General features: G+C 42.5%; 123 protein-coding genes, 1 tRNA gene, 1 riboswitch and 1 other annotated feature (1 of these 126 only partly in view). Of the genes, 24 read left to right on the top strand and 100 right to left on the bottom strand.

Annotated features, from left to right (window positions below; all coding sequences use genetic code 11):
• The first annotated feature begins 82 nt into the window (after positions 1-82).
• Complete coding sequence (locus BK139_RS09840) at positions 83-604, top strand: DUF309 domain-containing protein (RefSeq protein ID WP_076258147.1); 522 nt, start codon at positions 83-85, stop codon at positions 602-604.
• Between the two features lie 97 nt (positions 605-701).
• Here BK139_RS09840 and BK139_RS09835 read toward each other — a convergent pair whose 3' ends face one another.
• Entirely contained in the window at positions 702-1049 is a 348-nt protein-coding gene (locus BK139_RS09835; protein ID WP_035330083.1) for a GNAT family N-acetyltransferase, read from the bottom strand.
• Positions 1050-1527: 478 nt separating this feature from the next.
• On the opposite strand from BK139_RS09835, the gene BK139_RS09830 reads away from it, so the two are divergent.
• On the top strand, positions 1528-2397 hold the full coding sequence (locus BK139_RS09830; RefSeq protein WP_076258146.1) for a DUF1002 domain-containing protein: 870 nt from the start codon (positions 1528-1530) through the stop codon (positions 2395-2397).
• Between the two features lie 28 nt (positions 2398-2425).
• Here the strand turns inward: BK139_RS09830 and lysA are convergent, their stop codons facing one another.
• From lysA to spoIIM, 16 genes are all read right to left on the bottom strand, one after another.
• Positions 2426-3745: a diaminopimelate decarboxylase gene (gene lysA / locus BK139_RS09825; protein WP_076258145.1), complete on the bottom strand. Its 1320-nt coding sequence runs from the start codon at positions 3743-3745 to the stop codon at positions 2426-2428.
• Positions 3746-3917: 172 nt separating this feature from the next.
• The gene (locus BK139_RS09820; protein WP_076258144.1) at positions 3918-5402 is read right to left on the bottom strand and encodes a spore germination protein; all 1485 of its coding nucleotides are present in this window, start codon (positions 5400-5402) and stop codon (positions 3918-3920) included.
• Positions 5377-5964, bottom strand: a complete 588-nt coding sequence (spoVAEA, locus tag BK139_RS09815) for a stage V sporulation protein SpoVABEA (RefSeq protein WP_048008111.1) — start codon at positions 5962-5964, stop codon at positions 5377-5379. Before spoVAEA ends, BK139_RS09820 begins: the two co-directional genes overlap by 26 nt.
• 54 nt (positions 5965-6018) lie before the next feature.
• Positions 6019-6441 (bottom strand): stage V sporulation protein AB, encoded by a 423-nt coding sequence (locus BK139_RS09810; protein WP_076258143.1) that lies wholly within the window; start codon positions 6439-6441, stop codon positions 6019-6021.
• Positions 6431-7051, bottom strand: coding sequence for a stage V sporulation protein AA (locus BK139_RS09805; RefSeq protein WP_076258163.1), 621 nt, complete (start codon positions 7049-7051; stop codon positions 6431-6433). The genes BK139_RS09810 and BK139_RS09805 overlap by 11 nt, the downstream gene beginning before the upstream one ends.
• A gap of 421 nt (positions 7052-7472) precedes the next feature.
• Positions 7473-8231, bottom strand: a complete 759-nt coding sequence (gene sigF, locus BK139_RS09800) for an RNA polymerase sporulation sigma factor SigF (protein WP_076258142.1) — start codon at positions 8229-8231, stop codon at positions 7473-7475.
• 12 nt (positions 8232-8243) lie between these two features.
• Positions 8244-8684 (bottom strand): anti-sigma F factor, encoded by a 441-nt coding sequence (spoIIAB, locus tag BK139_RS09795; protein WP_076258141.1) that lies wholly within the window; start codon positions 8682-8684, stop codon positions 8244-8246.
• A gap of 3 nt (positions 8685-8687) precedes the next feature.
• Positions 8688-9038 carry an anti-sigma F factor antagonist gene (spoIIAA, locus tag BK139_RS09790; RefSeq protein WP_076258140.1) on the bottom strand — a complete coding sequence of 117 codons (351 nt, stop codon included), beginning with the start codon at positions 9036-9038 and terminating at the stop codon, positions 8688-8690.
• A 438-nt stretch (positions 9039-9476) separates the two neighbouring features.
• Positions 9477-10640, bottom strand: a complete 1164-nt coding sequence (locus tag BK139_RS09785; RefSeq protein ID WP_048008108.1) for a D-alanyl-D-alanine carboxypeptidase family protein — start codon at positions 10638-10640, stop codon at positions 9477-9479.
• Between the two features lie 148 nt (positions 10641-10788).
• Entirely contained in the window at positions 10789-12093 is a 1305-nt protein-coding gene (locus tag BK139_RS09780; RefSeq protein ID WP_076258139.1) for a pyrimidine-nucleoside phosphorylase, read from the bottom strand.
• Between the two features lie 94 nt (positions 12094-12187).
• Complete coding sequence (locus tag BK139_RS09775; protein WP_035330071.1) at positions 12188-13009, bottom strand: purine-nucleoside phosphorylase; 822 nt, start codon at positions 13007-13009, stop codon at positions 12188-12190.
• A gap of 32 nt (positions 13010-13041) precedes the next feature.
• A complete protein-coding gene (gene deoB, locus BK139_RS09770) occupies positions 13042-14226 on the bottom strand; it encodes a phosphopentomutase (RefSeq protein WP_076258138.1) in 1185 nt (394 codons plus the stop codon).
• Between the two features lie 255 nt (positions 14227-14481).
• Positions 14482-15375 (bottom strand): site-specific tyrosine recombinase XerD, encoded by an 894-nt coding sequence (xerD, locus tag BK139_RS09765; protein WP_076258137.1) that lies wholly within the window; start codon positions 15373-15375, stop codon positions 14482-14484.
• A gap of 9 nt (positions 15376-15384) precedes the next feature.
• Complete coding sequence (locus BK139_RS09760; RefSeq protein WP_035330067.1) at positions 15385-15612, bottom strand: YqzK family protein; 228 nt, start codon at positions 15610-15612, stop codon at positions 15385-15387.
• Positions 15613-15803: 191 nt separating this feature from the next.
• Complete coding sequence (gene fur / locus BK139_RS09755) at positions 15804-16277, bottom strand: ferric iron uptake transcriptional regulator (RefSeq protein WP_076258136.1); 474 nt, start codon at positions 16275-16277, stop codon at positions 15804-15806.
• A 231-nt stretch (positions 16278-16508) separates the two neighbouring features.
• Complete coding sequence (gene spoIIM / locus BK139_RS09750) at positions 16509-17153, bottom strand: stage II sporulation protein M (protein ID WP_076258135.1); 645 nt, start codon at positions 17151-17153, stop codon at positions 16509-16511.
• A gap of 174 nt (positions 17154-17327) precedes the next feature.
• Here spoIIM and BK139_RS09745 point away from each other — a divergent pair, with 174 nt between their 5' ends.
• The gene (locus BK139_RS09745; RefSeq protein WP_076258134.1) at positions 17328-17900 is read left to right on the top strand and encodes a GNAT family N-acetyltransferase; all 573 of its coding nucleotides are present in this window, start codon (positions 17328-17330) and stop codon (positions 17898-17900) included.
• Positions 17901-17921: 21 nt separating this feature from the next.
• On the opposite strand, the gene BK139_RS09740 is transcribed toward BK139_RS09745, so the two are convergent.
• Both BK139_RS09740 and BK139_RS09735 read right to left on the bottom strand, forming a co-directional pair.
• The gene (locus BK139_RS09740) at positions 17922-19088 is read right to left on the bottom strand and encodes an endonuclease Q family protein (RefSeq protein WP_076258133.1); all 1167 of its coding nucleotides are present in this window, start codon (positions 19086-19088) and stop codon (positions 17922-17924) included.
• A gap of 1 nt (position 19089) precedes the next feature.
• Complete coding sequence (locus tag BK139_RS09735; RefSeq protein WP_076258132.1) at positions 19090-19641, bottom strand: NUDIX hydrolase; 552 nt, start codon at positions 19639-19641, stop codon at positions 19090-19092.
• A gap of 77 nt (positions 19642-19718) precedes the next feature.
• On the opposite strand from BK139_RS09735, the gene mciZ reads away from it, so the two are divergent.
• Complete coding sequence (gene mciZ, locus BK139_RS09730) at positions 19719-19853, top strand: Z-ring formation inhibitor MciZ (RefSeq protein WP_076258131.1); 135 nt, start codon at positions 19719-19721, stop codon at positions 19851-19853.
• A gap of 72 nt (positions 19854-19925) precedes the next feature.
• Positions 19926-20849 (top strand): aldo/keto reductase, encoded by a 924-nt coding sequence (locus BK139_RS09725; protein WP_076258130.1) that lies wholly within the window; start codon positions 19926-19928, stop codon positions 20847-20849.
• A 63-nt stretch (positions 20850-20912) separates the two neighbouring features.
• Here BK139_RS09725 and BK139_RS09720 read toward each other — a convergent pair whose 3' ends face one another.
• From BK139_RS09720 to BK139_RS09700, 5 genes are all read right to left on the bottom strand, one after another.
• A complete protein-coding gene (locus BK139_RS09720) occupies positions 20913-21158 on the bottom strand; it encodes a YqkE family protein (RefSeq protein ID WP_048008097.1) in 246 nt (81 codons plus the stop codon).
• Positions 21159-21236: 78 nt separating this feature from the next.
• Entirely contained in the window at positions 21237-21608 is a 372-nt protein-coding gene (locus tag BK139_RS09715; RefSeq protein WP_076258129.1) for a VOC family protein, read from the bottom strand.
• 69 nt (positions 21609-21677) lie between these two features.
• On the bottom strand, positions 21678-22346 hold the full coding sequence (locus tag BK139_RS09710) for a 3-oxoacid CoA-transferase subunit B (RefSeq protein WP_076258128.1): 669 nt from the start codon (positions 22344-22346) through the stop codon (positions 21678-21680).
• A gap of 27 nt (positions 22347-22373) precedes the next feature.
• The gene (locus BK139_RS09705; protein ID WP_076258127.1) at positions 22374-23063 is read right to left on the bottom strand and encodes a CoA transferase subunit A; all 690 of its coding nucleotides are present in this window, start codon (positions 23061-23063) and stop codon (positions 22374-22376) included.
• A 57-nt stretch (positions 23064-23120) separates the two neighbouring features.
• On the bottom strand, positions 23121-24308 hold the full coding sequence (locus BK139_RS09700) for an acetyl-CoA C-acetyltransferase (protein WP_076258126.1): 1188 nt from the start codon (positions 24306-24308) through the stop codon (positions 23121-23123).
• A 179-nt stretch (positions 24309-24487) separates the two neighbouring features.
• Between BK139_RS09700 and BK139_RS09695 the strand changes: the two genes are divergently transcribed.
• The 3 genes from BK139_RS09695 to BK139_RS09690 all read left to right on the top strand — a co-directional run bounded on the left by BK139_RS09695 (position 24488) and on the right by BK139_RS09690 (position 26967).
• A complete protein-coding gene (locus BK139_RS09695) occupies positions 24488-25396 on the top strand; it encodes a hydroxymethylglutaryl-CoA lyase (RefSeq protein WP_076258125.1) in 909 nt (302 codons plus the stop codon).
• Positions 25397-25492: 96 nt separating this feature from the next.
• Positions 25493-25624: a hypothetical protein gene (locus tag BK139_RS24325; RefSeq protein WP_261391196.1), complete on the top strand. Its 132-nt coding sequence runs from the start codon at positions 25493-25495 to the stop codon at positions 25622-25624.
• Positions 25625-26040: 416 nt separating this feature from the next.
• Positions 26041-26967 (top strand): alpha/beta hydrolase, encoded by a 927-nt coding sequence (locus tag BK139_RS09690; RefSeq protein ID WP_076258124.1) that lies wholly within the window; start codon positions 26041-26043, stop codon positions 26965-26967.
• 43 nt (positions 26968-27010) lie between these two features.
• Here BK139_RS09690 and BK139_RS09685 read toward each other — a convergent pair whose 3' ends face one another.
• Together BK139_RS09685 and BK139_RS09680 are read right to left on the bottom strand one after the other, a co-directional pair.
• Positions 27011-27547, bottom strand: a complete 537-nt coding sequence (locus BK139_RS09685; protein WP_076258123.1) for a hypothetical protein — start codon at positions 27545-27547, stop codon at positions 27011-27013.
• Positions 27548-27718: 171 nt separating this feature from the next.
• Positions 27719-28045, bottom strand: coding sequence for an iron-sulfur cluster biosynthesis family protein (locus tag BK139_RS09680; protein WP_076258122.1), 327 nt, complete (start codon positions 28043-28045; stop codon positions 27719-27721).
• A 122-nt stretch (positions 28046-28167) separates the two neighbouring features.
• On the opposite strand from BK139_RS09680, the gene BK139_RS09675 reads away from it, so the two are divergent.
• On the top strand, positions 28168-28386 hold the full coding sequence (locus BK139_RS09675; RefSeq protein WP_076258121.1) for a CDGSH iron-sulfur domain-containing protein: 219 nt from the start codon (positions 28168-28170) through the stop codon (positions 28384-28386).
• 33 nt (positions 28387-28419) lie between these two features.
• On the opposite strand, the gene BK139_RS23935 is transcribed toward BK139_RS09675, so the two are convergent.
• The 5 genes from BK139_RS23935 to BK139_RS09655 form a co-directional block, all read right to left on the bottom strand.
• On the bottom strand, positions 28420-28575 hold the full coding sequence (locus tag BK139_RS23935; protein ID WP_175609089.1) for a hypothetical protein: 156 nt from the start codon (positions 28573-28575) through the stop codon (positions 28420-28422).
• Between the two features lie 78 nt (positions 28576-28653).
• Complete coding sequence (locus BK139_RS09670; RefSeq protein WP_076258120.1) at positions 28654-28989, bottom strand: YolD-like family protein; 336 nt, start codon at positions 28987-28989, stop codon at positions 28654-28656.
• A gap of 15 nt (positions 28990-29004) precedes the next feature.
• Positions 29005-30264 (bottom strand): Y-family DNA polymerase, encoded by a 1260-nt coding sequence (locus BK139_RS09665; RefSeq protein WP_076258119.1) that lies wholly within the window; start codon positions 30262-30264, stop codon positions 29005-29007.
• Positions 30265-30530: 266 nt separating this feature from the next.
• On the bottom strand, positions 30531-31325 hold the full coding sequence (locus tag BK139_RS09660; RefSeq protein ID WP_076258118.1) for an SDR family NAD(P)-dependent oxidoreductase: 795 nt from the start codon (positions 31323-31325) through the stop codon (positions 30531-30533).
• A complete protein-coding gene (locus BK139_RS09655) occupies positions 31326-32300 on the bottom strand; it encodes an MBL fold metallo-hydrolase (RefSeq protein ID WP_076258117.1) in 975 nt (324 codons plus the stop codon).
• Positions 32301-32961: 661 nt separating this feature from the next.
• Between BK139_RS09655 and proC the strand changes: the two genes are divergently transcribed.
• From proC to namA, 3 genes are all read left to right on the top strand, one after another.
• Positions 32962-33792: a pyrroline-5-carboxylate reductase gene (gene proC / locus BK139_RS09650; RefSeq protein ID WP_076258116.1), complete on the top strand. Its 831-nt coding sequence runs from the start codon at positions 32962-32964 to the stop codon at positions 33790-33792.
• Positions 33793-33843: 51 nt separating this feature from the next.
• Positions 33844-34998 (top strand): glycosyltransferase family 2 protein, encoded by a 1155-nt coding sequence (locus BK139_RS09645; RefSeq protein WP_286148403.1) that lies wholly within the window; start codon positions 33844-33846, stop codon positions 34996-34998.
• A 94-nt stretch (positions 34999-35092) separates the two neighbouring features.
• On the top strand, positions 35093-36112 hold the full coding sequence (gene namA, locus BK139_RS09640) for an NADPH dehydrogenase NamA (protein ID WP_076258115.1): 1020 nt from the start codon (positions 35093-35095) through the stop codon (positions 36110-36112).
• Between the two features lie 46 nt (positions 36113-36158).
• Here the strand turns inward: namA and BK139_RS09635 are convergent, their stop codons facing one another.
• The 3 genes from BK139_RS09635 to rnz all read right to left on the bottom strand — a co-directional run bounded on the left by BK139_RS09635 (position 36159) and on the right by rnz (position 39333).
• Positions 36159-37496 carry a sodium-dependent transporter gene (locus BK139_RS09635; protein ID WP_076258161.1) on the bottom strand — a complete coding sequence of 446 codons (1338 nt, stop codon included), beginning with the start codon at positions 37494-37496 and terminating at the stop codon, positions 36159-36161.
• 46 nt (positions 37497-37542) lie between these two features.
• Positions 37543-37760 (bottom strand) — a binding site (T-box leader).
• An 88-nt stretch (positions 37761-37848) separates the two neighbouring features.
• Positions 37849-38394, bottom strand: coding sequence for a histidine phosphatase family protein (locus BK139_RS09630; RefSeq protein WP_076258114.1), 546 nt, complete (start codon positions 38392-38394; stop codon positions 37849-37851).
• Positions 38395-39333 carry a ribonuclease Z gene (gene rnz / locus BK139_RS09625; protein WP_076258113.1) on the bottom strand — a complete coding sequence of 313 codons (939 nt, stop codon included), beginning with the start codon at positions 39331-39333 and terminating at the stop codon, positions 38395-38397. It abuts the gene before it with no gap.
• Positions 39334-39666: 333 nt separating this feature from the next.
• Between rnz and zwf the strand changes: the two genes are divergently transcribed.
• Positions 39667-41169: a glucose-6-phosphate dehydrogenase gene (gene zwf / locus BK139_RS09620; protein WP_076258112.1), complete on the top strand. Its 1503-nt coding sequence runs from the start codon at positions 39667-39669 to the stop codon at positions 41167-41169.
• A gap of 80 nt (positions 41170-41249) precedes the next feature.
• Here the strand turns inward: zwf and gndA are convergent, their stop codons facing one another.
• The 6 genes from gndA to mce form a co-directional block, all read right to left on the bottom strand.
• A complete protein-coding gene (gene gndA / locus BK139_RS09615) occupies positions 41250-42659 on the bottom strand; it encodes an NADP-dependent phosphogluconate dehydrogenase (RefSeq protein ID WP_076258160.1) in 1410 nt (469 codons plus the stop codon).
• Between the two features lie 133 nt (positions 42660-42792).
• On the bottom strand, positions 42793-44091 hold the full coding sequence (locus tag BK139_RS09610) for a DNA polymerase IV (protein WP_076258111.1): 1299 nt from the start codon (positions 44089-44091) through the stop codon (positions 42793-42795).
• Positions 44092-44221: 130 nt separating this feature from the next.
• On the bottom strand, positions 44222-44698 hold the full coding sequence (locus BK139_RS09605) for a chemotaxis protein CheW (protein WP_076258110.1): 477 nt from the start codon (positions 44696-44698) through the stop codon (positions 44222-44224).
• A 130-nt stretch (positions 44699-44828) separates the two neighbouring features.
• Complete coding sequence (locus BK139_RS09600; RefSeq protein ID WP_076258109.1) at positions 44829-45947, bottom strand: tripeptidase T; 1119 nt, start codon at positions 45945-45947, stop codon at positions 44829-44831.
• Between the two features lie 77 nt (positions 45948-46024).
• Positions 46025-47575, bottom strand: coding sequence for an acyl-CoA carboxylase subunit beta (locus tag BK139_RS09595; RefSeq protein ID WP_076258108.1), 1551 nt, complete (start codon positions 47573-47575; stop codon positions 46025-46027).
• Positions 47576-47578: 3 nt separating this feature from the next.
• Positions 47579-47989 (bottom strand): methylmalonyl-CoA epimerase, encoded by a 411-nt coding sequence (mce, locus tag BK139_RS09590; RefSeq protein ID WP_076258107.1) that lies wholly within the window; start codon positions 47987-47989, stop codon positions 47579-47581.
• Between the two features lie 181 nt (positions 47990-48170).
• On the opposite strand from mce, the gene prli42 reads away from it, so the two are divergent.
• Complete coding sequence (prli42, locus tag BK139_RS23930; RefSeq protein ID WP_175609094.1) at positions 48171-48266, top strand: stressosome-associated protein Prli42; 96 nt, start codon at positions 48171-48173, stop codon at positions 48264-48266.
• Positions 48267-48539: 273 nt separating this feature from the next.
• On the opposite strand, the gene BK139_RS09585 is transcribed toward prli42, so the two are convergent.
• From BK139_RS09585 to BK139_RS09505, 17 genes are all read right to left on the bottom strand, one after another.
• Complete coding sequence (locus BK139_RS09585) at positions 48540-49061, bottom strand: L,D-transpeptidase (RefSeq protein WP_175609093.1); 522 nt, start codon at positions 49059-49061, stop codon at positions 48540-48542.
• A 27-nt stretch (positions 49062-49088) separates the two neighbouring features.
• Positions 49089-50081: an aromatic acid exporter family protein gene (locus tag BK139_RS09580; protein WP_076258105.1), complete on the bottom strand. Its 993-nt coding sequence runs from the start codon at positions 50079-50081 to the stop codon at positions 49089-49091.
• Positions 50082-50195: 114 nt separating this feature from the next.
• The gene (locus tag BK139_RS09575; protein ID WP_076258104.1) at positions 50196-50918 is read right to left on the bottom strand and encodes an amino acid ABC transporter ATP-binding protein; all 723 of its coding nucleotides are present in this window, start codon (positions 50916-50918) and stop codon (positions 50196-50198) included.
• Positions 50911-51570, bottom strand: a complete 660-nt coding sequence (locus tag BK139_RS09570; RefSeq protein WP_035330029.1) for an amino acid ABC transporter permease — start codon at positions 51568-51570, stop codon at positions 50911-50913. Before BK139_RS09570 ends, BK139_RS09575 begins: the two co-directional genes overlap by 8 nt.
• 92 nt (positions 51571-51662) lie before the next feature.
• A complete protein-coding gene (locus tag BK139_RS09565) occupies positions 51663-52448 on the bottom strand; it encodes a transporter substrate-binding domain-containing protein (RefSeq protein ID WP_076258103.1) in 786 nt (261 codons plus the stop codon).
• A gap of 181 nt (positions 52449-52629) precedes the next feature.
• Entirely contained in the window at positions 52630-53067 is a 438-nt protein-coding gene (locus BK139_RS09560; RefSeq protein WP_076258102.1) for a BrxA/BrxB family bacilliredoxin, read from the bottom strand.
• A gap of 231 nt (positions 53068-53298) precedes the next feature.
• Entirely contained in the window at positions 53299-54417 is a 1119-nt protein-coding gene (gene meaB / locus BK139_RS09555; RefSeq protein WP_076258101.1) for a methylmalonyl Co-A mutase-associated GTPase MeaB, read from the bottom strand.
• Positions 54418-56610 carry a methylmalonyl-CoA mutase gene (gene scpA, locus BK139_RS09550; protein ID WP_076258100.1) on the bottom strand — a complete coding sequence of 731 codons (2193 nt, stop codon included), beginning with the start codon at positions 56608-56610 and terminating at the stop codon, positions 54418-54420. It abuts the gene before it with no gap.
• Positions 56600-58462 (bottom strand): methylmalonyl-CoA mutase family protein, encoded by a 1863-nt coding sequence (locus BK139_RS09545; protein WP_076258099.1) that lies wholly within the window; start codon positions 58460-58462, stop codon positions 56600-56602. The genes scpA and BK139_RS09545 overlap by 11 nt, the downstream gene beginning before the upstream one ends.
• A 198-nt stretch (positions 58463-58660) precedes the next feature.
• The gene (locus BK139_RS09540; RefSeq protein ID WP_076258098.1) at positions 58661-59992 is read right to left on the bottom strand and encodes a dihydrolipoamide acetyltransferase family protein; all 1332 of its coding nucleotides are present in this window, start codon (positions 59990-59992) and stop codon (positions 58661-58663) included.
• Between the two features lie 130 nt (positions 59993-60122).
• Complete coding sequence (locus tag BK139_RS09535; RefSeq protein WP_076258097.1) at positions 60123-61106, bottom strand: alpha-ketoacid dehydrogenase subunit beta; 984 nt, start codon at positions 61104-61106, stop codon at positions 60123-60125.
• 12 nt (positions 61107-61118) lie between these two features.
• The gene (locus tag BK139_RS09530; RefSeq protein WP_048008216.1) at positions 61119-62114 is read right to left on the bottom strand and encodes a thiamine pyrophosphate-dependent dehydrogenase E1 component subunit alpha; all 996 of its coding nucleotides are present in this window, start codon (positions 62112-62114) and stop codon (positions 61119-61121) included.
• Positions 62115-62192: 78 nt separating this feature from the next.
• The gene (gene lpdA / locus BK139_RS09525; protein ID WP_076258096.1) at positions 62193-63614 is read right to left on the bottom strand and encodes a dihydrolipoyl dehydrogenase; all 1422 of its coding nucleotides are present in this window, start codon (positions 63612-63614) and stop codon (positions 62193-62195) included.
• A 14-nt stretch (positions 63615-63628) separates the two neighbouring features.
• The gene (gene buk / locus BK139_RS09520; RefSeq protein WP_048008218.1) at positions 63629-64738 is read right to left on the bottom strand and encodes a butyrate kinase; all 1110 of its coding nucleotides are present in this window, start codon (positions 64736-64738) and stop codon (positions 63629-63631) included.
• Between the two features lie 176 nt (positions 64739-64914).
• Complete coding sequence (bcd, locus tag BK139_RS09515) at positions 64915-66009, bottom strand: branched-chain amino acid dehydrogenase (RefSeq protein ID WP_048008219.1); 1095 nt, start codon at positions 66007-66009, stop codon at positions 64915-64917.
• A gap of 81 nt (positions 66010-66090) precedes the next feature.
• Entirely contained in the window at positions 66091-66993 is a 903-nt protein-coding gene (gene yqiS, locus BK139_RS09510; RefSeq protein WP_076258095.1) for a phosphate butyryltransferase, read from the bottom strand.
• A gap of 182 nt (positions 66994-67175) precedes the next feature.
• Complete coding sequence (locus tag BK139_RS09505; protein WP_076258094.1) at positions 67176-69239, bottom strand: sigma-54 interaction domain-containing protein; 2064 nt, start codon at positions 69237-69239, stop codon at positions 67176-67178.
• 153 nt (positions 69240-69392) lie between these two features.
• Here BK139_RS09505 and BK139_RS09500 point away from each other — a divergent pair, with 153 nt between their 5' ends.
• Positions 69393-69629, top strand: a complete 237-nt coding sequence (locus tag BK139_RS09500) for a DUF2627 domain-containing protein (protein ID WP_048008222.1) — start codon at positions 69393-69395, stop codon at positions 69627-69629.
• Positions 69630-69646: 17 nt separating this feature from the next.
• The gene (locus tag BK139_RS09495; protein ID WP_076258093.1) at positions 69647-69787 is read left to right on the top strand and encodes a YycC family protein; all 141 of its coding nucleotides are present in this window, start codon (positions 69647-69649) and stop codon (positions 69785-69787) included.
• 131 nt (positions 69788-69918) lie between these two features.
• Here the strand turns inward: BK139_RS09495 and spo0A are convergent, their stop codons facing one another.
• The 22 genes from spo0A to spoIIIAA form a co-directional block, all read right to left on the bottom strand.
• The gene (gene spo0A / locus BK139_RS09490) at positions 69919-70707 is read right to left on the bottom strand and encodes a sporulation transcription factor Spo0A (protein WP_076258092.1); all 789 of its coding nucleotides are present in this window, start codon (positions 70705-70707) and stop codon (positions 69919-69921) included.
• 312 nt (positions 70708-71019) lie between these two features.
• Positions 71020-72309, bottom strand: a complete 1290-nt coding sequence (gene spoIVB / locus BK139_RS09485; RefSeq protein ID WP_076258091.1) for a SpoIVB peptidase — start codon at positions 72307-72309, stop codon at positions 71020-71022.
• A 182-nt stretch (positions 72310-72491) separates the two neighbouring features.
• The gene (gene recN, locus BK139_RS09480; protein ID WP_076258090.1) at positions 72492-74174 is read right to left on the bottom strand and encodes a DNA repair protein RecN; all 1683 of its coding nucleotides are present in this window, start codon (positions 74172-74174) and stop codon (positions 72492-72494) included.
• Positions 74175-74259: 85 nt separating this feature from the next.
• The gene (gene ahrC, locus BK139_RS09475; RefSeq protein WP_009332889.1) at positions 74260-74709 is read right to left on the bottom strand and encodes a transcriptional regulator AhrC/ArgR; all 450 of its coding nucleotides are present in this window, start codon (positions 74707-74709) and stop codon (positions 74260-74262) included.
• 172 nt (positions 74710-74881) lie between these two features.
• Positions 74882-75727 (bottom strand): TlyA family RNA methyltransferase, encoded by an 846-nt coding sequence (locus BK139_RS09470; RefSeq protein ID WP_076258089.1) that lies wholly within the window; start codon positions 75725-75727, stop codon positions 74882-74884.
• A gap of 3 nt (positions 75728-75730) precedes the next feature.
• Complete coding sequence (gene dxs / locus BK139_RS09465) at positions 75731-77626, bottom strand: 1-deoxy-D-xylulose-5-phosphate synthase (protein ID WP_076258088.1); 1896 nt, start codon at positions 77624-77626, stop codon at positions 75731-75733.
• Between the two features lie 369 nt (positions 77627-77995).
• The gene (locus BK139_RS09455) at positions 77996-78889 is read right to left on the bottom strand and encodes a polyprenyl synthetase family protein (RefSeq protein WP_076258086.1); all 894 of its coding nucleotides are present in this window, start codon (positions 78887-78889) and stop codon (positions 77996-77998) included.
• A 2-nt stretch (positions 78890-78891) separates the two neighbouring features.
• Positions 78892-79125 (bottom strand): exodeoxyribonuclease VII small subunit, encoded by a 234-nt coding sequence (gene xseB, locus BK139_RS09450; RefSeq protein ID WP_048008230.1) that lies wholly within the window; start codon positions 79123-79125, stop codon positions 78892-78894.
• A 5-nt stretch (positions 79126-79130) separates the two neighbouring features.
• Positions 79131-80471, bottom strand: a complete 1341-nt coding sequence (gene xseA / locus BK139_RS09445; protein WP_076258085.1) for an exodeoxyribonuclease VII large subunit — start codon at positions 80469-80471, stop codon at positions 79131-79133.
• A gap of 149 nt (positions 80472-80620) precedes the next feature.
• Positions 80621-81478 carry a bifunctional methylenetetrahydrofolate dehydrogenase/methenyltetrahydrofolate cyclohydrolase FolD gene (folD, locus tag BK139_RS09440; protein ID WP_076258084.1) on the bottom strand — a complete coding sequence of 286 codons (858 nt, stop codon included), beginning with the start codon at positions 81476-81478 and terminating at the stop codon, positions 80621-80623.
• 94 nt (positions 81479-81572) lie between these two features.
• Positions 81573-81962, bottom strand: a complete 390-nt coding sequence (nusB, locus tag BK139_RS09435; protein WP_076258083.1) for a transcription antitermination factor NusB — start codon at positions 81960-81962, stop codon at positions 81573-81575.
• A gap of 272 nt (positions 81963-82234) precedes the next feature.
• Positions 82235-82642 (bottom strand): Asp23/Gls24 family envelope stress response protein, encoded by a 408-nt coding sequence (locus BK139_RS09430; RefSeq protein WP_076258082.1) that lies wholly within the window; start codon positions 82640-82642, stop codon positions 82235-82237.
• Positions 82643-82662: 20 nt separating this feature from the next.
• Positions 82663-84015, bottom strand: coding sequence for an acetyl-CoA carboxylase biotin carboxylase subunit (gene accC / locus BK139_RS09425; protein ID WP_048008234.1), 1353 nt, complete (start codon positions 84013-84015; stop codon positions 82663-82665).
• Between the two features lie 14 nt (positions 84016-84029).
• Positions 84030-84536 carry an acetyl-CoA carboxylase biotin carboxyl carrier protein gene (accB, locus tag BK139_RS09420; RefSeq protein ID WP_076258159.1) on the bottom strand — a complete coding sequence of 169 codons (507 nt, stop codon included), beginning with the start codon at positions 84534-84536 and terminating at the stop codon, positions 84030-84032.
• A gap of 374 nt (positions 84537-84910) precedes the next feature.
• The gene (locus BK139_RS09415) at positions 84911-85450 is read right to left on the bottom strand and encodes a SpoIIIAH-like family protein (protein WP_076258081.1); all 540 of its coding nucleotides are present in this window, start codon (positions 85448-85450) and stop codon (positions 84911-84913) included.
• A 3-nt stretch (positions 85451-85453) separates the two neighbouring features.
• Positions 85454-86122: a stage III sporulation protein AG gene (gene spoIIIAG / locus BK139_RS09410; protein ID WP_048008237.1), complete on the bottom strand. Its 669-nt coding sequence runs from the start codon at positions 86120-86122 to the stop codon at positions 85454-85456.
• Positions 86115-86747: a stage III sporulation protein AF gene (gene spoIIIAF, locus BK139_RS09405; RefSeq protein ID WP_048008238.1), complete on the bottom strand. Its 633-nt coding sequence runs from the start codon at positions 86745-86747 to the stop codon at positions 86115-86117. The genes spoIIIAG and spoIIIAF overlap by 8 nt, the downstream gene beginning before the upstream one ends.
• Before the next feature lie 12 nt (positions 86748-86759).
• Positions 86760-87959 carry a stage III sporulation protein AE gene (gene spoIIIAE / locus BK139_RS09400; protein WP_076258080.1) on the bottom strand — a complete coding sequence of 400 codons (1200 nt, stop codon included), beginning with the start codon at positions 87957-87959 and terminating at the stop codon, positions 86760-86762.
• Between the two features lie 88 nt (positions 87960-88047).
• Complete coding sequence (spoIIIAD, locus tag BK139_RS09395) at positions 88048-88437, bottom strand: stage III sporulation protein AD (RefSeq protein WP_172581968.1); 390 nt, start codon at positions 88435-88437, stop codon at positions 88048-88050.
• A gap of 15 nt (positions 88438-88452) precedes the next feature.
• Positions 88453-88659: a stage III sporulation protein AC gene (spoIIIAC, locus tag BK139_RS09390; protein ID WP_009332905.1), complete on the bottom strand. Its 207-nt coding sequence runs from the start codon at positions 88657-88659 to the stop codon at positions 88453-88455.
• A gap of 52 nt (positions 88660-88711) precedes the next feature.
• Entirely contained in the window at positions 88712-89227 is a 516-nt protein-coding gene (gene spoIIIAB / locus BK139_RS09385; protein WP_076258078.1) for a stage III sporulation protein SpoIIIAB, read from the bottom strand.
• A complete protein-coding gene (gene spoIIIAA / locus BK139_RS09380; protein ID WP_076258077.1) occupies positions 89228-90151 on the bottom strand; it encodes a stage III sporulation protein AA in 924 nt (307 codons plus the stop codon). It abuts the gene before it with no gap.
• A gap of 191 nt (positions 90152-90342) precedes the next feature.
• Between spoIIIAA and BK139_RS09375 the strand changes: the two genes are divergently transcribed.
• The 3 genes from BK139_RS09375 (at position 90343) to BK139_RS23925 (ending at position 92737) form a co-directional block, all read left to right on the top strand.
• Positions 90343-91725 (top strand): alkaline phosphatase, encoded by a 1383-nt coding sequence (locus BK139_RS09375; protein WP_076258158.1) that lies wholly within the window; start codon positions 90343-90345, stop codon positions 91723-91725.
• A 74-nt stretch (positions 91726-91799) separates the two neighbouring features.
• Positions 91800-92486, top strand: coding sequence for an SIMPL domain-containing protein (locus BK139_RS09370; RefSeq protein WP_076258076.1), 687 nt, complete (start codon positions 91800-91802; stop codon positions 92484-92486).
• Between the two features lie 83 nt (positions 92487-92569).
• Positions 92570-92737 (top strand): hypothetical protein, encoded by a 168-nt coding sequence (locus tag BK139_RS23925; protein ID WP_175609092.1) that lies wholly within the window; start codon positions 92570-92572, stop codon positions 92735-92737.
• Between the two features lie 35 nt (positions 92738-92772).
• Here the strand turns inward: BK139_RS23925 and efp are convergent, their stop codons facing one another.
• From efp to BK139_RS09350, 4 genes are all read right to left on the bottom strand, one after another.
• Positions 92773-93330 carry an elongation factor P gene (gene efp, locus BK139_RS09365; protein WP_076258075.1) on the bottom strand — a complete coding sequence of 186 codons (558 nt, stop codon included), beginning with the start codon at positions 93328-93330 and terminating at the stop codon, positions 92773-92775.
• Between the two features lie 25 nt (positions 93331-93355).
• Positions 93356-94417: a M24 family metallopeptidase gene (locus BK139_RS09360; RefSeq protein WP_076258074.1), complete on the bottom strand. Its 1062-nt coding sequence runs from the start codon at positions 94415-94417 to the stop codon at positions 93356-93358.
• A gap of 1 nt (position 94418) precedes the next feature.
• Complete coding sequence (gene aroQ / locus BK139_RS09355) at positions 94419-94865, bottom strand: type II 3-dehydroquinate dehydratase (protein WP_076258073.1); 447 nt, start codon at positions 94863-94865, stop codon at positions 94419-94421.
• Positions 94866-95088: 223 nt separating this feature from the next.
• Complete coding sequence (locus BK139_RS09350; RefSeq protein ID WP_076258072.1) at positions 95089-95619, bottom strand: YqhR family membrane protein; 531 nt, start codon at positions 95617-95619, stop codon at positions 95089-95091.
• A gap of 429 nt (positions 95620-96048) precedes the next feature.
• Here BK139_RS09350 and BK139_RS09345 point away from each other — a divergent pair, with 429 nt between their 5' ends.
• Complete coding sequence (locus BK139_RS09345) at positions 96049-96435, top strand: SA1362 family protein (RefSeq protein ID WP_286148378.1); 387 nt, start codon at positions 96049-96051, stop codon at positions 96433-96435.
• Positions 96436-96467: 32 nt separating this feature from the next.
• On the opposite strand, the gene BK139_RS09340 is transcribed toward BK139_RS09345, so the two are convergent.
• The 4 genes from BK139_RS09340 to BK139_RS09325 all read right to left on the bottom strand — a co-directional run bounded on the left by BK139_RS09340 (position 96468) and on the right by BK139_RS09325 (position 102665).
• On the bottom strand, positions 96468-97352 hold the full coding sequence (locus BK139_RS09340; protein ID WP_076258070.1) for a patatin-like phospholipase family protein: 885 nt from the start codon (positions 97350-97352) through the stop codon (positions 96468-96470).
• 105 nt (positions 97353-97457) lie between these two features.
• A complete protein-coding gene (gene splB, locus BK139_RS09335; RefSeq protein ID WP_076258069.1) occupies positions 97458-98483 on the bottom strand; it encodes a spore photoproduct lyase in 1026 nt (341 codons plus the stop codon).
• A gap of 434 nt (positions 98484-98917) precedes the next feature.
• Complete coding sequence (locus BK139_RS09330; protein WP_076258068.1) at positions 98918-101479, bottom strand: vitamin B12-dependent ribonucleotide reductase; 2562 nt, start codon at positions 101477-101479, stop codon at positions 98918-98920.
• Positions 101480-101828: 349 nt separating this feature from the next.
• Positions 101829-102665, bottom strand: coding sequence for a lipoate--protein ligase family protein (locus BK139_RS09325; protein ID WP_076258067.1), 837 nt, complete (start codon positions 102663-102665; stop codon positions 101829-101831).
• 182 nt (positions 102666-102847) lie between these two features.
• Here BK139_RS09325 and BK139_RS09320 point away from each other — a divergent pair, with 182 nt between their 5' ends.
• The gene (locus BK139_RS09320; RefSeq protein ID WP_035329981.1) at positions 102848-103231 is read left to right on the top strand and encodes a rhodanese-like domain-containing protein; all 384 of its coding nucleotides are present in this window, start codon (positions 102848-102850) and stop codon (positions 103229-103231) included.
• Between the two features lie 48 nt (positions 103232-103279).
• Here BK139_RS09320 and gcvPB read toward each other — a convergent pair whose 3' ends face one another.
• The 3 genes from gcvPB to gcvT are packed head-to-tail and all read right to left on the bottom strand — an operon-like array spanning position 103280 to position 107199.
• Complete coding sequence (gcvPB, locus tag BK139_RS09315; RefSeq protein ID WP_076258066.1) at positions 103280-104740, bottom strand: aminomethyl-transferring glycine dehydrogenase subunit GcvPB; 1461 nt, start codon at positions 104738-104740, stop codon at positions 103280-103282.
• A complete protein-coding gene (gene gcvPA / locus BK139_RS09310; protein ID WP_076258065.1) occupies positions 104733-106079 on the bottom strand; it encodes an aminomethyl-transferring glycine dehydrogenase subunit GcvPA in 1347 nt (448 codons plus the stop codon). The genes gcvPB and gcvPA overlap by 8 nt, the downstream gene beginning before the upstream one ends.
• Before the next feature lie 16 nt (positions 106080-106095).
• Positions 106096-107199 carry a glycine cleavage system aminomethyltransferase GcvT gene (gcvT, locus tag BK139_RS09305; protein WP_076258064.1) on the bottom strand — a complete coding sequence of 368 codons (1104 nt, stop codon included), beginning with the start codon at positions 107197-107199 and terminating at the stop codon, positions 106096-106098.
• 159 nt (positions 107200-107358) lie between these two features.
• Positions 107359-107447, bottom strand: a riboswitch (glycine riboswitch).
• A gap of 180 nt (positions 107448-107627) precedes the next feature.
• On the opposite strand from gcvT, the gene BK139_RS09300 reads away from it, so the two are divergent.
• Together BK139_RS09300 and BK139_RS09295 are read left to right on the top strand one after the other, a co-directional pair.
• Positions 107628-109316: a DEAD/DEAH box helicase gene (locus BK139_RS09300; RefSeq protein WP_076258063.1), complete on the top strand. Its 1689-nt coding sequence runs from the start codon at positions 107628-107630 to the stop codon at positions 109314-109316.
• On the top strand, positions 109294-110088 hold the full coding sequence (locus tag BK139_RS09295) for a YqhG family protein (RefSeq protein ID WP_076258062.1): 795 nt from the start codon (positions 109294-109296) through the stop codon (positions 110086-110088). Before BK139_RS09300 ends, BK139_RS09295 begins: the two co-directional genes overlap by 23 nt.
• 43 nt (positions 110089-110131) lie before the next feature.
• Here BK139_RS09295 and BK139_RS09290 read toward each other — a convergent pair whose 3' ends face one another.
• From BK139_RS09290 to comGA, 9 genes are all read right to left on the bottom strand, one after another.
• The gene (locus tag BK139_RS09290) at positions 110132-110317 is read right to left on the bottom strand and encodes a YqzE family protein (protein WP_076258061.1); all 186 of its coding nucleotides are present in this window, start codon (positions 110315-110317) and stop codon (positions 110132-110134) included.
• Between the two features lie 78 nt (positions 110318-110395).
• On the bottom strand, positions 110396-110893 hold the full coding sequence (locus BK139_RS09285) for a shikimate kinase (protein ID WP_076258060.1): 498 nt from the start codon (positions 110891-110893) through the stop codon (positions 110396-110398).
• A 12-nt stretch (positions 110894-110905) separates the two neighbouring features.
• On the bottom strand, positions 110906-111289 hold the full coding sequence (gene comGG, locus BK139_RS09280) for a competence type IV pilus minor pilin ComGG (RefSeq protein ID WP_076258059.1): 384 nt from the start codon (positions 111287-111289) through the stop codon (positions 110906-110908).
• Positions 111279-111752: a competence type IV pilus minor pilin ComGF gene (gene comGF, locus BK139_RS09275; protein WP_286148436.1), complete on the bottom strand. Its 474-nt coding sequence runs from the start codon at positions 111750-111752 to the stop codon at positions 111279-111281. The genes comGG and comGF overlap by 11 nt, the downstream gene beginning before the upstream one ends.
• The gene (locus tag BK139_RS09270; RefSeq protein ID WP_076258057.1) at positions 111709-112038 is read right to left on the bottom strand and encodes a phosphatase; all 330 of its coding nucleotides are present in this window, start codon (positions 112036-112038) and stop codon (positions 111709-111711) included. The genes comGF and BK139_RS09270 overlap by 44 nt, the downstream gene beginning before the upstream one ends.
• Positions 112022-112462, bottom strand: a complete 441-nt coding sequence (comGD, locus tag BK139_RS09265; RefSeq protein ID WP_076258056.1) for a competence type IV pilus minor pilin ComGD — start codon at positions 112460-112462, stop codon at positions 112022-112024. The genes BK139_RS09270 and comGD overlap by 17 nt, the downstream gene beginning before the upstream one ends.
• Positions 112459-112782, bottom strand: coding sequence for a competence type IV pilus major pilin ComGC (gene comGC, locus BK139_RS09260; protein WP_076258055.1), 324 nt, complete (start codon positions 112780-112782; stop codon positions 112459-112461). Before comGC ends, comGD begins: the two co-directional genes overlap by 4 nt.
• Positions 112782-113813: a competence type IV pilus assembly protein ComGB gene (comGB, locus tag BK139_RS09255; protein WP_076258054.1), complete on the bottom strand. Its 1032-nt coding sequence runs from the start codon at positions 113811-113813 to the stop codon at positions 112782-112784. The genes comGC and comGB overlap by 1 nt, the downstream gene beginning before the upstream one ends.
• Complete coding sequence (gene comGA / locus BK139_RS09250) at positions 113800-114870, bottom strand: competence type IV pilus ATPase ComGA (RefSeq protein ID WP_076258053.1); 1071 nt, start codon at positions 114868-114870, stop codon at positions 113800-113802. The genes comGB and comGA overlap by 14 nt, the downstream gene beginning before the upstream one ends.
• Positions 114871-115017: 147 nt before the next feature.
• On the opposite strand from comGA, the gene BK139_RS09245 reads away from it, so the two are divergent.
• Positions 115018-115089 (top strand) — tRNA-Gln (locus BK139_RS09245).
• Between the two features lie 49 nt (positions 115090-115138).
• Here BK139_RS09245 and BK139_RS09240 read toward each other — a convergent pair.
• A protein-coding gene (locus BK139_RS09240; protein ID WP_076258052.1) for a Spx/MgsR family RNA polymerase-binding regulatory protein crosses the window boundary here: on the bottom strand, positions 115139-115343 show its 3' portion. The gene runs 149 nt beyond the window's last position; only the last 205 of its 354 coding nucleotides appear in the window; its start codon lies beyond the right edge, outside the window; its stop codon occupies positions 115139-115141.

The raw sequence follows: 115343 nt of genomic DNA, 5'->3' as shown, positions 1-115343 counted from the left end.
CGGTTAAGCGCCGGGTTTTTATTTTTCTGTTAATCGATTGTGCTGTGGTAAAATGAAGTAAGAATTGTCAAGGAGTGAAAGTATGTATCCTGATAAATATATTGAGTTCCTGGTCCATTTTCATGGTGACCGAGATTATTTTGAATGTCACGAAACACTGGAGGAATATTGGAAGAGTACGGATCCAAACAATAAAAAGTCTGCATGGGTCGGATTAATTCTTATGGCAGTTTCTTTTTATCATCATCGAAGAGAAAATTTAAATGGTGCTGAACGAACTCTCCGCAAAGGAATCGTCATTTTGGAGAGCAGAGCTGAAGAAATACAGGCACTGGGTCTGGATACAGATCAATTAATAAAGGATCTTAAGAACAGGCTCGTACTGATTCAAAACGGCGGAAATTACTCCAGCGTTAACTTGCCAATTATAGATCCAATACTTAAGGAAGAATGTATGAAGTTCTCCGCATCCAAGGGATTTCCCTGGTGCTTTGACAGCAATTCACCAGATAAAGATATTGTGCACCGCCATAAAAGAAGGGATAGAACCATGGTTATTAAAGAAAGACTTGATGCCCTGAACCGGAAAAAAAGGCAGGAATAATTTATTCGCTGCCTTTTCCATGTAGCAAAGCATATTGCTGAACCCCGTTAGCAGTTAAGCTGACCGATGCGGGTTTGTGCAGGCACTTCCGCTTTTGTTAATTAACATCACATTTGCTTAGAAAAGATTCGGTTTCATCTGTTGCAGTTAAAGTTTTCCCAGGATATAGTTCATCCAATGCTTTTATCATCGTTTTGCCAATGCCTTGATGCCGGTGTGACGGGTTAACAGAGATATGCTGAATCTCCATTGTCTGATCACTTGAAGTAACGCCGACCAGTCCAATGATATCTTCGCCTTCCTTCCACAAAAACAGCTGCCGATTTTCTTCTGATTCATATTGCTTCATCGTCTGCTGCAGCCTTTTCAAGTCTTTTTCATTAGGCATAAAAGATAAAAGACCCATTGCAATTTTTTCAAATGACTTTTTATATCGAATTAGCATATTAATCCCTCATTATTTGAATAAAAACATCATAAACTATTTTTCCCATATTTTAATGTTTGTAAACTTTTCATAACAGTATATGTATTCATGCTGAATGTTGCTATTTTCGAATAATACCGGCTAATTCATTGCCTTGACGCCTTCAGCAAAGCCTATACTATAAAGAACCAGTAAACAAGTCCCCATCCGATGCTTAACACAAGCAATATTATAAAAAGAAGCCAATTGCTTTTTTTCATTCTCCTTACTGCCCCCATTTATATAAATCCTATGACTTACAAACTATCATTCATTTTACACTATTCTTTCTCATAATTCCATTCTGCTTGCTGAAATAGGCATTTTGAGCTAAGGTTTCTGTTAGAGGAGAGTTGAAACTTTTTCGCAGAAAGAATCGTCTATTTACAGGAAGCCATTAAGCGAGCCGCAGAACTGGCATAAATGGCTTCCCTATTTTGCTCCGGGAGGTAACCGCATGAAATGGAATAAAATGCTATTACTATTCATAATGTCGCTATTATTTATTTTGCCGATACAGGCATTTGCAGATATGGCGGAAGGTGATGTAATTGTCACTTTAGGTGAGAATCTATCAGAAGAACAAAAAAATATGCTTCTGGCTGAAATGAAAGCTCCGAAAGATGCGACCATCATTACTGTTTCAAATGAGGAAGAACATCAATATCTTGGAAATTATATCTCTAAAGCTCTTATAGGAACACGAGCGATATCTTCTTCGGCAGTCACAGTAGCAAAACAAGGCTCCGGTCTTGAAGTCGAGACTAAGAATATTAACTGGGTCACCGATGAAATGTACATTAATGCTTTGATTACTGCTGGTGTAAAAGATGCAAAAATTTATATTACAGCACCTGCAAATGTTTCTGGAACAGCTGCTTTAACAGGCATTATTAAGGCATATGAAATTTCAGCTGAAAAGACCATTCCTGAAGATGTAAAACAGGCGGCAAATGAGGAAATGGTGGAAACAGCCAAGCTTGGCGATTCGGTTGGAAACGAAAATGCAGCTGCTTTAATTGCCAAAATCAAAGAGGAAATGGCCAAAAATTCACCTGAAACAGATGCAGAACTCAGAACAATTATCGAAAATGCAGCAAAGGAACTTGGCATTACTCTGACCGAACAGGAGATTCTAAGCTTAATAGATTTATTCAACAAGCTGAAAGAGCTTGATATCGATTGGAATCAGGTCGGTGAACAGCTTAACCAGGCAAAAGACAAAATTTCCAAATACCTTGAAAGTGAAGAAGGCCAGGGATTTTTAGAAAGCCTAAAACGTTTTTTCACTAGTGTAATAGATGCGATTAAAGCCTTCTTTTCTTAAAAAAAATTAAGCTGCCTTAGCGGGCAGCTTAATTTTTTATTTTTTCATTAATCGGCAGATCCAATCGTAATAGATCCTCGTATGTTTCCCTTTTAACAACCAGCTTAGCCTCTCCATTTTCAATAAAAACTACAGGCGGCCTTGGGATTCGATTATAATTATTTGCCATGGAATAACCGTATGCGCCTGTACAGAAAACAGCCAGGAGGTCTCGATCCCCTGCTTTTGGAAGAGGCAAATCCCAAATAAGCATATCGCCTGATTCACAGCATTTTCCGGCAATTGATACTGTCTCTTCCGGCTTATCCAACACCCGGTTTGCCAATACCGCTTCATACTTAGCCTGATAAAGGGCCGGCCTGATATTGTCACTCATGCCGCCATCCACAGCGAGATAATTTCTTACATTTGGAACCTCTTTGCGTGACCCAGTCTGGTATAAAGTTGTTCCGGCATCTCCCACTAGGGAACGCCCCGGCTCAATCCAAATTTCCGGCATCTTCATGGAAAAATGCTTAGCCTGTTTTTTAACTTCCCCGATAATTTCTTCAACATATTTAGATGCATGAATCGGATCATCTTCTTCTGTATAGCGGATTCCAAAACCTCCGCCTAAGTTAAGCACTTTAGGTTCATATGCATGTTTTTCTTTCCATTCTGCCATCTTCTCAAAAATTTTCTTGGCAGCCAAAATGAAGCCTGTTGTATCGAAAATCTGAGAGCCGATATGACAGTGCAGTCCAAGCGTTTCAATCCAGCTTGAATTCAGAGCTATTTGCAGAGCCTTTTCAGCCTGGCCATTCTGCAGGTCAAATCCAAACTTTGAATCTTCCTGGCCGGTTAAGATATAGTCATGGGTATGTGCCTCGATTCCTGGCGTGACCCTCAGTAATATTTTTGTTTTAACTGCAAGAGATTCACAGATTTCCTCTAATAATTCCAGCTCATAAAAATTATCGACAACAATACAGCCGACATGATTCTTTAGAGCCATCTCAAGTTCTTCTCTGCTCTTATTGTTCCCGTGAAAATGGATTCTTTCAGATGGAAAATCTGCAGAAAGAGCAGTGTATAACTCTCCGCCTGATACCACATCCAATGAAAGTCCTTCTTCATCTACAAGCTGAACCATTGCCACTGTTGAGAAAGCTTTGCTCGCATATGCAACTTGTGCTTCTATTCCAAGCTTCTCGAAAGTTTCCTTAAAGCCCCTGGCTCTTTCTCTTATTAGTGCCACATCATATACGTATAAAGGTGTTCCAAATTGACTGGCGAGTTCGACAGTATCCATACCGCCAATTTCAAGATGCCCTTTGTCATTTGCCTTCATGGTGCCGTGAAAAAACATGGTTCCCCCTCTTCCTTTTCCTCAGGTGTCTTGCCCCCGAGACTGAACAATTTATGAAAGAAATAGACAGCACCCCAAGAGACTGTCTATTCTGTTTCCTTTAATCCTTTATTTAATTAAAAAAACTTTACCATATTTCGTGTATCTTAGCAATCGGCATTACGCGTATTTCTTATTTTACAGGCTGCTTGTAACGATTTTTAGTCTGGACAATACTTGGCCTGATCTTTGAACCGGGCATGGAACGGCGAATCAGGATTTGGGTTAAAGCCACCGGGCTGAATGGAATAAACGGCCAAAGATATGGTGTGTTCAATGATTTGATGCTTGCAAGCAGAAGAATCGTTAATGTAAGCCCTACCACCAAGCCTGGTGTATGGAAAATCGCAACAGCTATAAGAAGGCCAAGCCTTACAATTTTATTGGCAATACTCAATTCATAGCTTGGCGTTGCAAATGTTCCAATTGCTGCAAGTGCTACATACAAGATAACCTCCGGGACAAACAAACCGACATCAATGGCAATTTGCCCAATAAGTACTGCTGCTATCAAACCCATTGCGGTTGAAAGCGGAGTTGGCGTATGAATGGCGGCGATCCTTAGAAATTCAATCCCGACATCGGCGAGAAACAGCTGGACAATGACAGGAACATTCGTTTCTTCGTTAGGGCCCACAAACGCAATTCTTTCAGGCAGGAGTGAAGGCTCCAAAACGAACAAAAACCAAAGCGGAAGCAGTACAATCGATGCCAATAAGCCTAAGAAACGAATCCAGCGGACAAATGTGCCGACTGCCGGCGATTGCCTGTATTCTTCTGCATGCTGCAAATGATGAAAATAGGTTGTAGGTGTAATAATGACACTTGGTGAAGTATCAACAAATATAATGACATGCCCTTCAAGCAAATGGGCCGCTGCCACATCTGCTCTTTCCGTATACCGCACCAGCGGGAATGGATTGTATCCCTGCTTTAAAAGAAATTCCTCGACTGTTTTGTCAGCCATTGTAATGCCATCTATTTCAATCGCTTTAATTTCTTTTCTAATTAAATCAACTAAATCCTTATTCGCCACATCTTTTATGAAACCAATGGCGACATCTGTCTTGGATCTTTCACCAACACGCATGATTTCAAAGCGAAGCCGTTCATCTCTAATCCTTCTGCGGGTCAGGGCTGTGTTAATTATTATATTCTCTACATAGCCATCTCTTGAGCCGCGGACAACTTTTTCAGTATCCGGTTCCTGCGGGGTTCTTCCGGGATAGCTTCTGACATCGATGACAAGTCCCTCTCCCTCACCCTCGCCGACAACGACAATCAGGCCTGATAGTACCTGATCAACCAATTCATCCATTGTTTTAATGTGCTCAATGGATTGATGTCTCAGCCTGTTTTCAATGATTTTAAATAGGTTAGAGGAAAGTTTTTCACTGTCATTGATCCCCACCAGACCCTCAATGATGGCAATGATATAACTCGTATCGGTTAATCCATTAATATAATAGAAATGAACATCCTTCCTTAAGATCGTTAGCTTTCTGACACCCAGATCGAAGCTTTCTCCCAGGCCAACTCTATTTTTCATGTATTTTTCAATTTCATGGACGGACTCATATATAGGTATCTTTTCATCCTTCGTCTTGTTTCGTGTCATAATAGCCGCTCCTTTCCAATATAAGCTCTACTGCCTTTTTAGTAATTGGCGAACCTAATTCATAATGATCTTTTTTAGACATCTTTCCGATATCGCCAATTCCCACGATTATCGGCACATCCAGCTGATCAAGACAATAAACAGTATCACCATTAATTCTGCCAATTTCCATTTCGGGTACTCCGAACTTATCAACTCCATATGGAGTCAATTCCCCGTTGTTATCGATACATACATCTACTTTTGTCCACTCGGCCTGTCTTGTTTTTGAGGCAACTGCTATGACTCCCAGAACATCGATATCTTTATGGCATGCAACATACTTCAGCGCATTCTCTCCGGCTCCCTCCCCGATAAACCCGCTGTCATCAAACATAACCAATACGGGGTCATGGGAGACTTTTTTAATCAGCTTGACGATTTGCTGACCGTTTAAAACAGAAGGGTTTCCATGCGACAAAGATAGGCATCTTCCTCCGATTTCCTTCGCAACATGCTCCACTGTCTTTCTTGCAAAATCGTCTCCATCAGTTATAAGAATGACGTGCCTCCGTTCATCCATAGCAGTTTTTCCTTTCCGAATCCTCATTTTTCTTAAATATGCCCAGCCGGTTTCTTATTTATTTACAAAATAAATCCATTGAAACAGTGATCCGAACACCTTTCCAAATACAAATGCCATCAATAAAATCACAATCTTTCCATCTACTCCGATTCTCTTCGCAAGGATTGGAAAAACATTCAGCACTTCAGTTAAAGCTGCTGCCAGCATGCCAATAAATATGCCCGAAGCAAGCCCAATGGGTATCAGTAACAGGGCTGTCAGGTGAAAAACCGGATTCCATAAAGTTGCCAGCGCACCAGCCAAAGCTCCCATTACAACTGCAGCTTCATAATAATGGATCATCTTCATCGTTTTGCTCAGCTGGGTAAGCCTTGGGATAATGCCCAAAACAGCCAGGAAAGCTACAAAACCTGAACCAACAGCGAGCCCGCCTGCAAATCCTATGATCATTACCAGGACAACATTAATGGTCATCAAGATACTTCATACTCTCCTTGTTTTCTTTCAATGCAACATAGTTATCAAGATCAAGCTGATAATTGAACATTTCTACTTCCAGCGGGCTTGGTTCCTCGTTCAGCCGCTTCTTAAAAACATGGTTAAAGAAAATGATCATACCAAGCCCCAGGCCAATCGAATAGGGAATTTGAAAAATGAGAGGCCTGCTGTCCACTTCCCCGGTTATGAGAGTGTAAATTCTAAGCTGTACAGCCTGCATGCTCACGTCTTCATGAAAATTCATAATAGCGAGGGCAGCACCTATGAACAGAAGCAGCCAAACCAGCAGAAATAGAGGAAAAGATACTTTACGTTTCTTTGTAACAACCTCGACTATCGCTTGAGCCGGCCCGATCGACTGGACTTCAATATTTGAAAATAACTGGGTTATGGTCCTAATTACCTTCATAACATCAATTACGACAATATTCCGGTCCTGCTCGCTTACTTGATAAAGCGGAAGTGCACAAAGCTTTTCGTAAATGTCATCATCGGCAATGACCTGTGCAATATCTTTCAGCAGTATTCTCTGATTGGGCCGTATTTGCAGCCGATGCCGCAAGCGGATATAAACTGTTTTTTCCAATATGCTCACTTCCCACACAAGTGATATCCTCTTCGAATTTGGTTCGCCTATTTAGAGCTTTTCGCTTTTGTGTCTATATTTAGTATGAGTTACATATATTAGCTTCATGAACTCCAATAATTGGCTGTTAGATAAAGTGAAACTTCAATCAGTGGGGGTGTTCCTTATCCCCCACTGATTGTTAGTCGCGTTCTAGTGTCGCTAAGGTCTCCGCTAGCGCTTCGATCAATCGACACTACGAACCCGATTGGTTCAACTAAGCCTCTGCCTGCGCGACGGCAAGTTTCACTGTATCTCACCAATCGGGCCTTTACGGGCAGTTTTGGCCCCCACTTATCCTCCTTTGATTCCTCTGAGTCTTGAAGTGGGGGTATTACTGCCCGTTAGACTGCGATAAAAAAAATGAAAGACCGGATTGGATTTAAATATCCATCCGGTCTTTCATTTGCTGCAGTATCTTTTTTTCCAGACGCGACACCTGCACCTGGGAAATGCCAAGCCTTGCCGCTACTTCGGATTGAGTCTGATCTTTATAGTAGCGCAAGTAAACAATCAGTCTTTCCCGCTCATCCAATTCACGGATCGCTTCTTTTAATGCTATTTTATCAAACCATTTTCCTTCATTGCCATCATCAATCTGATCGAGCAGTGTAATGGGATCTCCGTCGTTTTCATACACTGTTTCATGTATAGAAGATGGGATCCTGCTTGCTTCCTGGGCAAGGATAATATCTTCAGGAGAAATTTCCAGGAACTCGGAAAGCTCTGTAACGGTTGGGATGCGGCCAAGCGTTTTTGATAACTCGTCTTTGGCTTTCCTGATTTTATTGCCCATTTCTTTTAATGAACGGCTTACTTTTACCGTTCCATCATCCCGTATGAACCTTTGGATTTCTCCAATAATCATTGGAACCGCGTAGGTCGAAAACTTTACATCATAACTCAGATCAAACTTATCAACCGATTTCAATAAGCCGATACAGCCAATTTGGAAGAGGTCATCAGGTTCATACCCTCTATTCAAGAATCTCTGGACGACAGACCAGACAAGACGCATATTTTTTTGAACAATTCTGTCCCTTGCACCCTGATCTCCGCTTTGGCTTTGCTTTATTAGCTCCTTGACTTCATTGTCCTTTAAATAGGTTTGGCCCTTCTCTGCTTTAACCTCCACATCCATAGCAAGACTCCCTTAATTGCATAGCATTTTACTATTTGATAAATGCTTCCTTAATCGGATCTCTGTGCCTATTCCCGGCTGCGATTTGATTTCGATTTCGTCCATGAAATTTTCCATGATGGTAAAGCCCATACCTGATCTTTCCAATTCAGGTTTCGTTGTAAATAATGGCTGTCTCGCCTCTTCCACATCCATAATCCCAATGCCCTTATCCTTAATGGTCAGATCAATGAATCCATCTTCAATCAGGACAGAAATATAGACAACCCCATTAGGATCATTTTCATAGCCGTGAATAATGGAGTTGGTTACAGCTTCAGAAACGACCGTTTTAATTTCTGTCAGTTCGTCCATTGTCGGATCAAGCTGGGCAATAAAGGCAGCAACAGTGACACGGGCGAATGATTCATTTTGGCTAAGCGCACTGAATTCGAGGTTCATCACATTTTTCATCGTTCAGGCAACCCCCAATCTTTGCAGTGCGTTTTCTTCTGTCGGTTCTAAACGGATTATCTTAAATAAACCCGACATATCAAATAGTCTCTGCACTGCTGGAGAAATCGCACAAACAACCATTTCACCATGCTTCTGTTTGATTTGTTTATAGCGGCCCAAAATCACTCCCAGCCCTGAACTATCCATAAAAGAAAGCTGCTCAAGGTTTAATATAATATGATGGATGTCATGATCTTCAATCGCCTTTGTCGCCTGTTCACGCAGTTCATCTGCCGAATGATGGTCCAGCTCCCCGCTTAAACGAATACATAAGACATCATGCTTTACTTCCAAATTAATGTTAAGACTCACTATCTTAGCCTCCTTATCTGGTATCCGCAACTGAAAAAGCCGCTAATGCTCATGCTTTTCCTCCGGATAGGATCATCCGGAATCTTATAAAATTCCGGTATCCGCCCTTATAGTGAGTCAATTTCGATGCCTGGAGCTTCATTTCCTTCCTGGAGACAAAACTAGTGTATTTTCGCTAAAAATAATAATCATAGGGATGTTTTTCGACAAAAATAAAGTGAAACTTCAATCAGTGGGGGTTTCCTTATCCCCCACTGATTGTTAGTCGCGTTCTAGTGTCGCTAAGATCTCCGCTAGCGCTTCGATCGCTTAGTTGAACCAATCGGGCTCGTAGTGTCGGAGCCGCAGCTAGATCGGGCAGTTTGACCCCCACTTATCCTCCTTTGATTCCTCTGAGTCTTGAAGCGGGGGTCTTACTGCCCGTTAGACTGCGATAAATTATTCAGTTTTTGAAAATAACCCCATGGATCGTTTAAACAATGTCCACCATGATGCTTCACTGCTGTCTTCTTTAGCAACTAAAGGGCTTTCAACTAAGACTTTTCCATCCTTTTTCAAGGTTAATGTTCCGATCTGATCACCCTTTTGGACAGGAGCTTTAATTTTTTTATTTAAAGTAATCTTCTGTTCAATTTCTTTAATACTTTCACCTTTTTTAGTTAAAAGGGAAATCGGTTCACTGGTCAGGGCTTCAACCATCTTCTTTTCGCCTTTGCTGACTTCTACTTTTCCAAGAACGTGATTTCTTTCGTACATTGGGTGGGTCTTATATTGGCTGAATGCAAAGTCGAGCATTTTAGTCACTTGAGCATTTCGTTCTTTTGAAGTCGGTGCGCCAAAAACCACGGCTATAACCCGCATTCCGTCTTTCTCGGCTGTTGCCGTCAGACAGTATTTTGCTTCAGAGGTAAAACCTGTTTTGAGGCCATCGACACCAGGATAAAAACGCACAAGGCGATTTGTATTGACCAGCCAGAATTTTTTATCTGTGTCTTCACGAAGATAGGCTTCATATGTGCCCGTAAAATCAGTTATTTTCTCATATTTAAGAAGCTCTTTGGCCATTATGGCCATATCATGTGCAGTACTGTAATGTTCCTTAGCTGACAAGCCTGTAGGGTTTTGGAATTGGGTATTTTTCAGCCCTAATTCCTTTGCCTTTTTATTCATCATTTCAACAAAAGCTTCTTCTGAACCGGCAATTCTCTCAGCCATTGCAACGGATGCATCATTGCCGGAACCAATGGCAATCCCCTGCAGCATTTGCTTGGTGGTCATTTCTTCACCCGGCTCCAGGAAGATTTGCGAACCGCCCATTGATGCCGCATATTCGCTTGTCCGGATTTTCTCATCCCATGACAGCTTTCCTTCATCTATCGCTTCCATAATTAAGAGCATGGTCATGACTTTTGTCATGCTGGCAGGCGGAAGCTGCTCACCGCTGTTTTTTTCATACAATACCGAACCGGTATCACGCTCGATAAGAATTGCGGATTTCACATTATCTGCTAAATCCGCGCTGCTTTCTCTTGCAAACCCGGAAGGAGCAAAGATTGTTGCCATTAATAATGCTATTAACATTAATGAGACGAGTCGTTTCATCACACAATACCTCCATTCTTTATAGCCTCCATTTTTTCCAGTTAAAGAAAATTTATACAGTCCAGGAAGACTAAAAAGAAATTAAACAGTCAGCCCCACGCAAAAAAAGCCGCCGGATATAACCCTCCGGCGGCTTCCTGATTCACTATTATTCAGTTATTTCTTCATGAATTAATACTGGTGCCTCCACTTTTTCTGTGGACAGTGTAATGTTTTCATAAAGCATAGTTCTTACTTCTTCTACACTTTCAAAATTGCTGCAGATGGTGACGAGAGATTCGCCCTTCTGTACACGGTCGCCGATTTTCTTTCTTAAAATCAGGCCGACAGCCGGATCAATTTCTGATTCCTTCGTTGCTCTTCCTGCTCCCAATAGCATGGCTGCAGTTCCAATTTCATCCGCAACAATCTCAGAAACATAGCCATCCTGCTTAGCTTCTAATTCAATTGTATATTTTGCCTGAGGCAGTTTCTGCGGATCATCGACAACTGACGCATCTCCGCCTTGTGAGCTTAGGAATACTTTAAATGTTTCTAAAGCTGAACCGTCCTTCATAGCATTCTCTAATTTTTCGCGCGCTTCCTTCAATGAATCCGCTTTTTTCGCAAGGAAAACCATATGGCTTCCAAGGGTCAGGCAAAGCTCAGTCAAATCTTCAGGTCCTTCGCCTCTTAATGTATCGATAGCTTCCTTTACTTCAAGGGCATTGCCGATGGCATAACCAAGCGGCTGGCTCATATCTGAGATGACAGCCATTGTGTTTCTGCCAACATTATTTCCAATGCGGACCATTGCTTTTGCTAATTCACGTGAATCGTCAAGTGTCTTCATAAATGCGCCGGCGCCTGTCTTAACATCAAGGACAATGGCGTCAGCACCTGCAGCAATTTTTTTGCTCATAATCGAGCTTGCAATCAGAGGGATACTGTCCACTGTGGCAGTTACATCGCGCAGTGCATATAACTTTTTGTCTGCAGGCGTTAAGTTCCCGCTCTGGCCAATGACTGCAATTTTATTTTGATTAACAAGCTTAATAAATTCTTCATTCTCTATTTCAACATGGAATCCTTCAACAGCCTCAAGCTTGTCGATTGTTCCGCCTGTATGTCCAAGGCCGCGCCCTGACATCTTCGCAACCGGAACACCTACTGCAGCTACAAGCGGGCCCAGTACGAGTGTTGTTGTGTCACCTACACCGCCAGTTGAATGTTTATCTACTTTAATTCCTTCTATTTTGGATAAGTCGATTTGATCACCGGATTCTACCATTGCCATAGTTAAGTTGGCTCTTTCGTTCTCTGTCATCCCCCGGAAGAAGATTGCCATTGTTAATGCACTTACCTGATAATCCGGGATTGAACCGTTCGTGTATCCTTTAATGACGAATTGAATTTCTTCTGCCGTTAACTCCAGTCCGTCTCTTTTCTTTTCAATAAGATCCACCATTCTCATCAACAAACACCACTTTCATTTATTTATGGCTTTATTCTAATCGATTGTTGTTTTGCTTAAAAAGTCAGCAGCATAACCGCCAAAATTAATAAGCTTAAGCACCAAATTCCTTAACGATTGCTTTCACATAACGAAGGAAGTCAGCTTTGACTTTTTCTGTTGTTTCGATTACTTCTTCATGGTTAAGCGGCTGGTCAAGGATGCCTGCTGCCATGTTTGAGATACAGGAGATTCCAAGGACCTTCATGCCTGAATGCTGTGCCACAATGACTTCCGGAACAGTTGACATGCCGACTGCATCTCCGCCCATTGTTCTCAGCATGCGAACTTCTGCAGGGGTTTCATATGTTGGGCCTGTATTGCCGACATATACTCCTTCCTGAATCTTCAGGTTCAGTTTTTCGGCTAGTCCTCTGGCAAGTTTTCTCAATTCTTTGGAATATGCTTCTGACATATCCGGAAAACGCGGACCCATCCGGGAATCATTAGGACCGATTAAAGGATTGCTGCCCATATTGTTGATATGGTCTGAAATTAGCATTAAATCGCCTGGAGAATAGCTTTCATTCACTCCGCCTGCCGCATTTGTAACAATGAGCTTCTCAACACCCATCTCATTCATAACTCTTACAGGGAAGGTTACCTTATCGAAGGAGTATCCTTCGTAATAATGGAACCGGCCTTGCATAGCAACCACTTCAATGCCGTTCAAGCGTCCAAATACAAGCTGTCCTGCATGACCCTCTACTGTTGATACAGGGAAATCAGGAATTTCATTGTACGGGATTTTAACCGGTTCTTCGATTTCGTCTGCCAATACACCAAGTCCTGAACCTAAAATCAGCCCAATCTTTGGCTGGCCTGTATATTTATTTTTAAGAAATTCAGCTGCATTTTGAATTTTGCTGTAATCCATTTTCAATCTCCTCATCTGCATTTGTAATGTAATTATTTCAGTTGGTTCAAAAAGCTTTTGCCATAGGCCGGCATTTTCACATTAAAGTTATCCGATATAGTCGCCCCAATATCTGCAAAGGTTTCACTGACCGGAAGCTCTTTTCCTTCTTCCATATCTTTTGAATAAACAAGAAGCGGAACGTATTCTCTCGTATGATCTGTGCCATGATGGACAGGGTCATTGCCGTGGTCTGCCGTAATTATTAATAAGTCGCCATCCTGCATTTTCTCAAATACTTCAGGCAGGCGTTCATCAAACTCTTCAAGAGCTTTTCCATACCCTTCCGGATCACGTCTATGGCCAAATAATGCATCAAAGTCCACCAGATTGACAAAGCTCAGTCCCGTAAATTCTTTATCAAACGTTTCGATCAGCTTATCCATTCCATCCATATTTGACGTTGTGCGAATGGCCTCAGTTACTCCCTCTCCATCATAAATGTCGGAGATTTTCCCAATTGCCACTACATCAAGTCCGCCATCTGCCATTTCATTCATTACTGTGCGGTCAAATGGCTTTAACGCATAATCATGTCTGTTTGATGTTCTTTGGAAATTTCCCGGCTCGCCAACGAATGGTCTGGCAATCACACGGCCTACCATATATTTTTCATCAAGTGTCAGCTCGCGTGCAATTTTACAGATTTTATACTGTTCTTCAATTGGAATGATATCTTCATGTGCCGCAATCTGCAGAACTGAATCGGCTGATGTATAAACAATCAGTGCTCCTGTTCTCATATGTTCTTCTCCCAGTTCAACCAGGATTTCTGTTCCGCTTGCAGGCTTATTCCCAATAATCTTCCTGCCGGTGCGTGATTCAAGTTCTGAAATCAATTCCTCCGGAAATCCATCAGGAAAGACTCTAAATGGAGTTTGAATATTCAACCCCATAATTTCCCAGTGACCAGTCATTGTGTCTTTTCCGTTTGATGCTTCCTGCATCTTCGTGTAAAACGCCATAGGGTTATCCGCTTTTTCGATTCCTTTGATTTCGCGGATATTACTAAGGCCAAGTTTGCCCATGTTCGGCATCTTCAGGCCATTCATTTTTTCTGCGATGTGGCCAATTGTATCGGCACCTTTGTCACCGAATTTATCGGCATCAGGCGCTTCTCCGATTCCCACTGAATCCATGACAATTAAAAAAACGCGCTTATATGTATATGCAGACATTTGAAAACCTCCTAATAATTTGAATACGGTTACAAAAATCATATTCGTATAGTACCCTTTTTAGGTTTATTTAACACTGATTCTCTTGCTGGAGCCGGGGTGTATACCGCCATTCCCGCGTTTTAAAACATAATAAGGATAGCCCTTTCATTTGTCAGAAGTCTGACATCTATATTTTACCTAATAAACAGGTAAAATGACAAGAAAAAGCTGCCTATTTTTATGGCAGCTTTATGACATTTGATTTTTTCTATTTTAAGCACGCGGATGGTATTGACTGTACACATCTTTTAGCCGTGTTTTGGTTACATGCGTATAGATTTGCGTAGTGGAAATATCGGCATGTCCAAGCATTTCCTGGACAGCCCGCAAATCTGCCCCATTTTCCAGCAGATGAGTGGCAAATGAATGCCTCAGCGTATGTGGAGTCAGCTCCTTCTCGATCCCTGCCTCCTTGGCCAGCCGCTTCAGTATTTTCCAGAATCCCTGTCTCGAAAGACGTCTGCCGTGATGATTTAAAAATAATGCTTCATCCCTATGCTTTTTAGAAACGAACTTGCCTCTTCCATCAGTTAAATACCTTTCAAGCGCTTCAGAAGCTGTTTTGCCAATAGGCACAATCCGTTCCTTGTTCCCTTTGCCAATACATCTTACAAAGCCCATCGTTAAATGAACATCACCTGAGTTCAGGCCTATCAGTTCACTTACGCGAATGCCTGTAGCATATAAAAGTTCAAGCATGGCTTTATCCCGCAGACCAAAGTGATCCTTAATTTCCGGAAGATCCAATAAAGTTTCCACTTCCTGCATGTTTAATACTTTTGGAAGCGAACGTTCCATTTGCGGTGTTTCTATATGGACAGAAGGATCATGGCCAACTGCTTTTTCGCGGAGCAGAAATTGGTGAAAGGCCCTTATGGAGGCTATATGCCGGGCCAGAGTTTTTGAGGATTTGCCCTGTTTTTTTAAAAAGCCGAGAAATTGGACAATTTGCATGCGCTGCACATTCTCAAGGCTTGCAAGCTTCTCTTCCGAATTGAGATACTTCAGATAACTTTTCAAATCTCTTTCATACGAGATAATTGTATTTTTGGCGAGGCCTTTTTCTACAAGTAAATAATGAATAAAGTCTTTTAACTGATCATCCATATGATAGCATTACTCCCCGTTTAAGTAGAAAAGAATTAACCGGTCCAGCAAGCTCCTATCTTCATCAGTTCCGCTCGCTGACACCTTAACAGCCGCTCCCCTTGGTTCGTCATAGCGGTGATAATCCTGGTATTCTTCATTTAACCACATAATACCATAATAAAAAAGGATTGTGCATCCAGTAAAAATCACAAATACTTTAATGGTCTGAAAAGCCATGCCCAGCCAGGATTTCATGGTTTGGTCCTCCATAACTTTTAATAAAAAGAAAGATATTCAGCTATCTATTATTAAAAGGTATGCCATTTTGGACAAGAATTATACCTGAATTTGAATAAATGATGTTTCTTCAGGGCACTTGCCCTTTTTGAAAACGGCTCAAAATAAAAAGCCTATCCTAATGTAGAATAAGCTTTGTCAAGAAACTATTAATTTTCATCTGCTTCGGTTTCATTTTCTGTTTGTTTATCCTGGCAGCGGTAGCAGATGCCATGGAACGTAAGGCGGTGATCTTTTATTTTAAAGTTCCAGCGGCGTTCAACCACTTCCTCAACGTCTTCAAGCAAATCTTCCTGTATTTCATCAACAGCTCCGCACTCAATACAGACTAAATGGTGGTGAAAATGGGCTGCCCCTTCCTGACGCAGGTCATAACGGGAAACTCCGTCACCGAAGTTGATTTTATCGACAATTTTTAATTCAGTCAGCAATTCAAGTGTTCTATATACAGTTGCCAAGCCTATCTCAGGCGATTTCTCTTTTACTAGGAGGTAGACATCTTCCGCACTTAAATGATCCTCTTCGTGTTCTAACAGGACGCGAACTGTTGCCTCTCGCTGTGGTGTTAGTTTATAGCTGGATGAATGCAACTGTTTTTTGATTCTTTCAATTCTGCTTTCCATACCGAAAGTCCCTCCCTCGCCACTAACATTCTCATTATAACAGAAATAAGTTCACATTCAAAATAAAATAATTATAAATAACAAACGATAATCAATTTAATATAATAATAATTACAATATTCTCTAAAACAGTTTTAAACCTCTTTATATGTACCCTATATTATAATTTTTATCCTTTTCCCGTACAGCAAAAAGGCAGAGTCAGCCGCTCTGCCTTTAGCATGATTTTTATCAGGATTGGATTGAACTTACAACAGACTTCATTAAGACAGGCGAGATAAATGCCTCTACCCCGGCTGCAGCGATTAGAAACAGAATGGCCACAGCAAAAGCAATCATATATCTTCCGAAAAGGGGCATCATGGGCTGTCCGGCTTTCTTCATAAATTGTCTTCTAATCATTTTTAAAGAGAAAGACACAGCCAGTGTTGCGGCGATTATAAAGATAGGTATGATGATCAGGTTCTGGGGAAGGACCGATACGAAGGAAAGCAAAAATCCTTCCCATCCCATTCGGTTAACGAGAAAGCCAACTGTAAAGCCAACCACCATGCCTTTCATAAATAAAAGAATCAGAATGACTGGCAGTCCAATTATGGAGATTCCCAAAATCCACATCAATCCTATAAATTTTGTATTATGGAAAAAGCTTTGTTTGAATAATTCATCCGCTGCTGCAATATGTCCATCTGATACTTGTCCAAAAAACTGAGACAGATAATAAAATAAATCTTCTTTTTGTGTAAAACTCAAGCTATTTACAACTATAGCTCCAAAAATGACACCCATCAGAAATAAAACAATAACAAATAAGTAGATTGAGGAATGTTCGCGAAAGTGGGCTGCTGCGGCGTTCTGGTAAATTTTTTTCTTCATTGCTCTTCCTCCTAAGACAAAACAAATTGGATATTAAATTGTATGCCTGTCCCGGAATTGTATGACAAAGAATTGTGCTGCTCACAATTGTGAAAAAAAGGTCTTGAATACTTCATATGTTTTTTGCTATAATTTTCAAAATTATTTAAATTATCATTGGGGGCGCTGGAGAAAATGGATCCGATTTTAATAGAGTTTCCAGAAAGAATTGAAACAGAAAGACTTTATATGAGGCCCGCTTTGCCCGGAGACGGAAAAACTGTTCATGAAGCTGTGTCAGCTTCAGCTGCCGAGCTTAAAAAATGGCTTCCTTTTGCACAGAATGAACAATCAGCTGATGAAGTTGAGTCAGGTATCCGCAATTCCTATGCCAAGTTTATTCAAAGGGAAGATTTCCGTATCCATATTTATAGGAAAGAAGATGATGTATTTGTCGGCTCTAGTGGCCTGCATCGCATCAATTGGGATGTCCGCAAATTCGAAATTGGCTATTGGGGAGATGTGAGGTTTCGGAAGAACGGCTATATTTCTGAAGCTGCTGCAGGCTTGACGAAGTTTGCCTTTGAGCATTTTCAAGCAAACAGAGTGGAAATCAGATGTGATCCGAGAAACATCAACAGCCGGAGAATTCCCGAAAAGCTGGGGTACACGCTTGAAGGAACCCTGATTAATGACAGTCTAAGTGCAGATGGAAAAGAGCTTAGAGATACTTGCATTTATGCTAAAGTCAGCAGAAAACAAAAATAGAGCCTCGATGGGCTCTATTTTTTATAAATCCACAATTCTGCCGTACTTGCCTCCGCCTCCTGCCTGGAGGTTCAGCTTTCCTTCACGCGCTTTTCCAATATGCATGGCTGTCTTCTCAGGAATTACTTTGCTGATTTCTGAGAAAGGAACATCATGAAGAATGGCCATTTCAGTTCCGAAATGATCCAGGAGCTTCTCGAGCATTTTCGGACCTAACCCTGGTATGAACTCAAGAGGGACCTGATGAATATAAGGCGGCCGTACAACGGGCAATCCTCCGGAAGATTTCAGTTCAGAGATCCGGTCAGCCACGCCTTTGATAAATTTGTGGTGACTGCAATTCCGGCATTTACCCTTCTCTTCATCAAAGGGGCCAAAACATTCAGAACAAACAGTCTGATGGTATTTTCCGAGCAGAGGATCCAGCCCGTAATTGGCTTTAACCCTGCATTTTTCTTTTCCGGCCAAAGCCTTGTGCAAATCAGCAAATGTAGGTGCTTCCATTTCCAGAACCTGATATTCTCTGGCGATCTTTTTTAGTGAATGGGCATCTGAATTTGTTAAGAATGTATATCTGTGAAGTTCAGCTATTTGATCAGCCATCATCGTATCTGCACTAAGCCCCAGCTCAATTGCATCAATTAAATCAGGATCAAAAACCTCTGACAGCGACCGCTCTACCCCTTTTCCGAATAGGCTTTTAAATGGGGTAAAAACATGGGCAGGAATAAAAAGCCCATCCAGTTCCTTTACTTTTTCCTGCAGCATTCTGCCTGAGGCATAAATTCTTTGAGAGCTTAATGTTATGTTCTTCAAATACCCTGTCAGCCAGGCAGAGAAATCCTTCATTGCGGATAGGGTTGGAAAGTAGCAAAGGACATGGATAGGGCCTTTGCAGGAATCATCATAAATTTCAAGCTCCGACCCGGGAATTATCGTCAAATCTCCGTATTGAAGGCCCCCGTCCTTATGCTCGGTTACAAAGCCTTTTTGGGCCAAGTCCTCGATTTCAAGGATGACTTCAGGAGAATGACAATCAATAATGCCAATGATATCAAGCCCCTTTTCATTGCGGGCATGCCTGATGATATTAGTGAAGGTAAGGGATTTAGCGCCTGTTATTTTAACTGGCTTTCCCGTAAACGTACGTCCAATATGGATATGAAGATCAGCAAAAAAGCGCCTCATGTTATTTTTTCAACGCCTCTTGAAGCTGCAGATATTGGATTGCATAAGCCGTTTTCGCATCATAAACCTTTTGCTCCCCAAGCAGGGATATGGCTTCCTCCAGGGTTACCTCCAAAAGGTTCACAAATTCATCTTCATCAGGGGATGCGGCATTTTCTTTTTTCTTAAGGCCCTTTGCTATATATAAATGTACGAGCTCATCGGCAAATCCGGGCGAAGTGTAGAATGAAATCAGCCATTCCATTTCCGTGCAGCCGTACCCCGTTTCTTCTTCCAGTTCCCTTTCTGCACACACGCTGGGTTCTTCTCCTGCTTCAAGCTTTCCGGCAGGAATTTCAGCAATAACCTTATCCAGCGCTTTTCGATATTGTTCAACCATCACTATTTTATTATCCTCTGTTACTGCCAATACAGCTACTGCTCCGGGATGTTTGATAATCTCCCGCTTCGATGTTTTGCCATTCGGCAGTTCAACATCCTCCACTTGCAGACTGATGACTTTACCAGTGAAGATTTTTTCCGTTTTAATTGTTTTTTCTTCTAGGCGGCTCATTGTTTTCAGTCACTCCTGTTCTATTCCGGTAATGATTGCTCATACATTTTATCATACTTGATGAGGGGGAGTATGGCATGAAGGTGTATGTCCATAATAGGGGGATTATTCTGGCCGGCAAAGCCTGGGAAGTCCGCGAGAAGCTAAAACAATACAGCAGGCAGTATGTCCTTGTAAAAGACTGGGTTGAATCTCAGAACATCAAAAAATGATAAGCCTCTAAATTTGAGTATGCCTCATTTGTTTATGTACAATTATAGAAAACATTCAAATGAGGTGGTTACTTGAAAAAGAGAAGACTTGGAAACTCAGACTTGTACGTAAGCGAACTGGGGCTGGGCTGCATGTCCATAGGCACCAACCCTTATAAGGCCCAGGAAATTATTGAAACGGCCCTTGAAGAAGGAATCAATTATTTTGATACAGCTGATTTATACGACTTTGGCGAAAATGAAAAGCTTGTCGGACAATCCTTAAAGAATGTCCGTGAACAGGTGATCATTGCAACCAAAGCCGGTAACCGCTGGAATAAAAATAAAGACGGCTGGAGCTGGGATCCCTCTAAACGCCATATCAAAGAAGCTGTAAAGGACAGCTTAAAAAGACTCGCTACGGACTATATTGATTTATATCAGCTTCACGGCGGCACGATTGAAGATCCGATTGATGAAACCATTGAAGCATTTGAGGAACTAAAGGAAGAAGGATACATCCGCCAATATGGCATTTCCTCCATTCGCCCCAATGTGATCCGGGAATTTGCATCAAAATCATCCATTGTTTCTGTCATGATGCAATACAGCATTTTAGACCGGCGTCCTGAAGAAGAAGCGCTGATTCTTCTGAATCAAAAAGGCATCAGTGCTGTTACTAGAGGACCGCTGGCCAAAGGGCTGCTCAGCGACAAAATGCTGGATAAAGCATCAGAATCGGTAAAAGAGAAAGGCTATATGGATTACAGCTATGCTGAATTGGAAAAAACGCTCACCAGCATCCGGGGAAAAATTTCAGACCAGCGCACCATGAACGAAATAGCATTTCAGTTCAATCTTGCGAACCCTGCTGTCGCTTCTGTTACAGCCGGGGCCAGCCGGGCTGAGCAAGTAAGAGCAAATGCAGAAGCAGCAAGAGCCATTCCTCTCAACGAAAATGAATTGGCTATCATTAAATCTATTGCAAAGCTAAATAAATATGAGCAGCATAGATGATAGAAAGTCCATAATTTAAGACAAGAAAGGGGCTGACGGAAAAGTCGGCCCCTTCTTTTAATGTTATTTGTATTCTTTCCAGTTAAGATCGCTTTCTCCAAGCAGCTCTTCAAAACTTTTATTTTTTTCGCGCAGTCTTCTTTCCTCTCTTTTTCTGCGCTCTTCTTCTTCCTTCTGTTTATCTTCAGCAGCCTTTAATTCCTGCTTTTTCCCTTTCAGCTGCTCCACCAGGTCCTGGTTCAGCATGTCGCCTAACGTGACTGGTTTGTCGTCTTTCTTAGGCTGGGAATGGTGTTTTTTCTTTTTCATTTAATCCCCTCATCAACTGATTTTGCCATTTATTATAGCATATATTATTATTCATGAAGGAGCAGGCTAAATCACTTTTTATGATAAAAACTCCAGAAACTCAATTCTGTTTCCGAATGGATCATCTACAAAGAATCTCTCTCTTCCTTCTATCGGAGGTTCTTCCTTTATTGTTATTTTCTGCTCTTGAAGACTGCTTCTCAAGGCTTCCAGGTTTTCCACAATAAATCCAGGGTGGGCTTTTTTGGCAGGCAGGAAGCCCTCCTGCACCCCAATATGAATTTCCTGATTTCCGCAAATAAACCAGCAGCCTCCGCGCTTTTGAAGATTTTCAGGCTTGGGAATTTCCTTCAGGCCAAGCTGTTCACCGTAAAATTTTCTGGCTTCCTCCTCGCAGCCTTTCGGAGCTGCCAGCTGGATATGGTCAATTCCTTTAAAGGAAAAACTCATTTTTTCTCCCCTTTTCATTAGGATGAAAATAATGAAAAGCACAGCATGCAGCTGTACTTTTCAGATGTATTAGTATGCTTCTGTTACAACGTTTTCATCAACCTGCAATTGGGGTTCTGTCGAATTGATAATATCCTCAATTGTGAAGCCTTTAGCTACTTCAACAAGCTTCAAACCGGACTCGGTGACATCGATGACTGCCCGCTCAGTTATAATGCGGTCAACGACGTTTTTACCTGTTAAAGGCAGGCTGCATTCTTTAAGAATTTTTGAATCGCCATTTTTATTAGTGTGATCCATAATGACAATGATTTTATTGGCGCCATGAACCAGATCCATTGCACCGCCCATTCCCTTGATCATTTTTCCGGGAATCATCCAGTTGGCAAGATCTCCTTTTTCAGAGACTTCCATGCCCCCGAGAATGGCAATATTCACATGGCCGCCCCTGATCATTGCAAAAGATTCGGCACTATCAAAATAAGATGATCCCGCGATCGCTGTAACTGTTTCTTTTCCTGCGTTAATCAGATCCGGATCAACTTCACTTTCTGCAGGATACGGGCCAATTCCCAGTAATCCATTTTCAGATTGCAGGACCACTTCCTTATTATCAGAAATATAATTGGCAACCAATGTTGGCATACCGATTCCCAAATTCACGTAAAAGCCATTTTCAATTTCCTTTTCAGCCCGTCTGGCAATTTTTTCGCGTACTGCCGCTTTATCGTTACTCATGACACCCTCTCCTTCCGTCACTGGTATTTATTTCTTCACCGTCAGTCTTTCAATGCGCTTCTCCTGTTTCCCTTCAATCAGTGATTGAACATATATGCTCGGGGTATGAATATAATTCGGATCCAGTTCACCAATCTCATAAAGCGTCTCCACTTCTGCAATTGTCACTTTGCCGGCTGCCGCAATCATCGGATTGAAGTTTCGGGCCGTTTTATGATAAACAAGATTGCCCATCTTATCGCCCTTCCATGCCCTCACAAGGCTGAAGTCTGCTTTCAGAGCTTCTTCAAGGAGATATTCCTTGCCGTCGAACATCTTCGTCTCTTTCCCCTCTGCAATTGGGGTCCCTACTCCAGCTGGTGTGTAAAAAGCAGGAATGCCTGCTCCGCCTGCACGTATTTTCTCTGCCAATGTTCCTTGAGGAAGCAGCTCTACTTCAATTTCCCCTGAGAGAACCTGTCTTTCAAACTCTTTGTTTTCCCCAACATACGAACCAACCATTTTCTTAATCTGTTTATTTTTTAAAAGCAGTCCAAGTCCCCAATCGTCAACACCGCAGTTATTCGAGATGACTGTCAGATCCTTAACCCCTTTTTCAACTAAAGCCAGAATAAGGTTTTCCGGAATTCCGCACAGACCGAAACCGCCAACCATAAGGACAGCACCATCGTGAATTTCCTGAACCGCTTCACTGAAGGAAGTACAAATTTTCTTCACTTCAATCGCTCCTTTCATTAAAAAGTACTTATTTTTACTAACTTTTATCAAATACGGCTATGCAAGCTCCACTACTGTAGCTACCCCTTGACCTCCGCCAATGCAAAGAGTTGCAAGGCCTTTCTTTGCCTGTCTTTTTTGCATCTCATGTATAAGAGTTACAAGGATTCGTGCTCCGCTTGCGCCGATCGGATGTCCGAGTGCAATGGCCCCGCCATTAACATTCAGGATCTCCTTGTTAAACATAAGCTCCCTGTCAACTGCAAGCGACTGGGCTGCAAATGCCTCGTTTGCTTCAATCAGCTCCAATTCATCCATGGAAACAGATGCCTTTTCAAGCGCTTTTTTCACAGCAGCAACAGGGCCAATGCCCATGATGCTTGGATCCACACCAGCACTTGCATTTCCTTTAATCGTCACTAATGGTTTAAGCCCCAGTTCATCTGCTTTCTTTCTGCTCATAACCAGCAATACAGCCGCCCCGTCATTAATCCCGGACGCATTTCCGGCTGTTACGCTGCCATCTTTCTTAAACGCCGGACGCAGGCCTGCGAGCTTTTCAGCAGTTGTCCCTTTTTTCGGATACTCGTCTGTATCAAAAACGATCGGATCCCCTTTTCGCTGAGGAATTTTAACCGGAACGATCTCATCTTTGAATTTTCCTTCTTCAATTGCCTTGGCCGCCTTTTCCTGGCTGTCTGCGGCAAATTTGTCCTGTTCTTCCCTGCTCAGCTCATATTTCGAGCAAAGATTTTCAGCCGTAACTCCCATATGGTAATCATTAAAAGCACACCAGAGACCGTCTGAAATCATCGAATCTATAAGTTTTTGGTCTCCCATTTTAAAGCCATTTCTTGCATTTTTCAGTATGTAAGGCGCCTGGCTCATATTTTCCATGCCGCCTGCAATCACTGCTTCGGCATCGCCGGCCAAAATGGCCTGTGCTGCTAAATGGACCGCCTTCAGCCCTGAACCGCAAACTTTATTAATCGTCATCGCGGAAACGCTTTCAGGAAGACCCGCTTTAAGAGCTGCCTGCCTTGCTGTGTTTTGTCCCAGGCCTGCCTGCAGGACATTTCCCAGGATTACTTCATCTATTTGATCCGGTGTTACACCTGCTTTTTCAAGAGCGCCTTTAATCGCAATCGCCCCAAGCTCTGGTGCTGATACATCTTTAAGACTTCCATTGAAACTGCCGATTGCTGTCCGGACAGCGCTGACTATTACGACTTCTGTTTGTGCCATCTCTCTCATCCTTTCAAAACATCTCTTTGCTTATATTCGTTGAGGGATATCAAAATTCCTTTTATTTTGTCAAAATTTCTATTATTCTTGCAATCGAAAATACTTTCCTAATACAATAAATTTAAGGACGTCGAGAAAACGCTTACTAAAAATTAAATTATGAAACGGGAGAGGAAAACATGACGCTTGCATTTCCAGATAAAGTAACAATTATTGAAGTGGGCCCGCGGGATGGACTGCAAAATGAAAAGTCGTTTGTACCGACTGAGGTTAAGAAAGACTTTATTAGAAGTTTAAAAAATGCAGGATTAACAGAATTGGAGCTTACTTCTTTTGTGTCTCCTAAATGGGTTCCGCAAATGGGGGATGCAGCTGAAATTACGGCAGATTGCCTTGGTGCGGATACAAGGGATATCGTGCTTGCCCCGAACCGCAAAGGCATTGACAGAGTATATATGACTGATTGCCGGGCTGTAGCCGTTTTCGTCGGTGTCAGCAATACATTCAATAAAAAGAACATCAATAAAACCACTCAGGAAAGCATGGATGAACTAAAACCGATTATCGGAGAACTGAAGGAGAAAGGCTACTTTGTCCGCGCATGCATCTCTACAGCATTTTATTGTCCGTACGAAGGAGCCATCAATCCTGAAGATACAGTTGGGCTATGCCGTCAATTTACAGAGGCAGGAGCTGATGAATTAAGCGTGGCAGATACGATCGGCATGGCTGCTCCCCATGAATCATATGGGCTATTTTCCCGTTTGAAAGCAGAGTTTCCAAATACCCTTATCACTGCACACTTCCACGACACAAGAAAAATGGCCCTCACAAATATTTTTGCAGCTCTAAAGGCAGGTGTCGACCGGTTTGACACATCCGCCGGCGGACTTGGCGGATGCCCATTTGCCCCTGGCGCTGCAGGCAATGCTGCAACAGAAGATGTTGTTTATATGCTAGAGCGCATGGGAATTGAAACCAATGTTAACCTGGATCAATTAATGGAAGCTGTAAAAATTGTTCAGCCACATCTTTCCAGGCCGATTGAAAGCACCTATTTCAGACTGAATGCTCAAACAGTTCAATAGTACTATGAATAAGCCCCCTTTTTTATCGCATCTTATGAGATGAAAGCAGCTGGCGAATTCAGGTTCAGCTGCAGCCATTAAAAGGGGGATTATCCGATGAGCCAAAAACGTGATAAAGGATATAGCCAGAAGGGAAAGCCGAATTCCGATACAGTCAGCCAGACGATTGCTGCCGAGGAATTAGAAAAGGCGGTTCATCCCACTAAAAGACAAAATGCACAGCAATAAGCCGCCGGAAAGCGGCTTTTTGTTTGTGCCGGGAGTCCTTCATGAAATTCAAACATGTCCCGGCTAACATCTCTGTTTTAATTTTAGCCATAATGGTAAAATAAAGTAAAACTTCAATCAGTGGGGTTTTTCTTTTGTCCCCCACTGATTGTTAGTTGAGGCCCACAGGACAAGGAAAGCTACGGCAGCGATACATCGCACGACCGAAAGCAGCAGCTTTTGGGAGGACGTGGCGTTCTTAGTCTTTGTCCTTATTTCGGGCCTTTACATTATAAAGCGGGCGACTTGCCCTAGGAGCCGCAGCTGGATTGGGCAGTTTTGACCCCCACTTATCCTCCTTTGATTCCTCTGAGTCTCGAATTGGGGGTCTTACTGCCCGTTAGACTGCGATAAAGAAAAAAGATGGAGGGATGGGTTTGAGAAGGTTTTTGCGTTATTTATTTTCCATCGTTCTCTTTCTTTCATCACTCGGCGTCTATTTTACAAATAGGCTTATGTTTATGAAAAAGAAGGAAGATGACTTTATTTTAGAAAGGGAGAAGGAGTCCGGCAGACTTGATCTTATCAAGTATGAAAGCCTCCCGAAAAGAGAAGTTCTTATTCCCTCCCCATTCGGCTATAACTTAAAAGCCGTGGCTGCTGAACCCCATAAAAACAGCCGCTATATCATTATTTCTCACGGGGTTACGGAAAATAAAATGAACTCGATTAAATATATGAACCTCTTTCTGGAACGGGGGTTTAACGCTGTAATCTATGATCATCGCCGCCACGGAGAATCCGGGGGAAAGACGACAAGTTACGGGCATTATGAAAAGTTTGACTTAAAAGCAATTGTTGATTGGCTTAAAGCTGAAAAAGGGCCTGGTATCCAGATCGGCATTCATGGTGAAAGCATGGGAGCTGCAACCATGCTCCTTTATGCGGGAATGCTTGAAGACGGTGCCGACTTTTACATTGCTGATTGCCCTTTTTCTGATTTTAAGGAGCAGCTGGCTTACCGTTTAAAAACCGAGATGAAGCTGCCCGCGAAAGTCTTTTTGCCTGTTGCTGATCTATTCCTGCGGATGCGGGAGAAATACTCCATTGCGGACGTTTCGCCTATTTCCGTTATAGAAAATATAAAGAAGCCCATCCTGTTTATCCACAGCGAAAAAGATGATTTTATTTTGCCGACCATGTCCGAAGCTTTGTATGAAAAGAAAAAAGGTCCTAAAAAACTTTACCTTGCTGCCAATGGGATCCATGCCCAATCCTTCAACGAAAACAGAGAGGATTATGAAAAAGTCATTGACGAGTTTTTGGAGCAGTATGTCAGCAGCAAAGATACTTTTTCGCAATAATAGAAGCAGCTGGCTCAATGCAAGCCAGCTGCTTTATATAGCTCTAATTTTTCTTTTTCTTTATGATTTCCTTGCCGTCTGCCGACAGCCCTCTGGCAGTATGATAGTCTCCCATTTTAAAATAATAGCGTTTGTTTTCTTTTTTTATTATAGCCGCTTCTTCAAATTTTTCTTCCTTGCCGGCCACTTCTACTTTTTTAATATCTCCGCTTTGAATTTCACCAAAAATTATTGGTAATCTGTTTTCCAGATTACCTTCCTTATCGTAATCATAGAAAGTATCTGAATAAACGGTCATATGTTCATTCTCATAATGCTCCCAATGGTTATGGCCCTCATTTTTCCAGCCCTTTTTGTCACTGCCTTTCAAATAGGCAGCTGCCATGGCCTCGATCTCATTTTGTCCATCATTCTGCTGCGTTAAATACAGCAGTATGACTCCACCTTTTACTTTTTCTTTATGTAAGATTTCTTTTACATTAAATGGAATTCCATCATCAATCGCCTGGCCCATTGTTGCTGTGCTGCACCCCGACAAAATCAGGAAAGCTGCCGCCAGAAAAAATAACTTCCACTTCATTCGAATCTCCCCCAATCAGCACTCTCTTCACCCATAATGACAAACATCTTGTTATCTAACCTTTTACTAATATATTAAAACCTTATTTTCCAGAATTTTGGAAGGGTATTTTTACCTATGCAGCCTATTAAAAAGACCGCCTTCCCACAGCGGCCGTCAGCTAATTCATTATTATTTTGTTTTATCAATAAAGCTCATTCTCGGGTTTAAATACTGATTCGGGCTTTTTAACTGATAGCAGTTTGCCTTCTCTGAAAAGTCTATCGTTAAATTTTCATCCAAAAATACTTCCTTGGATTTTTCCACATATATGCTGCCGGTGTTTGTTTTGATTTCTCTGTCATCTTCATCAAGCTCATCAACAAGCCAGAGTGCAGCCACTCCGCTTACAACACAGCCGCAGCCATCTATATCATACTTTAGTTTTATGAATCCATCTTTGCCGGCAATCCGTCCCGATAATTTTTCTGCCGCTAATTCAGTTAGTGTAATTTCCATGTTGTAAAACTACCTCCCCTTTGCATATGCTGATTTTAACACAGATAGGGATAACATGCTTCTGAAAGAGACATCTGCTATTCAGCCACCAAAATAATGTTTTTTAGAAAGGATGATTGGATATGTCCAAGGTGCAGATTAAAGTAATGGATAATGGATCGCTGCGTGTAACAGGTGATGTAGAGTTAATTGATATGGATGGCAATAAATTCGAAACAAAAAAAACCTTCTCCCTTTGCCGTTGCGGAAGATCCTTGAATATCCCATTTTGTGATGGCACTCATAAAGGAACTTTCCAGTCCTGTGTCCGTGCAGAGAAAGCTCCTGATGAAAAGCAATAATGGTGGAAACGGGGATAGCCATCCCCGTTTTTTTCATTTTTCATTTTTTGTTTTTGCGGGTGTCGCTCTTTCATCCTGTACTATCCCTTGAAGCCGTTCCCGGTCCCTGTCCGTACTGTCTTCCCCGGCCCCTGGTGCGGCGTTGGCCATTGGCAGCTGTTCAAGTTCTTTTCCGCTGGGCATCTTCATACACCTCCCTGCTGTTAAGGTGCTTCACCCGCCTTAAAACTACCCCGCTTAAATTCATCCAGTACAGTCCAGCCAGCCCTACTCTTCCGTGAACCGCGCATCCGCTATATCGTTAATGGAAATACGGTGAATTTCCCCAAACCGGTCAACAACATGAAGCTTTTGGCCAAGGTCATCCCAATAATGAATGCTCCCGATAACCAGTTCATAATTTCTGCCCCTGTAATGTGTAAGTGTAACGTTTTTTTGAAATTCCATTGCTTCCGAAAGAATTTCATTCATATATTCCATCTTCTGCTCATCCAATTCCCGCTTTTGCTCGTATGTGTCTTCCTTTGCCCAGTCTCTTAAGAGCTTTACATGTTCCGGCAGCATCATGGAAGTCCATTTAATTCTGCCCCGATCGCGAATCATAAGCTGACCCTCCTTTTACATTTTATGGCCGCCAACCAATGTCGCACGGTGTTTGGCGGTTCCTGCGCCTGTATAAGAGACGGCTCTCAGCAGAGCTCCTCTTCCAAACTTGGAGCGGATCCGGTCGACAGTATAGCCGAGCTCCCTTTTTTTCCAGCCATCCAAGTCGAACAGACTCAGCTGCATTTCGCAGTCATCCATAATATTGCCGAGGGAAATGGAAATCTGCCGTACTGTTTTCCCCTCATAATTCTCGTCAAAAAGCTCGAGGCAGACCCGATAAAGATCCATCGTAATATTGGTTGGCTGATCGACTGTCCTGGAGCGATAAAACCCCCCTCCGAATTCATCCTGGCTGTAGCCAAGGCCAAAGCTGATGGTTCTGCCGGCTTTGCGATGGCTGCGGGCCCTTCTTGCCACTTCTTCACACATCTCAAGGACCACATGCTTAATTTCCTTTTCCTCTTTGTAATCCCTCAGTAAAATCTGGCTTTTGCCGAAGCTGATCTGCCCTGCCATAATCGGCGCGCCTATTTCCGACAAATCAATCCCCCATGCATGGTGATAGAGCTGGTTGCCCATAATCCCAAACTTCTTCTCGAGTTTAGCCAGATCATAGCGGGCAAGCTGGCCGACTGTAAAAATCCCCATTCCATTCAATGTCTTTTCAACACGGCGGCCGATGCCCCACATTTCCCGTAACGGGGATATATTCCACAGCTTTGTTTTTACATCTCCATACGTCCATTGTGCAACTCCCTTTTTTTTCGCCTCAAGGTCCAGGCAGAGCTTTGACATTAGCAAATTAGGCCCTATTCCTATGGCACAGGGAAGCTGAAATTCCCGTTCAATATCATCTTTTATTTTCCAGGCAATCGTCTGGGCATCACCCCAGAGATGCACTGCGCCGTCTACTTTTATAAAGCTTTCATCGACACTGTACGTATGGATGGCTTCCTTGGGGACATATCGGTTAAACACTCTGGTGATTTCAGTGGAGATTCTTAAATAAGTCGCCATTTTCGGCTCCTCAACTCGAATGCGCGGATCTTGGGGGACCTCAAAAAGACGGGACCCTGTCTTTATTCCAAACTCTTTTTTCATTCGCGGAGAGGCCGCCAGAACAACGCTCCCCTTCCGTTCCACATTCCCGGCAATTACAAGATAGCAGTCAAGAGGATCCAGACCAAGCATGACAGCAGAACAGCTTGCATAAAAGCTCTTCATATCAACACACAAAATTTGATTGTTCGGCATTGAGCTGTAATCAACCATGACTTCGACATCCTCCTTCAAAAAAAAGCGTAAGGCGCTGCTTATCAGCTTCTATGCTGCATAGCCCCTCTAAACTCCCAAAAATATATATTACAAGAACATTCGTTCTGTATATGTATACCCATTATATTAAGCGAATATGCGTTCGGTTTCAATGGAAATTTTACGCGGTTTTTCTTAAAAGCGGTTCTTTCTCCCCGGGATAGACGCCTCATCAGCCAAAAACAAAAGAAGCTGCAGGCACTTGGCTGCAGCTTCTGAGCTTCTTATTTTTGATTGAATGCGCGTTTTCCAATTTTTTCGAACAGTCCTGGAAAAAGGGCATAGATAATGCTCCCTGCATTCATCCACCGCGGAAGGTTGATTTCCCTGACAGGCCGCAGCATGGCATTGACTACCTTGCGGGCCACGTATTCAGGCTTAAGCATAAATTTGCTGACATTTTTCACGTATGTGCCCTTTTCATCTGCAATCGTAAAGAAATTGGTTTCAATCGGTCCAGGGTTAACTGCAGTCACAAATACACTGCTGTCAGCAAGCTCCATCCGAAGGCTGTTTGTATAGCCAAGAACCGCATGCTTGGTTGCGGAATAGACACTCGATTTCGGTGTGGCCATTTTGCCGGCCTGTGAAGCGATATTAATAATATGGCCGCTCCTCTGTTTCCTCATCACTGGGAGCACCATGCTCGTGCAGGCCATTAAGCCAACAACGTTTACATCAAACATTCCCTTTATTTCTTCAACTTTTGCTTCATGCGCCTCGCGGAAAACACCGAAGCCGGCGTTATTCACAAGCACATCTATGTGACCAAACCGGGCAATGATCTCTGAAAAAACAGCCGAAACTTCGTCAGTGTCTGAAACATCAAGCTTATACACATATACATCGACTGAAAAGCGCTTCCGCAAGTCTGCCTGCAGCTCCTGCAATTTGTCAAGGCTGCGGGCAAGAAGGACAAGATTTGCTCCCCTTTCGGCACAAAGGACGGCCATTTGCGCCCCGATTCCGCCTGATGCACCGGTGATAATCACATTTTTATTTTTTAATCTGTCTGACAATCAAACCACCTCTTTTGATGCGGAATACAAGAATGCTTCATCCTCTTTATTTATATAAATCTCTCCTATTGAATGCAAATAGTCAAGCTGTGCGATTGTTTCAGAAATGGTCAGGGAAAGCTCCTTCTCATAAACCTTCGGAAAAAGGCGGCGGCACACCTCAAAAACAGTGAGCGATTCGGACTCAAGCCATGCCTTTACTTTCATTGCCCGCTCATGCTGGCGGCCAAGCCTTTCGCTTATTAACCCATTCACATTTGTAATATCCTCCCCATGTCCGGAATAAAAAAGGGATATCGGCAGCTGCCGCAGTTTTTTCAGAGACTCGTTATACTGAAGCTGCGGCTTCGGCCTTTCCGCATTGCCGGGAAGCGGCGGCTCCAGGATAGGGTTAGGTGAAATGTGTGCAAGCAAATGGTCTCCTCCAAGGAATACACCATCTTTCTCCCTGAACAAACCTATATGGCTCTGTGCATGCCCGGGGGTCTCCGTTACCGTCCAACCGTTAAGCCCTTCAGGCTGGCTGCCTTCCTTCAGTTCTCCTGTCAGGGTACGATTGCAGGAATAGCGCAAAGTCTTTTTCATTTTGTTAATAAAGGAAGCATACCTTTCAGGAATTCCAAATTCGTTAAACAGTTTTATGTAAAACTCATCATGAAATTTTAGAAATTCGTCAGTACGGGACAGCCACCTTTGGTTAAACGGGTGCCCGAACACATCAAGATTGTCCGGGAAAAAGTCAAGCAGTCCGGCATGATCGGGATGATGATGTGTGAGAACAACCTGTTCAAAATCACCGGGAGTTAAATTCAGCTCTTTAAGCTGGGATTTTAAAGCTTCCCATGCTTCATCCGTTTTAGGCCCTGCATCGACAAGAGTCAGCTTTTCCCCTTTTACTGCATATACATTAACGTCGCCGACAGGAAAAGGTGTCGGGATAACAAGCTTTGCAATACCATCCTTCCATTTTGCCATTTTACAATCCCCCTAAAATCACTATATTTAAATAAAATAAAGCTGTTTTTCTATATACTTCCTCAGGCATGCTTCCTTTAAGTAAACTGTTCAGTTATCCCCTTAAAAAATCAGCATTTGCCATACGCATATATTAACGGAATTCAATAACATAATTTAGAAATTTACATATATAAAAATAAGTGTACCGTTCTTTTTAGTAATTGTCATTATTTTCACATAATTTTTATGTAATATTGATAATTTTTCAAAAAATACTTCTTGACAACTAAGTGTGTCTTCTTGCATAATCACAATTAAAATTTGATTTTCATAAATCAAAGCTGTACTCTACAGCAGAAACATGGCGATGAATAAGATTAGTAAATGGAAAACGGCGAAAGAGAGTGAAGCTCGAGCGGCTGAAAGGCTTCACCGTCCACTTGACCATTGAACCTGCCTTATGAGCTGTTAGGAAAACCTAAACGCACCCCCGGCGTTATCGGGATCGAGATGCCTTTTCAAAAACACAGCGGCTGCGGCAGGCATGCTGCACGAAGAAAGAAAAGGCAATGAAGGTGGTACCGCGGAAGCAAAGTCTTTTCGTCCTTTACTGGATGGAAAGGCTTTTTTATTTTTAACAGCCGGTAAATAGAGCAACAATAAGGAGGAATAACAGCAAATGAAAAAATTAGCTATTGTAGGAGCAGGATCAATGGCAGAAGCGTTAATATCAGGAATCGTCGAAAGCCGGCTCATTACCGGCAGCAATATTTGGGTGACAAACAGATGCAGCAGGGAAAAGCTGCAATCCCTGCAAAAAGCCTATGGCGTTCAGGCCACTTATAATCTTAGTGAACTGTTAAGCGGGGCTGACGCTGTTATTTTAGCGATGAAGCCAAAAGATGCTCAGGAAGCCATCAATCTCATAAAGCCTTATTTACAGGAAGACATGCTGATCATTTCCGTACTCGCCGGAGTTTCGATCGAAAGCATTGAACTTTTGGCAGAAAAAAAGCTGCCAGTCGTAAGAGCAATGCCAAATACATCAGCAGCAGTCGGAAAATCAGCAAGCGCCTTATCGGCTAATGAAAGAGTGACCAAAGAACAGATGAAAGCAGTAAGAGGCATTTTTGATACAGTGGGAAAATCAGCATTTGTTGAGGAAAAACAGCTGGATGCTGTAACAGGCCTGTCAGGCAGCGGACCGGCATATATTTACTATCTTGCGGAAGCTATGGAAAAAAGCGCGGAAGAAATCGGGCTCGAAAAGGGTATGGCGAAAGAATTCATCATCCAGACACTCATCGGGGCAGCCGAAATGCTGGCCCGATCAGCCAAGGACCCCGAGCAGCTTAGGAAGGAAGTAACAAGCCCTGGCGGCACCACTGAAGCAGGTGTAAAAGTGCTTGAAGCGAACGGAGTGCAGGAAGCTTTCATTGAATGCATCAAGGAAGCGACAGCCCAATCGAGGCGGCTTGGCCAAAGCTTCAGCAGCACCGTCAAAATTTAGCTGGCAGCATCCCCTATAAAACGCCGTCTTATTGCAAACTATGAGAAAAGGATGAGAAACCTGCAAATGCTCATTATTCTATTAAGCGCAAGCCTCCTGGTATGGATTGCAGTACTAATTGATTCACTTCTGGGACTAAAAAGCCTGGATCGCCTTGAAGATACCGATACGATGACTGAAGGCCCCCTTCTTTCTGTTATTACCGCTGCAAGGAATGAGGAAGCCAAGCTTGCGGAGAGCTTAGAAACCCAGCTGCGGCAAAGCTATAAACGCATTGAATGGATATTGGTCAATGACCGTTCAGCCGACAGCACAGGAAGCATCATGGATCATATTCAGAAAAAGGATTCAAGGGTTAAGTGTATTCATATTGATTCCCTCCCAAGCAGATGGCTGGGAAAAAACCACGCTCTTTATAAAGGATATAGGGAATCATCAGGGGAATTAATTCTGTTTACAGATGCCGATGTGTTATTTAAAAAGGATGCCTTCAGCAAGGCGGTTCATTATTTCAGCAAGAATGAACTTGATCATTTAACGGCGGCACCAAGTTTGACAGGCAGGAGTTTCTGGCTCAACACGTTCATTGCTTTTTTTCTTTTTGGCTTCTCCTATTATAAACGCCCCTGGCTGGCAAACAATCCGCGTTCTAAGAGCGGGGTTGGCATTGGGGCATTTAACATGGTGTCCAGGCATTCCTATGAAGCAATCGGAACACACAAGGCAATAAAAATGCGGCCTGATGATGATTTAATGCTTGGAATGAAAATCAAACAAAACGGTCTCAGACAGAAATTTGCAACGGCGATGGACCTGATTGAAGTTGAATGGTATGAAAGTTTAATAGAAGCCTTCAAAGGATTGGAAAAGAATACTTTTGCTGGCCTTCATTACCGTATTAGCATGGTGCTATTTGCAATTGCCGGCACATTCCTTTCTCAGGTGCTTCCCTTTTTCTCCGTTTTTTCAACAGACAAAATGATTTTCAGTCTGAGCCTTGCAAACATTCTTTTTTTAGCAGCTGTTTATACAATCATTACAAAAAGAATGTCCAAATTTTCTCCGCTCCTGTTTACTGTATTTCCAATTACAGCTCTCCTGTTTATTTATTCCATAATCCGCGCCAGCATCCTAACCTTTGTACGGGGTGGCATAGTCTGGAGAGGTACATTATATAAGTTAAGCGAACTGAGGAATAAACGCTGAAAGCACACACCTTCCTGAATGCATGTTCTTTTTCATTTATGGAACTGCCTGATATACTTAATATTTAGGATAGCGAAATAAGGAGGCAAAAACTATGGAAACAAAGCTTTTTTCACCTTTTACAATTAAAGGAGTCACCTTTAAAAACAGAATTGTTATGGCACCGATGTGCATGTACTCAAGCCATAATGAAGACGGAATGGTTGAAAACTGGCACCGGACTCATTATACGAGCCGGGCTGTCGGGCAGGTGGGATTAATTATCCTGGAGGCAACCGCTGTGACTCCACAGGGCCGGATTTCTCCTCAGGATCTGGGAATATGGAATGATGATCACATCGCAGGCCTGAAGGAATTAACCGGGCTAATGAAAGAACACGGTGCTTCACCCGGGATACAGCTGGCGCATGCCGGCAGAAAAGCAACTGTTGAAGGAGAAATTCTCGCTCCATCAGCTATTGCTTTTAATGAAAAAATGAAAACACCAAAAGAAATGACAAAAGAAGAAGTATCAGAAACTGTCCAGGCATTCAAAAAAGGCGCTGAAAGAGCGAAAAAAGCCGGCTTTGAAGTAATTGAAATCCATGCGGCACACGGATATCTGATAAATGAGTTTCTCTCACCCCTAAGCAATAAACGGAATGATGAGTATGGGGGATCGGCTGAAAACCGGTATCGCTTCCTCGGTGAAGTCATTGAAGCTGTTAAAGCCGTTTGGGATGGACCTTTATTTGTCAGAGTATCAGCCCATGATTATCATGATGAAGGGTTGACCGCAAGGGATTATGCAGAAATGGGAAAATGGATGAAGGAGCAGGGAGTGGATCTAATTGACGTAAGCTCCGGAGCAGTAGTGCCGGCCAGAATACATACTTACCCGGGCTACCAGGTCAAATTCTCTGAGACCATTAAAGAAGGTGCGAATATCCAGACTGGCGCAGTCGGGCTTATTACATCCGCCCTGCAGGCTGAAGAAATCCTCCAAAACGAGCGGGCTGATTTAATCTTTATTGCCAGAGAATTGCTGAGAGACCCTTATTGGCCGCGGACAGCAGCAAAAGAACTTGGCGCAGCAATCGAACCTCCTGAGCAATATGAACGGGGATGGCTGTAACATAAAACGAGGGATGGCATCTAACAGATGCCATCCCTCGTTTTTATTATATAATCTGCAGTGAATCAAGGAATACAATGATAATAACCAGAGGAACCACATAGCGCAGAAGGAAATACCACGCAGAAAAGATTCCATTCAGCGATTTTGAACCTTGAATCAATTCACTTCTCAGCAGGTCTTTCTTCATTTTGTATGACACAAATATGGAGATCAGCAAAGCTCCAACCGGCATCAAGATGTTGCTGACAAGGAAATCAGCAGCATCAAAGATGATTTTGCCGTAAATTGAAATATCGGATAAGATGCTGAAAGATAATGCAGACGGGACCCCGACGATAAAGATTGCCAGCCCTGTCAGCCAGGCTGCACGGGTTCTGCCACTTCCATTCTTATTCGTCAGGGCAGCCACCACAATTTCAAGCATTGAAAAAGCGGAAGTTAAGGTTGCAAATAGAAACAGTGCAAGGAATAGGAGCAGGAACACCCTCCCAAACATAATCTGATCGAAAACAGATGGCAGGACAATGAACAATAAGCCAGGACCTGCAGCAGGCTCAAAGCCCAATGAGAACACAGCAGGGAAAATAGCCAGTCCAGCCAGAACTGATATAAATAAGTTCATTCCGACAACAGAAAATGCAGGCTGCATCAGATTTTCTTTTTTAGATAGATAAGAGCTGTACGTTACCATAACCGATACCCCGACACTTAGAGAGAAAAACGATTGGCCCATCGCATATAGTACGGTTTCAGAGGTTAGGTTTGAAAAATCAGGCTTTAAAAAGAACGAAACGCCTTCCATCGCATTATCCAATGTCAGGGATCGTGCAATCAAAATAATAAATAAAAGAAACAAAGCCGGCATCATAATTTTGCTGACCTGCTCGATCCCCTTCTGGATGCCTTTTGCAACCACTAAAACAGTTATGAATAAAAAGATCCCCTGTGCCGCTACAACAGATACAGAGTCTGAAACGGCTGCGCCAAATAGCTCCTCATAATTGCCTGCACCATTCATAGACCCGGTAACCCCGTATACAATGTACTTCAGAATCCACCCGCCTATTACACTATAAAAGGATAAAAGCAGAAAACACGTGAATACGCCAAGGTAGCCTATCCAGTGCCATTTAGTTCCCGGAGCAATATCCTTGTATGCCGAGATTGCCTCCTTCCCTGTACTGCGGCCAATCACAAACTCGGCCAGTAATAGCGGAAAACCAATTAAAAGGGAAAATAACAGAAATAATAAAATAAATGCCCCGCCTCCGCTTGTTCCTGTCACATACGGAAGCTTCCAGATAGCTCCAAGTCCGATTGCCGAACCGGCCGATGCTAAAATAAATCCTATCTTCGATGACCATTGCTCATTTTGCTGCATGCCTGTACCTCCAAATTTTTTTAAAAACAAAAAAGCCACATTCTTCAAAAGGGACGTGAATTCAGGTTCACGCGGTACCACCCTTTTTGAAAGCATGTGACTTTCCACTCAAAAATATAACGGATTTTACCGTCTTTTCTGCTATATGCAGGAAAGATAAGCTCCAAGATGAAATTCATTTTATCTTTGTGCCAGTTTCCACCATCCACCGGCTCTCTATAAACAGGGAGATAAAACTTACTAGAGTCTCTTCATAGCTTTTTACTATAATGTTTTAAAGTATAAGTGTGATTATAGTATGCATGCAGAAAACCGTCAATGCCAAATTTGAAAAATTCAATTTTCCCAGGCATTACTTTTCATTCCAAATCCGCTTCCATACGGTATCTTCACCATTTACTTTAATTTCGAAAACATCCGGGTTGCTCATCTTCATCAGATGCTCAAAGCCTGCATTTTCATCGAAATAACGAAGCAGCAGCGTCGATAAATTGCCATGGCTGACCAGAACGATGTGATTCTCATTAGACGCGATTAATTCATCCAGCAGGGAAGATGCCCGTTTCATTCCTGATGAATGAGATTCTCCCCCTTCAAAAATGAGTTCAAAATCGGAAAAGCTTTGCTTAAGTTTGTCCTGCCAATCATCAAAAAGAATAGAGCTCAGCACCCTTTCACCCAAACGGCTTTCCTCAATGATATCCAGATTTCTGGATTGTGCAAGAGGCCGGATTGTTTCCAGCGCCCGCACAAAAGGGCTGGAGTATATGCGATTAATTTCTTTGCCTTTAAAGAAATCAACTAATTTTAACGCCTGCCCCCTTCCATTTTCTGTCAATTCAGCAGAGAAAGGCTGGCCCTCCGCCTTTGCATGACGTACGATATAGAAAGTCTTCAATTAATTCGCCTCTCCTTTATCAAGCGGGATATGAATTTCTTTAAAGTCCTCAGCAATGACCGTATTGGGAAATATGGTCTGTGATTCTTTCACAAGCTGCTCCCAATCCTGGCGTTCATATCGTGAACTGATATGATTCAGGCAAAGTTTCCTTGCATTCGCCTCGAGCGCAACTTGAGCAGCCTGCAGGGTTGTCGAATGAAAATAATCGTATGCAAGCTTCTCTTCTCCCCTGGAGAAGGTTGCCTCATGTATTAAAAGGTCAGCACCGGCTGCTAAATCTATTGCCGCATCGCAGAATCTGGTATCACCCAGCACCGTGACGATTCTTCCCTTTTGAGCCGGCCCCAGGAAATTTTCTGCTTCGATCATACTTCCATCCTCAAGCTCAATGTTTTCACCATTCTTTATTTTCTTATATATCGGACCCGGTTTGATTCCCGCTTCAGCAAGTTTGTCCGCAAGCAATGTTCCCGGACGGTCCTTTTCTGTAATCCGGTAGCCGTATGAGGATATTCCGTGCTCGAGCATGCGGGTTTCCACCTTAAAATCTTCTTCATCAAGCACAATACCCTCAGTGATTTCAGCTACCTTTAAAGGATACTTAAGGTATGTGCCGCTGACAGATAGCGAGACTTCAATGAATTTTTTCAAACCTTTTGGCCCATATAAGGTTACCTCTGTATCACCGCCCTGAAAAGAGCGGCTTGAAAGCAGGCCGGGCAGACCATAAATATGGTCACCATGAAGATGTGTGATAAAGATTTTCTCAATTCTTCTCGGTTTAATGCTTGTATGTAAAATTTGATGCTGGGTCGCTTCGCCGCAGTCAAAAAGCCATATGCTCCCTCTTTCATCCAGGAGCTTTAAAGCCATCGAGGATACATTCCTCAGCTTAGCGGGAATTCCTGCTCCCGTTCCCAGAAAAAATATGTCCATATGTAAAATACCTCCTTCCAGCAATTTAGGGATTAAGCCTGTTTTGTCTTGCCAGTATGAATATAAACAATATACCATAGCAGCCTCTGAATTCATTCATTTAACAATTGTTTTTTGTGTTATTTGAAAGGATAGATCCTGACCGTTAGATAGAAACTATGGTATAAAGGACAAACTTAATATTTGCGAAAATAGCTGTAAACAGATACAATTTTATACTTGTACAGACGTTTTTTTGCAATGCAATATAACAGCTTCTTCTCAAGCTGAGGACGGACAAAAGTCAGTCCCGCCTTACATACAGAAATTTTGTCGAAAAGAGGTTCTAGAATCGTGAAAACAAACGAAAAACCGGCCGGATTAATAATGATATTTGGAGCAACAGGGGATTTGGCAAAAAGAAAATTGTTTCCCTCACTTTACCGCTTATACAAAAAGGGCAGGCTGTCTGATCGCTTTGCCGTAGTAGGAGTTGCCAGAAGACCGCTATCAAATGATGAGTTTCAGGCAAGTGTTAAAGCTTCTGTTGAGTCCGCTATAAAAGATAACGGAGAACTTGAAGATTTTATTTCTCACTTTTACTATCATTCGCATGACGTGACGGATTCCAGTTCCTATTTGGAATTAAAGAGCATGGCCGAAGAATTGGATACTCACTATTCCCTTGAAGGCAACCGCATTTTTTACCTTGCCATGGCACCTGAGTTTTTCGGAACCATTGCAGAGCATTTAAAAGCAGATGGCCTGACAGATGTAGATGGGTTTAAGCGTCTTGTCATTGAAAAACCATTTGGGCATGATCTTGAATCAGCGAAGCAGCTTAATAAGCAAATCCGGAAAGCCTTTTCAGAAAATGAAATTTACCGGATTGACCACTACCTGGGGAAAGAGATGGTGCAAAACATTGAAGTGATTCGTTTTGCCAACGCGATTTTCGAACCTTTATGGAACAATCGCTACATTTCAAATATCCAGGTTACATCAAGCGAAGTACTGGGGGTAGAAGAACGCGGCCGCTACTATGAAAAAAGCGGCGCTCTTCGCGACATGGTTCAAAACCATATGCTGCAAATGGTTGCCTTATTGGCAATGGAACCGCCAATCCGCTTGACAACAGATGAAATCAGATCTGAAAAAGTAAAAGTTTTAAGAGCCATGCGTCCAATTGAAGGCGATCAGGTAAGAGATTACTTTGTCCGCGGCCAGTACGGAAAAGGCCATTTAAATGGACAGGAAGTACCAGCTTACAATCAAGAGCCGATGGTGGATGAACAATCAAACACCGAAACGTATGTAGCAGGCAAGCTGATGATTGATAATTTCCGCTGGGCAGGTGTGCCTATCTATATCCGCACAGGAAAAAGGATGGCTGCTAAATCAACGAAAATTGTTATCCAGTTCAAGGATATTCCGATGAACTTGTATTATCAGACTGAGCAAACGCTAAATCCGAACCTGCTGGTGATCCATATTCAGCCTGAAGAAGGCATTACCCTTTATTTGAATGCCCAAAAATCAGGCCAAAACATTGAAGCCACACCGGTAAAATTAAACTTTGCCAACAAAGGCATCGATGACATGAATACACCTGAAGCTTATGAAAGGCTTTTATATGATTGCATGCGCGGTGATGCAACAAACTTTACACACTGGGATGAAGTGGCCCTTTCCTGGAGCTTTGTCGACAAAATTTCCGACGTTTGGGAAAACACGAGGGCAGAAGGCTTCCCTAATTACGAATCCGGTTCCATGGGTCCAAAAGAAGCAGACCGGCTGCTTGAAAAAGACGGCTTCTTCTGGTGGCCTGTAACCGACCTTGATGTTGAACAGTGTTAATAAATTTGAAAACCTCTGCTGATGCAGGGGTTTTCATTTTTTGAAAGAAAAAACAGCGCCGCTCGGACGCTGTTCTTTTTTTATTCCATCCAGTTTGTATGAAAAATGCCTTCTTTGTCTGTACGCTGATAGGTGTGTGCACCAAAGTAGTCACGCTGTGCCTGAAGAAGGTTTGCAGGCAATGTTTCTGTTCGGTAGCTGTCATAATAGGACAAAGCAGCAGCAAAGCATGGTACAGGAATGCCGTTCTTTACAGCGACGCTGATAATTTCACGGGCAGCATCCTGGTAGCTTTCCACGATTTCCTTAAAATACGGATCAAGAAGCAGGTTCTTTAAACCAGGCTCACGGTCATATGCTTCCTTAATTTTTTGAAGGAATTGGGCACGGATGATGCATCCTCCGCGGAAAATCATTGCAATATCACCGTATTTCAAATCCCATCCATATTCTTCGGATGCTGCTCTCATTTGAGCAAAGCCTTGTGCGTATGAGCAGATTTTACTCATGTAAAGGGCTTTACGGACACTCTCGATAAAGGCTTTCTTATCGCCGGTGAATTCCGATGCAACTGGCCCGCGAAGAACTTTGCTTGCGTTGACACGCTCTTCTTTCATAGCAGAAATGAATCGGGCAAAAACAGATTCAGTAATGATCGGAAGCGGTACACCGAGGTCAAGCGCACTTTGGCTTGTCCATTTGCCGGTTCCCTTTTGGCCTGCTGTATCAAGGATAACATCTACCAGCGGCTTTCCGGTTTCCTTATCTTTTTTTGTGAAAATATCAGCCGTAATTTCAATCAGATAGCTGTCAAGTTCGCCTTTATTCCAATCTGCGAATACTTCATGGAGCTCTTCAGCAGTCAAACCAAGCACGTTTTTCAAAAGAAAATAAGATTCGGAAATCAGCTGCATATCGCCGTATTCAATACCGTTATGCACCATTTTCACATAATGTCCTGCCCCATCCGGACCAATGTATGTGGTGCATGCTTCGCCATTAACCTTTGCAGCAATATCTTGAAAAATCGGGGCAACCAGCTCGTAGGCTTCTTTTTGGCCGCCAGGCATAATGGAAGGACCCTTTAGAGCGCCCTCTTCACCGCCGGAAACACCCGTACCGATGAAATGGATGCCCAGCTCGCTTAATTCCTTATTGCGGCGCTGCGTATCCACAAAGAAGGTATTCCCTCCATCAATCAGAATATCATCTTTATCCAGCAGAGGCTTTAACTGCTCAATTGTCGCATCTGTCGGACCCCCTGCTTTCACCATAAGCATGATTTTGCGGGGTTTTTCCAGAGAATCAACAAACTCTTCAATTGTATATGTACCTTTAAAGTTTCTTCCTTCCACTTCCTTAAGCATCTCATCCGTTTTTTCACGTGACCGGTTAAAAACAGATACTGAGTACCCTCTGCTTTCAATATTCATGGCAAGATTTTTGCCCATGACAGCTAAGCCGATAACACCAAACTGTGATTTCGTCATCATTTATTACCTTCCCTTCCAGGCTTAATGCGTTACATACAAAATCCAATAAAATAATCCACTATACTTTAGCAAGATTCCTATTCTGATTCAACTTTCCTGTCTTAGTTTTGCTTATAGCTGTCTGAAAAACTCATGAATGATCATCTTTTTCTTTTTTATCTATTCTTCCTGGCCTGCCATGCAAAAAGTCTTTATTAAAACTGGTGTCAGTGCCGATTTTGGGGCTGGTCAATTTCATGTCCGAAAGTGCACCCGCATTGTCGATTATTTTAGTGCCGTATTTCTTGCGCAAAAGATCCATTGTCTGAAATAACGGCTCCTTTTTGGCATCTTTTTCAAAACTGAACAGATCCAGCTGTTTAACCGCCTGTTCGGGTTCGACAAGGTCTGTTCCTGTAATGCCCAGAAGCCGTACTGCATTTCCATTCCAATGTTTTATAAAAAGCTCTTTTGCTATTTGGTAAATTTCATCATTATGCTGAATCGGATTTTTCAGTTTTCGGCTTCTTGTAATGGTTTTTCGGTCCTTATACCGGATAGTAATCCCGAGAGACACCGCCATAACTTTTTTCCTTTTCAATCTGGAAGAAACCTGTGCAGCCAGCTTTTCAAATACCTGGAGCAGTTCTCTTTGATTTGAGACATCCCTTGGCAGTGTGGTCGAATTCCCTACACTTTTAAATTCAGATGCCGAGTCGGGATCGACTTTTCTAAAATCCTGGCCATTGGCCTTTTGTTTCAGCCTGGGTCCATTAATGCCCAATGCTGCTTTTAAAATAATTTCATCGGCTTTTGCCAATTCGCCAATTGTGGTGATATTGAGGTTTCTCAGTTTTTCTCCGGTTTTTCTGCCGACTCCGTGCATTTCTTCCACTTCCATCGGCCATAGGATATGCGGTACATCTCTTTTTCTGAGTATTGTAATCCCCATTGGTTTTTTCATGTCGGAAGCCATCTTGGCTAAAAATTTATTAGGGGCAACACCTATGCTGCAGGGCAAATCGAGCTGCTGAAAAACCTGCTTTTGTATTGTCCCGGCAATTTCTATCGGGCTCCCAAACTCATAGCTGTCTGTTATGTCCACATATCCTTCATCAATGGATACGGGTTCAACAAGGGAGGAATATTCGCGCAATATATCAAACATCCCCATGGAAGCTGCACGATATCTCTCAAAATTGGGCTTCATGATAATCAGCTGGGGACAGAGCTTTTTAGCCTCCCATAGAGGCATGGTGGTTTTCACCCCGAATTCCCTTGCCTCATAGCTGCAAGTTACAATAATACCGCGTCTCTCCTCCGGATTTCCTGCGATTGCTAAAGGCTTACCCTTTAGTGAGGGATCATAAGCCATCTCAACAGAAGCATAAAAACTATTCATATCAACATGAAGGATAACTCTCCCGTTTTTCGGATACATTTGTTTCATGCCGGCACTTCCCTGTAAATATAATTCAGTTCTATTTTAGCAAATATTTTTCTTTTCTATTAATCAGGGGCTTTTTGAAAAAGCGAAAACAGGGAATCTCTCTCTGATCCCCTGTTCCAGAATTCGTCCGCTATGCAGTTGTATGCTGTGTTTTCATATACTCTTTTATTTCTCTTATTCCCTCCAGTGATTCCACCAGCTTTAAAGGATCGATTATAGTAATCAGCCTATTATCGATATTAGCCACACCTGTGAAATAATTGGTTTTTTGATAGGCAATCAGACCTGGCTGTTTCAGACAGTCTTCTGGAATATCAAGAATTTCCTTGGCTTCATTTACAAGAACGGCGAATGATAGCTCGTCTGTCTGCAGCACGATCATTCTTGCGGACTCACTATCAACCAGTGTCCGGCTGTATAGAATTTCTTCGAAATCAACAACCGGAATAAGCTCTCCCCTGACTTTAACGATTCCTCTTACATAGCTGGGCAAATGAGGTATCGGTGTAATGCCCTCCATTTTCTCAATGGATATAACAAAAGGAACCGGTGTAGCATATTCCTCATTTCCTGCCTTGAAAACGACAGCTTTATTATTTTCAATCATCCTATTTCCTCCCCGGAAACTCTTATGTATAGAACTAATATACCATAGCCATTATTTTCTAACTAGTGAGGAAATAATAGATTGCTGCAGTAAAAAAAGAGAACCGCATTGGTTCTCTCTCTCTTGCTGTTTAAGCTGATACTTCTTCAATAATGGCAATGACCATTTCAGCCAATTTATTTAATTCTTCAATAGGCATGCGCTCATTGGTTGTATGAATTTCTTCATAGCCGACAGCAAGGTTAACTGTAGGAATGCCAAAGCCGGCGATCACGTTTGCATCGCTTCCTCCGCCGCTGTGAAGAAGCTCAGAGCTGCGGCCGATCTTTGCAGCCGCTCTGCGTGCTACTTCAACGACATGATCACCTTCGCCAAATTTAAAGCCAGGGTACATAACCTGAACATCCACTTCAGCTTTGCCGCCCATTTCTTCGGCAGCACTTTCAAATGCTTCCTTCATTTTTGCTACCTGCTGTTCCATTTTTTCAGGAATTAATGAACGTGCTTCTGCTAATACATCAACATGGTCACATACGATATTCGTCTGCTGACCGCCTTCAAAACGCCCGATATTAGCCGTTGTCTCTTCATCAATGCGGCCCAGCGGCATTCTTGAAATCGCTTTTGATGCCATCGTGATGGCAGAAATGCCCTTCTCAGGAGCAACACCTGCATGAGCTGTTTTCCCCAGAATAGCAGCTTTCACTTTAGCCTGGGTTGGAGCGGCAACGATTATATTTCCGACTTTGCCGTCACTGTCCAATGCATAGCCGAACTTTGCTTTAACAAGTGAAGGATCAAGAACCTTAGCTCCAACCAGTCCGGATTCTTCACCAACTGTGATAATGAACTGAATAGTTCCATGAGCAATATTCTGCTCTTTCAGGACTTTAACAATTTCGAGCATAACGGCAAGTCCTGCCTTGTCGTCTGCACCCAGGATCGTTGTTCCATCTGTTACCACATAGCCGTCCTTGATGGAAGGTTTAATTCCTTTTCCAGGAACAACCGTATCCATATGGGAAGTGAAATAAATTGTGTCTGTTTCTTCTTTAGTACCCTGAAGAGTGCAGATGAGGTTGCCTGCACCGTGTCCGGTCTGTGCAGTTGTATCGTCTTCGTACACCTCAACCCCAAGATCCCTGAATTTTTTCTTCAAAACTTTGGCAATTTGAGCTTCATACTTTGTTTCAGAATCAATTTGCACCAGTTCCAGAAATTCGTTTAATAAGCGTTCCTCATTAATCATTTATGTACAAACCTCCAAATTTAAGCTTACTAAGCAAGTATAACTCCAAAATTTTGGCACAGCAAATCAGGAATCCATTATAGCGGGATATTTCCATGCTTTTTATGAGGCCTGCTTTCTTTTTTATTGCGCAGCATTTCAAGCGCCTGAATGAGCTTGATTCTGGTTTCACGCGGATCGATGACATCATCCACCATACCCCGGCTTGCCGCCACATATGGATTGGCGAACTTTTCTCTGTACTCTTCGATTTTTTGTGCCCTGGTGGCCTCGGGATCATCACTGTTCTGGATTTCCCTTGCAAAAATAATGTTGGCTGCACCTTGAGGACCCATTACGGCTACTTCCGCATTCGGCCATGCAAAAACAAGATCTGCGCCAATAGATTTACTGTTAAGCGCAACATAAGCTCCTCCGAATGCTTTTCTTAGAATAACAGTAAGCTTAGGCACCGTTGCTTCTGAGTAAGCATAGAGAATCTTTGCTCCGTGCCGTATAATTCCGCCATGCTCCTGTTTAACCCCCGGGAAAAATCCTGTAACGTCCTCAAATGTTATAAGTGGAATATTAAAGGAATCACAGAACCGGATAAATCTTGAAGCCTTATCGGAAGAATCTATATCAAGGCCACCTGCCATCACCTTCGGCTGATTGCAGACGAGACCCACCGTTTCACCCTTGATCCGGGCAAGGCCGACTACAATATTTTTAGCGAAGTCGCGCTGCACCTCCAAAAAAGTATCTTTATCCACTACCTGTTCAATGACTTTTCGGACGTCATATGGACGAAGGGCATCAAAGGGAATAACGTCTGTCAAATCCGGACGGTAATCATCATCTTCTTCCCATTCGGACATAGGCGGTTTTTCTTCGTTATTCTGTGGAAGGTAGCTTAACAGACTTCGCACCTGCCCAATCACTTCTTCTTCGGACTCCCCTCTAAAGTGTGCGTTTCCGCTGATCGTATTGTGCACACGCGCACCGCCCAGATCCTCAGGTGAAATCTTTTCCCCAGTCACCGTTTCGATTACTTTTGGTCCGGTTATGAACATCTGGCTCGTCTTTTCCACCATAAAGACAAAATCCGTAATCGCCGGAGAATATACTGCACCACCGGCACAAGGCCCCATGATGACTGATATCTGCGGAATCACTCCTGAATAAATGGAATTCCGGTAGAAAATATGGCCGTACCCATCAAGGGAAACAACACCTTCCTGAATTCTGGCGCCGCCGGAATCATTCAAGCCTACAAATGGAGCTCCATTTTCAGCTGCTAAATCCATTACATTGGCAATTTTTTTTGCATGCATTTCCCCGAGGGCGCCCCCAAAAACGGTAAAGTCCTGTGAAAATAAGAAGATAGGACGTCCGTTGACCTTTCCATATCCAGTTACAACACCATCTCCAGGCCCTTTTTGGTTTTCCAGTCCAAAATCCGTGCTGCGGTGCTCAATAAATGGATTAAGCTCAACGAAAGTTCCCGGATCTACTAATAAATCGATTCGTTCCCGGGCAGTCAGTTTTCCTTTTTCATGCTGTTTTTGTATACGCTCATCCCCTCCGCCCAGTTCTACTTCCCTGCGCCTGTCGTATAACTCATTTATTTTCTCATAGATGTCTGCCATGCCTTATTTCAATCCTTTCTTTTCACAGAATTCATATAAAATACCGCCTGTTGACTTCGGATGCATAAAGGCTACATGGGCACCGCCCGCACCAATCTTCGGTTCATCCTGCAGCATCCTGATACCCTGTTCCTTCATTTCGTTTATGCGTTCTTGTATGCTGTCAACTCCCAGTGCTACATGATGCAGCCCTTCTCCCCGCTTTTCTATAAACTTGGCAATTGGGCTATCTTCACTTGTCGGCTCGAGCAGCTCTAGTTTCGTTTCCCCTGCTTTAATAAATGCAACCTTTACTCCCTGGCTGTCTACTTCCTCTATTCCGAGTAATTTAAGCTGGAGCGTTTCAGTATAGAATGGAAGCGCTTTATCGATAGACCTGACAGCAATTCCAATATGGTCCACCTTCTTAATCATCTGTTTCCCTCCTCATGGATGTCGAAATATATCATTTCCCCGCAGAATGTGGGCATATTTTTAAATCTATTATTTAAATATTCGTTATAAATGTCGAAAATCCTTTTAAAAAATTGAGCGGTTGTTCAATTTGATGATTCTTAGTAAAATAAGAGTAAGAATTGGGACGAGGAGGCATAGAATGTCAAATAAGAAACTGGCGAAAGTAATTGTCTATTTAATGATATTTGCAATGCTCGCATCTACTCTCATTATGGGTATGGCGATGTTTTTATAACAAGGGAACTCTATTCATTTTTCAGCTGCTCCGGATGGCAATTCCGGGCAGCTTTTTTTGCGGAAAATAAACTTTGAACTGTTAGTGACTTTTACTGAAACCTAACGAGCTGTAGGGACTTGGGACACAAAAAGCAATAATCCGAGGGTTAGAGTCCGAATAAAGTCAAACTTCTGACAGCATAGGCGGAAATATGGAACTGCAGAGTCCGAAGCTGGCGTTCACTAAGCTCATAAAAAAACTGCATCCATTCAGATGCAGCTGTACATTCTTTCAATTATCTTTTTTTATGGCACCGTAATCTCTTCCAAGTTCGTCAAAGCTCTTAGCTGAGGTGACTACTAAGATTTTTGTTCCAAGCGGCACGGATTCATATAACGACTCGACTGCCTCATTCTGCAATCGGATACATCCATTGGAGACATATCTGCCGATGGACGAAGGATTGTTCGTCCCGTGAATGCCGTAGATTCTGCCATCAGTATTTTCTGCGTCAAACCCAATCCACCTTGTGCCGAGCGGATTCCGGGGGTCACCGCCTTTTATGTCCTTTTTTCTGTAGTAAGGATCAGCTGCCTTTACAGTCACAGTGAACAGCCCTTCCGGTGTAAGGTCATCCGTTTTCCCGGTTGCAGCTGTGATGATATTCTGCACTTTATGATTCTGTATAAACGCAACTTCATTTGTGCGTTTATTGACAATCAGAAATGGATCTCCAGGCAGCGGATTCAGTCCCAATGGCCAGATTGGGGAAAGTGAAAAAAACAGAATGGCCGCTGCAGCAAACTTCAGCATGACAATTCACGCTCCAATTCCTTTTCCTTAGTTTGCTTCTGCAGTCCCGCTTTGATTCATTTCCTTATCCTTTAAACCTTTAAAAGAGCTCTTAATAATTAAATACTGTTCCATTTCTTTTACAAAGTGAAGCAAGGCAGCACGTGCTTCAAATTCCTCCCTCGTTTTGGGGAGCTCCATATTTTCAAAAGAAACCTTCATACGGTACAATTTCTCCAGGAATAGCAGGGCCGTATTGCCCGGGTGGATATGTTCCGATAATTCTTCAATAAAATCAGCGATCATCTCTCCCTGTTCAACAGGGAGTGCTATGGAAGTAACACTTGGAAGAACCCTCTCAATAATTTCAAATTGTTTTTCTCTCATTTTGAAATAATGATAATATAAATTTTCATCTCTTCGAAAGTGATTTTCAACATCCCTGAAGGCCAGCGCTTTTGCCTCATCGATCATTTCCATTGTTTCAGTAATTTCTCTGCCGTCCCAGCTGCTTTCATGGGTACGCAAATACCTCACGATTTCGTCAAAGATAACCTTAAAGTTTTCTTCTATTTCAAGTCTATATTCCTTAAGCTTCGATTCCAGGCTCGGCATGTAAAGGTTTGCGATTAGTGCTACACCGATTCCGACAATAATTATGCCCAATTCATTTAGCAAGAGGTCCTTTGAGACCTCTCCTGCAGAATAAATATGCAAAATAATAACTGAACTTGTTACAATTCCATCGCTGGCCTTTGCCATAACAGCTGCCGGAATAAAAAACAGCAGCAGCAGTCCGATTACAAGCGGATGGTAAGCAATGCCCTCAAAAAACAAAGAAGAAAATGCCATTGCCAGCAGACAGGCAAAAAATCGGTCCCATGAAGCCCGAAGTGATTTTTTCTTTGTGACTTTTATGCATAATATAGTCAGGATGCCTGCAGAAACAAAATTATCAAGCTGCAGCATCTGTGCAATCATGATGCTGATGGAAGTCCCCACTGCAGTCTTGATTGTCCGGTAGCCAATTCTGTACTTCATTTATTCAAACTCCTATATTCAATTGCCCCATCTAATTTTAAGAAGGCTGTCTGGTATTTAAATGCGAAAGAGAAGATGATCATGTTGATCATCTTCTCCCATAGCATATATCGATTATAGCATTTTTTGCAAGAAATCCCTTGCACGATCACTCTTAGGATTAGAAAAAAATTCTTCAGGAGAAGAATCCTCTACAAGCACACCGCCATCCAGGAACAGCACCCTGTCTGCCACTTCACGGGCAAAGCCCATTTCATGGGTAACTATCGCCATTGTCATGCCAGTATGTGCTAAATTCTTCATAACGTCCAGCACTTCTTTCACCATTTCCGGGTCCAGCGCAGATGTTGGCTCATCAAAAAGCATAACTTCAGGCTGCATGGCAAGAGCTCTTGCAATCGCAACCCTTTGTTTCTGCCCCCCTGATAAACGATTGGGGTATTCGTGTGCTTTAGCAGATAATCCGACCTTCTCCAAAAGCTCGAGCGCTGTTTTCTCAGCTTCTGATTTTGATAATCCCTTAACCTTCATCGGTGCATATGTCAGGTTTTGCAGGGCAGTTTTATGGGGGAATAAATGAAAATGCTGAAATACCATCCCCACATTTTGGCGCACTTTCATTATGTTTGTGCTTTTATCCGTAATGTCCTGCCCATTAATCATGATCCTGCCGTCTGTTGGCAATTCCAGAAGATTGATGCAGCGGAGGAACGTAGACTTCCCGGAACCGGACGGACCTATTACAGCCACTACTTCGCCATCTTGAATATTGGTTGAAATTCCTTTAAGAACTTCAAGTTTACCGAAATGCTTATGCAAATTTTCCACTTTAATCACTGCGTCTCATTCTCCTTTCAATTCCTTTGCCAAGCACAGTCAGGACCATTACCATAATGTAATAAATCAGCCCGGCAATCAGTATCGGTTCGAAGTAGGAAAACTTTTCGCCTCCCACGATGTAAGCCCGGCGCATCACGTCTGTTACTCCAATGACTGTTACGATCGCAGACTCTTTTGTAAGAGTAATAAACTCGTTCATTAAGGCAGGCAAAATGTTTTTCATTGCCTGCGGAAGTATGATATCCATCATGGCCGGCCTGTATGGAACACCCAGTGCCATTGCCGCTTCACTTTGGCCTTTATCCACGGCCAGGATTCCCGCCCTGATGATCTCAGATATATAGGCCGCTGAATTAAGCCCAAAAGACAGGACGGCAGCTGTGGAAGGATCAATTTTATATCCGATCAGCTGGGGTGACCCATAATAGATAAGCATCAGTTGAAGAACAAGAGGTGTTCCCCTAAAAACGGATGTGTAGGCATCCGCAATCCAGCCAAGAAATTTAAATTTGCTAATTTTAAAGAATGATAGAATTATACCTAATACAAAACCCAGTATGCCTGCCATAGACACAATTTGAAGCGTGACACCAATGCCTTTAAGTATATATGGAAGGGAGGGAATGAACTGCTGAAAATCCAGATTCACTATCTTTCCATCCTTTCTGTAAGTAATTTATTTTCTAAAGAAGAATAAAGCGTCCAAAGGAAGATATGCCTTGGACGCCAATTCCCAGCGAATTATTTGTTATCAAACCATTTTACGATCAATTCTTCCAATTCACCGTTTTCTTTCATCTTCAAAAGTTCTGCATTGAATTCTTCAGTTAATTCACTGCCTTTAGGAAAAGCAATGGCCGAACCTGCCTCTGTTTCATCTTCTTCAATTGTGAAACCGGCCAGGTCTTTATTTTTTTCAAAATACCCTTTTGCAACCGTGTCTTCAATCATGGCTGCATCAAATCGGCCTGCCATGATTTCCTGAATTAATTCAGGGATGCGGTTGCGGTTTTCCACAGTCATATCAACTGTTTCAGCAATTTCTTCTGCCTTATCTGCCTGAATGGAAGCAAGCTGCACACCTATTGTTTTTCCATCTAAATCTTCCAATGATTCAATTCCGCTGCCTTTTTTAGAAACAATCATGTGGCTCGCTGTATAATATACATCGCTGAAATCAACGTTTTCTTTACGCTCTTCAGTAGGAGTCATACCCGCTAAAACAAAATCAACCTGGCTTGTTTCCAGTGCAGGGATCAGTCCGTTAAAGTCCATATCCTTCACTTGGATTTCATAGCCCAATTTTTCAGCAATCGCTTTGGCCAAATCCACATCAAAGCCGATGATTTCTTCCCCTTTTGCTGAATCTACATATTCAAATGGCGGATAATCCGCTGACGTACCCATTGTTAAAACCTTTTTATCCGAGCTTTCCCCAGAGCCGCTTTTACCATCTTCACTAGTCCCGCATGCAGCTAGTAAACCAACCAAGAGCATGCTTAATGCAAACATGATCACTTTTTTCATTTTTGTTTCCCCCTATAAAAATATGAATAATCTCTGCATAACTATTAATAAATATTCACTAAAATGAATTTTAACAGATTTTTATATTTATGCAATAAGGTTTTTAATTATTTATCAGAAGTTTAATTATTCAGATAAATTCATACAAAAAAAGCCCCGTTATTCGGGACCTTTTCGCTATTTAAACTTCTTCGCAATATTTCTCAAAGGCATCCTGCAGTTTCTGGACGACTGCCATGGGCTCATGGCCTTCGATTTCGTGGCGCTCGATCATCGTGCATAGCTCCCCATCTTTTAGAAGTGCAAAAGATGGTGATGATGGCGGATAACCTGTGAAGTAGGATCTTGCTTTTTCGGTTGCTTCTTTATCCTGTCCGGCAAATACCGTAACCAAATGGTCAGGGCGCTTATCATAATGCAGGGAATGCATGGCTGCAGGACGGGCAATTCCGCCTGCACATCCGCAGACAGAGTTCACCATTACAAGTGTAGTTCCCTTCTTATTAAGGGACTCATCCACTTCTTGAGGTGTTGTTAATTCCGTAAAGCCGGCATGTGTTATTTCCTGACGCGCCTGCCTGACAACATCATTCATAAATAAATTAAAATCCATATTCAAAGTCATCGCTCCTCAATAAAAAATTCTCCTGACTATATACATAATACCAATACATCAGTAAATTTTACAATCAAGTCAATTTTTTGAATAAAAAAGTTTAGCTTTTGGATTATCGGGGAAAGATAAAACTACAGCTAGATCCATACCCCTAAACTCCCTAGATTCGCCAGTGCCCGCAAGGCACTGGCCATTTTTTTGCCTTCAGGAAAAGCCTGCCCGAAACAGAAAGCTCTATCTTTTTGTATAAACATTAAACAATTCTTCAACTGCAGATGTAACAGTCCTGTTCCCTGCTATGACCTCGTTTTCGATTTTTGGAAGAAGCGGTTTTATGTCGGGATGATAAAAAAAGCTGAACTGAAGCTGATCCAGAATCATGGAGTGTATCCATTGTTTTGTCTGGAGCCTTCTTCTTTCTTCAAAAACTCCTGATGTCTTTGCCGTATTTTCAAACGTTTTGATCACATTCCAGATCTCAGAAATGCCTTCATTAAAGACAGAAGAGCAGGTATAAGCTTTCGTTTGCCATCCTTTAGTAGCTGGCTGAAGAAAGTGAAGGATACGGTTATACTCTGCTTTTGTTTTTTCAGCCAATTTCTTATTGCTTCCATCGGCTTTATTGACAATTACCGCATCAGCCAGTTCCATAATGCCCTTTTTCATTCCCTGCAATTCATCCCCTGCCCCTGTCAAGGTTAAGAGCATAAAAAAGTCCACCATTTCCCTGACAATGACCTCACTTTGTCCCACACCGACGGTTTCAACGAGAATAACATCAAAGCCTGCTGCTTCACACAGAAGCATGGTCTCTCTTGTTTTTCTGTGGACACCTCCCAGTTTCCCTGCTGAAGGAGAAGGTCTTATGAAAGCACGCGGGTTTCTTGATAGCTGCTCCATTCTTGTTTTATCGCCAAGGATGCTGCCGCCGCTCAAGCTTGAGCTTGGATCAACGGCTAGCACAGCTGTTTTTAAACCCGCATTACATAGGTATGTCCCAAAAGATTCAATGAACGTGCTCTTTCCTGCCCCCGGCACTCCGGTTATCCCAATCCTGAGCGATCGCCCTGAATGAGGCAGAAGCCTGTGCAGGAGTTCCTGTGCATGGTGAAAATGATGCTCTGCGTTACTTTCAATCAGAGTGATCGCTCTTGCAAGAACAGGTCTGCTGCCACTCATGATTCCTTCTTCAAGAACGTCAAGATCCGGCAGAGAGGCAGATTTTTTTTGAAACCTGCCTATTTTCTCGAATTTCTGCTTCTGCTCACCTGAATCCACACCACTGCTTACTGTGCTTGTAAAATTTTCTGCCTTTTCTTCATCAAACCATTCCGGTTTTTTATCCTCTGCCATTTACTGGGTCACTTCCTCGTACCCAAGACGGCTGTATATCTCTCTGATGACCTTTTGGGCAGCCACTGGAATGACGGTGCCCGGGCCAAAAATGGCAGAAGCACCATGCTCATATAAGTATTGATAATCCTGTGCCGGAATAACCCCGCCGATCACAACAATAATATCTTCCCTATCCAGTTTCTTCAGTTCAGCAGCAAGCTGGGGCAGAAGAGTTTTATGGCCTGCAGCAAGTGAACTGATGCCAATGACATGAACGTCATTTTCGACCGCCTGAAGGGCTGTTTCTTCCGGAGTCTGGAACAGAGGGCCGATATCAACATCAAAACCAAGATCGGCAAAGGCTGTTGAAATGACTTTTGCTCCCCTGTCATGGCCATCCTGCCCCATTTTGGCAATCAGAATCCGCGGTCTTCTTCCTTCATTTTCAAGGAATTCATCTGTCATCTGCTTTACTTCTGCAATTTCTTCTTCATTGGAAAAAGCAGAACTGTAAACCCCGCTGATTGAACGAATAATCGCTTTATGGCGGCTGGCCACTTTTTCAATTGCTTCGGAAATTTCGCCAAGAGTGGCTCTAACCCGTGCTGCATTTACTGCAAGCTCAAGAAGGTTGCCTTCCCTTGATTCAGCAGCTTTTGTAATAGCCTCCAGGGCCTCAGCAACTTTCTCATTATCGCGGGAGGCCTTTAGCCGCTCCAGCTTTTCGATTTGCTTTAATCGTACAGCTGTGTTGTCGATGTCCAGAATGTCAATCGGCTCTTCTTTTTCCAGCCTGTATTTATTCACACCAATAATGGTTTCTTTTCCGGAATCAATTTGTGCCTGCCTTCTGGCAGCAGCTTCTTCGATTCTCATTTTTGGCAATCCTGTCTCAATTGCCCTGGCCATTCCGCCAAGACTCTCGATTTCCTCAATATGCTCCCAGGCTCGCTTGATTAACTGATCTGTTAGTGCCTCTACATAATAAGAACCGCCCCATGGATCAATTACATTCGTGATACCTGTTTCCTCCTGAAGGTACAGCTGTGTATTTCTCGCTATACGGGCTGAAAAATCCGTCGGCAATGCGATGGCTTCGTCCAATGCATTCGTATGAAGGGATTGAGTATGCCCCATCGCTGCTGCATGCGCTTCAATAAGAGTTCTTGTTACATTATTGAATGGGTCCTGCTCGGTCAAGCTCCAGCCTGAGGTTTGAGAATGCGTTCTAAGCGCCATTGATTTTGGATTAACGGGTTCGAAGGTCTTCATCATTTTTGCCCAAATGTAGCGGGCTGCCCTCATTTTTGCCACTTCCATAAAGTAGTTCATGCCGATAGCCCAGAAAAACGAGAGCCTCGGTGCAAAGGAATCAATATCGATTCCGGCTTTAAGTCCGGTTCTTACGTATTCAAGTCCATCTGCGAGCGTATAGGCAAGCTCAATATCAGCTGGTGCACCCGCTTCCTGCATATGATAGCCTGAGATGCTGATGCTATTGAACTTCGGCATGTATTTTGATGTGTATTCAAATATATCTGCAATGATCTTCATAGACATTTCCGGCGGATAGATATAGGTGTTGCGCACCATATATTCTTTTAAAATATCATTTTGGATCGTTCCCGAAAGCTTCTCCTGGCTTACTCCCTGCTCTTCCGCTGTGACGATATAAAAAGCCATAACAGGTAAAACTGCACCATTCATCGTCATGGATACAGACATTTGATCTAAAGGGATCCCATCAAACAGTGTCTTCATGTCCAGGATGGAATCAATGGCCACGCCAGCTTTCCCTACATCCCCTTCGACTCTTGGATGATCAGAATCATAGCCTCTATGGGTGGCAAGGTCAAAAGCGACTGATAAACCCTTTTGCCCCATGGCGAGATTGCGGCGGTAGAAAGCATTGCTTTCCTCTGCAGTAGAAAATCCGGCATATTGACGGACAGTCCAGGGCCTGTTCACATACATGGTTGAATAAGGCCCCCTTGTATATGGAGGAAGCCCCGGCTTATCGTTTAAGTGCTCCATATCTTTTAGGTCTTCGTTTGTGTATAGCGGCTTTATTTTTATCCTCTCATTTGTTTCAAAGAGAAGATGATCGATGGATGAATTGATTTCTTCCTCCGCTTTTCTTTTCCAGTCATCCTTTGCTGATTGTTTTACTTTATGAATATCCAGGCTTTTAAAATCTGGTTTATTGGCCATTGTTTGCCACCTCCATCTCGTTCAGCATAGTCAAGAGAGTTTCATAGCAATCGCTTTTCACGTGAATGTATCCGCTGATTCCAGCAACTTTAAATTCAGCCCTTTTTCTCTCTTCTGGAAGACCGGCTAAATAGATTGCAGCTGACGGGAAAGCTTCTTTCAGTTGTTTAATTAAAGGAACAGCCATGCTGTCATATTGGACGTTTGATCCGCAAATAAAATAATGCCTGCAATTTGTTTCTTGGATAAATGCTTCAGCATCTTCCGGGTTCTCTATAGAGCCGCTTCTGACTGCCTCAAACCCTCCGGGCGCCAGGAAGCCTCCAATAAAATCAGCCCGGTCCTTATGATTCTTCAATTCTCCCAGACAGATTAGCCCTGCTTGAGGATGTATTCCCTTTTCCTTTAATCTTTCAGATAAACTCCGCAAACCTTCGAAGGACTCTGAAAGACGAACCTGCGGGATTGGCTTGATAACATTCTTGCTGTTTTCTATGGTTTCGGCCACTAATTGAAGCGGCTTTTCATCAGGGTTAGCATAGATATTTGTTCCAATGATACTTTGTTTTCTTGTATGAACATCTTTCTGCTTCTTCTCATGAACTTGAGAAATTTGACTTTGAACCCACCCTGTCTGGAGGGCTTCAGCCATTCCTCCCAGCTCTTCTATCTCAAGGAAAAGCTCCCAGGCTTTATCAATCAGTTCATTCGTCAGATGTTCCACATACCAGGAGCCGCCCGCCGGGTCAGAGACCTTCAGCAGATGCGCCTCTTCCATTAGAATGAGCTGGGTGTTTCGGGCAATTCGGTCCGAAAAAGGAGAGTGTGCTCCTTCCGGTTCATTATATGGACTGACATGAAGGTATTGGACTCCTCCCAATACTGCTGCAAATGCTTCATTCCCTGCTCTCAGCACATTAACATAAGAATCATAAGCTGACTTAGTAAATGAGGACGTTTCTGCTGAAATGACCATTTTTTTACTGTTTCTCTCAGCTCCATAAACTTCTGCAACCTTGCCCCATAAAACCTTTGCCGCACGAAGCTTGGCAATCTCCATAAAGAAGTTTGAACCAACAGAAAACTTAAATAGCATTTTGGATAGAATTTCTTCAATCTTTTTGCCTTTTCCAAGAAAATACTGCAGGTGATTTATTCCTGCTGCCAGTGCAAAAGCAAGTTCCTGGACAGCATTCGCGCCGCCATTGTGATAAACAGCAGTATTCACCATGATGGTTTTCAGGCTTGGCATATGTTCAGTTGCCGAATTGGCCGTTTCATTCAAATTTTCGTATAGCTCATTGATTGAGCGATCGTTCATTTTGTCTGCAGCAGCAATGGCAAGCGGGTCTGCTGCAATATATCCTGAGATTTTTTCACTTTCACTTAATCTCGCAAGTTCTTCTATTAATTGACGGTGACTTTGGCCGGCATCCACACTGAAAGGATATTTTTTATAAAGTTCTCCTACCGCGATGCTGATCTTCTCTGGGTTTGTTAACTGTTCTGGCTGGAAAGCCAGCGCTGTCTGCCCCTTCGCAACAGCAGCAAGGAGTTTATCTGCCAGCTCTTCAGAAGCTGAAGCACTAACTTTCTGTGCAACCTTCCATTCCTCTCCCAGGTAGCCGGCAGCATATGAACCCCTTCTGAAGTCTTCTGCTCCCGGATACTGGGATAACGGTATTTCGGTCAGGTCCTCTCTGGAATAAAGCGGTTTCAATTTTATGTTTTCATATGTATTTCGTGATAATGTTTCTAAGGATTTCCCTTTAAGAGCTTTTTCTGCACTCTGTTCCCAATCTTCATTAGTCTGCTGCGGGAATTTTTCTTCAATCATTTTCTTTAATGACATAATCAGGCTGTCCTTGTAGCTGACAGCGTTCCCTCCCCTCATGCGGCAGCGGACCCGTTTCTCTTATGAAACATTGCCGCAAGAAAATTATAATAAAATTCTAAATTATCCATACACCTATTTTAGTATACAAAGAAGAAACAAGCAATGAACAATAAGAAACCGCCGCCCCAAGCAGGGCAGCGGTCATTTTACTTATTAATAAATAGATGTATTTTCTTTTGATGTGTTCTCCAGAATTTCCTTTACGCGCTGCAGGAAGCGTCCGCATACCAGGCCGTCAAGTACACGGTGATCAAGTGACATGCAAAGGTTAACCATATCACGGACAGCGATCATGCCATTGTTCATGACAACAGGACGTTTCACAATGGATTCAACCTGAAGAATTGCTGCCTGCGGATAATTGATAATGCCCATGGACTGTACGGAACCGAATGATCCGGTATTATTTACAGTGAAAGTTCCACCCTGCATTTCAGCAGAAGTCAGTTTTCCTGTACGCACTTTTAAGGCAAGATCATTAATTTCACGGCCAATACCTTTAATCGTCTTTTCATCCGCCGCTTTGATGACCGGAACGAATAACGCGTCATCTGTTGCTACTGCAATGGAAATATTGATATCCTTCTTCTGGATGATCTTATCTCCTGCCCACATGGAATTAATCTGCGGGAATTCCTTAAGGGCCTGTGCAACTGCTTTTACGAAGAAAGCAAAGAATGTAAGGTTAAAGCCCTCTTTTTGCTTGAACTCCCCTTTAATGCTGTTGCGGTACTCAACAAGATTTGTAACATCCACTTCCATCATTGTCCAGGCATGAGGTGCTTCATGTTTGCTGCGGAGCATATTGGCAGCAATCGCCTTACGCACTCCGGTAACAGGGATTTCAACATCACCTGGCATTACCGGTACATTAGGTGCTGGCGCCGTCTGTTTGGATGCTGCAGGCTGGGAAGGTGCAGATGCAACTTCCTGTGCTGGCGCTTCTGTCTTTTCCGGTGCAGCCGCAGCTGCTGCAGCTGTCGGAATATCTCCGGACTCAATGATTTTCATAAGATCTTTACGGGTGATGCGTCCGCCGCCGCCAGTACCTGTCACCTGGTTCAAATCGATTCCATGCTCTTGAGAAAGCCTTAAGACTGCAGGTGAATAACGGACTCCTTTTGGAGCATCCGCTGCTTTAACAGGTGCCGCTGGTGCAGAAGGCGCTGAGGCTGAAGGTGCAGCCGGAGTCTTATCCTCTCCTTTTGTCTCTGCTGGCGCAGCTTGAGCAGCTTCCCCGCCGCCTTCGGTTTCGATTGTCAAAATCACCTGGCCCACTTCATACGTTTCGCCTTCTTCTGCAATCAATTCTTTGATTACACCAGTGAAAGAGGACGGTACTTCCGCGTTTACTTTGTCAGTCATTACTTCAGCAAGCGGATCATATTTATTTACTTTATCTCCAACGGAAACCAGCCATTTGCTGATTGTCCCTTCAGTAACACTTTCCCCAAGCTGGGGCATTTTAATTTGTTCAATAGCCAACTGAGTAACCTCCTTCTAGCTGCCCGCAATTTGCGGGTCATGCAGCAGGTGCAGCTGATCCGGAATGGAGTCCAGCCTGAGAGCCGCACCCTCTGCGAGCTTTCCATTTTTATTAACTAAGATGTTGTTATTAAAATTCAGCCAATTCACGCATTGCTTTTTCTACTTTATCAGGGTTAACCATAAAGAATTTCTCCATAGTTGGAGCGTAAGGCATTGCTGGCACATCAGGACCGGCAAGGCGTTGGATCGGTGCATCCAGCTCAAACAGGCAGTTCTCTGCAATAATCGCAGCAACTTCGCCCATGATACTGCCTTCTTTATTATCCTCAGTAAGAAGAAGCACTTTTCCTGTTTTAGAAGCAGCTTCAATAATTGCTTCTTTATCTAACGGATAAACCGTTCTTAAATCCAGGATGTGCGCTGAAATGCCATCTTTAGCAAGTCTTTCTGCAGCCTGAAGAGCAAAATGGACGCATAGGCCATAAGTGATGACCGTGATATCTTCACCTTCGCGTTTTACATCTGCTTTTCCGATTGGCAGCACATAATCATCATCAGGAACCTCACCTTTAATCAGGCGATATGCGCGCTTATGTTCAAAAAACAGCACCGGATCCTCATCACGGATTGCTGCTTTCAATAAACCCTTAACATCATAAGGGGTAGAAGGCATAACAATCTTAAGTCCCGGCTGATTAGCAAATACAGCTTCGACAGACTGGGAATGATAAAGTGCTCCATGAACACCGCCGCCATATGGTGCACGTACTACAATCGGACAGCTCCAGTCATTATTTGAACGATAGCGGATTCGTGCCGCTTCTGAAATAATCTGGTTAACAGCCGGCATAATGAAGTCGGCAAATTGCATTTCTGCAATTGGACGCATTCCATACATTGCTGCACCGATTCCAACCCCTGCAATCGCTGATTCAGCAAGAGGAGTATCAATTACGCGGTCTTCGCCAAATTTGTCATATAGTCCTTGTGTCGCTTTAAATACGCCACCTTTTTTACCTACGTCTTCACCTAAAACAAATACCTTTGGATCTCTTTCCATTTCCTCGCGGATTGCCATAGTCACCGCATCGATATAAGAAATTACAGCCATATTCTCTCCCCCTTACTGTTCAGCATATACATGCTTTAAAGCAGATTCCGCTTCTGCATATGGAGCGTTTTCAGCATAATCAGTTGCTTCGTTTACCAGTTTCATAACCCGGTCATTGATTTCCTTTTCAATCGCATCGTCCATAACGCCATTTTCTTTCAGATAGGCGCCAAAAGTAATAATCGGATCTTTTGTTTTTGCTTCAGCCACTTCATCAGGAGCACGGTAGCTTCGGTCATCATCATCAGATGAGTGTGGTGTTAAACGGTATGAAACGGTTTCGACTAATGTCGGACCTTCTCCGCGGCGGCCTCTGTCTGCTGCTTCTTTCACAGCTTTATAAACTTCAAGCGGATCGTTTCCGTCAACTGTTATACCTGGCATACCATAGCCAATAGCTCTGTCAGACACATTTTCGCAAGCAAGCTGCTTTTCAATCGGAACAGAGATTGCATATTTATTATTTTCACACATAAAGATAACAGGAAGTTTATGAACACCTGCAAAGTTCGCACCTTCATGGAAATCTCCCTGGTTAGAAGAGCCTTCACCGAATGTTACAAAAGTAACCAGGTCCTTCCCTTCAAGCTTTCCGCCGAGGGCGACACCAACAGCATGAGGCACCTGTGTAGTAACAGGAGAAGACCCTGTCACGATTCGGTTTTTCTTTTGGCCGAAGTGTCCAGGCATTTGGCGTCCGCCTGAGTTTGGATCTTCCGCTTTAGCAAACCCTGACAGCATTAATTCCCTTGCGGTCATGCCAAATGTTAAAACAACACCCATGTCACGATAATATGGAAGAACATAATCTTTCTCGCGATCAAGAGCAAACGCGGCACCTACCTGCGCAGCTTCCTGCCCCTGGCATGAAATAACAAATGGGATTTTTCCAGCACGGTTCAAAAGCCACATGCGCTCATCAAGACGGCGGGCTAACAGCATCGTCTCATACATTTCAAGAACTTTCTCATCACTTAAACCTAAATCTTTATGACGGTTTTCAGCCATTTATACAACCTCCTAAGCTAATATGTATCAGCCCCGTCTCCAATTGGAGACTTGGACTTATTTTATTTAATCGAATCTTTATCCGTGGATTGCTTTCCCATCTACAGCAAGGGCAGCTTCACCTATTGCTTCAGATAGCGTCGGATGCGGGTGGATAGTATGTGCTACTTCCCATGGAGTTGCATCAAGAACGCGTGCAAGGCCTGCTTCTGAAATCATATCTGTTACGTGAGGGCCGATCATATGGACACCAAGAATATCATCGGAATCTTGATCTGCCACAATTTTTACAAACCCGTCGGATTCACCAAATACAAGCGCCTTTCCGATTGCACGGAATGAGAATTTGCCAGTTTTCACATTATGGCCTTTTTCCTTTGCTTCATCCTCTGTTAATCCTACACTTGCTGCTTCCGGTGAACTGTAAATGCATTTAGAAACCAGGCTGTAGTCAATTGGAGAAGGATTCTGGCCTGCAATGTGCTCCACTGCAACAATTCCCTCATGAGAAGCAACATGTGCCAGCTGAAGTCCGCCAATGACATCACCAATCGCATAGATATGAGATTCCTTTGTCTGGAAGTATTCATTTGCGGCAATAAATCCTTTTTCAATTTGAATATCCGTATTTTCAATGCCAATGCCTTCTGTATTTGCCTGACGGCCCACTGAAACAAGCAATTTCTCAGCGGTAAATTCCTTTTGGGAACCTTTTACTTCAGCTGAAATCGTTACTCCTTCACCTTTCTGAAGGGTTTCAGGAAGAACCTTTGCTCCAGTAACAATTTTGACTCCTTTTTTCTTCATAAGGCGCTGCATTTCTTTTGAAATTTCTTTGTCTTCTGTAGGAATAATACGGTCAGCATATTCAATTACTGTTACATCAGCACCAAAGTCTGATAACATGGATGCCCATTCGATGCCGATGACTCCGCCGCCAACAATGATAATAGAGCTTGGCACTTCTTCCAAAGCTAAAGCTTCATCCGAAGTCATGACCAGTTTTCCATCAATGTCCAATCCTGGAAGGGTGCGGGGGCGAGATCCAGTTGCTACAATAACATTTTTAGGGATCAGCATTTCATTTTCGTCCCCATTGTTCATTTCAACAGAAATTGTCCCTGGCATTGGAGAGAAAATAGAAGGTCCAAGAATTCGGCCTGTGCCTTCAAAAACATCAATCTTGCCTTGCTTCATCAAATGCTGAACACCTTTATGAAGCTGATCAACGATTTTGTTTTTTCGTTCCTGTACCTTACCAAAATTGATTGATACATCACTTGTGATTACGCCAAAATCTTCACTGTGCTTTGCAGTTGCAAACACTTCAGCACTTCTTAATAACGCCTTGCTTGGTATGCAGCCTTTATGAAGGCAAGTCCCTCCAAGTTTTCCTTTTTCAACGATTGCCGTTTTTAAACCAAGCTGTGAAGCACGGATGGCTGCTACATAACCGCCTGTGCCTCCGCCTAAAATCACCAAATCATATTCCTGTGCCAAGTTGCTTCCCCCTTCTATTTCAATGCTGCTTTCCCAGCTGTTTTTCCGGGATATTCTTTTTCAGTCTCTTCACCGCGCAGGACGCGAAGTGCACCTTCCGCCAGTGCCTGAAGCTCATTTTCACCAGGCTGGACGATGACATCTGCTATCCAGTTAATCCGCTCACTGATTTCTTTTACAAAGCCCTTGCCATAGGCAAGACCGCCCGTAAGGATAATGGCATCAACCTTTCCGCCAAGCACTGCACTGGCAGAACCAATCTCCTTAGCCACCTGATAAGCCATTGCGGAGTAGACAAGCTTTGCTTTCTCATCTCCGTTTTCAATCATCTTTTCAACCTTTACGGCATCATTTGTTCCCAGGTAACCAACGAGACCGCCTTGTCCAACAAGTTTCTTCATCACTTCTTCACGATAAAAGCTGCCTGAGTAGCAAAGTCCCACCAGATCACCGGCAGGTACTGTACCTGCCCGTTCCGGACTGAACGGCCCGTCTCCATGAAGTCCGTTATTGACATCCACTACTCTGCCTTTTTTATGAGCGCCAACAGTAATACCTCCGCCCATATGTGTGACGATCAGGTTAAGCTCCTCATACTTTTTGCCGAGCTCCTTGGCCACTCTCCTGGCAACAGCTTTCTGATTCAAAGCATGGAAAATACTTTTTCTTTCTATCATTGAAAAGCCTGAAATACGGGCAATTGGGTCCAGTTCATCAACCACAACCGGATCAACAATGAACGATGGAATATTTAAACCCGAAGCAATCTCATATGCCAGGATTCCGCCAAGGTTAGAAGCATGCTGACCAGCAAAACCGGCACGAAGATCACCAAGCATTGCATCATTAACAGAATATGTGCCTCCTTCAATTGGACGAAGCAGCCCGCCCCGGCCGCACACTGCACTTAATTTGGAAATATTGATTCCTTCATGATCCAGCGTCTCTAAAATGGTCTGCTTGCGGAATTCATACTGATCGATAATACTTTCATAAGAGTTAATGACATCTGCATCATGGCGTAATGTCTTCTCCAGGACAGAGATCTCATTATCGAAAACTCCAATCTTAGTTGAAGTGGATCCCGGATTGATGACGAGAATTCGATGTTCTTGTTCTAGCACGTTTAAACCTCCATAAAGAGCGGAAATCTCCCTTGTAAAAGCATACTCTTACTCAGGGTACTTTATCTGCCGCTGCATTTTTTTCTACTCTGCTTTTAAAGGCAAAGACGCTGAATTCATAATTCAGCGCTCTGCATTTCAGGAAAGACAGACTAAATTCCTCTTTCTCCTAAAACCTATCTGCGGCTCAGGATATGATGGCCGTTTTGGAGGAATTGTCCGCGTGAATTACGCATTCTTTCAATTCTTTCCTCAACCATGCGGTCAGCCGCTTTATATGTCGGAATTCCATCCCTTTTAGCAATATCAATAACTTTTTCAATATTGTTGTATACAGTTTCAACTTTTTTCATTGCACGTTCACGGTTGTAACCGTACAGCTCATCTGCAACATTGATAACTCCGCCTGCATTAATTACATAATCAGGTGCATAAACAATGCCCATTTCATGGATTAAATCACCATGGCGGGTTTCTTTAAGCTGATTGTTGGCGGCTCCAGCAATTACTTTTGCTTTCAGCTGCGGAATTGTATCATCATTAACTGTTGCACCTAAAGCACATGGTGCATAAATATCACATTCAACACCATAAATTTCATTTGGTTCAACCGCTTTGGCACCGAACTCTTCAACCGCACGCTGAACTGCTTCTTTATTAATATCTGTTACAATTAGCTGTGCACCTTCTTCATGCAGATGACGGCAAAGATTGAACGCTACGTTTCCAACACCCTGAACGGCAATTGTTTTGCCTTCTAGAGAGTCAGTTCCGAATGCAGCCTTTGCTGCTGCCTTCATTCCTCTGTATACGCCATAAGCTGTAACTGGTGAAGGGTTGCCTGAAGAACCGAAGGCAGGTGAAATACCTGTTACATAATCTGTTTCCTCATGGATCAGATCCATATCAGCTACAGTAGTGCCTACGTCCTCTGCAGTAATATAGCGTCCATTTAATCCTTGGATGTAACGTCCGAAAGCACGGAACATCTCTTCGTTTTTGTCTTTGCGCGGATCGCCGATAATAACTGTTTTACCGCCCCCAAGGTTTAAGCCTGCTGCAGCATTCTTATAAGTCATGCCGCGTGCAAGGCGCAAAGCATCCTCAATAGCTGCCTCTTCAGATTCATAAGTCCACATGCGTGTACCGCCAAGCGCAGGACCTAAAGTAGTGTCATGAATAGCAATAATAGCTTTTAAGCCTGATTGTTTGTCCTGACAAAACACCACTTGTTCGTAATCGTAAGTTTCTAAGTATTTGAAGATTTCCATGTTCTATTTCCTCCCCGGATTATGAAAAAATTTATGTTCGTTTGATTAAACTTTTTTATTTAAATGCTGAATATCAGCGAATTACTTTGCTGAGCATATCGCTAATGCCAATGAATAAACCTTGCTTTCAGCCGAATCAGCCCTTGAAGTAAGAACGATTGGCGCTTTCGCCCCTGCGATAACGGCTCCTACTTTTGCTTTTGCAAAATAGACAAGTGATTTATATAAAGCATTCCCAACTTCTATAGTCGGCACCAATAAAATATCTGCCTGTCCGGCAACTTTGCTTTTGATTCCCTTATGTTCAGCTGCTTCAAAAGAAATAGCATTGTCCAGAGCCAGAGGACCATCGACTATACAATCTTTTATCTGCCCCCTTTGGTTCATAAGAGTTAATGCTGCAGCATCCAAAGTAGCCTGCATAGCAGGATTAACCACCTCTACTGCAGCAATCGGAGCTGCAAGAGGATTTTCAATCCCTATGCTTCTTGCAATATGAACTGCATTTTTCAATATTTGTGCTTTTTGATTAAGATCAGGTGCAATATTCATAGCTGCATCCGTTACGATTGTAAACCGTTCAAAACCTGGGACCTCAAAAACAGCCACATGTGATAACACATTTCCTGTTCTTAAGCCAAATTCTTTATTTAAGACAGCTTTTAAAATGCCTGCCGTCGGGATATTCCCCTTCATCAGCACATTGGCCTTCTGTTCCTTCACAGCCCTTACAGACAATTCCGCTGCATGCGCAGCCGATTCTGTATGAACGATTTCAACTTTAGGGCTTTCTGCTGCTTCGCTATGCTTCTCGTTCAGAATTTTGCGGATTTTTCCTTCGTCCCCGAACAATAAAAAGCTTGCTAAGTTCAGCTTAATTGCTTCAGCAACTGCTTCGAGAACTTCTTCGTCTTCCGCTGCAGCTACGGCAACGGTTTTCTCACCATATTGGGTTGCTTTCGTTAGAAGCGAATCCAATGTCATCTGTTCAACCCCCTTACATGAAAAGCGCAGGCGTCTTAGGTTCAGGAAACTTAAAATGATCGACGCCATTTTCCTGATGTTCTTCCGTTTATTATACTTGCAAGAAGTGTGCCAACTTTAAAAACCGTGAAAACGCTTTATTCATCAAACTAAAGCGTGCAATTTATTGCACAATGCGCAATTTATTGCATGCCAGGTTTTGCAATTTCGTATTTCTCCAATTTATAATATAGATTCCTGACTGAGAGTCCAAGCATTTTAGCTGTCTTAGTTTTATTTCCATCCAGCTTTTGAAGAGTTTGCCTGATCACCCTTGCCTCATACTGCTCAACCATTTGAGTTAATGATTTATTCTGAACTTCTTCACTTACTTCAATATTGGGTGACGGATTATTGGCACCCAGGTCGGGAATATGCCGTTCTTCTATTTGCGTTTCGTTGTAGTTCATAAAAATGATGGCTCTGCCCAGGATATTATCAAGTTCCCTCACATTCCCCGGCCAATTATAGGCCATCAGCTTATCAACAGCTTGTTCTGTCACACCTTCTACATTCCGCCCATATTCCTGGTTAATCTTTTGAATAAGTCTGCTGCACAGCAAAGGAATATCCTCCTTCCTGCGCCTTAAGGAAGGAATATGTATGGGCATTCTATTCAGCCTGTAGTATAAGTCTTCCCTAAAGGTCCCTTCTGCAATTCCTTTTTCTAAATTGACATTGGTCGCGGCTATAATCCGGACATCAATTGAAATAGGCTTGGTCCCTCCCACTCTTGTAATTTCATGTTCCTGAAGAACCCTGAGCAGCTTCGCCTGAGTGTTAGCTGTCAGCTCGCCAATTTCATCCAGAAAAATACTGCCTTTATCAGCTTCTTCAAATAAACCTCTTTTGCCGCCTCTTTTTGCACCCGAGAATGCCCCCTCTTCATAACCGAATAATTCACTTTCCAAAAGAGATTCTGATAAAGCGGCACAATTCACCCTGATAAACTTGTTATATTTTCGGTCGCTTGCATTGTGTATAGCGTGAGCGAAAAGCTCTTTACCTGTCCCGGACTCTCCTCTCAGCAATACTGTGGCAGGAGTTTTAGCTCCAAGTCTTGCCTGTTCAATTGCAATGGTCATCTCTTCAGATGTTCCAATTATATCCTCGAATGAATATTTCGCTTCCAGTGTGCGAATAATCTGTCTGGCCCGGTTTAATTCACGGTTCAGATTTTGAATTTCCGAAACGTCGTGAATAACACCAACACTCCCTTTTAATTTCCCATCAACAATAACAGGGGCAACGTTTACAATTACATCCTTTCTCTTTGGTCCGACCCTCATGGCCACACCTCTCATCGCTCTTCGCGTTTGAAGGACCTTCATATGAACGCTTTCACCTTCTGATATATCTGCTGTAGCAGGCTTTCCGATTACTTTTTCCTCCTCCAGACCTGTAAGCCTGGAGTAAGCCGGATTGATCAAAATCCCTTTCCCATTTTCATCAACAACGGAGATGGCTTCCTCACTTGATTGAATAATTGCCTGAAGCATCGTCTGTATGTCTTTCAAATTCGTTATTTCTTCCGCAAGTGAAACCACTTCTGTAATATCCTTAAAAACGGCAAAAGCACCCATTAATTCGTTATTTTCACCGAGCATAGGTATTCTTGTCGTAATAATTTTGAGACCATTAGCCAAAGTCATTTCCTGATTCGCTTCAATTCTCCTTGTTGACATAACTCTGGGAAGCATGCTGTCGGTAATGATTTCATTAATTTTCTTCCCTAGAGCATCTTTCCTATTTATTCCTGTCATTCTTTCCGCACTGCGATTAAAGACTATAATTTCAGTTTGGTTATTTATTACAATCATTCCGTCATCGGTCGAATTAAAAATCAAGTCATGCTTATATGTTTCATTTCTGAATTTCGAAATCAGCTCTTCCTTTTCCTCAAGTAATTTCGCGATTAAAAAAGCTACACTTCCAGGTATTAGAACTGTATTTTTGCTTCTGGCTTCCCTAATGTCAATGAACACCTGCTCCTGCCCGGTAACTTCAATAATGATGTCAATATCTTGTTCCATGAACTGTCGCCAATCAGCGCCGGTTGGGATGCCGCTTTCTTTGGCAAGCAGAAGTCCTTCGGCATCAGGGTCGATATCCACCATGGCTTTTACATCCAAAACTGCCGTTTCTTTTATTATTTTTAGGATGGCGGTACCGCCTTTTCCTGCACCGACAATCATCACTGTTTGCATAGTCATACCTGCTTTCATTGAAAATTCTTGCATATTTAATAAAAATTTCTGCAATATTCTTCATGTTTTATTTTAGCATAGCAGAAGCACTTGACAAATTTCTTTAATGATTTATGATTTCGGTAGGCAACTTGATTTGAAGGGAATTTTTTTATGATAAGACTAATTGCTTTATTAATTTTACTCCTGCCGGGCATATTGGCTGTGTATGGGATAAAATTAATGAGAGATATGGTCTTTGGCATCCTGCAAAGCCCATTTCCATATTTATGGCTTCAATTTGTGTCAGGTTTCCTTTTCTTGATTATAGGACTTGGCTTCATCGCAGGGTTTATTCTTTATCGTGACCGAAAAAGAAACAAAGTCCAGGATCGTTTTAAATCTAAATAAGTTAGTGGGGGATAATAGTGAAGCCGCTGCAGATATCACCGGAAACAGCACTAAAGCTCGCTGAAAAACTTAATCTTCCTCTTGAGCAACTCATGCACATGCCTCAGCATATCTTGATCCAAAAAATGATGGAGCTTGAGAAAGAAGAAAACAAATAAAGTAAAGGTTCAGTTTGAAATATTCAAACTGAACCTTTTTTTATCTCAGCTTTATTTCATGAGGAAAAATAAAAAACGCCCCAATAGGAGCGCAGCAAATTAAATAAAATTTTTTATAAGTCCTTACCCTTTCAAGAAGCCTTATGCTCGAGACGAAGTTTATCCGCAACCATGGCAATAAACTCGGAGTTAGTCGGCTTTGCTTTAGTCATGCTGACTGTATATCCGAAAAGAGAGGAAATCGAATCTATATTACCGCGGCTCCAGGCAACTTCAATAGCATGGCGGATCGCGCGTTCAACCCGGCTTGCAGTCGTATTGAATTTTTTAGCAATATCAGGGTACAGCACTTTTGTAATGGAACCGAGAAGTTCGATATCATTGTACACCATTGAAATCGCTTCACGAAGATATAAGTATCCTTTAATATGAGCAGGTACGCCAATTTCATGAATGATGCTGGTAATGCTGGCATCCAGGTTCTTTGGCTTCGCTTCTGCCTGGGGACGGTAAGATGGAACGGGTTTGCGGAGAAATGAGCTGGATTTTCCGCTGACCTGACGGATATGGCTTGCCAAATTGTCCATATCAAATGGTTTAAGAATAAAGTAAGATGCTCCCAAATCCACTGCCTTTTTGGTGACATCCTCCTGGCCGAATGCAGTAAGCATAATTACATTAGGCAGTGCATTCAAATTTAATTCTCTCATTTTCTCGAGTACAGCAAGTCCATCCAAGTGAGGCATGATGATATCCAGCACTAGAACATCAGGCTGTGTCTGCTCTAAAATGTCGAGGCAATCCTGTCCATTATGTGCAACACCCGAAACTTCCATATCCTCCTGGGAAGATATATATTCCTCTAAAAGCCCGACCAGTTCCCTATTATCATCCACAACACAAACTTTTATTTTCTTCACTTACTTTCCTCCTCGGCCCATTATGGTCTCTTTAATGAATGTTCATTTTGAACACGCTCTTTTTATGATATCTATGTTCTATTCTAAATGAGAAATTCGACAATGCAACAAAAATTCCTCTACTTTTTTGAAATTTTCTTAAAAAACCAGCGAAATCTCATTTTTTCTTTTGTTTTCTTCTGTTTTCGACCAGTTTCGCCATACTCCTTGCAATTCGTGTAAACTTGTCGAAAAATCTTTAATTATCGTCATTTTAACATAAAAAATCAAAAAGACGGGATTTCCCCGCCTTTTTTTGATCCATTCCCCGTATTAGGATGCTTTTTCTTCTGCTTTTTCATATATATTGATGCCTGCTTCATTTAGCATCCATTCGATATGAACACCATATCCTGAAGTAGGGTCATTTACAAATACGTGTGTTACCGCTCCAATAATCCTTCCATCCTGAATGATCGGGCTTCCGCTCATCCCCTGGACAATGCCGCCTGTTTTATCGAGGAGCTTCTGATCCGTCACTTTTATGACCATTCCTTTTGTTGCCGGAAACTTTTGCGGAATCGTGCTGACAATTTCAATATCAAACAATTGTACTTCATCATTGTCCACTACAGTCAGTATTTGAGCAGCCCCCTCTTTTACTTGGTGGGATAGTGCTATTGGCATCGGTTTGTCAAAGATCCCATTTTTCATGTCCCGGTTTAATTCCCCAAAAATCCCGAAAGGACTGTTCCTGACAATATTCCCGATTATTTCTTTATCTGAGGAAAATCGTGCAAGTTTTTCGCCTGGATTGCCATTGCTTCCTTTTTCAATGGAAGTAACAGTCGATCTTACAATTTGGCCGTCTTCAACAACAATGGGTTTTTTCGTATCCATATCGGAAATAACATGTCCGAGGGCTCCATACTTTTTCGATTCCGGGTGATAGAAAGTCATCGTCCCAATGCCTGCTGCTGAGTCACGTATATATAAACCAAGCTTATAGGTTTCTTCTCCGTTTTCTTTAAGAGGAGTCAGCTCCGTTTTCACCTTCCCGCTTTCACGGCTGACAATGATTTGGAGCGGGTTGCCGCTTTTGCCTGCTTCTTGAACAAAAGGAGCAACATCTGACATCTTTTCAATTTTCTTGCCATTGATTTCTGTAATGATATCTCCGATTTTAATCCCGGCCGTTTCGCCTGGCGAAGCTTTTCCTTCAGCCGTATTAACCTGATGGTGCCCCACTACTAACACACCTACTGTATTTAGTTTAACCCCGATTGATTGGCCTCCTGGAATTACTTTAAAATCTTTTAAGACATGAACATCAACCTTCTTTATCGGAAAACCTGCCAGTTCGAGAAGCATTTCATTTTTTCCATTCTCTTTTGCTGAAAGCGAAATCGAATGGTTATCTTCTTTAAGTGCAATACTTGTATTATCTATGGACAGCCCGGCTGACACTGCTTCTGCCTTTGCAAGATCAAGCTGCTGCCCTTCAAAAAGGGTAATATTTGCAGGTATTTGCAAATATTCCTGAACAGGCTTGGAAAAACCTAAAGCAATTAATGAAACAAGGAGAATTCCACCAATTATTTTGCGCAAAACATCATATGTCAAATTTTTCACTCTCCTCGCTTCTAGTCCATCCACGTCAAATGGCTACATCTTTAATTTTGCCTGCATCGATGGCATTTATAACTGCCAGTAACATAAAAAAAGCTATCCTGCTTTGGATAGCTTTTCAAGGTATTAGATATCGCTGCGCAGCTTAAGGGCACACACCGGATATTGGATCATAATTATTTCAGCTGTTTAGCCATATGCAGCAGCTCTTTTGCATGCTCTTTTGTCAAATCGGTAATCTCCACTCCAGAAATCATACGGCTGATTTCTTTTATCTTCTCTTCTTCATTCAGAGGCTTCACTGTAGTTTTGGTCCGCCCTTCATTCGTGTTTTTAGCAATAAATAAATGAGTATCTGCAATCGCTGCAACCTGTGGCAGGTGAGAGATGCAAAGCACCTGGGAATCCACGGAAACATGATGAATCTTTTCCGCGATGGCTTGAGCCACTCTTCCGCTCACGCCTGTGTCCACTTCATCGAAGATAATACTTGTAACACCCTGATGTTTTGAGAAGATACTCTTTAAGGCAAGCATGATTCGGGATAATTCCCCTCCCGATGCAATCTTGGACAGAGGCTTGAGCGGTTCTCCCGGATTGGTGGAAATATAGAATTCCGCTCTGTCAATGCCATTTTTCAGAAGAACTTCGGGATCAGAAAAGAACCTTACCTCAAAAACTGTTTTTTCCATGTATAATTCCTTAAGCTCTTTATGAATTAACTTCGTAAGCTTTAGGGCAGATTTTCTCCGCAGCTTGCTCAGCTCTTCCCCTTCAACCATAAGGTCTTTTTTCAGGGCAGCAACTTCTTTTTGCAGCTTATCAATATGGGTTTCTTTATTTTGCAGGGTTTCAATTTCTTCTTCTATTTTTGCTGCGTATTCCAGCACTTCATCTACCGTTTTTCCATATTTTCTTTTTAGCCCATTTATTTCATTCAGTCTGTTTTCGATTTCATTCAGCCTCTGCGGATCATATTCCATAAAGTCCATTTCATTGCGCAGGGAACTGGCCGCATCTTCAAGCAAATAGAAGCTGTTTGCCACATTTTCAGCTATTTCTTTATACGATGGGTCCAATTCCGCGGCATCATTCATATACCCCATAACCATCCCAATCCAATCGAGCCCTTTTTGCTCTCCTTGAAGAGCATTATAGCCAGACTGAACTGAATCAAAAATACGTTCAAAGTTGGATAGCTTTCTCTTTTCTTCAATCAGATCCTCATCTTCATTCAATTTCAGCTGTGCCGACTGGATTTCATCAAGCTGAAATTGGATTAAATCAAGCCGGTGTGCCATTTGCTGTTCATTCTCACTTAAATTCTTAAGCTTTTTCAAAGTGCTTTCATATAATCTGTAGATATCCTGATATTCAGAAAGGGAAGCAGAAATCTTCGTTCCTCCAAACTGATCGAGAAGAGGAAGATGCAAGGTTTCATTCATTAATTCCTGATGTTCGTGCTGACCGTGTATATCAATAAGTGAACTTCCAATTTCCCTCAAAGCAGAAATAGTGACCAGCTTTCCGTTCACTCTGCAAATGCTTTTTCCTGTCTTTGATATATCTCTGCGGAGAACAATCATCCCATCTTCAATCTCTATCCCAAATTCTGCAGCTCGTTTATAGCAAGGGTGCTTATGATCATCCAGGATAAAAAGCCCCTCTAACTCAGCCTTATCTTCACCATGCCGGACAAACTCTGCAGATCCCCTGCCTCCAGCCAGTAAGTGAATGGCATCAATAATAATGGATTTTCCTGCCCCTGTTTCACCAGTTAAAACAGTTAAGCCCTTTTCAAATGAGACAGAAAGGGCTTCGATTATAGCAAAATTTCGTATCGTTATTTCATTTAACAAGCTTATCACCTCATTAGAAAAAAGCAGAAGCGCTTTGCCACCACGGCACCTCGAGGGGGACAGACGCTCTGAAATTGAAAATCATCTACAGCATTTCAAGAAAACGGTTTGAAATGGCTTCTGTGTCTTCAGGGGTTTTACATATGATCAGGCATGTGTCATCCCCGCAGATTGTCCCCAAAATCTCTTCCCAGTCAAGGTTATCTATAAGTGCGCCTATAGCCATGGCATTGCCTGGAAGAGTCTTCATTACAAGGAGATGTCCTGCAGTATCCACTCTGACAAAGGCATCCATTAAATTTCTTTTAAGCTTTTGCAGCGGATTGAAACGCTGATCCGCTGGAAGACTGTATTTATATCTTCCGTCCATTAAAGGAACTTTTACCAGGTGAAGCTCTTTAATATCTCTTGAAACCGTCGCCTGGGTAACATTAAATCCTGCGTTTTTCAATTCATCCACCAGGTCATCCTGTGTTTCGATATCGTTATTGGTAATTATTTCGCGTATCTTAATATGTCTTTGCCCTTTATTCATTTTTTCACCTCTATAATCAGCCGCTTGACAGCAGGCAGAAAAAAATTAATTTATAGTGTTTTGTACTATAATGTTAGCTGATTTTCTCAATAAAGTACAATTTTCCCGTATATATTTATTATAATTCGTCCTTACTCGACAAATTCCTTTAAAAAAAGGAACAGGCATCAGCCTATTCCTCTTCTTTAACCTGCTTCGTTTTCAATTCGGCGTGGGCTTCTTTTACAATCTTATCAGTCTGAGCTTTAAGGAGATTTTCTCCTTCTTCTTTGCTGCCTGACCAATACAGATGGAGAAGAAACTCTATGTTGCCATCTCCGCCGGTAATCGGTGAATAAGAAACGTCTTTGACATCATAGCCAAGACCCAAAGCAAATTCAATAATTTTATCAAGAACGGCTTCGTGTATTTTAGGATCTCTGACAATTCCTTTTTTACCAACCTGCTCCCGTCCGGCTTCAAATTGCGGTTTCACTAAAGCCACTGTGTCACTGCCAGGAACCAGCAGCGTTTTTAAAACAGGCAATATAAGCTTTAGAGAGATGAACGAAACATCAATGGAAGCAAAATCAGGCATACCGGCCGAAAGGTCTGCTGGAGTTACATACCGGAAATTAGTCCTTTCCATGACAACAACCCGTTCATCCTGCCTTAATTTCCAGGCAAGCTGATTATATCCGACATCCAAAGCATAGGAGATTTTGGCGCCATTCTGCAGAGCACAATCAGTGAAGCCGCCAGTTGAGGATCCAATGTCAAGGAGAATCTTGCCTTGGATTTCTAATTCAAAAACCTTCAGAGCTTTCTCAAGCTTTAAGCCTCCGCGGCTGACATAGGGCATAACCTTTCCCTTGATTGTCAGCGGAATATCTGCACTAACCTTCTCACCCGGCTTATCCAGCCTGCTTTCATTGCTGAACACCAAACCGGCCATAACGGCCCTTTTCGCTTTTTCTCTCGTTTCAGCAAGACCTCTTTCAACTAATAAAACGTCTAATCGTTCTTTCTTTGTTTTCATTTTTTAAGCCCTTTTTTGTTTTTTTCTAGCCATTTTTCCCATTCTTTGCACAACATCTTCTACAGTCATCCCGATTTCTTCCAATAGTTCATTTACACTGCCATGCTCAATAAATGTATCAGGTATTCCCATTCGGTCTATTTCGGAATGATGGAAGCCATGCTCATGTGCATATTCAAGTACTGCACTTCCAAAGCCCCCCTGCAGGACAGCTTCTTCTATAGTAAGAATAGGCATATTCGCTGCGAACAATTCATGCAGCATCTTTTCATCAAATGGCTTAATAAACCTTGCATTAATGACTTTAATGGAATGCCCTTGTTTTTCCAGGAGCTGAGCTGCCTTCAATGCCATTGGAATGGTTGTCCCAAAGGTTAAAATTGCTCCGTCGCTGCCATCGCGCAGAACTTCCCATGTTCCAATTGGAATAGCTTTAAGTACTGTGTCCATCGGCACCCCGATGCCATTTCCGCGCGGGAACCGCATGGCGATTGGGCCATCGTTATATTCAATGGCTGTTTTCACCATATGCTGGCCTTCATTTTCATCCTTTGGCATCATCAAAACCATATTCGGCAAATGCCTTAAAAATGCGATATCGAATACACCCTGATGCGTTTCTCCATCTGCACCAACAAGTCCTGCCCGGTCGATTCCAATAAATACATTCAAGTTCTGGCGTGCAATATCGTGTACGACCTGATCATAAGCACGCTGCAGGAAAGTAGAATAAATCGCAAGGAACGGCTTCATGTTTTGCGTTGCCAGGCCAGCAGCTACTGTTGCTGCATGCTGTTCAGCAATACCCACATCATACATCCGATCCGGAAATTCACTTGCAAAACCTTCAAGCTTGGAACCAACAGGCATTGCTGGAGTGATTGCAACAATTCTTTCATCTTCTCTCGCAAGTTCCCTGACGGTTTCTGACACAAGCTTGCTCCATGCAGGAGGCGGCGCAGCTGCAGGTTTCACAAAGTCCCCTGTTTCCATTTTATAAGGGCCTGTACCGTGCCAAGTGCCGATCCTGTCGTTTTCTGCAGGGTGATAGCCTTTCCCTTTTTTCGTTATAACATGGAGAAGCACCGGACCTTCTGTTTTCTTGGCATACGCAAGGTTCTCAAATAAAGCTTCATAATTATGCCCATCGACAGGCCCCAAATAGGTAAAGCCTAATTCCTCGAAGAACATGCCTGAAACAAACAAATACTTTAGGCTGTCTTTCAGTCTTTCGGCAGTTGAGGCCAATTTGCCGCCGACTGCCGGAACCTTTTTTAATAAATATTCAAGTTCATCTTTAACCCAATTATATTTGCCTGCAGTCCTTAACCTCCCAAGAACATTGTGCAGGGCACCTACATTAGGAGCAATCGACATTTCATTATCATTTAATATGACAATCATATCTTTTTTTTCATGGCCGATATGATTTAAGGCTTCTAAAGCCATTCCGCCTGTTAAGGCACCATCCCCAATAACGGGAATGACATAATTGCTCTCTTTTTTCAAGTCTCTTGCAATGGCCATTCCCATCGCGGCAGATAAAGAAGTAGAGCTATGCCCTGTTTCCCATACATCATGCTCACTTTCAATCATTTTGGGAAAGCCGCAAAGACCTTTATATTGTCTAAGAGTATCGAATTGGCACGCACGGCCTGTAAGGATTTTGTGGACGTATGACTGATGTCCGACATCCCAGATAATTTTATCCTTCGGACTGTCAAAACATTTATGCAATGCAACAGTCAGCTCAACAACACCAAGATTAGGGCCAATATGTCCCCCTGTGCCTGATAGCTTTTCAATCAGGAAAGTACGGATATCCTGACTGAGACTTTCCAATTCTTTATTCGAGAGCCCTTTTAAAAAGGAAGGGTCTTTAATTGATAACAGATCCATACAGCGGACCACTCACTTTCGTTTCTTATTCGTCCGTTTTTTTACGTATATTTTGGCAATCATGTTTATAACAAATCAAAGCCTGTTTTTTACGGCGTCCAGACTGTCTAAAAGATAATATCTTAAGATTACCTTATTACAGGAGATTTTCCAAATGCTTTTCATTTTAAACAGTCTATCACTCCGGCCAGTCTTTCTTGAGAGAGACTCCAGACAGCAATTCCTATCATACCAAAATATATACAATAAAGACCATCATTTTATTAAACAGCAAATGCCGCTGGTACAAATAGTACAGCGGCAAGACCATCGTTTCTTCATTCATTTTTGTACCCTGAACTTTGCGATTATGAGTATGTAATCAAGAAATTAGTGATCCCTGTTTGCAATTAGATCTGTTATTTCTTCGAGCAGCTCTGTTTGAAGGCCTGTTTCCTTCAGTTTCTCTTTTGCAGATCTGATATGGTATTCGAGCGCCTCTTTCGCGCCATTCATAGTAAGAAGAGCTGGATAGGTGCTTTTATTTTTTGATTCATCACTGCCAACAGGCTTCCCGATTATCTCCTCTGTCCCTTCAAGGTCGAGAATATCATCCCTGATTTGAAAAGCCAGTCCCAGATGATAGGCAAAATGGGATAGTGCCTGAATCGTCTCTTCATTGGCATTTGCCAAAATAGCACCTGAAACCACACTGCATTCCAGCAATTTGCCGGTCTTATGAACATGGATATACTCTAGGTCCTCTAAGTCCAGCTGTTTGCCCTCTCCTTTAATGTCTGCTGCCTGGCCTCCAACCATCCCTTCAGCACCTGCAGCTTTTGAAAGCACTTTAATTAAAGACAGCCTGGTTTCGGCGGAAGCAAATTCGGCCGGGGTTTCCGCAATGGTTTGGAAGCTGTATGTGAGCAAGGCATCGCCTGCCAGGATGGCAAAAGCTTCTCCATATACTTTATGGTTAGTCGGTTTACCTCTTCTTAAATCGTCATTATCCATACTTGGCAGGTCATCGTGAATGAGCGAATAGGTATGGATCATTTCGATTGCCGCCGCAGTCCATAATCCTTTTGCCGTATCTTCGCCAAAAGCAGCTAATGTGGCAAATAACAGCATCGGCCTGATCCGCTTTCCTCCCGCTTCAAGTGAATAATTCATCGCTTCCTTGATTTCAGGTGGAGCGTTCAATTTATGTACATATTCCTTTAAATGAATTTCCAGTTTTCGCTTATGCAATTCAGAGAAAGAACTTAAGGATTGCTGCTGCAAGACTATTCCTCCTCCGGAATGGCGAAGTTCGTTTTTCGGCCATCTTCCGTCAGTATTTCCGTAAGCTGTGATTCCACATTTTTAAGCTTGTCATGGCATAATTTTGAAAGCTCCATGCCCTTTTTATAAATATTGATAGCCTCCTCAAGAGGAACATCGCCCTCTTCAAGCTTTTCCACAATCACTTCAAGTTCTTCCATCGCTTGCTCAAATGAAAGTTGCTTTTCATCCGCCATGCCATTCACTCCTCAATATCCGTTACCCGGCATTCAATAGTTCCATCAGATACCTTCAATTTTAACATATCATCCACTTTAACCTGAGACACAGTCTTTACCAGGGATTCCTTTTCTGTATAAGCAAGGCTATAGCCTCTATCCATGATTTTGAGAGGACTGAGCGCCTCAAGGGTTGAAATAACCCTCGCAAAATCCTTTTCCTTTGCAGCCAGGGTATTTGCCATTGTTTTGTTTAAAAGCTTATGCAGCCGATCATGTTTTTCTTTTGCCTGATCCTTCAGCTGACCGGGATGACTCCGAACCAGCCTTTTTTGCAGGATATCAGCCTGTTCCTGCTTTAAATCATGCAGCCTCTTTGATCCCCGCAGCAGCTGTTCGGTGACTTTGTCGAGCTGTTCCAGTTTTTGTTCATACAATTTTTGGGGGTATCTGAAAGCATAGGATTTCTGTACCCTTAGAAGCCGTTCATTTTGCAGTGCAATTTGTTCCTTCATCGCTCTTATCAGCCTTGATTGCCTGTTAAAAAGCCTTTCTGACAAATCATCAATATGCGGGACTGCCAATTCAGCAGCTCCCGTTGGGGTAGGAGCCCTTAAATCTGCAACAAAATCCGCTATTGTAAAATCTGTTTCATGGCCGACAGCTGAAATTACAGGTATTTCCGACTTAAATATGGCCCTTGCCACAGCTTCTTCATTAAAGGCCCAAAGCTCTTCAATGGAGCCTCCGCCCCTGCCGATAATTAAGACATCCGCTTCCCTGGAGGCATTTGCTTCCTTTATCGCTTTCACAATGGATGGAGCTGCCTGGTTACCCTGGACAAGCGCAGGGTATATAAGTATGTTCGCGATAGGATAGCGCCTTTTGAGCGTTGTCAAAATATCTCTGATTGCAGCACCTGTAGGGGATGTGATAACAGCAACTGTACGTGGATAACGAGGGATATTTTTTTTATGTGCAGACGAAAAGTATCCTTCTTTCTCCAGTTTCTCTTTAAGCTGCTCGTATGCCAGATAGAGCTCACCAACCCCGTCAGGCTGCATTTCCTGTACATACATTTGATATTGCCCGCTGGATTCATAAATGGAAATCGCTCCGCGAACTAATACTTTCATGCCGTTCTCCGGCCTGAATTTCATGGATCTCGCATTTCCTGCAAACATTACGGCTAAAATTCTGGCTTTCTCATCCTTCAAAGTGAAATACATGTGGCCGCTTGAGTGCTGTTTAAAGTTTGAGATTTCTCCCTTAACCAAAATATTTTGCAAATGAGGGTCGGCGTCAAATTTTCTTTTTATGTATTTGGTCAGTGCGTAAACTGTCAGATACTGCTGTTCCTTCATAACAATCTCCTTTATGCAGAAGTCAATTTGACACCTTCTGCAAAGCAATAACGCAAAAAAACTGCCCTTCCATTCAGCCTGCATGACAGGATTCCTAAGTACAGGATAATGGAAATGGACAGATTTTGCATCTATGGCGGTCATGAATTTTAGATTTTGCTTATAGAATACTTTGCTGCCTTTAATGTGTTATGCATTAACATGGTTATGGTCATCGGCCCCACTCCGCCCGGAACAGGAGTAATGTACCCTGCTATGTGCTTAACTGTCTCGAAATCAACATCACCGCAAAGCTTTCCTTCCGCATTTCGATTCATGCCCACATCAATCACGATTGCACCATGTTTAACATGGTCCTCCGTAATTAAATTGGCTTTACCTGCTGCTGCCACCAGAATGTCTGCCCGCTTTGTATATTCCTTTAGATTAGCTGTTTTCGAGTGACAGTAAGTAACAGTTGCATCTTTATTAAGAAACAGCTGTCCTGCAGGCTTACCTACGATGTTGCTTCTGCCAATAACCACTACATGCTTTCCGGCAATGTCTGCCCCGATGCTTTCGAGCATTTCAATGATCCCTGCAGGAGTACATGGGATATAGGCATCCTGAGCTGTCATCATTCTGCCGATATTTATGGGATGAAATCCATCCACATCTTTCTCAGGAGATATGGTCTCAATGATGGCTTTTTCATTAATATGGCTTGGGAGCGGCAGCTGAACGAGGATTCCATGAATTTCATCACTTTTGTTTAACTCAGTGATTCTTCTGATAAGCTCTTGTTCACTGACGCTTTCAGGAAGTTCAATAAGCATAGAATACATGCCCAGCTTATTGCAGGTTTTCTGCTTGTTGTTCACATAGGTTCTGGATGCCTGATTATCCCCCGTTAAAATAACAGCCAATCCCGGCGTGACTCCTTCCGCCTTCAGCTTTTGCACTTCAGCATCGATACGATCCTGTTTCTTTCTTGCAATTTCTTTTCCATCTATTAATTCTGCAGCCATTTGTATCCCCCTATCAGAAACTCGAAAGCGCCTTTGATAAGGACTGCCGGCTTGCTTGCATCTAGAAAGTGCCAGCATATCCAGTGTAAGTTTTTTAAAGTTTTTCTTTTACCTTTGATAAAACACCATTAATAAACTTGCTTGACTGATCATCGCCGTATAGTTTGGCAATCTCAATTGCTTCATCGAGCACCACATTGGCTGGCACTTCCTCTGTTAAATACAGCAGCTCAAAAACAGATAAGCGCAGAAGATTGCGGTCTACTGTGGCAAGCCTCTCCAGCGTCCATTTTTCAAGAAACCCTTTGATTTCATTATCAATTATTTCTTTATGCTCCAGCACACCTGATACAAGGTTGCTTAGATATTCATCGTTCTTTTCGCCCTCTAAAACATGTTCGATGGCGGTCTCTGGTTCTGTTCCGCTTACATCAATTTGAAATAAAGCCTGCAATGCTTTTTCTCTGGCTGTTCTTCTCTTCATCTTTATAAAACTCCTTTATGGCTAGCATAGTAATTTTCATTTTTGAGCATTTGCACGTCCAAAAATTGCATAAGAAGATAATAGCATAAGTAAGGAATCTTCGCACTACAACAAGAGCATTATGTTTGGTCAGAAACAAATGCAAGAAAACTTATAATATTAATTTCCCCTTTACAAACGCCTTTATAACGTTTTAGGGAGTGAATGATGAAGAGAATGAACCATAAGAAAAGCCAAAGACGGGTCTGATGTCTTTGGCTTGATGTGTAATGTTACATTTCCTGTTCGTATTCAACTTCATGCTTTTGGTTTTCAAACATAATTCCTACCACGTGAATGTTTACTTCCTGGGCGTCCAGGGCTGTCATATTCAACAGGGCCTGACGAATGTTGTCCTGGATTTTTTGGGCAACGCTTGGGATGGATACGCCGAATCTCATCAGACAATAAACATCGACTTTAATGCCTTCTTCTGTTAATTCAACTTTAACACCTTTGCCGTGGTTCTTTTTACCAAGCCGTTCCACCACTCCTGTAGCGAAGTTCCCGCGCATTTGCGCAACACCTTCTACTTCTGAAGCAGCAATGCCGGCAATAACCTCAATAACTTCCGGTGCAATTTCCACCTTGCCCAGGCCTGAATTTTCAGGGCTCATTTCGAGAATGTTATTTTCGTTCATTTTAGCACCTCCACAAGTTTTTAAGAATTCATTACATCATGCAATTCAAGAAATTTCGTATTAAACTGCCCTTCCACAAAATTTTCATGGCTTAAGAGTTTGAGATGGAACGGGATTGTTGTATGAACCCCTTCCACTACAAATTCACTTAATGCCCTTTTCATTCTGGAAATAGCTTCTTCTCTAGTATTGCCATAAGTGATCACTTTTGCAATCATTGAATCGTAATATGGAGGAATCATATAGCCCGGGTAGGCAGCAGAGTCGACTCGGACACCAAGCCCGCCAGGAGGCAGATACATATTAATCCTTCCTGCTGATGGCATAAAATTCTTCTCCGGGTTTTCCGCATTAATTCTGCATTCGATTGACCAGCCGTTAAATGTCACATCACTTTGTGTGAAGTTAAGCTTTTCTCCTGAAGCAACCTTAATTTGCTCCTTGATTAAATCGACCCCCGTTACCATCTCTGTAACAGGATGCTCCACCTGAATACGCGTGTTCATTTCCATGAAATAAAACTTGCGATTTTTATAATCGTATATAAATTCTATCGTGCCAGCGCCTGTATAATCAACCGCTTTTGCAGCTTTTACAGCAGCATTTCCCATCTCTTCGCGTGTTTCACCGTCAAGTGCAGGTGAAGGCGTTTCCTCAAGCAGCTTTTGCAGACGCCTTTGGATGGAACAATCCCTTTCCCCGAGATGGACGGTGTTCCCGTAATTGTCTGCAAGAACCTGGATCTCCACATGACGGAAGTCCTCGATATATTTTTCGATGTAAACGCCAGGATTCCCGAATGCTGTAAGTGCTTCCTGCTGTGTTATTGTAATTCCTTTAATAAGTTCCTGCTCATTGCGCGCTACGCGGATTCCTTTACCGCCTCCGCCCGCAGTCGCTTTAATAATGACCGGATATTCAATCTTTTCTGCCAGCTGGATAGCGTCTTCAGCATCCTTAATGATTCCATTAGAGCCCGGAACAATCGGAACTCCTGCTTCCTTCATCGTTTCCCTTGCAATATCCTTTGTGCCCATTTTGCTGATGGCTTCAGGTGTAGGTCCTACAAAAATAATATTGCATTCTCTGCACAGTTCGGCAAAGTCCGCATTCTCTGCAAGGAATCCATAACCTGGATGAATCGCATCACAGCCAGTAAGCTTGGCGACACTTATTATATTTGTAAAATTCAAATAGCTGTCCTTAGATGCTGTAGGACCAATGCAGTATGCCTCATCCGCAAGCTGAACATGGAGCGCTTCCCTGTCAGCTTCTGAAAAGACAGCAACAGATTCAATCCCCATTTCGCGGGCTGCCCTGATAATGCGGACAGCTATTTCTCCTCTGTTGGCAATCAAGAGTTTTTTTATCATTCTGTAACCGCTCCTTATTCAGGCTTTACTAAAAATAGTGGCTGGCCATATTCTACTAATTGGCCGTCCTTTACAAGCACTTCTACAATTTCACCATTAACTTCTGCTTCAATTTCATTAAATAATTTCATTGCTTCTACAATGCAGACAATGGAATCCTTCGTAACTTTTGAACCGGCTTTTACATATGCATCAGCATCAGGTGAGGATGACTGATAAAATGTCCCTACCATTGGTGAGACAATTTTATGTAAATCTTCCGCAGCTTCCGCCTTTGGTTCAGGAGCAGCTGCTGGCGCTTCTGCTTTTGGCTCTTCCACTTTCACAGCAGCTGGCTGGACCGGCTGTGGAGCAGGCGCTGACACTTGGGCAGCTGCAGGCTGAACTTGCTGTACAACAGCGGCTTCATTGCCTTTTTTCTTCATTTCAATTTTAGAACCTTCATGCTCATATACAAATTCATCAATATTTGACTGATCTACCAATTTAATCAGTTCACGGATTTCTTGTACTTTTAACATTTTTGCACCCCTTGTTTTCTCATTGCATGTTAATTCCCTTAATCCGTATGCTGATTTTGCTGAAAGATTTAGAAACATACGGCTGGAATGTCCTGCATGGTTTGAATTATGACTAGATACTAATATCATACGATAAGACCTTATAAAACTTCAACATTCTATTATGTACTGGATAATAATTTCTCTATCCGTTCTATGTTCCATTTTAATATTTTTCTAAATGTTTGTGAAATGTTTCATTGGATTTAACCGAATTTCATTCAAAATCACTTCACATTCAGGGCTTTTATACCATTTCTTTATACAATAGTTACCAAACTGTCAATAAATAGAATAGGGAAGCCCGCAAAATTTTGCAGGCTCCCGCTACAATTTTATTTTTCAACCTGAAATTCAACAGCCACTGCCTCAAGTTTTCCAATTTCGTTTCTTACTTCCTGGATGATATTGTTTGCAGCTGAAGCTGAGTGATCTTTTGCTTTAACAGTAATTTGAACCTTCTTGCCATCCGCACGGACAAGCACATCTTCATAATCCATCGCTCTGATTAATGTTTCAAGCATCGCTTCCTTTTGCGCAATTTCATTTAATTCATCAATTTGATCTTTTGCCTTCATTCTTTCTTCGGCAGGAAGGTCAGTTTGACCAAGGACCTCCTGCAGGTCTTCCTTCATGCGGCTGCGCTCGTCATCAAGCTGAAGACGGAGATTTTCAAACATTTCATCACTGGCAGTGTTTGTAATGATCGCTTTGCCGTCTTCACTCTCAACTGAGTCCATTTCACCCTGTGCCTTTTCTTCCATTCCAGCAAGGTCACTGCCTTTTTGTTCCGGTGATGTTACATAATAAACCGATAATACAACCACCAAACTCAGCATTGTTAATAGCCAGACCGTTTGTTTCTTTAAAAGCATCTATTATTCCCCCTTAGTTTTTTTAGGCATTACGGATACTCTATGACTTGGAACATCCAGAGCTCTGGTTACTGCCTCAATAATCCACTTTTTCACTTGTATATTTTCAGCCCCTTTTGCCACAACCAGCACTCCCCTTATTTCAGGTTTCTTGGTTTCTATGACAATGGGAACCTCTTTTTCTCCATTTCGGACAATCACAAGCTGTTCCTCCTGTGACTGATCCTCAACCTTCCTTTTGCCGCCTTCCCGATCTGTTTCATCAGTTTTCTGAGTTTGCGTTGTTTTGTTTTTTTCAAGGACTTTCTTCTCTGTGGCATCGACATTCACCACAACAGTGGCATCTTCCACCCCTACGATTGCATCAAGCGCCTCTTTTATTTGGGCTTCATATGCCTTTTCATAATTGGCGATGGTGTCATTTCCCCCGGATTTCTGCTGGCCGAAGACTGGCACTTCTTCCTCCTGCTTCACTTCTTCCCCATTTTTAAAAACGGGCAAATCACCGGTGGAACCATCTTCTTGAAACAGCGTATTGCTGATCAGCATGATCGCTGCTCCAAATAGGAGAACAAGCAGCAAATAGTGGAATTTTCCGGGCTTCTTATCAGACTGTCCATCCTTGGAAATTATCTTCTTTAACCATGTGAAAGGACCTTTTTCATTATCCATCCCTATCCATATTCCCCCCTTCTACCAGAACTTCGATTGAGTTTGCGTCTACATTCCATTTTTGTGCGAGAAGAGAAGCAATTCTTTCTGCATCTTCATGTTCGGGCCCGCTGGATGGAAGAGGTTTCCCGGCATTGATTTCCACTGTTTTAACCACTTCTACAGCTTCAGCTTCTGCATCTTCTGCTTTGAGTTGGATCATGACCTTTTGCAGGTTATCCGGGAAGGCTTGATCACTGCTTTCATCTACTAAAATATCAATGTTAGCAATTTCCAGACCGTACTGTTCCATCAACTCCTCTTCTGCGTCCTGTTTCATGTGGACAGCCATTTGTTCTAAAATATATGCATCACTTGAGGCTTGTATTTCTTTTTTCTTCATTTCTATTAAATTTTCCATATTTTTTTCTCCGGATGCCTCAAAAACCGGCACGGAAACAAGAGCTTCTTCAAAATCACTTGATATAATTCTCAAAATCGGTGTAAGAATAATCGCTATTAATAGCAGCCCTGTCACCATTTTTGTATATTTCTGAAGCTTGGAGCTGGGGAGGAGCATATCTATGACAGTGGCAAGCAGAACAAATAATATGATGTTGGTTACCCACTCTTTTATGAAATCCACTTCATTCCCTCCCTACCTGACCATCATGGTCAAATTGCCGGCCGCTATAATAACCGTAATGCTAAGGAAAAACATCAGGGAGACAATGGCCAGAGCTGCAAAAACATAGATGATGCTCTTGCTGATTATATCCAGGCAGGATATAATCGGCCCTCCTCCCAACGGCTGCAAAATCGCTGCCGCAAATTTATATATAAACGCAATCATTAAAATTTTGATTGCAGGAAAAGCTGCAATAATAAGGAGAATGGCTACTCCTGCTATCCCGACAGTATTTTTCAAAAGCACCGATGCGCTGATTACGGTATCTGTTGCATCTGTAAACATCCTTCCAATGACCGGAATAAAATTTCCCGTAATAAATTTTGCTGTACGGATGGTAATTCCATCGGTAACCGCTGCAGATGCTCCCTGAACTGATATAACTCCGAGAAAGACCGTCAGGAACATCCCAAGAAGTCCAATGCTCCAATTCCGGAGCAGATTGGCAAGCTGAGTTACCTTATAGTGTTCTGACAATGTGCTGACAATGCTTAACAGGGCTGATAAAAATAGAAGCGGAAGAATGACATACTGGATAAATAACCCGCTGACATTCATCAAGAACAGTATCACCGGGTGGAAAAAAGCTGCAGATACCAACCCCCCCGAAGAAGCAATCAGCGCAAGCAGCAGCGGTATGAGAGCCATTATGAATGACACCATGGTTGAAATGGTTTCTTCCGTGTAAGTGATCGCTACATGGAAGCTATTCAGCGCGATAATAATCAACACCATGAAGACGATTGAATAGGCGGCTTTACTGACAGTGCTTTTTTCAAATGAATTCTGCAGCGACTGCAGGAACATGCTGAATACCGTCAGCAATATCAGAGTTCCAAGCAGTTTCCCGTTGACTATAAACTCATGGAATACAAACTTCATCGCACCGCCAGCCCACTCTTTTAGTGAAAATTCCTTTTCTCCCTTTATGAATTCATAGAGACTCCCCTTTTGGCTCTCGGGCAAAAAACCTCCATACTCTGTTGTGATATCTTCCCAAAATCCCTTTAATTCATTAAGATCTAACTTATCCACCTGGGATTCAATTAAATCCTGCGGGGATATCGTTTCTTCTGCTTCGCCGGTCTTAGGTGAGGCTTGTACAATTGGTGCCAGGAAAAAGAATAGAAATAAACTGAACCCTAAAATTTTCTGCATCCTCTGCTTCATTTTTTCACCTCTTTTAAAGGACCCTCTCTAATTCCAGCAATATGTGCTTGTCCAGTCCGGCTGCCTGTAATTTTCAGGAGACAGGCGGCTAGCTCGGAATCATGCGAATAATGGTTTCGATTAATACAGTAAGGATTGGAATGGCCATGGCAAGGATAAGAATTTTCCCGCCCATTTCGATTTTTGCTGCAATGGCTCCCTGTCCTGCATCTTTGGTAATTTGTGCAGCAAATTCAGCTATATAAGCTATTCCGATTATCTTTAAAATGGTTTCTACATAGACGATATTCACCTTTGCATTGACGGCAATCTTTTCAATCATATGGATAATGGCATATATTTGGTCGACCAGAAAGAGAAAGATGGCACAGCCGACAAAAACAATCAGCAAAAAGGCAAAATTAGGCTTTTGCTCCTTAACAATCAGCGCAAGGAACGTGGCAACAAGCGAAAATCCGACTATCTGGAGAATTTCAATGGCTGAGCCCCCCTTTTATCCCTGAAACAAGAAGACTGATTTAATTTTTTGGAAAAGGTTATCTACAATGGAAGCAACCATAAATAAGATATAAATAAATCCGAAAAGTGTTACCCATTGGGCGTATTCTTTTTTGCCCACCTGATCCAGAATAGTATGCAAAAAGGCTACAACAATTCCCACACCCGCAATCTTGAATATGATATCTACCTCTAAGCCCATCTTTTCTCCCCCTAAGCTCTGATCAGCGTCCGGCAAATCAAGCCGGCATTTCCTACATTAGTAAAATGATTAAGAGCAATCCGGATAAAAACCCCAGACTTTTGACCATTCTCTCGTATTTCACTTGTCTGTCATGTGCATCAGCTTCTTCACGTTCCAGGTGGGTGAGGGTCAGCATGATCTGCTTTTGCTGAGAAAGACGGTCATGTCTTCCAAGTGTTTCGCCAAATTGCTTCATGATCTCGAATTCCCCTTGTTTAAAGGCGGTCATTTTCCATATTTCCGTCAAGCTTTCTTCCCAGGCGTCCTTTACTGTCGTCTCGGAATCAGTCAGTTTTTTTGCAAAGGATTCAAAGAACCAGGATAAAGGCTTGGAAAGCTGGGCAGAAAGCCGTCTGGCTGCTTCATGAAGAGGTGTATGGCCATACATAATTTCAGCCTCCAAGGACTGCAGTGCCGATTTAAGCTGACGAAGCTGGCGCGGCCGTTCGGTCAGGTGCCTTGAAGCTTCAAACCCTGTCCATGTTGTTGCAATGATGATCAAAACAGCTCCAATAAGCTTCATCATTTACATCACGCCCGCTTGTTGCTGATATCCTGCACCGTCTGTGTTTCGTATGCAGTCAATGCTGCCAGGCCCATCTTTTCTGCTCAATTCAATAAATCGCTGAAAAACGCCCATTTCAAGTACGGCCTGTAAAGTCGGGCGCCTCTTAATTTCCTCCAGGGAATTTCCATGTGTAGTCATAATCAGCTTTATTCCGGCATTTACTGCCTCCATTATGGCGTCTGCATCTTCATGCCTGCCAATTTCATCGACAACGAGAACCTCGGGGCTCATGGAACGAATCATCATCATCATGCCCTCAGCTTTGGGACAGGCATCCAGGACATCAATTCTGTTTCCAAAAGTCATCTGCGGGATCCCATTCACACATCCTGCGATTTCGGAGCGTTCATCCACAATCCCAACCTTACTCGCAGGAAGGCCACTGCCTGGATCACCAGATGAAATGATTCTTGCAATATCGCGGAGCAATGTGGTTTTACCAGTCTGCGGCGGTCCAATAATCATCGTATGCAGCCAGCCATCCCTGTAAATCCTCGGAATCAGCGTTTGGGCAATCCCAACTTTCTCTCTGGCAATTCTAATGTTAAAAGAGGAAATATCCCTGATCGCCTTAACCTTGCCTTGCTCAAGAATGACCTTTCCGGCAAGTCCAACCCGATGGCCGCCCTCAATCGTGATATAACCTCTTTTTAGCTCTTCCTCGAGTGTGTAAATCGAGAAATGACTAATTTTATTCAATAAATGCACGGCATCCTCTGAATCAACTATATAAGGGAGAAAATGCGGTACTCCCCTTGCTGTCAGCTCAATAGGCCTCGAAATGCGTACCCTGATTTCCTCCAGATCCTTTAAGATTTTCGGAGGGATTCTCTGTAATTGTTCGGCAATTTTTTTCGGCAAAAAGGCTATAATCGTTTCCAAGTCTGCTCCTCCATTTCCCAATCTGATTTCGGACTAGCTTCTCATTATTTAAAATGTATGCCTGCGGCAAAACAATATGACATAGATTTGAAAGCTTCACATTTAATTAGTACAAGCTTTTGCCTGAGTAAAAAAATATCTTTCTTCAAAAAATAATTCAAAAAGAACATAGAGAAAGGCCGGTGCCATTTATGAAAGCAAAATGCATTTACATTATTGTTATTTTTCACCTGATCGTTCTTGGTTTCTTACCTGCAGAAGGAATAGCTCATCAGAGAAATACAAACGGACCGCAAAATGTCATTCTGATGATTGGCGATGGAATGGGAATTGGCCAGATTGAGATTGCAAGAAAACTGCAATATGGAAAGGACAGGCGGCTGTTCCTGGAATCTCTGCCTCACACCGCATTGGTGCATACCGAATCTGCCAATAATTTTGTGACAGATTCAGCTGCCGGCGGTACGGCACTTGCAATTGGAAAAAAAACAAATAATGAGATGATCGGAGTTACGCCGGATGGGAAGGAAGCAGATAGTATCCTTGATTTATTCAAGAAAAACGATAAAAAAGCAGGGGTGATATCCACCAATACAGTTACAGATGCAACACCCGCTGCCTTTACAGCAAGTGTTGCCAACAGATGGTCCGGACAGGAGGAAATTGCACGCCAGCAGCTAAAATCCGGAGTGGATGTGCTGATGGGAGGCGGCAGATCATACTTCAAACCGGAAAAGCAAAGCGGGAGAGATTTAATAAAAGAGGCTAAGCAATATGGATATACTTATGCCCGGAATCGGGATGAATTGCTGAATGCCAAAGCCTCAAAGCTGCTCGGCTTGTTTAATGACGGATATATGAGCTTTAAACTGGACCGGCCTTTACTGAACAGCAAAGAACCCAGCTTAAAAGAAATGACTGAAAAAGCGATCGATGTACTCGCAAAAGGAGAACAGGGATTTTTCCTCATGGCGGAAGGGGCAAGAATTGATCATGCTTCGCACGCAGGTGATATTACAAGCATCTGGAAAGAAACCATTGAATTTGATGAAGCTGTCAAATATGCAGTTGAATGGGCAAAAAAGGACAAAGAAACACTTGTTTTGGTGGTAGCAGATCATGAGACTATGGGAATATCAGCATCAGAGCCGCTGGAGATACAGCATTTAAAGGAAATCAAGGCGACACCGCAGTATATGGTCAGCCAATTGGCAAGAGATGAAGATAGGGGCATTTATCGATCTGAAAGTGTGAAGGGTGTTTTAAAAAAGTATGCGAATATTGATTTAACTCAGCAGGAGATTGAAGCGTTTAATGGAAAGCTAATGAACACAGACAGCAAGGTTTATCCTCAATATTTAGCAGCATGGGAAATAGGAAGCCTGATTGCTGAGAAATATCATGGGGGAATTTTAACGGATACAGTAAGATCTCTAAGCTCAACCGGCGGTCATACAGGCAATATGATTCCTTTATTTGCTTATGGCAATGGGAGTGAAACTTTTACAGGAGTGCTGGAGAATACGGATATACCGAAAAAAATTGCCGGACTGATGAATTATAGCTGGCATTAATATTATGAGCATTTTCTCTCTTTCTCCCGCGTAATTCTAGAAAGATACATTCATAAAAGCGGGGTGAGAAAGTTATGTATTATTATCAGCCATTCGTCCGCAATACTGTGCAGGCTGGAAGCCATGAAAGATCCAAGCCAAATACTTTAAGGGTTTCAGGTGAAGGAAAGATAGCTGTACAGCCAGATGAGGCTAATATAAAGCTGGGTGTTTTAACAGAAGACCAGGAGCTTCAGAAGGCACAGGAGCAGAATGCTGCTGCCATTTCAAATGTCAAAAAGGCTCTTAATGCAATTGGAATAACAGATAAACAAATTCAAACGGCAGATTTCTCCATTTTTCCGCAGTATGATTTTGTGGATGGCAAGCAAATTTTCCGCGGGTACAAGGTTGAGCATATACTGAACATTACGGCCGATGAGATTGAAAATACAGGACTTGTAGTGGATACAGCAGTAGACAGCGGCGCAAATACGGTAAGAGGAATTACGTTTGAAACAGAAAACCAGCAGGAATTGTATCAGCAGGCACTAAGCATGGCCATAATGGATGCTTATAGAAAGGCAGAAACAATCGCTTCTTCACTAAGAGTCCAATTAATCAGTACTCCAGTATCCGTTTCAGAAGGTAATTCAGGCATGGTGCAGCCTGTCTCTTTTCAATCCTCCGCTTTTGTTAAAAGTGCCGCCAGCACACCTATCCAGCCGGGAACAATAGAAATCAAAAGCTACATCACGGCAGATTTCATTTTCTACAGCTAGGAAATCTTCGGCTTATAATCGCAGTGAAGAAGCAAATACTAATAAGGCGGCACTGAGCAATTTTATAGAAAAGAGGTTATTGGATGAATGAAAATTTAGATGAATTTTTAAAAAACCAGAAAAAAGGCGACAGGGCTTATCTGGGCGGAACCCGCGATAACAGAACTGCTCCCACATCTGATACTGATTATAATAATCGCAATGACACTGACATATCCCCCGGCGCAGAAGGCAGGAAATATAAAGGATAAAAAAAAATCCCGATTTCTCGGGATTTTTTTTAAAACTAAGCACGCGATACGTATGAACCATCAGTTGTATTGATGATTAGTTTATCCCCTTCGTTAACAAAGAAAGGAACTTGCACAATCAGGCCGGTTTCAACTGTTGCAGGCTTTGTTCCGCCGGATGCAGTATCCCCTTTAATGCCTGGTTCTGTTTCTGTTACTGTAAGCTCAACAGAGTTAGGAAGCTCGATTCCAAGAGACTCTCCATGATAAAGCATAATAGCAACTTCCATGTTTTCTTTTAAAAACTTTAATTCATACTCAATTGCTGATGCAGGCAGCTCGATTTGCTCATAAGACTCATTGTCCATGAAAACATGCTGATCTCCATTTGCATAAAGGTACTGCATTTTACGGTTATCGATCTGAGCTTTCCCTACTTTTTCACCTGCACGGAAGGTTTTTTCCTGAATCGCGCCTGTGCGAAGGTTGCGTAATTTGGAACGTACAAAAGCCGCTCCTTTTCCTGGTTTTACGTGCTGGAAATCCATTACACGCCAAATTCCGTTATCAACTTCAATCGTCAATCCCGTACGAAAATCATTTACTGAAATCATAAGTTTGTCCTCCTAATGTGTACAATTAAAGAATAATCAATTCTTTAGTAGAATGAGTAAGCGTTTCATTATGATCATTCGTTATGACTGTATCATCCTCAATGCGGACACCGCCAAGTCCCGGTATGTAAATGCCAGGCTCCACCGTTACAATCATTCCGGGTTCAAGGATAACATCAGACTTAAATGATAATGCAGGACCTTCATGCACTTCAAGGCCGATCCCGTGTCCGGTAGAATGGCCAAAATATTCGCCATAGCCTTTACCAGCAATATAATCACGAGTTAAGGCATCTGCTTCTTTGCCGCTCATTCCAGGTTTGATACCTTCCATTCCCCGCTCCTGGGCTTCCTGCACAATGGTATAGATTTCTTTCAGTTTATCTTCCGGTTCTCCAACAGCAACTGTACGGGTAATATCTGAAACATACCCCTTATAATAAGCGCCGAAGTCCAAAGTGACAAAATCGCCTTTTGCAATAACTTTATCACTGGCAACTCCATGCGGAAGAGCAGAACGGTACCCGGATGCTACGATAATGTCAAACGATGATGAATCTGCACCCGCTTTTCTCATAAAGAATTCTAATTCATTCGAAACTTCCAGTTCCGTAATACCTGGCCGAATGACATCAAGAATATGTTTAAACGCAGCATCTGCAATGTCTGCCGCCACCTTTATTATCTTAATCTCTGAATCGGTCTTTATCAAGCGTAACTTTTCAATAGTGTCAGAAACAGGGACAAGCTCGGCATTAACAGCTTTTTCATAGGCTTTATAGGATGAAAAGGTTACATGATTCTCTTCAAAACCAAGCTTTTTAATCCCAAGCTGTTCTGCCTGTTTGGCGATTTCTTCCGGAATGGCACCAGTATGCTTTACAATTTCATACCCTTCACATTGTTTAGCAGCCTGTTCCGTGTAGCGGAAATCGGTTATAAAGAGCGCGTTATCCGCACTGATTAGAACCACGCCCGATGAACCGGTAAAACCAGTCATATAACGGCGATTGTAATTGCTGGTAATCAGCATCCCATCTATACCTGACTCTGTAAAGCGTGCACGTAATTTTTGTATTTTCTCCATTTTATCCTCTCCCCTTGACAAAATCCATTAATGCATAAAATGCCAGATCATACCCTTTAAATCCAAGGCCGACTATCTGGCCCATTGCAGCGGGTGCAATGACAGAAATATGCCTGAATTCTTCCCTGGCATGAACATTTGAAATATGTACTTCGATCACAGGAACCTGGATTCCTGCAACAGCATCCCTTATTGCGTAACTATAATGAGTAAATGCCCCGGGATTGAAAATTATACCCTGTGTGCCATCTTCATTGGCAAGGTGAAGCCTGTCAATGAGTTCACCTTCGTGATTTGACTGAAAACAGATTACTTCTGTCTCATATGAAGCACCCAATGCTTTCATATTTTGCTCCAGCTGACCCAGTGTTTCTTTTCCATAAACACCTGGTTCCCTTTTGCCGAGCAGGTTTAAATTCGGCCCATTTAACAGGAGTATTTTCCCCATATTCAACCCCCTTTTTTAACAATTGCTTACAGGCTTCTCCTTCAATTTAACATCCAGATGAAAGCACTGAAAAAGAATGTCCACTTAAGAACATTCTATCATAAAGCAAAATTTCATACAGTTCTGATGTATAGCGCTATTCGTATTATTTTTCATTATTCCCGTGCTATAACCGTTCTTCATTTTGCTTTAATCTGCAAATACAAAGTCTGACTCTTAGCCATTAGATTAAATCCGGATCTGTGCGGGCCTTTTTTTCATCTTCGGTTTTGCCTCTGAGTTCTTGAGCTTCATATGAAATGGAATATCCTACGAATACGCCAAATAAAATATAGAAACAAAGTGATGTAATAATTGTATTTCTCTCAAGATCCCAAAACGGGCTGATTCCAGGGAAGATTGGATTGAGAACAAAAAACACCAGTAAAAAAAGGGCAACTCCATAGCCAGCCCCCACGAAAATACTTTGGAATTTCCGCAGCGCCGCATAATAGATAAGGGCAGCAATAATAGATACTCCCCCGATCAGGAAAATTGAAATCAGTGTTCCAAGCCATCCCTCTTTCCAGGCTCCAATCGTCCAGGGCTCGAGAATGACATTAGGGCGAATTTCCGTGAAATTAAACACATAAGCAAGATAGGCCAGACCGCTCCAAAGAATGCCTCCAACCAGTCCGGTAATGACCACCATTGTCATAAAAGACATCGGTTTTTCCCTTTGATCCTGTTCCAAGCGCTCTTTTTCTTCTGCCACTTTGCGCCACCTCCTTTTTCTATTATGTCCACACACAATTATTCCATTGCATCCAATTTTAAATAAAAGCGGCCGGGATAATTTCTGCTGCAAAAACTGTTCATAATTTTAATATATTTTCCTGTTATATAGAGGTTTTATGAGATTTTAAGTCGAATAAAATAATTAAGGATGAAGCTCTTTAATTTTGTGCTTTTCCGGCTATGCGAGTTCCGGAACTGGGGTGCACAGCATAAATTTAAGTATAAGCATTTTTCTCGATACTATGGAAAACCTTACTAAAGACTTATCAAAAGTTAATGTTCTTCTGTTTAAATTGTAAAGAAATAGGAAAATAAAAAAATGAAGACAGCTTTCATAATTATTTCGATAAACTTTAGCTTATAGAGTTTAAAAGCTTATAAAATTGCTCATCATGCTTTTAGGGAGGTGGCTTTCTTGAAAAAACCATTTGCATTTTATATTGTCTCCGGTCTTATAATTCTAGCTGTTATCGGAGTTGCCGTCAGCCTGATCTCAAATCCTGCCGGTTTTTTGCAGAGAATAGCTGTCATTGTCATCATTGGAGCTGTTGTATACTTTCTTTTTCAGCGCTTTAACAGGTCTAATCCCTCAAAGCGAGAGCAGCGAGCTTTTATAAAAGCAGCCAAAAAATCAAAAAGACGCTTTAATAATAAAGAATCTGGCACTGCTAATGGAAGAAAAGGATCTGTCGGTTCCATAACTTCTATAAAAAAGTCCAAAAAAAAGTCTTCTCCACATTTGACAGTCATAGAAGGCAAAAAAGGCAAAAAGAAAAATCGAGCCTCCCTTTAATCCAGGCTCGATTTTTTAGTTGAGATTTCTAATTAATAGCTCCATGAGGTAAAAAACTGCTCCGCACATTGCCTGCCATGCTCCAGAAGATCTTTTTTCTTCTGCTCGGTTATATTGAATTCCGCAGTCAGTACACCGTCGGTCGGAATGAAAATAATATTTTGTGCATGTTTTCTCGAGATGTATCTTGCATCATGCGCGTCCTTCATCGTTTCAAAAAGCGCCGCATACATTTGTATGGCGTTATCGATTTTTTTCGGGGGCCGTTCGCTTAAGTTATGACTTAACTTTATCCCGAGCACCGGCCTGGTCTTTTTCACATTTTCCTTATCAAAAAGCCACATCGGGAAATTGCTTAAAACCCCGCCATCCACGATGACACTTGTGCTGCTAAAGCCATTTAGCTTGACCGGCTCAAAAAAATACGGGAGGCTGCAGCTCATCCTGATCGCTTTTGCTACCGGAAATGAAACTGGATCAATACCATAATGCACAAGATCATCCGGAAGTACCATCAATCTTCCATTTGTCAGGTCTGACGCAATGACTCTCAGCGATTGCGGCGGCAGATCTGAAAATGTCCTGATTCCCCTATCGCCAAGTTTCTGAGCCATCCAGCTTTCAAGCTCAGATCCTTTATATAATCCCAGATGCCAATATAGATTAAGCCATTTTCCGACTGCAAAGGGGATAAATGTTTTTCTTTCATCAAGAAGCTTTTTGACTTCAAATTCATCGACGAGCCGATATATTTCCTCACTTGTATAATTAGCAGCTATTAATGCAGCCACAATGGATCCTGCACTAGTACCAGCAACCCGCTTGAAGCGAAATCCCCTTTTATGAACTGCTTCATATGCGCCGATTAAGGCAAATCCTTTGATGCCTCCTCCTGAAAAAACACCATCTATATACATGTAAGCCACTCCTGTCGATGTACTTGCTCATAGAGGAACCTTTACTTATACATCTTTAATCAGGAGCTTTTTAAAATAGTACGGCTGACAAGCAAAATTTCATAATTAAGTAAAATATTGCACTTCTGCCTCTGGAAAATAAGAATGGATATACTCCCTGATTGTATGTTCCAGATCCTTTGCTTCATCTGTCGGATAAACATACTTGCCTATACCATATCTTCCCCACTTATATTTTCGCTTTTCTTCATCCATTTCAAGCTTTGTTTTTGGGTAGCGTTTTTCAATTACTTTTTTTGCCGGTTTCGTAAATCTATGCTGGATTAATTCAAAAGTTAAGCCATTCAGATTGATGCCATCGAGTGAACTGCTTAACCTTTGAAACAGTTCATGGTAGCCTTCACGCCAATCATCGTGCATATAAATGGGTGCTACGATAAAGCCAAGCGGATAGCCTGCATTGGCTACTTTTCGGGCAGCTTCAAGCCGGTCATCAAATGAGGAAGTACCCGGCTCAAAGTTTTTTATTACATAGCGGGAATTGACACTAAATCGGAACCGGGTTTTCCCATTATGTTTCGCATCCAGCAAATGATCGACATGATGGTACTTGGTGACAAACCGAAGCTGGCCGTATTCAGTCTGACCGATAAATTCAATCGTTTTCTTCAGTGAATGTGTCAGGTGGTCAATCCCTACTATATCGGAAGTACACGCAGCTTCAAAGCGTGTCAGCTCCGGCTTGCGCTCTTCCATATATTTAGTGGCCTGATCAAAAATTTCTTCAAGGTTTACATACGTCCGGATATACGGCTTGCTGCCAAGGGTGGTTTGCAAATAGCAATAATGACAGTGACCCATGCAGCCAGTAGCAAGGGGGATGGCGTATTCTGCAGAAGGCTTGGATGTATCAAATTTCAGAGTCCGTCTGATCCCTACTACTAAAGTGGATTTAGAATTGCGGTATTTCTGCAATTCATTATCGCCAGGAATATTCCTCACCTGATTATGTGAAGTTGTTTCCCTGATTTCTATATTCATTTTCTCAAATTTTTCCTTTAGCTCTCTTCCTAATGGATACTCAAGTGCTTGAGGCTCTATATAAACGAGCTGTGGGATAAATGGCTTCATTGGAATAACCTCTCTTTGTCAATTTGTCCTGCCGTTTTATAATTTCGGATGAACTCTATGACTGTAGTATGAGCCAAATAATCCAACAGCAAAAAAAGAAGATGGAACAATTATTTCCATCTTCTCTCATTCGTTTTATTTAGTTTTATGGCTTTTTTCGTATAAATTTTTGTTTTTCGCCTACCAATGCTGCCCGTTGATTTCCGCTACAGGATGCTCAGCGAACCGCGGGGCAGGCGGTGAGCCTCCTCGACACTGCGCGTCTGCGGGGTCTCACCTGTCCAGCTACTCCCGCAGGACGTTGAATAAGCTTCCCGGAAAAAACACCGCACGAAGAAAATGCGGTTGCATTTTCGAGGATCTCGCACCTTCCGCTCCAATCAACTCAGTAAATAATTTAAAAATAGCAACAACCCTTGCAAAAACAGCCATTTTTATAAACCGCATTTCAGCTGGGCATTACAGTTTGTGCAAGTATTGCAGCCGCCGATTTCTTTGACTTTTCCTTTGCGGCATACCGGACATGTATTGCCTACTTCAGAACCGATTGTTACATCGGTTGAACGCAGGTCGCTGATTGTATCAACCAGCACTACATGCTGCTTTGATTTTTCTTTCTTGACTGTATCAGTACCATCAAAGCTGTTCTCTTCAGCTTTTAGCGTCAATACTTGAGAATCACGTGATCCGTCCACATATACTGTACCGCCCTTTGCACCGCCGCGGTATAAACGTTCATACACCTTCTCAACCTGTTCCACACTATAGCCTTTTGGTGCGTTGACAGTTTTACTGATCGAGCTGTCGATCCAGCGCTGAATCACACATTGGACATCTGCGTGCGCTTCTGGAGCCAGATCCATCGCTGCTATAAACCATTCAGGCAGATTTTCAGGATCTGCATCCGGATTGCGGTCTAAATATTCCTGAACAATATCTGCCTTCACTTCAATGAACTTGCCTAAGCGGCCGCTTCTGAAGTATGAGAAGGAGAAATATGGTTCAAGGCCAGTAGAAACTCCAACCATTGTTCCTGTGGATCCCGTAGGAGCAACGGTTAGAAGATGTGAATTGCGGATTCCGCTTTCTAAAATAGAAGCACGGATATCCTCAGGCATTTTCTGCATGAAGCCTGTTTCGGTAAAAGCTTTGCGCAGGCGATTTGTTTCTTCAGGAGTGCCGCCTGTTAAGAACGGGAAGCTTCCTTTTTCCTCCGCAAGCTTTACAGAAGCTTTGTATGCTGATGTAGCAATGGTTTCAAAGACTTTATCAATCAGCACGTTGCCTTCTTCAGAGCCATATTCTGTTTCACAATAGATGAGCAGATCATGAAGCCCCATAACGCCAAGACCAACTCGTCGCTCGCCTAATGCCTGCTTTTTGTTCTCTTCAAGGAAGTATGGTGTAGCATCTATTACGTTGTCCTGCATCCGTACACCCACTTCAACAGTACGCTTCAGCTTTTCAAAATTAACAGTTTTATTTTCTTTATCTGCCATTTCTGCAAGATTTACTGCTGCAAGGTTGCATACAGAATTTGGCGCCAGAGGCTGCTCGCCACAAGGGTTTGTAGCTACAACCCTTTGTCCGTATGCCTGTGCATTTGTCATGTCGTTTGCGTTATCGATAAAGAAAATGCCTGGTTCAGCTGAGTATGTTGCACAAATGTTAATCAGGTTCCAAAGCTCTTTCGCTTTAATTTTACGGTGAACACGGACTTTATAGCCTAGTTTTTCCCACTCTCTGACATCACCGACTTTATGCCATTCTTCGTTGTATGTTTTCATCGTTTCAGCATCATAGGATTCAACATCCGGGAAACGAAGCTCATATTCTGCATCATTTTCAACCGCATTCATAAATTCTTTCGTGAGGCAGACTGAAATGTTTGCTCCTGTAAGGAACTCAGAGTTATGAACACTATAAGTACCGCCAGCCGCCAGCTTCTCCTCAGCATCTTTTATGATGTTTTCACTGAAGCCGCCATAGCCTGGAATACTTTTATAATTAATAATGCCCTGGTACATGGCAATTTCCTGTTCATTAAATGGAGTAAATTTTAATTTTTCTTTAGCATATTTTCTTATTGTTTCATCATTTGTATTTTCAAGCAGGAAGCGTAAAATTCTCGGGTTTTGCATTTTCGAGATGATGAATTCGATAATATCCGGATGCCAATCGGATAGCATAATCATCTGCGCACCTCTGCGGGATCCCCCCTGCTCCACCAGGTGTGTAAGCTTCGCAATATCATCCAGCCATGAAACCGAACCGGAGGATTTGCCGTTTACACCTTTGGCCAGTGTATTACGAGGTCTCAGAGTTGAACCGTTTGTCCCTACTCCGCCGCCGCGGCTCATGATCTCCATTACCTGCTTGCGGTGCTCGGAGATTCCTTCACGGGAATCCTGCACGAATGGCATTACGTAGCAGTTGAAGTACGTAACATCTGTGTCAGCACCAGCTCCATACAGCACGCGGCCAGCCGGAATGAAATTAAGATTTTTCAATTCCTGATAGAACTTCTCAAACCACTCTTTTCTCTTTTCTTCGGTCTTCTCCACCGATGCAAGGCCTGTTGCGTTACGCTTGGCGATTTGCTCATAGAAGATTTCCAAAGGCTTCTCGATTACATCAAGAGGCTTTGTAATAATGCCTGTTCTCGTTTCTTCCGGATCATCCAGCACCCCTCTGTAATCTTCCTCTACTAAAACCTTGGCTGTCTTGTTTTCCCAGTCAATATCGAGGATATAGCCTAAGCCGCGTGCAGGAAATTTGGGATCTTCCTTAATGGTGAGGACAACGAAGTCACCGTTTGTGAGTGTCACTTTCTCGGTGTCTTTGAAGGTATAGCGATCTAGCATAACCAAGCGGGAAACACCTTTGTGGGTCATTTTCATATCTGAGGTTACTGGGTGAACCTGAGGAAAGAGACGGATGTCCTTGTTTAAACGTTCAATGTTCAATTTCATTTTTTGTCCTAGAGCAACAGACATTGTTACAACTCCTTCTAAATTCAATTATCTAATTAATGTGTGTAAGTATTCTGTCAGATAGGGTAAATCTATCTGTTTTAAAAGAGTACCCTAAAGTTACCATAACTCAAACCTCAAAATCAATATATAGTGTCCTAAATATTTTCGACACCACTACATATTGTGTCTGATTCAACTGAATCTGATTTTGTCAAACTTAAAATATACTAAAATTTAAAGAAAAACAGAGTTAACAGCCGATTTCCGACAATTAACGATAAATTTTAACATATTTTGAAGCTTGCACTTTTTCAGAGCAGTAATTGGAAAATTATTCATTAAAAAAAGAGAAAAAGCGACTTATCCGCTTTTATCTCTTATAGTTCCAGTCATCGCTTTCATATCGTTCTTTTGCGATTTTTTGTACATATGCCATCTCTTCATCTGAAAGCTCGTAAGGTTCCAGTACAATGTCAAGGCCTTCCTCAAACCCTTTCTTGAAAGCTGCCTTAGCCTGTTCAAGAGTAATATTTTCTGCTGTCAGCTCATTTATGGCAACAGCTTTATTTTTAAAAGCCTTTTGCATTCTCTCTTTTACCCGGTCATTAGGATATTTGAACAAGCTGAACAGCTTGTCTTCATCCAAATCAAGCAAAATAGAGCCATGCTGAAGGATTACACCTTTCTGTCTTGTTTGTGCACTCCCTGCAACTTTACGGCCTTCTACAACAAGTTCATACCAGCTTGGGGCATCAAAACAAACAGCAGATCTTGGGTTTTTTAGAGAGTCTCTTTCTTCAGCCGTCTTTGGTACGGCGAAATAAGCTTCCATTCCCAAGGCGTGAAATCCTTTTAGAATTCCTTCAGAAATGACTCTGTATGCTTCAGTTACTGTACTCGGCATTTCCGGGTGGACTTCAGGAACGATAACACTGTATGTGAGTTCATGTTCGTGCAGCACCCCTCTTCCGCCTGTTGGTCTGCGGACGAACCCCAGGCCATGCTGCTTCACTGCTTCCATATCTATTTCTTTTTCAGCCTTTTGGAAGTATCCGATTGAAAGAGTTGCGGGATTCCAGCCGTAAAACCGGATTACAGGTGGCATCTTCCCCTCACTGTTCCAATCAAGCAAGGCTTCATCCAAAGCCATATTAAAAGAAGGTGAACCTTCTCCTGAATCGATAAACCGCCAAACTTCTTTAGTCATATGTAACCCTCATTTTCAATTTCTTTAACTGGTCATTTGCGGTTATTAGTCTAACAAAATTCCAATGAAAATTAAAGCAAGTTGAATTTCCATAACAAATTTACCAGATTTCCTTTACTCCAATCAGGAAAGACTTATATAATATTAGTTGGCTTACCTATGTGTGAAAGGAGAAAGACATATTGGAAACACTTTATTTCATTCTTATCATTTTGGGTGCAATCATTACCTATTCTGTCATAACATGGTTTTACCAGCGCCGAATTGTTAAAACGCTTACTGAAGACCAGTTTAGAGAAGGCTATAGAAAAGCCCAATTAATCGATGTTCGCGAACCAAATGAATTTGAAAATGGCCATATTTTAGGCGCACGCAATATACCGCTTTCACAAATGAAAATGCGCATGAAAGAATTGCGTCCGGACAAGCCAGTCTACTTATATTGCCAAAGCGGCATGAGAAGTGCGCGAGCTGCCCAGTTTCTGCACCGCAAAGGCTACAAAGACCTTTCACACCTGCAGGGCGGGTTTAAAAAATGGTCCGGAAAAGTGAAGGCGAAAAAATAATAGTATTATTTGAAAAGGCCCCGTCAGTTTGACGGGGCCTCTTGTTTATTATTGTTTTTGGTAACGGAGAACCGGCTTTCTTGCAGCCATGGTTTCATCCAGACGGCCAATCACAGTTGTATGAGGTGCTTCCTGAACAATCTCAGGGTTTTCCTCAGCTTCTTTTGCAATTTGAATCATCGCGTCGACAAAAGCATCCAGCGTTTCTTTAGATTCTGTTTCTGTCGGCTCAATCATGATACACTCTTCCACGTTAAGAGGGAAGTAGATGGTTGGCGGATGATAGCCAAAGTCAAGAAGGCGCTTGGCAATATCCAAAGTGCGCACGCCAAGCTTCTTCTGGCGCTTGCCGCTTAAAACGAATTCATGCTTGCAATGTCTGTCAAATGGCAGGTCAAAGAATGGCTCAAGCCTTCTCATCATATAGTTTGCGTTTAGTACCGCATTTTCCGTAACTGCCTTCAGGCCATCCGGCCCCATAGTACGGATATAAGTATAAGCCCGGACATTGATGCCAAAGTTTCCATAATACGGCTTCACGCGGCCGATTGATTGCGGGCGGTCATAATCAAATTCATACTGGTCACCATTCTTAACTAAAACAGGCTTCGGAAGGTATGGGATCAGATCCGATTTTACGCCTACAGGGCCAGATCCCGGTCCGCCGCCGCCATGCGGTCCTGTAAATGTTTTATGAAGATTAAGGTGAACAACATCAAATCCCATGTCTCCAGGGCGTGCCTTTGAAAGTACAGCATTCAGGTTAGCTCCATCATAGTAAAGCTTTCCGCCGGCACTGTGAACAATCTCTGCCATTTCAAGAATGTTTTCTTCAAACAACCCTAAAGTGTTCGGGTTAGTCAGCATAAGAGCAGCAGTGTCCTCGCCAACCACTCTTCTCAAGTCCTCTAAATCCACCAATCCATTTTCATCCGATTTAACCGTTACTGTTTCAAAGCCTGCAACTGTTGCGGATGCCGGATTTGTTCCGTGGGCAGAGTCAGGAACGACTACTTTAGTACGTTTGGTATCTCCATTCGCTTCATGATAAGCACGGATCATCATCAATCCGGTCCATTCTCCGTGCGCTCCTGCAGCCGGCTGAAGTGTAACTTCATCCATTCCTGTAATTTCAATCAGGTGCTCCTGCAGATCATACATCAATTCCAGCGCACCTTGAACAGAGCTTTCATCCTGCAGCGGGTGTAAGTGGGCAAAACCGTTGAAGCGCGCTACATTCTCATTGATTTTAGGATTATATTTCATTGTGCAGGATCCAAGTGGATAAAATCCCGAATCAACACCATGATTTCGTTTGGAAAGTGCAGTATAGTGGCGCATGATATCAAGTTCTGACACTTCCGGCAGCTCAGGCTCTTCTTCTCGCAGATAGCCCTCAGGAAGAAGCTCGCCAAGGTCAATTTCCGGAATATCCATCTCCGGCAGGCTGTAGCCGATACGGCCTTCTGTGCTTAATTCAAAGATGAGTGGCTGATCTTCCTTATGCATGGTAATCCCCCATTTCTTTAACGAATGCATCGATTTCTTCCTTCGTTCTCAATTCCGTTACAGCAACAAGCATATGATTTTTCAGGTCAGCATAATCTCTGCCCAAATCGTAACCGCCAATAATGTCCTTTTCAAGGAGCTTTTGATTTACTTCCTTAACAGGCTTATTCACCTTAATGACAAATTCATTAAATGAGGGACCTTCGAATGGAACTTCAAAGCCGGCAGCCTTAAATTGCTGTTTTGCATAATGGGCTTTTTGCATATTGGCAGCAGCCATTTCCTTTACGCCCTTCTTGCCGAGAGCAGTCATCGCTACAGATGCCGCCAGTGCGTTGAGAGCCTGATTGGAACAGATATTGGACGTTGCCTTATCACGGCGTATATGCTGTTCACGCGCCTGAAGGGTAAGCACGAAACCGCGGCGTCCCTGATCGTCTACCGTTTGCCCGACAAGACGTCCCGGCACTTTTCTCATCAGCTTGGATGTTACGGCAAAATATCCGCAATGAGGGCCTCCAAAAGCCGTAGGAATACCGAAAACCTGAGCATCTCCTGCTACGATGTCTGCTCCGAATTTTCCCGGAGGTGTCAGTGCGCCAAGAGCAAGCGGGTTGCTTGAAACAACAAACATGGACTTGTGGGCATGAATAATTTCCTCAAGCTCTTTTAATGGCTCGACTCTGCCAAAAAAGTTAGGGTATTGTACAATCACAGCAGCGATATCATCGCCAATCATTTCATTTAGGGCTTCAAGGTCAGTGGTGCCTTCTTTATGAGGGATCTCAATCACTTCAATATATTGGCCCTTTGCGTATGTTTTGACTACTTCCTTCGATTCAGGGTGAACTGCGCTTGAGATTAATATTTTCTTCCGGCGTGTGCTGCCTGCGCTTAGCATGGCTGCTTCAGCAAGTGCAGTTCCGCCATCATACATGGATGAGTTGGCAACATCCATTCCTGTTAATTCACAGATCATGGTCTGGAATTCGAAAATTGCCTGCAGCTCTCCCTGGGAAATTTCCGGCTGGTAAGGAGTATAGGCAGTATAAAACTCTGAACGGGATAATACATGATCCACAATGACCGGCATGTAATGATCATAAACGCCCGCACCAAGGAAAGATGTATTTGTGCGAAGATCAGCGTTTTTTTGAGCCATTTTAGTAAGCTCTTTCAGTAAGGCTGTCTCTGATTTCGCCGGCTTGATTTTATATTCGCCCTTAAATCTTACACTCTCGGGAATATCACTGAATAATTCTTCCACAGAACTGACGCCGATTTTCTCAAGCATTGCTTTCTGGTCAGACTCTGTCATCGGTAAATAGCGATGTTTCATCATTTTCTCCCCCCGGTTAGTTCTTTTCTCTTTTGTAAAAAGGTGTTGCTTCAATCTTAGCCTTCAGCCGTTTGCCGCGAATCTCCACTTCCAATTCAGTTCCAAGCTCCGCATGCTCTTTCTTGATAAGAACAAGGCCGATGTTCTTTTTCAATGTCGGAGATTGAGTGCCTGTTGTCACTTCCCCGATCAGTTCTTCTCCCTTATATACAGGATATCCATGGCGCGGAATACCGCGGTCAATCATTTCAATTCCGGCCAGCTTGCGCGGCACCCCGTTTTCTTTTTGGTTCTTAAGCACTTCTTTTCCGATGAAATCCGCTTCTTTATTCACCTTGACAGCAAAGCCTATTCCTGCCTCAAGCGGTGTGATCTCAGGTGAGAGCTCCTGGCCATAGAGTGCCAGGTTTGCTTCAAAGCGAAGGGTATCCCTTGCGCCAAGTCCGCATGGGAGAACGCCTTCTTCTTTGCCTGCTTCAAGAATTTCATTCCATAATGCGGCTGCATCCTTGGCATCACAGTAAACTTCAAATCCGTCTTCTCCTGTATATCCAGTTCTGGAGACAAGCGCTTTCTTGCCATTCAAATCAACATCCTGCTGGAATTTGAAGAATCCGATATCCGATAGATTCGTACCAGCAAGCTTTTGGAGCACTTTTTCTGCAAGCGGCCCCTGAATCGCCAGCTGTGCCATATCTTCTGAAAGGTTTTTCAATTCCACATTGCCTTCAGCATGGTCCTGCAGCCAATTGAAATCCTTTTCGATATTAGAAGCATTTACAACCAGCAAATAGTGGTCATCCTCTATTTTATAGACAAGTAAATCATCAACAGTTCCGCCATTTTCATAGCACATGGCTGTATATTGAGCACCTGAGTTCTTTAATTTGGAAATATCGTTCGTCATCATTTTTTGAAGGTATTTAAGACTGTCCGTCCCCTTCACTTCGATTTCACCCATATGGGATACATCAAAAAGGCCGGCTTTTGTACGGACTGCTTCATGTTCTTCTTTAATGCTAGAAAATTGAACAGGAAGGTCCCAGCCGCCGAAGTCGATGGTTTTGGCTCCGTAATCCTTGTACACCTCATATAAAGGCGTGCGTTTTAACTGTGACATTTACTCGTCCCCCTTAAATCTTTTGAAATTTGTTTTAGGAACATAAAAAAGGACAGAGTATCCCCTCAATTATGAGAAGATCTCTGTCCTTGCACCTGAAAGTTTACCGAAACCGGCTGTCCCCTTGGGTGGCTTATTAAAAAGCACTCTCCAGAGCTGCGTCAAACAAGAGTTCTTTTGCCTGAGAGATTCACAGATTTTGCTTGCTCCTTCGGCGCTACAAATGTAGTCTCTCCCCTTGTTATCATTCGCATTTATAAAATTTTCCAAGATGGTCATACTTATACCAAACAGAAAAAATTAAGCATCCATTACATCGGTTAACTAAATGTAATGTGTTAACTTTCAAAACTTTCAAAGCTATTAACATCGTACCACCTTAACAAGGTTTGGGCAATATCTTTATATAGATAAAAGGAGCTGTTTTTATGACAGTGCAAATTGGCTTTGATTCTGCCTGGCAGGATGAATTCTTAAAAAGGATTGATGACGACGGCCCATGGGGAAACTGGGAGCTTTATAAACTGGCTGTTGAGGTTGAGAACCATACCACTATTCCTGACTTTGAAGGCTTGCAGGCTCCGAAGCATCTGCCGAACCTTACTCCTCTTCCCCATCAGCTGGAAGTGGCCAAGCAGGTAGTCGAAAGCATGAACGGCAAGGCGATCCTGGCTGATGAAGTCGGTCTTGGAAAAACGATTGAAGCTGGGCTGATATTAAAGGAATATATGATCCGAGGACTCGTAAAAAAAGTCCTTATACTTGTTCCAGCTTCCCTCGTTTCCCAGTGGGCCATGGAGCTGAACAGCAAATTTTTCATTCCTGCTGTGGCGCAGCGGAAAAGCTATGTATGGGAACAATGCGACGTTGTGGTATCATCCATCGATACAGCCAAACGCAATCCTCATCGAGACATTATTTACAGCCTTGATTATGACCTGATCATTATAGACGAAGCTCACAAGCTGAAAAATAATAAAACGAAAAACTATGAATTTGTACAAAACCTTAAAAAGAAGTTTTGCCTGCTATTAACAGCAACACCCATTCAGAATCGAATCAGTGAAATTTTCAATCTTGTGTCCCTGCTTAAACCCGGACATCTTGGCAATGAATCAGCTTTTTATGAAAATTATAAAAAAGACTCACGATCTTTGAACGATGATGCACATCTAAAGGAACTCGTAAACAAAGTCATGATCCGCAACCGCAGGGCAGATACCGGGATTGAATGGACCAAACGGCATGTGGAAACCATACCGATTGAATTTTCGCAGGCAGAGCTTGAGCTCTATGAAGCTGTAACAGAGCTGCGGAGTGAAGAAAATTGGGTGAGTTCCAGCCAGTTTTCAGTAATGACCCTGCAAAGAGAGGCATGCTCAAGCAGAGAAGCTGTCTATTTTACGCTTCAGAATATGCTGAAAAGACAGGAGCAGCCTTCAATAGCTTTCCAGGAGCAAATACAATACCTTATTAAAAAGGTTGAAGCGGTCCAGCAAAACTCAAAAGCTCAAAAAGCACTGGAATTAATACAGAAAATAAATGACAAGGTCATAATCTTTACTGAATACAGGGCAACGCAAATGTACCTGCAGTGGTTTTTAAAGCAATATGGCATCACATCGGTTCCGTTCAGGGGAGGATTTAAAAGAGGCAAAAAGGACTGGATGAGGGAGCTTTTCCAAAAGAATGCTCAAGTCCTGATTGCAACAGAAGCGGGAGGAGAAGGAATAAACCTGCAATTCTGCAACCATATCATAAATTTTGATCTCCCCTGGAATCCAATGCGGCTCGAACAAAGGATTGGGCGCATCCATCGTCTCGGCCAGGAAAAGGATGTCATGATTTATAATTTCGCCACGAAAGAAACAGTCGAAGAACACATAATGAAGCTTCTATATGAGAAAATACATCTCTTCGAAAAAGTCATTGGTGATTTAGATGACATTTTAACAAAGCTTGAATTCGGCAGTATTGACGATCACCTTGTTGATATTTTCGGAAAATCGGCTTCAGAAGGTGAAATGAGAATTAAAATGGAGAACTTGACGAGCATGATTCAATTCGCGGAGGATCTGAAAGAAGGTGAACTGAATGCAGCAACAGGAAATTCATAAATTCCTTGAAAGGTATTTTCACGCAAATGGGTGTGAAATAATTGATAGAGGTCCGGGGTATATGACCGTACAGCTGACGATTGATTTGGATAAGGAGTTAATGAATCGTCCCTTTTATTGGCACTATCTCGAAAAAACAGGCGGAATCCCAAACCCGATGCAGCTGACGCTTATTACAAACCAGCAGCTGGCCCCTCCGCATATTAAGGGGGAAGTCATTCATTTTGGCTCCCCGAGGCTTCACCAGATTTTTGATTCGGCCAGGAACCTGGCCGGCTATATCCGATTATATGAAAATCACCGGCAGGCACCAGGAAAGCAGGTGCCGCTAAGACCATGGCTGGGAATGAACATTCGCGTATCCTATCAATGCGACCGAAAACGGGATGTCTTCAAATCGATCGGCCTCCAATTGATAAATGGCCAGATGGTCGAAAGCTTTCATGACAGATTGCTTGGCATGAGCCTTACGCCCAAAATCCCCGACTACTCGTTCACACTGTCTCCGCTTATTATGCCGGGGAGCGGAGTATACAGGGTAGCAAATTTTATTAAAGCCGAAATTGAACAAGAAGATCATATATGGGCTGATGAGGCCCGTAACCGCTGGCAAAAAGACCTTAGCCTTCTTGAACATTTTTATGAAGATGCAGAAGAAAAGGGCGAAAGCTATGAAAACGAAAAAACAGCACTTCAGGAGCAATATGAACCAAAGGTGAATATCTCCATCATAAATGGCGGTCTCTTTTACCTGACAGACAGCGCAGTCTAAAAATGCAAAAAACCGGCAATTTAGCCGGTTTTTTGCGTAAAAACTATTTTTGTTTCTTTCTTCTCATGCCCAAGTAAAACAGATAAGAAAACATTCCAAACCATCTGAATAAAAACGGCTCTTTCATGTCCTTTTTTTCAATACGATGCCGTTTTCGCTCATCTTTTGGCTGATCAATATATTTTACTACTGTCTGTGTAAGAAACTTTACATAATCGTTGGATTTCATGTTCATACCTGCCTTTTTCCGTACAGAATTGCAAGAACAGCCTGCTATTTATCATTTACAAGTATGTCCAACAGGTTTTCACTCTAAACAATCTATTATTTCCTGAATAATCTCTGCTTTATCTTTATTAGTTGTATCAATGATCACATGGGCAGTTTCTTTATAGAGCGGCATCCTTTTTTCATAAAGTTCGTGGATCAGCCTTTTTTTATCGCCTTTCAGCAGCGGTCTGGAATGATCCTTCTCAATCCGTTTAAAGATTTCTTCAGGAGACGCATAAAGGAAAAAAACAATTCCTGTTTCGCTAAGCCTTTTTCTGTTTTCAGGATTTATTACAATGCCCCCGCCAGTGGTTATAACTCCCGCTCTGCCATCCATTTCATTTAATATAAGGGATTCAAGGCTTCTGAAGTATCCCTCTCCATGCTGCGCGAAAATATCATTAATATTTTTATTCTCACGCTTCACTATTTCTTCGTCTGTATCAATTACTTCATAATTTAAGCGGGCTGCCAGCTCTTTTCCTATTGTTGTTTTGCCGGAACCCATGAATCCGATTAAATAAATTGGCTTCATTTTTATCCCCACTCAGTTTTTTTCAATCCATTTTATCATTTTTTGCAGGTCTGTGTCATAGTAAGCATAACCGGAAATTTCTTTATCAGATCCAATTTTTGTTTTGAAGGTAATCTGAATTAAGCTTGCTGCCACAGGAGAAATCTCATAGGAAACCGATCCTTTTTTAAACGAATAAACTCCTGACTCTTTCGGGTCTGCATTTTCACTCAGCATTTTTTCTGTTTTTTTAAAGGAACTCAGCAGGTAGTATTCCTGCATCATGACGGTCTCCGTCTGTTTCACGATCCTTTTCTCAGAAATAAACTGGTCTAATTGAATTGTAAGAAGAAAGAGTGCAGCCAGAATGATTGTCAAAGTAAGAGGATAAGCAAATCCTTCCTGATTACGGTACATCAATATCCTCCATATCCATTAAGTAATAAAGAAACGCGGAATGCTTCTGATCAAATTGATCCGAAACATTTATTTCAACTCCGCCATTGACAGACGTAAATGTAATGGCATTTAGTTTCTGAAGGACAATCTCATGGCCTTTCATATCCACTCTCCTTCGCAAGTTAGATCCATATTTCTCATAAAGTACACTTTTCCCGTCTATCGTTAATACAATCGAAACAGGTGTTATATTAGCAGCATCAGCAAGTCTGATTTCTTTTTTCAGCTGGTTGATAAATACATGCCATTCAAGTCTTTGTGTCCTTGCTTCCATTTTCCAGTCCTGAAAAATGAAATTTAAACTAACCGTCAAAAAGCTAACAATCAATAAAAATACTGAAAATGAAAACAGCATTTCAAGCATTGTAAATCCCTTATTATTGAAATACCTCACATTTTTCCTTCGTGCTATCCCGTACATTTTCATACCTTATGCAAACCTCCGTAAATCCTTGGTTTTCCTTAAGGAATATTTTATAGACTGTCTGATTTTTCTTCATGGTCTTCCCCTCAGGAAAACTGCCTTCCGATGCAGCATTCAGAAGACTTTCATAAAGCAGCTGTGTGCTTTCATTATCCTGTTTTACCTCTTCAGAATGCTCAAGTGCCTTTATGACAAGGGGAAACATTATGCCCGCTGCAAGCAGCATCCCTGATAAGGACAGCAGGAGCTCAGCCAGAAAAAAGCCTTCATTCCTTCTCCACATTAAATCGTCCTCTTCCGATAAAAAATGTTATTTTGTATTGCTCCCTGTCTGCTTTAATATAGAAGCTTCCAAATTTATTTGTAATTCCGCCAGGTCCATATTGAAAATACAATGGCATTGTTCCCTGCTTAATCTCAATGATTCCGGAATATTCTCTGCTAAAGATAGGATCAGCCGCAAGCTCATCCTTTGCGAAATACCTATTCTCCTCTGGAATGATCTGAATAGCTACATCTGTCTGGTGGGTTATGGCATAGTTTTGGGCATAAAGGAGGTCAGATTTTAATTGGGAAAAGAACATTATCTTTTCAAGATAGAAAAAATGCGGTTTAAGAAGCAGGGCTGTAACCGAGGCAATAATAAGGAAAATACTGAGAACGAATAGCGACTCTATCAATGTAAAGCCTGCTTTGTTTTTCATCATGACTCTTCAGATTCAACCTTCCCATCTGCAGAAATTGTAATGGCATCTCCATTTGGACAAGTTGTGGTTTCTGCATTGAGATATTCGGCAGCAACTAAGTCCTGTATATCCGAAGGAAGTGCTTTTTTATCGATTTCATATGCCTGAACCTGCGCTTGCACCATTTTAACAAACGCCTCGCATCCCTTGCTGTTTATTTTTGAATTGTGTTTTGTTACATTGGGAATGGTAATGATTAAGAGCACTGAAATCACCAATAAAACAATCATCATTTCAATAAGCGTGAATCCTCTGTTATTGTTTAACATACGCCATTTCATTAAAATCCCTCCAGTAAATGAAACATAGGCAGCAGAACTGCCAAATACATCGAAACAATTAAAAAACCGATAAACATATATAAAACGGGCTGAATGATCTTAAGAAGTTTTTCTGTTTTTTCCTCCATCTTGTGCAGACAATGTCTGCTGAAAAACGTTAATTCCTGGTCCAGCCTGCCATTTTTTTGACCATGTCTGATAATATTAGACAGTTCCCTTTCAAAAAATGGAAACCTCAGTAGAATGTCTTCCAGCTTATTCCCTTCACGGAGCTTGAGCTTCACGGCTTTACCGATGGCTCTGTAAAAAGGCTGCTTATCATTTTTCTCAAAAAGACTCAGCGCCTCAGATATGGACAACCCCCCATTTAAAAGATAACTGAGCTGTACAGCAAAGAAGTGGGTATAGTAAAGGCGAAGAAATTGGCCTGCTGCAGGTACTCTTACCAGGATTTTTTTTTGCTGGATAGGGGAAAGATTTCTGAATCTGACAAAATAGTATATAAACAAAGCGACCAAGCCGAAGAACAGAATCAGAAGAAAAAATGGGAGAAAATCACCAAACAAATAAACGGCTTTCGTAAAGAAATTAGGCTGAAGCTGCATTGAAACAAATAAGGAAGAGAAACGGGGCAACAGGACTTTATCAACGAAAATAAATAAGAATGCAGTAATGAGCATCAGGAAAATCGGATAGGCCATCAGCTTTTTCAATTTTTCGGTGTCCCTGCCTTTTCGGAGCACCATTTCGCTTCCTTCAAGAAATGCAGAAGCAAGACCTCCGTGCTGTTCAGCAAAAAAAACATAGCCAATCAGATTTTTATTAAAGTTCATGTTTGAAAGTATTTGATAAAAAGGAAAACCTTCTCTCAATTGAGAGAGGCACTGCCTGATTTCATGTTTTCTTTTTAGCGGCAGCTGATGCACCAGCGACTCCAGCGCTTCAGATAAAGGGTAGCCTCTGGACAACAGTTCCCCTGTATTCTTCAGAAACAAACCCTGTTCCTGAATGGTCCATTTATGCTTCTCCATCGTCATGCACCCACCTGCTGTACTCCGATTCCTTTATATAGCCCAGAGCAATCCCTTTAGTTATGACTTCCTTCAGTGTTCGATACTTAACAAGGCTGTTTTCCCCTCTTGCATTCTTTATGGAGGCATTGAGCGCCCTTCCTGCAAGCAGCTCAAACACACTCGCCCTTTTCCACCTGCCATATCCATAGCAGAATGGGGAGCATTCCCCTTCACAATATGGACAATTCAATTCGACAAGGCGCTGTGCGGTGACCGCCACTAAAGTCTGCTCAATCTCCAGCATGTTTACTCCAAATTCAGCCAGACGATATACAGCCCCCTCGGCATCCCGGGTATGCATGGTGCTTAATACAAGGTGACCGGTGAGAGCTGCTCTAACTGCAATCTTCGCCGTTTCCGCATCCCGGATTTCACCGACCATAATGATATCAGGATCATGGCGAAGGATTGCTTTTAAGCCTGCAGAATAAGATACGCCTGCTTTCTCATTCACTTGAACTTGAAGAACTAAGTCATTCTCTTTTTCAATTGGATCTTCCAGGGTGATGACATTGCGATGGAACATATGGGAGGTTTCATTCAGAAGGGAATACAGTGTTGTGGTTTTACCGCTGCCGGTCGGGCCAGTGAAAATAATCAATCCATGAGCATGCTTCAGTAATGCCAGCATTTTTCTTGTCATGTCTGGAAAAAGGCTGATTTGGTAAAAAGGAATTTGTTCCTGCTGGGGAAGAATTCTGATAACGAGGCTTTCGCTGTGGCTTGATGGGAGGGTTGAAAAGCGCAGGCCAATCATTTGTCCGTCTACTTCAAGTGAATATGCACCGCTCTGCGGCCTTCTCTTTTCACCAATATCCATCGATGCTGTAAATTTAAAATGAGAAATCAATCTGTCGCACTCTTCTTTGGGGAGATAAAGCCTTGGGGTCAATTGGCTGCCGAACCTCAGCTGAATGAGTGTGTCTTTTCTTCGGGGAATGATGTGGATGTCGGAAGCATGGCTTCTGACTGCGTCTTTAATAATTCGTTCTGCCATTCTTTCAATTATACTCAACTAATTATGCACCACCTTTTTTTATTGTTCTGGATAATAATTCGACTTATCCAGATCATTTCCTTCATTTTTCGGCAATTTTTTTTGACGAATTTGTGAATAGATTATTTTTTTCTTTCCATAATAAAAAAGGATAAAGCGAATTAATGGGCTATAGCCAAGCGGTAAGGCACCGGACTTTGACTCCGTCATGCGCAGGTTCGAATCCTGCTAGCCCAGTAGTTGTGGAAGGACAGCGGATGTCCTTCCTTTTTCAATTTAGAATAATCTATTTAGCCATATTCTTAAATGCATCCGGATTATAGCCTATGACAATCTTATCTCCGTTTGTCAGAATTGGCCTCCGCAGCAGTTTTGGCTCCTTAATGACCATTTGCACCACTTCTGATAATGATAATTCCTCAAGGTTCTGTCCCAGTTCTTTATAGGTCTGGCTGCGGGTTGCGAGAATCTCATCAAGTCCGCTTGTGGTT

Origin of the sequence: Paenibacillus sp. FSL R5-0490 (genome assembly GCF_001956215.1) — a bacterium.
Classification (GTDB): Bacteria; Bacillota; Bacilli; order Bacillales; family Cytobacillaceae; genus Cytobacillus.
The sequence above is the reverse complement of the archived record's forward strand: the minus strand, read 5'-3'. Positions and strand labels throughout refer to the sequence as shown.

Excerpts from the sequence above, each read along its gene's own strand:
- BK139_RS09840 (WP_076258147.1), top strand. The coding sequence starts at position 83 with ATGTATCCTGATAAATATATTGAGTTCCTGGTCCATTTTCATGGTGAC.
- BK139_RS09835 (WP_035330083.1), bottom strand. The coding sequence starts at position 1,049 with ATGCTAATTCGATATAAAAAGTCATTTGAAAAAATTGCAATGGGTCTT.
- BK139_RS09830 (WP_076258146.1), top strand. The coding sequence starts at position 1,528 with ATGAAATGGAATAAAATGCTATTACTATTCATAATGTCGCTATTATTT.
- lysA (WP_076258145.1), bottom strand. The coding sequence starts at position 3,745 with ATGTTTTTTCACGGCACCATGAAGGCAAATGACAAAGGGCATCTTGAA.
- BK139_RS09820 (WP_076258144.1), bottom strand. The coding sequence starts at position 5,402 with ATGACACGAAACAAGACGAAGGATGAAAAGATACCTATATATGAGTCC.
- spoVAEA (WP_048008111.1), bottom strand. The coding sequence starts at position 5,964 with ATGGATGAACGGAGGCACGTCATTCTTATAACTGATGGAGACGATTTT.
- BK139_RS09810 (WP_076258143.1), bottom strand. The coding sequence starts at position 6,441 with ATGACCATTAATGTTGTCCTGGTAATGATCATAGGATTTGCAGGCGGG.
- sigF (WP_076258142.1), bottom strand. The coding sequence starts at position 8,231 with ATGGATGTGGAGGTTAAAGCAGAGAAGGGCCAAACCTATTTAAAGGAC.
- spoIIAB (WP_076258141.1), bottom strand. The coding sequence starts at position 8,684 with ATGAAAAATGTGATGAACCTCGAATTCAGTGCGCTTAGCCAAAATGAA.
- BK139_RS09785 (WP_048008108.1), bottom strand. The coding sequence starts at position 10,640 with ATGAAACGACTCGTCTCATTAATGTTAATAGCATTATTAATGGCAACA.
- BK139_RS09780 (WP_076258139.1), bottom strand. The coding sequence starts at position 12,093 with ATGAGAATGGTGGATCTTATTGAAAAGAAAAGAGACGGACTGGAGTTA.
- BK139_RS09775 (WP_035330071.1), bottom strand. The coding sequence starts at position 13,009 with ATGGATTACAGCAAAATTCAAAATGCAGCTGAATTTCTTAAAAATAAA.
- deoB (WP_076258138.1), bottom strand. The coding sequence starts at position 14,226 with ATGTCTGCATATACATATAAGCGCGTTTTTTTAATTGTCATGGATTCA.
- xerD (WP_076258137.1), bottom strand. The coding sequence starts at position 15,375 with ATGGATGATCAGTTAAAAGACTTTATTCATTATTTACTTGTAGAAAAA.
- BK139_RS09760 (WP_035330067.1), bottom strand. The coding sequence starts at position 15,612 with ATGAAATCCTGGCTGGGCATGGCTTTTCAGACCATTAAAGTATTTGTG.
- fur (WP_076258136.1), bottom strand. The coding sequence starts at position 16,277 with ATGGAAAGCAGAATTGAAAGAATCAAAAAACAGTTGCATTCATCCAGC.
- spoIIM (WP_076258135.1), bottom strand. The coding sequence starts at position 17,153 with ATGAAGAAAAAAATTTACCAGAACGCCGCAGCAGCCCACTTTCGCGAA.
- BK139_RS09745 (WP_076258134.1), top strand. The coding sequence starts at position 17,328 with ATGGATCCGATTTTAATAGAGTTTCCAGAAAGAATTGAAACAGAAAGA.
- BK139_RS09740 (WP_076258133.1), bottom strand. The coding sequence starts at position 19,088 with ATGAGGCGCTTTTTTGCTGATCTTCATATCCATATTGGACGTACGTTT.
- BK139_RS09735 (WP_076258132.1), bottom strand. The coding sequence starts at position 19,641 with ATGAGCCGCCTAGAAGAAAAAACAATTAAAACGGAAAAAATCTTCACT.
- mciZ (WP_076258131.1), top strand. The coding sequence starts at position 19,719 with ATGAAGGTGTATGTCCATAATAGGGGGATTATTCTGGCCGGCAAAGCC.
- BK139_RS09720 (WP_048008097.1), bottom strand. The coding sequence starts at position 21,158 with ATGAAAAAGAAAAAACACCATTCCCAGCCTAAGAAAGACGACAAACCA.
- BK139_RS09715 (WP_076258129.1), bottom strand. The coding sequence starts at position 21,608 with ATGAGTTTTTCCTTTAAAGGAATTGACCATATCCAGCTGGCAGCTCCG.
- BK139_RS09710 (WP_076258128.1), bottom strand. The coding sequence starts at position 22,346 with ATGAGTAACGATAAAGCGGCAGTACGCGAAAAAATTGCCAGACGGGCT.
- BK139_RS09700 (WP_076258126.1), bottom strand. The coding sequence starts at position 24,308 with ATGGCACAAACAGAAGTCGTAATAGTCAGCGCTGTCCGGACAGCAATC.
- BK139_RS09695 (WP_076258125.1), top strand. The coding sequence starts at position 24,488 with ATGACGCTTGCATTTCCAGATAAAGTAACAATTATTGAAGTGGGCCCG.
- BK139_RS24325 (WP_261391196.1), top strand. The coding sequence starts at position 25,493 with ATGAGCCAAAAACGTGATAAAGGATATAGCCAGAAGGGAAAGCCGAAT.
- BK139_RS09685 (WP_076258123.1), bottom strand. The coding sequence starts at position 27,547 with ATGAAGTGGAAGTTATTTTTTCTGGCGGCAGCTTTCCTGATTTTGTCG.
- BK139_RS09680 (WP_076258122.1), bottom strand. The coding sequence starts at position 28,045 with ATGGAAATTACACTAACTGAATTAGCGGCAGAAAAATTATCGGGACGG.
- BK139_RS09675 (WP_076258121.1), top strand. The coding sequence starts at position 28,168 with ATGTCCAAGGTGCAGATTAAAGTAATGGATAATGGATCGCTGCGTGTA.
- BK139_RS23935 (WP_175609089.1), bottom strand. The coding sequence starts at position 28,575 with ATGAAGATGCCCAGCGGAAAAGAACTTGAACAGCTGCCAATGGCCAAC.
- BK139_RS09670 (WP_076258120.1), bottom strand. The coding sequence starts at position 28,989 with ATGATTCGCGATCGGGGCAGAATTAAATGGACTTCCATGATGCTGCCG.
- BK139_RS09665 (WP_076258119.1), bottom strand. The coding sequence starts at position 30,264 with ATGGTTGATTACAGCTCAATGCCGAACAATCAAATTTTGTGTGTTGAT.
- BK139_RS09655 (WP_076258117.1), bottom strand. The coding sequence starts at position 32,300 with ATGGCAAAATGGAAGGATGGTATTGCAAAGCTTGTTATCCCGACACCT.
- proC (WP_076258116.1), top strand. The coding sequence starts at position 32,962 with ATGAAAAAATTAGCTATTGTAGGAGCAGGATCAATGGCAGAAGCGTTA.
- BK139_RS09645 (WP_286148403.1), top strand. The coding sequence starts at position 33,844 with ATGAGAAACCTGCAAATGCTCATTATTCTATTAAGCGCAAGCCTCCTG.
- namA (WP_076258115.1), top strand. The coding sequence starts at position 35,093 with ATGGAAACAAAGCTTTTTTCACCTTTTACAATTAAAGGAGTCACCTTT.
- BK139_RS09635 (WP_076258161.1), bottom strand. The coding sequence starts at position 37,496 with ATGCAGCAAAATGAGCAATGGTCATCGAAGATAGGATTTATTTTAGCA.
- rnz (WP_076258113.1), bottom strand. The coding sequence starts at position 39,333 with ATGGACATATTTTTTCTGGGAACGGGAGCAGGAATTCCCGCTAAGCTG.
- gndA (WP_076258160.1), bottom strand. The coding sequence starts at position 42,659 with ATGACGAAATCACAGTTTGGTGTTATCGGCTTAGCTGTCATGGGCAAA.
- BK139_RS09610 (WP_076258111.1), bottom strand. The coding sequence starts at position 44,091 with ATGAAACAAATGTATCCGAAAAACGGGAGAGTTATCCTTCATGTTGAT.
- BK139_RS09605 (WP_076258110.1), bottom strand. The coding sequence starts at position 44,698 with ATGATTGAAAATAATAAAGCTGTCGTTTTCAAGGCAGGAAATGAGGAA.
- BK139_RS09600 (WP_076258109.1), bottom strand. The coding sequence starts at position 45,947 with ATGATTAATGAGGAACGCTTATTAAACGAATTTCTGGAACTGGTGCAA.
- BK139_RS09595 (WP_076258108.1), bottom strand. The coding sequence starts at position 47,575 with ATGGCAGACATCTATGAGAAAATAAATGAGTTATACGACAGGCGCAGG.
- mce (WP_076258107.1), bottom strand. The coding sequence starts at position 47,989 with ATGATTAAGAAGGTGGACCATATTGGAATTGCTGTCAGGTCTATCGAT.
- prli42 (WP_175609094.1), top strand. The coding sequence starts at position 48,171 with ATGTCAAATAAGAAACTGGCGAAAGTAATTGTCTATTTAATGATATTT.
- BK139_RS09585 (WP_175609093.1), bottom strand. The coding sequence starts at position 49,061 with ATGCTGAAGTTTGCTGCAGCGGCCATTCTGTTTTTTTCACTTTCCCCA.
- BK139_RS09580 (WP_076258105.1), bottom strand. The coding sequence starts at position 50,081 with ATGAAGTACAGAATTGGCTACCGGACAATCAAGACTGCAGTGGGGACT.
- BK139_RS09565 (WP_076258103.1), bottom strand. The coding sequence starts at position 52,448 with ATGAAAAAAGTGATCATGTTTGCATTAAGCATGCTCTTGGTTGGTTTA.
- meaB (WP_076258101.1), bottom strand. The coding sequence starts at position 54,417 with ATGGCAGAGGATAAAAAACCGGAATGGTTTGATGAAGAAAAGGCAGAA.
- scpA (WP_076258100.1), bottom strand. The coding sequence starts at position 56,610 with ATGGCCAATAAACCAGATTTTAAAAGCCTGGATATTCATAAAGTAAAA.
- BK139_RS09545 (WP_076258099.1), bottom strand. The coding sequence starts at position 58,462 with ATGTCATTAAAGAAAATGATTGAAGAAAAATTCCCGCAGCAGACTAAT.
- BK139_RS09535 (WP_076258097.1), bottom strand. The coding sequence starts at position 61,106 with ATGGCTGTAATTTCTTATATCGATGCGGTGACTATGGCAATCCGCGAG.
- BK139_RS09530 (WP_048008216.1), bottom strand. The coding sequence starts at position 62,114 with ATGGCTGAAAACCGTCATAAAGATTTAGGTTTAAGTGATGAGAAAGTT.
- bcd (WP_048008219.1), bottom strand. The coding sequence starts at position 66,009 with ATGGAAATCTTCAAATACTTAGAAACTTACGATTACGAACAAGTGGTG.
- yqiS (WP_076258095.1), bottom strand. The coding sequence starts at position 66,993 with ATGACATTGGATTCGCTTCTAACGAAAGCAACCCAATATGGTGAGAAA.
- BK139_RS09505 (WP_076258094.1), bottom strand. The coding sequence starts at position 69,239 with ATGCAAACAGTGATGATTGTCGGTGCAGGAAAAGGCGGTACCGCCATC.
- BK139_RS09500 (WP_048008222.1), top strand. The coding sequence starts at position 69,393 with ATGATAAGACTAATTGCTTTATTAATTTTACTCCTGCCGGGCATATTG.
- ahrC (WP_009332889.1), bottom strand. The coding sequence starts at position 74,709 with ATGAATAAAGGGCAAAGACATATTAAGATACGCGAAATAATTACCAAT.
- BK139_RS09470 (WP_076258089.1), bottom strand. The coding sequence starts at position 75,727 with ATGAAAACAAAGAAAGAACGATTAGACGTTTTATTAGTTGAAAGAGGT.
- dxs (WP_076258088.1), bottom strand. The coding sequence starts at position 77,626 with ATGGATCTGTTATCAATTAAAGACCCTTCCTTTTTAAAAGGGCTCTCG.
- xseB (WP_048008230.1), bottom strand. The coding sequence starts at position 79,125 with ATGGCGGATGAAAAGCAACTTTCATTTGAGCAAGCGATGGAAGAACTT.
- xseA (WP_076258085.1), bottom strand. The coding sequence starts at position 80,471 with ATGAAGGAACAGCAGTATCTGACAGTTTACGCACTGACCAAATACATA.
- folD (WP_076258084.1), bottom strand. The coding sequence starts at position 81,478 with ATGGCTGCAGAATTAATAGATGGAAAAGAAATTGCAAGAAAGAAACAG.
- nusB (WP_076258083.1), bottom strand. The coding sequence starts at position 81,962 with ATGAAGAGAAGAACAGCCAGAGAAAAAGCATTGCAGGCTTTATTTCAA.
- BK139_RS09430 (WP_076258082.1), bottom strand. The coding sequence starts at position 82,642 with ATGAACGAAAATAACATTCTCGAAATGAGCCCTGAAAATTCAGGCCTG.
- accC (WP_048008234.1), bottom strand. The coding sequence starts at position 84,015 with ATGATAAAAAAACTCTTGATTGCCAACAGAGGAGAAATAGCTGTCCGC.
- accB (WP_076258159.1), bottom strand. The coding sequence starts at position 84,536 with ATGTTAAAAGTACAAGAAATCCGTGAACTGATTAAATTGGTAGATCAG.
- BK139_RS09415 (WP_076258081.1), bottom strand. The coding sequence starts at position 85,450 with ATGCTTTTAAAGAAACAAACGGTCTGGCTATTAACAATGCTGAGTTTG.
- spoIIIAG (WP_048008237.1), bottom strand. The coding sequence starts at position 86,122 with ATGGATAATGAAAAAGGTCCTTTCACATGGTTAAAGAAGATAATTTCC.
- spoIIIAE (WP_076258080.1), bottom strand. The coding sequence starts at position 87,959 with ATGAAGCAGAGGATGCAGAAAATTTTAGGGTTCAGTTTATTTCTATTC.
- spoIIIAC (WP_009332905.1), bottom strand. The coding sequence starts at position 88,659 with ATGGGCTTAGAGGTAGATATCATATTCAAGATTGCGGGTGTGGGAATT.
- spoIIIAB (WP_076258078.1), bottom strand. The coding sequence starts at position 89,227 with ATGATGAAGCTTATTGGAGCTGTTTTGATCATCATTGCAACAACATGG.
- BK139_RS09375 (WP_076258158.1), top strand. The coding sequence starts at position 90,343 with ATGAAAGCAAAATGCATTTACATTATTGTTATTTTTCACCTGATCGTT.
- BK139_RS09370 (WP_076258076.1), top strand. The coding sequence starts at position 91,800 with ATGTATTATTATCAGCCATTCGTCCGCAATACTGTGCAGGCTGGAAGC.
- BK139_RS23925 (WP_175609092.1), top strand. The coding sequence starts at position 92,570 with ATGAATGAAAATTTAGATGAATTTTTAAAAAACCAGAAAAAAGGCGAC.
- efp (WP_076258075.1), bottom strand. The coding sequence starts at position 93,330 with ATGATTTCAGTAAATGATTTTCGTACGGGATTGACGATTGAAGTTGAT.
- BK139_RS09360 (WP_076258074.1), bottom strand. The coding sequence starts at position 94,417 with ATGGAGAAAATACAAAAATTACGTGCACGCTTTACAGAGTCAGGTATA.
- aroQ (WP_076258073.1), bottom strand. The coding sequence starts at position 94,865 with ATGGGGAAAATACTCCTGTTAAATGGGCCGAATTTAAACCTGCTCGGC.
- BK139_RS09340 (WP_076258070.1), bottom strand. The coding sequence starts at position 97,352 with ATGTATATAGATGGTGTTTTTTCAGGAGGAGGCATCAAAGGATTTGCC.
- splB (WP_076258069.1), bottom strand. The coding sequence starts at position 98,483 with ATGAAGCCATTTATCCCACAGCTCGTTTATATAGAGCCTCAAGCACTT.
- BK139_RS09330 (WP_076258068.1), bottom strand. The coding sequence starts at position 101,479 with ATGTCTGTTGCTCTAGGACAAAAAATGAAATTGAACATTGAACGTTTA.
- BK139_RS09325 (WP_076258067.1), bottom strand. The coding sequence starts at position 102,665 with ATGACTAAAGAAGTTTGGCGGTTTATCGATTCAGGAGAAGGTTCACCT.
- gcvPB (WP_076258066.1), bottom strand. The coding sequence starts at position 104,740 with ATGCATAAGGAAGATCAGCCACTCATCTTTGAATTAAGCACAGAAGGC.
- gcvPA (WP_076258065.1), bottom strand. The coding sequence starts at position 106,079 with ATGAAACATCGCTATTTACCGATGACAGAGTCTGACCAGAAAGCAATG.
- gcvT (WP_076258064.1), bottom strand. The coding sequence starts at position 107,199 with ATGTCACAGTTAAAACGCACGCCTTTATATGAGGTGTACAAGGATTAC.
- BK139_RS09300 (WP_076258063.1), top strand. The coding sequence starts at position 107,628 with ATGACAGTGCAAATTGGCTTTGATTCTGCCTGGCAGGATGAATTCTTA.
- BK139_RS09295 (WP_076258062.1), top strand. The coding sequence starts at position 109,294 with ATGCAGCAACAGGAAATTCATAAATTCCTTGAAAGGTATTTTCACGCA.
- BK139_RS09290 (WP_076258061.1), bottom strand. The coding sequence starts at position 110,317 with ATGAAATCCAACGATTATGTAAAGTTTCTTACACAGACAGTAGTAAAA.
- BK139_RS09285 (WP_076258060.1), bottom strand. The coding sequence starts at position 110,893 with ATGAAGCCAATTTATTTAATCGGATTCATGGGTTCCGGCAAAACAACA.
- comGG (WP_076258059.1), bottom strand. The coding sequence starts at position 111,289 with ATGTACCGTAATCAGGAAGGATTTGCTTATCCTCTTACTTTGACAATC.
- comGF (WP_286148436.1), bottom strand. The coding sequence starts at position 111,752 with ATGTACGGGATAGCACGAAGGAAAAATGTGAGGTATTTCAATAATAAG.
- BK139_RS09270 (WP_076258057.1), bottom strand. The coding sequence starts at position 112,038 with ATGTGGAGAAGGAATGAAGGCTTTTTTCTGGCTGAGCTCCTGCTGTCC.
- comGD (WP_076258056.1), bottom strand. The coding sequence starts at position 112,462 with ATGATGAAAAACAAAGCAGGCTTTACATTGATAGAGTCGCTATTCGTT.
- comGC (WP_076258055.1), bottom strand. The coding sequence starts at position 112,782 with ATGAAATGGCGTATGTTAAACAATAACAGAGGATTCACGCTTATTGAA.
- comGB (WP_076258054.1), bottom strand. The coding sequence starts at position 113,813 with ATGGAGAAGCATAAATGGACCATTCAGGAACAGGGTTTGTTTCTGAAG.